Annotated in this window: 113 protein-coding genes (2 of these 113 running past the window's edge); 62 read left to right on the top strand and 51 right to left on the bottom strand. The window is 50.8% G+C overall.

What is annotated here, in order from left to right; genetic code table 11:
- Positions 1-442: the final stretch of a DUF294 nucleotidyltransferase-like domain-containing protein gene (locus F5I99_RS11970; RefSeq protein WP_151056302.1), read on the top strand. 671 nt of this gene lie to the left of the window's left edge; 442 of the gene's 1,113 nt are visible here — the last part of the coding sequence; its start codon lies off the left edge, out of view; its stop codon occupies positions 440-442.
- A 5-nt stretch (positions 443-447) separates the two neighbouring features.
- Here F5I99_RS11970 and F5I99_RS11965 read toward each other — a convergent pair whose 3' ends face one another.
- From F5I99_RS11965 to purM, 8 genes are all read right to left on the bottom strand, one after another.
- Positions 448-3,219 (bottom strand): ATP-binding protein, encoded by a 2,772-nt coding sequence (locus F5I99_RS11965; protein ID WP_151056300.1) that lies wholly within the window; start codon positions 3,217-3,219, stop codon positions 448-450.
- Complete coding sequence (locus tag F5I99_RS11960; RefSeq protein WP_151056298.1) at positions 3,209-3,406, bottom strand: hypothetical protein; 198 nt, start codon at positions 3,404-3,406, stop codon at positions 3,209-3,211. The genes F5I99_RS11965 and F5I99_RS11960 overlap by 11 nt, the downstream gene beginning before the upstream one ends.
- A 3-nt stretch (positions 3,407-3,409) precedes the next feature.
- Positions 3,410-5,446, bottom strand: coding sequence for a 3'-5' exonuclease (locus F5I99_RS11955; RefSeq protein WP_151056296.1), 2,037 nt, complete (start codon positions 5,444-5,446; stop codon positions 3,410-3,412).
- 4 nt (positions 5,447-5,450) lie between these two features.
- The gene (locus tag F5I99_RS11950) at positions 5,451-5,822 is read right to left on the bottom strand and encodes a response regulator transcription factor (protein ID WP_151056294.1); all 372 of its coding nucleotides are present in this window, start codon (positions 5,820-5,822) and stop codon (positions 5,451-5,453) included.
- Positions 5,823-5,889: 67 nt separating this feature from the next.
- Positions 5,890-6,168, bottom strand: coding sequence for a YfcL family protein (locus F5I99_RS11945; RefSeq protein ID WP_151056292.1), 279 nt, complete (start codon positions 6,166-6,168; stop codon positions 5,890-5,892).
- 1 nt (position 6,169) lies between these two features.
- A complete protein-coding gene (locus F5I99_RS11940) occupies positions 6,170-6,865 on the bottom strand; it encodes a DUF3108 domain-containing protein (RefSeq protein WP_151056290.1) in 696 nt (231 codons plus the stop codon).
- A gap of 14 nt (positions 6,866-6,879) precedes the next feature.
- Positions 6,880-7,524 carry a phosphoribosylglycinamide formyltransferase gene (gene purN, locus F5I99_RS11935; protein WP_151056288.1) on the bottom strand — a complete coding sequence of 215 codons (645 nt, stop codon included), beginning with the start codon at positions 7,522-7,524 and terminating at the stop codon, positions 6,880-6,882.
- Positions 7,521-8,582, bottom strand: coding sequence for a phosphoribosylformylglycinamidine cyclo-ligase (gene purM / locus F5I99_RS11930; RefSeq protein WP_151056286.1), 1,062 nt, complete (start codon positions 8,580-8,582; stop codon positions 7,521-7,523). Before purM ends, purN begins: the two co-directional genes overlap by 4 nt.
- 150 nt (positions 8,583-8,732) lie before the next feature.
- On the opposite strand from purM, the gene F5I99_RS11925 reads away from it, so the two are divergent.
- The 8 genes from F5I99_RS11925 to mgtE all read left to right on the top strand — a co-directional run bounded on the left by F5I99_RS11925 (position 8,733) and on the right by mgtE (position 16,218).
- Positions 8,733-9,485 carry a DUF2066 domain-containing protein gene (locus F5I99_RS11925; protein WP_191905843.1) on the top strand — a complete coding sequence of 251 codons (753 nt, stop codon included), beginning with the start codon at positions 8,733-8,735 and terminating at the stop codon, positions 9,483-9,485.
- A gap of 3 nt (positions 9,486-9,488) precedes the next feature.
- Complete coding sequence (hda, locus tag F5I99_RS11920) at positions 9,489-10,196, top strand: DnaA regulatory inactivator Hda (RefSeq protein ID WP_151056282.1); 708 nt, start codon at positions 9,489-9,491, stop codon at positions 10,194-10,196.
- Positions 10,190-11,029 carry a tRNA cyclic N6-threonylcarbamoyladenosine(37) synthase TcdA gene (gene tcdA, locus F5I99_RS11915; protein ID WP_151056280.1) on the top strand — a complete coding sequence of 280 codons (840 nt, stop codon included), beginning with the start codon at positions 10,190-10,192 and terminating at the stop codon, positions 11,027-11,029. The genes hda and tcdA overlap by 7 nt, the downstream gene beginning before the upstream one ends.
- Before the next feature lie 42 nt (positions 11,030-11,071).
- Positions 11,072-12,133, top strand: coding sequence for an FAD:protein FMN transferase (locus F5I99_RS11910; protein WP_151056278.1), 1,062 nt, complete (start codon positions 11,072-11,074; stop codon positions 12,131-12,133).
- A 228-nt stretch (positions 12,134-12,361) separates the two neighbouring features.
- Complete coding sequence (locus F5I99_RS11905; RefSeq protein WP_151056276.1) at positions 12,362-12,895, top strand: YfiR family protein; 534 nt, start codon at positions 12,362-12,364, stop codon at positions 12,893-12,895.
- Between the two features lie 10 nt (positions 12,896-12,905).
- Positions 12,906-14,141 carry a diguanylate cyclase domain-containing protein gene (locus F5I99_RS11900; protein ID WP_151056274.1) on the top strand — a complete coding sequence of 412 codons (1,236 nt, stop codon included), beginning with the start codon at positions 12,906-12,908 and terminating at the stop codon, positions 14,139-14,141.
- A gap of 25 nt (positions 14,142-14,166) precedes the next feature.
- Entirely contained in the window at positions 14,167-14,637 is a 471-nt protein-coding gene (locus F5I99_RS11895; protein ID WP_225307394.1) for an OmpA family protein, read from the top strand.
- Positions 14,638-14,874: 237 nt separating this feature from the next.
- Positions 14,875-16,218 (top strand): magnesium transporter, encoded by a 1,344-nt coding sequence (gene mgtE, locus F5I99_RS11890; RefSeq protein ID WP_151056270.1) that lies wholly within the window; start codon positions 14,875-14,877, stop codon positions 16,216-16,218.
- 60 nt (positions 16,219-16,278) lie between these two features.
- On the opposite strand, the gene F5I99_RS11885 is transcribed toward mgtE, so the two are convergent.
- Complete coding sequence (locus F5I99_RS11885; RefSeq protein ID WP_151056268.1) at positions 16,279-18,444, bottom strand: methyl-accepting chemotaxis protein; 2,166 nt, start codon at positions 18,442-18,444, stop codon at positions 16,279-16,281.
- Positions 18,445-18,745: 301 nt separating this feature from the next.
- Between F5I99_RS11885 and F5I99_RS11880 the strand changes: the two genes are divergently transcribed.
- The 3 genes from F5I99_RS11880 to F5I99_RS11870 are packed head-to-tail and all read left to right on the top strand — an operon-like array spanning position 18,746 to position 22,270.
- On the top strand, positions 18,746-20,509 hold the full coding sequence (locus F5I99_RS11880) for a bifunctional alpha/beta hydrolase/class I SAM-dependent methyltransferase (RefSeq protein ID WP_225307393.1): 1,764 nt from the start codon (positions 18,746-18,748) through the stop codon (positions 20,507-20,509).
- On the top strand, positions 20,506-21,843 hold the full coding sequence (locus F5I99_RS11875; protein WP_151056266.1) for a phosphatase PAP2/dual specificity phosphatase family protein: 1,338 nt from the start codon (positions 20,506-20,508) through the stop codon (positions 21,841-21,843). Before F5I99_RS11880 ends, F5I99_RS11875 begins: the two co-directional genes overlap by 4 nt.
- Positions 21,830-22,270 (top strand): hypothetical protein, encoded by a 441-nt coding sequence (locus F5I99_RS11870; protein WP_151056264.1) that lies wholly within the window; start codon positions 21,830-21,832, stop codon positions 22,268-22,270. Before F5I99_RS11875 ends, F5I99_RS11870 begins: the two co-directional genes overlap by 14 nt.
- On the opposite strand, the gene F5I99_RS11865 is transcribed toward F5I99_RS11870, so the two are convergent.
- Positions 22,211-23,128, bottom strand: a complete 918-nt coding sequence (locus F5I99_RS11865) for an alpha/beta hydrolase (protein WP_225307392.1) — start codon at positions 23,126-23,128, stop codon at positions 22,211-22,213. The genes F5I99_RS11870 and F5I99_RS11865 overlap by 60 nt on opposite strands.
- Before the next feature lie 87 nt (positions 23,129-23,215).
- On the opposite strand from F5I99_RS11865, the gene F5I99_RS11860 reads away from it, so the two are divergent.
- On the top strand, positions 23,216-23,983 hold the full coding sequence (locus tag F5I99_RS11860; RefSeq protein WP_225307391.1) for an AAA family ATPase: 768 nt from the start codon (positions 23,216-23,218) through the stop codon (positions 23,981-23,983).
- 60 nt (positions 23,984-24,043) lie between these two features.
- On the opposite strand, the gene F5I99_RS11855 is transcribed toward F5I99_RS11860, so the two are convergent.
- Positions 24,044-24,838 (bottom strand): DNA ligase, encoded by a 795-nt coding sequence (locus F5I99_RS11855; protein WP_233282103.1) that lies wholly within the window; start codon positions 24,836-24,838, stop codon positions 24,044-24,046.
- 442 nt (positions 24,839-25,280) lie between these two features.
- Between F5I99_RS11855 and F5I99_RS11850 the strand changes: the two genes are divergently transcribed.
- The 4 genes from F5I99_RS11850 to F5I99_RS11835 all read left to right on the top strand — a co-directional run bounded on the left by F5I99_RS11850 (position 25,281) and on the right by F5I99_RS11835 (position 26,800).
- Positions 25,281-25,535: a type II toxin-antitoxin system Phd/YefM family antitoxin gene (locus F5I99_RS11850; protein WP_036513780.1), complete on the top strand. Its 255-nt coding sequence runs from the start codon at positions 25,281-25,283 to the stop codon at positions 25,533-25,535.
- Entirely contained in the window at positions 25,528-25,791 is a 264-nt protein-coding gene (locus F5I99_RS11845; RefSeq protein WP_151056262.1) for a Txe/YoeB family addiction module toxin, read from the top strand. The genes F5I99_RS11850 and F5I99_RS11845 overlap by 8 nt, the downstream gene beginning before the upstream one ends.
- A 154-nt stretch (positions 25,792-25,945) precedes the next feature.
- Positions 25,946-26,362 carry a MarR family winged helix-turn-helix transcriptional regulator gene (locus F5I99_RS11840; RefSeq protein ID WP_151059143.1) on the top strand — a complete coding sequence of 139 codons (417 nt, stop codon included), beginning with the start codon at positions 25,946-25,948 and terminating at the stop codon, positions 26,360-26,362.
- 48 nt (positions 26,363-26,410) lie between these two features.
- The gene (locus F5I99_RS11835; RefSeq protein ID WP_151056260.1) at positions 26,411-26,800 is read left to right on the top strand and encodes a tautomerase family protein; all 390 of its coding nucleotides are present in this window, start codon (positions 26,411-26,413) and stop codon (positions 26,798-26,800) included.
- A gap of 64 nt (positions 26,801-26,864) precedes the next feature.
- Here F5I99_RS11835 and F5I99_RS11830 read toward each other — a convergent pair whose 3' ends face one another.
- Together F5I99_RS11830 and F5I99_RS11825 are read right to left on the bottom strand one after the other, a co-directional pair.
- On the bottom strand, positions 26,865-27,896 hold the full coding sequence (locus tag F5I99_RS11830; RefSeq protein ID WP_151059141.1) for a methionine synthase: 1,032 nt from the start codon (positions 27,894-27,896) through the stop codon (positions 26,865-26,867).
- A 27-nt stretch (positions 27,897-27,923) separates the two neighbouring features.
- Positions 27,924-28,898 carry a DUF1852 domain-containing protein gene (locus tag F5I99_RS11825; protein ID WP_151056258.1) on the bottom strand — a complete coding sequence of 325 codons (975 nt, stop codon included), beginning with the start codon at positions 28,896-28,898 and terminating at the stop codon, positions 27,924-27,926.
- A gap of 379 nt (positions 28,899-29,277) precedes the next feature.
- On the opposite strand from F5I99_RS11825, the gene F5I99_RS11820 reads away from it, so the two are divergent.
- The 9 genes from F5I99_RS11820 (at position 29,278) to F5I99_RS11785 (ending at position 34,581) form a co-directional block, all read left to right on the top strand.
- Positions 29,278-29,493 (top strand): TIGR02450 family Trp-rich protein, encoded by a 216-nt coding sequence (locus F5I99_RS11820; protein ID WP_151056256.1) that lies wholly within the window; start codon positions 29,278-29,280, stop codon positions 29,491-29,493.
- A 411-nt stretch (positions 29,494-29,904) separates the two neighbouring features.
- Positions 29,905-30,273, top strand: a complete 369-nt coding sequence (locus tag F5I99_RS11815) for a hypothetical protein (RefSeq protein ID WP_151056254.1) — start codon at positions 29,905-29,907, stop codon at positions 30,271-30,273.
- Between the two features lie 71 nt (positions 30,274-30,344).
- Positions 30,345-31,220 (top strand): DUF2726 domain-containing protein, encoded by an 876-nt coding sequence (locus tag F5I99_RS11810; RefSeq protein WP_151056252.1) that lies wholly within the window; start codon positions 30,345-30,347, stop codon positions 31,218-31,220.
- A 78-nt stretch (positions 31,221-31,298) separates the two neighbouring features.
- A complete protein-coding gene (locus tag F5I99_RS11805) occupies positions 31,299-31,490 on the top strand; it encodes a YodC family protein (RefSeq protein WP_151056250.1) in 192 nt (63 codons plus the stop codon).
- Entirely contained in the window at positions 31,490-31,756 is a 267-nt protein-coding gene (locus F5I99_RS11800; RefSeq protein ID WP_151056249.1) for a DUF6953 family protein, read from the top strand. Before F5I99_RS11805 ends, F5I99_RS11800 begins: the two co-directional genes overlap by 1 nt.
- A gap of 102 nt (positions 31,757-31,858) precedes the next feature.
- Positions 31,859-32,749: a hypothetical protein gene (locus F5I99_RS11795; protein WP_151056248.1), complete on the top strand. Its 891-nt coding sequence runs from the start codon at positions 31,859-31,861 to the stop codon at positions 32,747-32,749.
- Between the two features lie 103 nt (positions 32,750-32,852).
- Complete coding sequence (locus F5I99_RS19460; RefSeq protein ID WP_191905842.1) at positions 32,853-33,008, top strand: hypothetical protein; 156 nt, start codon at positions 32,853-32,855, stop codon at positions 33,006-33,008.
- Positions 33,009-33,067: 59 nt separating this feature from the next.
- Positions 33,068-34,248, top strand: a protein-coding gene (locus tag F5I99_RS11790; protein ID WP_151053352.1) for an IS3 family transposase whose coding sequence is annotated in 2 segments (ribosomal slippage) — positions 33,068-33,335 and positions 33,335-34,248 — 1,182 coding nt in all. Because the reading frame shifts where the segments join, the coding sequence is not laid out codon by codon here.
- Between the two features lie 36 nt (positions 34,249-34,284).
- Positions 34,285-34,581, top strand: a complete 297-nt coding sequence (locus F5I99_RS11785; RefSeq protein WP_191905841.1) for a ribosome small subunit-dependent GTPase A — start codon at positions 34,285-34,287, stop codon at positions 34,579-34,581.
- Positions 34,582-34,701: 120 nt separating this feature from the next.
- Here the strand turns inward: F5I99_RS11785 and F5I99_RS11780 are convergent, their stop codons facing one another.
- Genes F5I99_RS11780 through F5I99_RS11775 form a run of 3 tightly spaced genes read right to left on the bottom strand, consistent with a single transcriptional unit; the run spans position 34,702 to position 36,115 of the window.
- Positions 34,702-35,046: an NAD(P)H-dependent oxidoreductase gene (locus tag F5I99_RS11780; protein WP_225307390.1), complete on the bottom strand. Its 345-nt coding sequence runs from the start codon at positions 35,044-35,046 to the stop codon at positions 34,702-34,704.
- On the bottom strand, positions 35,028-35,213 hold the full coding sequence (locus F5I99_RS19655; RefSeq protein ID WP_225307389.1) for an NADPH-dependent FMN reductase: 186 nt from the start codon (positions 35,211-35,213) through the stop codon (positions 35,028-35,030). The genes F5I99_RS11780 and F5I99_RS19655 overlap by 19 nt, the downstream gene beginning before the upstream one ends.
- A gap of 2 nt (positions 35,214-35,215) precedes the next feature.
- Positions 35,216-36,115, bottom strand: coding sequence for an EamA family transporter (locus tag F5I99_RS11775; RefSeq protein WP_151056247.1), 900 nt, complete (start codon positions 36,113-36,115; stop codon positions 35,216-35,218).
- Positions 36,116-36,241: 126 nt separating this feature from the next.
- On the opposite strand from F5I99_RS11775, the gene F5I99_RS11770 reads away from it, so the two are divergent.
- Complete coding sequence (locus F5I99_RS11770) at positions 36,242-36,721, top strand: MarR family winged helix-turn-helix transcriptional regulator (protein WP_151056245.1); 480 nt, start codon at positions 36,242-36,244, stop codon at positions 36,719-36,721.
- A gap of 102 nt (positions 36,722-36,823) precedes the next feature.
- On the opposite strand, the gene F5I99_RS11765 is transcribed toward F5I99_RS11770, so the two are convergent.
- On the bottom strand, positions 36,824-37,717 hold the full coding sequence (locus F5I99_RS11765; protein WP_151056243.1) for a LysR family transcriptional regulator: 894 nt from the start codon (positions 37,715-37,717) through the stop codon (positions 36,824-36,826).
- Between the two features lie 114 nt (positions 37,718-37,831).
- Between F5I99_RS11765 and F5I99_RS11760 the strand changes: the two genes are divergently transcribed.
- Complete coding sequence (locus tag F5I99_RS11760) at positions 37,832-38,590, top strand: SDR family NAD(P)-dependent oxidoreductase (protein WP_151056241.1); 759 nt, start codon at positions 37,832-37,834, stop codon at positions 38,588-38,590.
- A gap of 258 nt (positions 38,591-38,848) precedes the next feature.
- Here the strand turns inward: F5I99_RS11760 and F5I99_RS11755 are convergent, their stop codons facing one another.
- Positions 38,849-39,700, bottom strand: coding sequence for a prephenate dehydratase (locus F5I99_RS11755; RefSeq protein WP_151056239.1), 852 nt, complete (start codon positions 39,698-39,700; stop codon positions 38,849-38,851).
- 139 nt (positions 39,701-39,839) lie between these two features.
- Between F5I99_RS11755 and rapA the strand changes: the two genes are divergently transcribed.
- Positions 39,840-42,692 carry an RNA polymerase-associated protein RapA gene (gene rapA, locus F5I99_RS11750; protein ID WP_151056237.1) on the top strand — a complete coding sequence of 951 codons (2,853 nt, stop codon included), beginning with the start codon at positions 39,840-39,842 and terminating at the stop codon, positions 42,690-42,692.
- A 61-nt stretch (positions 42,693-42,753) separates the two neighbouring features.
- On the opposite strand, the gene F5I99_RS11745 is transcribed toward rapA, so the two are convergent.
- From F5I99_RS11745 to hydA, 5 genes are read right to left on the bottom strand one after another with little or no spacing between them, the layout of a single operon-like run.
- Positions 42,754-43,761 carry an ABC transporter substrate-binding protein gene (locus F5I99_RS11745; RefSeq protein WP_151056235.1) on the bottom strand — a complete coding sequence of 336 codons (1,008 nt, stop codon included), beginning with the start codon at positions 43,759-43,761 and terminating at the stop codon, positions 42,754-42,756.
- Between the two features lie 46 nt (positions 43,762-43,807).
- Entirely contained in the window at positions 43,808-44,758 is a 951-nt protein-coding gene (locus F5I99_RS11740) for an ABC transporter permease (RefSeq protein ID WP_151056233.1), read from the bottom strand.
- Positions 44,758-45,642, bottom strand: coding sequence for an ABC transporter permease (locus F5I99_RS11735; protein ID WP_151056231.1), 885 nt, complete (start codon positions 45,640-45,642; stop codon positions 44,758-44,760). The genes F5I99_RS11740 and F5I99_RS11735 overlap by 1 nt, the downstream gene beginning before the upstream one ends.
- Positions 45,643-45,654: 12 nt before the next feature.
- Positions 45,655-46,479 carry an ABC transporter ATP-binding protein gene (locus F5I99_RS11730; protein WP_151056229.1) on the bottom strand — a complete coding sequence of 275 codons (825 nt, stop codon included), beginning with the start codon at positions 46,477-46,479 and terminating at the stop codon, positions 45,655-45,657.
- 13 nt (positions 46,480-46,492) lie between these two features.
- Positions 46,493-47,932 (bottom strand): dihydropyrimidinase, encoded by a 1,440-nt coding sequence (hydA, locus tag F5I99_RS11725; RefSeq protein WP_151056227.1) that lies wholly within the window; start codon positions 47,930-47,932, stop codon positions 46,493-46,495.
- Between the two features lie 449 nt (positions 47,933-48,381).
- Here hydA and F5I99_RS11720 point away from each other — a divergent pair, with 449 nt between their 5' ends.
- Positions 48,382-49,671, top strand: a complete 1,290-nt coding sequence (locus F5I99_RS11720) for a Zn-dependent hydrolase (protein WP_151059139.1) — start codon at positions 48,382-48,384, stop codon at positions 49,669-49,671.
- An 8-nt stretch (positions 49,672-49,679) separates the two neighbouring features.
- Here F5I99_RS11720 and F5I99_RS11715 read toward each other — a convergent pair whose 3' ends face one another.
- The gene (locus F5I99_RS11715) at positions 49,680-50,336 is read right to left on the bottom strand and encodes a TetR/AcrR family transcriptional regulator (protein ID WP_151056225.1); all 657 of its coding nucleotides are present in this window, start codon (positions 50,334-50,336) and stop codon (positions 49,680-49,682) included.
- Positions 50,337-50,629: 293 nt separating this feature from the next.
- Here F5I99_RS11715 and F5I99_RS11710 point away from each other — a divergent pair, with 293 nt between their 5' ends.
- From F5I99_RS11710 to F5I99_RS11680, 7 genes are all read left to right on the top strand, one after another.
- Positions 50,630-51,979, top strand: a complete 1,350-nt coding sequence (locus F5I99_RS11710) for an NAD(P)-dependent oxidoreductase (RefSeq protein WP_151056223.1) — start codon at positions 50,630-50,632, stop codon at positions 51,977-51,979.
- A 15-nt stretch (positions 51,980-51,994) separates the two neighbouring features.
- Positions 51,995-53,269 (top strand): NAD-dependent dihydropyrimidine dehydrogenase subunit PreA, encoded by a 1,275-nt coding sequence (preA, locus tag F5I99_RS11705; RefSeq protein ID WP_151056221.1) that lies wholly within the window; start codon positions 51,995-51,997, stop codon positions 53,267-53,269.
- A gap of 87 nt (positions 53,270-53,356) precedes the next feature.
- A complete protein-coding gene (codB, locus tag F5I99_RS11700) occupies positions 53,357-54,610 on the top strand; it encodes a cytosine permease (protein WP_151056219.1) in 1,254 nt (417 codons plus the stop codon).
- Between the two features lie 28 nt (positions 54,611-54,638).
- Positions 54,639-55,886: a cytosine deaminase gene (gene codA, locus F5I99_RS11695; protein WP_151056217.1), complete on the top strand. Its 1,248-nt coding sequence runs from the start codon at positions 54,639-54,641 to the stop codon at positions 55,884-55,886.
- A gap of 214 nt (positions 55,887-56,100) precedes the next feature.
- The gene (locus F5I99_RS11690) at positions 56,101-57,639 is read left to right on the top strand and encodes an IS1182 family transposase (protein WP_151056215.1); all 1,539 of its coding nucleotides are present in this window, start codon (positions 56,101-56,103) and stop codon (positions 57,637-57,639) included.
- Positions 57,640-58,106: 467 nt separating this feature from the next.
- Complete coding sequence (gene creD, locus F5I99_RS11685) at positions 58,107-59,528, top strand: cell envelope integrity protein CreD (RefSeq protein WP_151056213.1); 1,422 nt, start codon at positions 58,107-58,109, stop codon at positions 59,526-59,528.
- Between the two features lie 365 nt (positions 59,529-59,893).
- Entirely contained in the window at positions 59,894-61,081 is a 1,188-nt protein-coding gene (locus tag F5I99_RS11680) for a sugar transporter (protein ID WP_151056211.1), read from the top strand.
- On the opposite strand, the gene F5I99_RS11675 is transcribed toward F5I99_RS11680, so the two are convergent.
- The 3 genes from F5I99_RS11675 to F5I99_RS11665 are packed head-to-tail and all read right to left on the bottom strand — an operon-like array spanning position 61,070 to position 63,882.
- The gene (locus tag F5I99_RS11675) at positions 61,070-61,678 is read right to left on the bottom strand and encodes a LysE family translocator (RefSeq protein WP_151056209.1); all 609 of its coding nucleotides are present in this window, start codon (positions 61,676-61,678) and stop codon (positions 61,070-61,072) included. The genes F5I99_RS11680 and F5I99_RS11675 overlap by 12 nt on opposite strands.
- Before the next feature lie 60 nt (positions 61,679-61,738).
- Complete coding sequence (gene rarD, locus F5I99_RS11670) at positions 61,739-62,653, bottom strand: EamA family transporter RarD (RefSeq protein ID WP_151056207.1); 915 nt, start codon at positions 62,651-62,653, stop codon at positions 61,739-61,741.
- 35 nt (positions 62,654-62,688) lie between these two features.
- Positions 62,689-63,882, bottom strand: a complete 1,194-nt coding sequence (locus F5I99_RS11665) for an MFS transporter (RefSeq protein WP_151056205.1) — start codon at positions 63,880-63,882, stop codon at positions 62,689-62,691.
- A 78-nt stretch (positions 63,883-63,960) separates the two neighbouring features.
- Here F5I99_RS11665 and F5I99_RS11660 point away from each other — a divergent pair, with 78 nt between their 5' ends.
- Positions 63,961-65,898 (top strand): DNA topoisomerase III, encoded by a 1,938-nt coding sequence (locus F5I99_RS11660; RefSeq protein ID WP_151056203.1) that lies wholly within the window; start codon positions 63,961-63,963, stop codon positions 65,896-65,898.
- On the opposite strand, the gene F5I99_RS11655 is transcribed toward F5I99_RS11660, so the two are convergent.
- Positions 65,895-66,371, bottom strand: a complete 477-nt coding sequence (locus F5I99_RS11655) for a peroxiredoxin (protein ID WP_151056200.1) — start codon at positions 66,369-66,371, stop codon at positions 65,895-65,897. The two genes, F5I99_RS11660 and F5I99_RS11655, sit on opposite strands and share 4 nt — an antisense overlap.
- Positions 66,372-66,585: 214 nt before the next feature.
- Here F5I99_RS11655 and F5I99_RS11650 point away from each other — a divergent pair, with 214 nt between their 5' ends.
- Positions 66,586-67,473: a DMT family transporter gene (locus tag F5I99_RS11650; RefSeq protein ID WP_151059137.1), complete on the top strand. Its 888-nt coding sequence runs from the start codon at positions 66,586-66,588 to the stop codon at positions 67,471-67,473.
- Between the two features lie 9 nt (positions 67,474-67,482).
- Here the strand turns inward: F5I99_RS11650 and ggpS are convergent, their stop codons facing one another.
- Together ggpS and F5I99_RS11640 are read right to left on the bottom strand one after the other, a co-directional pair.
- Complete coding sequence (ggpS, locus tag F5I99_RS11645; protein WP_151056198.1) at positions 67,483-69,750, bottom strand: glucosylglycerol-phosphate synthase; 2,268 nt, start codon at positions 69,748-69,750, stop codon at positions 67,483-67,485.
- Positions 69,751-69,754: 4 nt separating this feature from the next.
- Positions 69,755-71,026 (bottom strand): MFS transporter, encoded by a 1,272-nt coding sequence (locus tag F5I99_RS11640; protein ID WP_151056195.1) that lies wholly within the window; start codon positions 71,024-71,026, stop codon positions 69,755-69,757.
- Positions 71,027-71,239: 213 nt separating this feature from the next.
- On the opposite strand from F5I99_RS11640, the gene F5I99_RS11635 reads away from it, so the two are divergent.
- Positions 71,240-71,986, top strand: coding sequence for an AraC family transcriptional regulator (locus tag F5I99_RS11635; RefSeq protein WP_151056193.1), 747 nt, complete (start codon positions 71,240-71,242; stop codon positions 71,984-71,986).
- A gap of 63 nt (positions 71,987-72,049) precedes the next feature.
- Positions 72,050-72,928: an aromatic amino acid exporter YddG gene (gene yddG, locus F5I99_RS11630; protein WP_225307388.1), complete on the top strand. Its 879-nt coding sequence runs from the start codon at positions 72,050-72,052 to the stop codon at positions 72,926-72,928.
- Positions 72,929-72,968: 40 nt separating this feature from the next.
- Here yddG and F5I99_RS11625 read toward each other — a convergent pair whose 3' ends face one another.
- The 4 genes from F5I99_RS11625 to betI all read right to left on the bottom strand — a co-directional run bounded on the left by F5I99_RS11625 (position 72,969) and on the right by betI (position 78,136).
- The gene (locus F5I99_RS11625) at positions 72,969-74,186 is read right to left on the bottom strand and encodes a BCCT family transporter (protein WP_151056191.1); all 1,218 of its coding nucleotides are present in this window, start codon (positions 74,184-74,186) and stop codon (positions 72,969-72,971) included.
- 171 nt (positions 74,187-74,357) lie between these two features.
- Positions 74,358-76,049, bottom strand: coding sequence for a choline dehydrogenase (gene betA / locus F5I99_RS11620; protein ID WP_151056188.1), 1,692 nt, complete (start codon positions 76,047-76,049; stop codon positions 74,358-74,360).
- Positions 76,046-77,509, bottom strand: coding sequence for a betaine-aldehyde dehydrogenase (betB, locus tag F5I99_RS11615; protein WP_151056186.1), 1,464 nt, complete (start codon positions 77,507-77,509; stop codon positions 76,046-76,048). The genes betA and betB overlap by 4 nt, the downstream gene beginning before the upstream one ends.
- A 12-nt stretch (positions 77,510-77,521) precedes the next feature.
- Positions 77,522-78,136 carry a transcriptional regulator BetI gene (betI, locus tag F5I99_RS11610; protein ID WP_151056184.1) on the bottom strand — a complete coding sequence of 205 codons (615 nt, stop codon included), beginning with the start codon at positions 78,134-78,136 and terminating at the stop codon, positions 77,522-77,524.
- A gap of 168 nt (positions 78,137-78,304) precedes the next feature.
- Between betI and F5I99_RS11605 the strand changes: the two genes are divergently transcribed.
- Both F5I99_RS11605 and F5I99_RS11600 read left to right on the top strand, forming a co-directional pair.
- Positions 78,305-78,868 carry a DJ-1/PfpI family protein gene (locus tag F5I99_RS11605; RefSeq protein ID WP_151056182.1) on the top strand — a complete coding sequence of 188 codons (564 nt, stop codon included), beginning with the start codon at positions 78,305-78,307 and terminating at the stop codon, positions 78,866-78,868.
- Between the two features lie 21 nt (positions 78,869-78,889).
- Positions 78,890-79,243: a ribbon-helix-helix domain-containing protein gene (locus F5I99_RS11600; protein WP_151056180.1), complete on the top strand. Its 354-nt coding sequence runs from the start codon at positions 78,890-78,892 to the stop codon at positions 79,241-79,243.
- A gap of 18 nt (positions 79,244-79,261) precedes the next feature.
- On the opposite strand, the gene F5I99_RS11595 is transcribed toward F5I99_RS11600, so the two are convergent.
- Positions 79,262-79,648, bottom strand: coding sequence for a hypothetical protein (locus tag F5I99_RS11595; RefSeq protein ID WP_151056178.1), 387 nt, complete (start codon positions 79,646-79,648; stop codon positions 79,262-79,264).
- A 499-nt stretch (positions 79,649-80,147) separates the two neighbouring features.
- Positions 80,148-80,855, bottom strand: a complete 708-nt coding sequence (locus F5I99_RS11590; protein ID WP_151056176.1) for a hypothetical protein — start codon at positions 80,853-80,855, stop codon at positions 80,148-80,150.
- A gap of 321 nt (positions 80,856-81,176) precedes the next feature.
- On the opposite strand from F5I99_RS11590, the gene F5I99_RS11585 reads away from it, so the two are divergent.
- Positions 81,177-82,235: a carboxysome shell carbonic anhydrase domain-containg protein gene (locus tag F5I99_RS11585; RefSeq protein ID WP_151056174.1), complete on the top strand. Its 1,059-nt coding sequence runs from the start codon at positions 81,177-81,179 to the stop codon at positions 82,233-82,235.
- Between the two features lie 19 nt (positions 82,236-82,254).
- On the opposite strand, the gene F5I99_RS11580 is transcribed toward F5I99_RS11585, so the two are convergent.
- The 3 genes from F5I99_RS11580 to F5I99_RS11570 are packed head-to-tail and all read right to left on the bottom strand — an operon-like array spanning position 82,255 to position 84,440.
- Complete coding sequence (locus tag F5I99_RS11580; RefSeq protein ID WP_151056172.1) at positions 82,255-83,181, bottom strand: phosphatidate cytidylyltransferase; 927 nt, start codon at positions 83,179-83,181, stop codon at positions 82,255-82,257.
- On the bottom strand, positions 83,178-83,807 hold the full coding sequence (locus F5I99_RS11575; protein WP_151056170.1) for a lysophospholipid acyltransferase family protein: 630 nt from the start codon (positions 83,805-83,807) through the stop codon (positions 83,178-83,180). The genes F5I99_RS11580 and F5I99_RS11575 overlap by 4 nt, the downstream gene beginning before the upstream one ends.
- A gap of 15 nt (positions 83,808-83,822) precedes the next feature.
- On the bottom strand, positions 83,823-84,440 hold the full coding sequence (locus F5I99_RS11570; RefSeq protein WP_151056168.1) for a CDP-alcohol phosphatidyltransferase family protein: 618 nt from the start codon (positions 84,438-84,440) through the stop codon (positions 83,823-83,825).
- A gap of 336 nt (positions 84,441-84,776) precedes the next feature.
- Between F5I99_RS11570 and F5I99_RS11560 the strand changes: the two genes are divergently transcribed.
- From F5I99_RS11560 to thiI, 4 genes are all read left to right on the top strand, one after another.
- Complete coding sequence (locus F5I99_RS11560; protein ID WP_151056166.1) at positions 84,777-85,205, top strand: helix-turn-helix domain-containing protein; 429 nt, start codon at positions 84,777-84,779, stop codon at positions 85,203-85,205.
- Positions 85,206-85,395: 190 nt separating this feature from the next.
- Positions 85,396-86,733: a ferredoxin reductase family protein gene (locus tag F5I99_RS11555; protein ID WP_151056164.1), complete on the top strand. Its 1,338-nt coding sequence runs from the start codon at positions 85,396-85,398 to the stop codon at positions 86,731-86,733.
- A gap of 171 nt (positions 86,734-86,904) precedes the next feature.
- The gene (locus tag F5I99_RS11550) at positions 86,905-87,246 is read left to right on the top strand and encodes a zinc ribbon domain-containing protein YjdM (RefSeq protein WP_151056162.1); all 342 of its coding nucleotides are present in this window, start codon (positions 86,905-86,907) and stop codon (positions 87,244-87,246) included.
- A 26-nt stretch (positions 87,247-87,272) separates the two neighbouring features.
- A complete protein-coding gene (gene thiI, locus F5I99_RS11545) occupies positions 87,273-88,751 on the top strand; it encodes a tRNA uracil 4-sulfurtransferase ThiI (protein WP_151056160.1) in 1,479 nt (492 codons plus the stop codon).
- On the opposite strand, the gene F5I99_RS11540 is transcribed toward thiI, so the two are convergent.
- From F5I99_RS11540 to F5I99_RS11530, 3 genes are all read right to left on the bottom strand, one after another.
- Complete coding sequence (locus F5I99_RS11540) at positions 88,745-89,701, bottom strand: YbgA family protein (protein WP_151056159.1); 957 nt, start codon at positions 89,699-89,701, stop codon at positions 88,745-88,747. The genes thiI and F5I99_RS11540 overlap by 7 nt on opposite strands.
- A gap of 71 nt (positions 89,702-89,772) precedes the next feature.
- On the bottom strand, positions 89,773-91,134 hold the full coding sequence (gene hglS / locus F5I99_RS11535; protein WP_151056157.1) for a 2-oxoadipate dioxygenase/decarboxylase HglS: 1,362 nt from the start codon (positions 91,132-91,134) through the stop codon (positions 89,773-89,775).
- A gap of 80 nt (positions 91,135-91,214) precedes the next feature.
- Positions 91,215-92,147, bottom strand: a complete 933-nt coding sequence (locus F5I99_RS11530) for a LysR family transcriptional regulator (protein WP_225307656.1) — start codon at positions 92,145-92,147, stop codon at positions 91,215-91,217.
- A 120-nt stretch (positions 92,148-92,267) separates the two neighbouring features.
- Between F5I99_RS11530 and amaB the strand changes: the two genes are divergently transcribed.
- From amaB to F5I99_RS11495, 7 genes are all read left to right on the top strand, one after another.
- Entirely contained in the window at positions 92,268-93,761 is a 1,494-nt protein-coding gene (amaB, locus tag F5I99_RS11525) for an L-piperidine-6-carboxylate dehydrogenase (protein ID WP_151056153.1), read from the top strand.
- Between the two features lie 30 nt (positions 93,762-93,791).
- Positions 93,792-95,072 (top strand): L-pipecolate oxidase, encoded by a 1,281-nt coding sequence (gene amaA, locus F5I99_RS11520; RefSeq protein WP_151056151.1) that lies wholly within the window; start codon positions 93,792-93,794, stop codon positions 95,070-95,072.
- A gap of 34 nt (positions 95,073-95,106) precedes the next feature.
- Positions 95,107-95,286: a TraR/DksA C4-type zinc finger protein gene (locus F5I99_RS11515; RefSeq protein WP_151056149.1), complete on the top strand. Its 180-nt coding sequence runs from the start codon at positions 95,107-95,109 to the stop codon at positions 95,284-95,286.
- Between the two features lie 132 nt (positions 95,287-95,418).
- Positions 95,419-96,231, top strand: a complete 813-nt coding sequence (locus F5I99_RS11510; RefSeq protein WP_151056147.1) for a tetratricopeptide repeat protein — start codon at positions 95,419-95,421, stop codon at positions 96,229-96,231.
- Position 96,232: 1 nt separating this feature from the next.
- On the top strand, positions 96,233-97,006 hold the full coding sequence (locus tag F5I99_RS11505; protein WP_151056146.1) for a hypothetical protein: 774 nt from the start codon (positions 96,233-96,235) through the stop codon (positions 97,004-97,006).
- Positions 97,006-97,419: a hypothetical protein gene (locus F5I99_RS11500; protein ID WP_151056144.1), complete on the top strand. Its 414-nt coding sequence runs from the start codon at positions 97,006-97,008 to the stop codon at positions 97,417-97,419. Before F5I99_RS11505 ends, F5I99_RS11500 begins: the two co-directional genes overlap by 1 nt.
- Before the next feature lie 253 nt (positions 97,420-97,672).
- Complete coding sequence (locus F5I99_RS11495; protein ID WP_151056142.1) at positions 97,673-97,939, top strand: DksA/TraR family C4-type zinc finger protein; 267 nt, start codon at positions 97,673-97,675, stop codon at positions 97,937-97,939.
- A gap of 80 nt (positions 97,940-98,019) precedes the next feature.
- Here the strand turns inward: F5I99_RS11495 and F5I99_RS11490 are convergent, their stop codons facing one another.
- From F5I99_RS11490 to F5I99_RS11460, 7 genes are all read right to left on the bottom strand, one after another.
- Positions 98,020-98,601: a LysE family translocator gene (locus tag F5I99_RS11490; protein ID WP_151056140.1), complete on the bottom strand. Its 582-nt coding sequence runs from the start codon at positions 98,599-98,601 to the stop codon at positions 98,020-98,022.
- Between the two features lie 73 nt (positions 98,602-98,674).
- Positions 98,675-99,517, bottom strand: a complete 843-nt coding sequence (locus tag F5I99_RS11485) for an AraC family transcriptional regulator (protein ID WP_151056138.1) — start codon at positions 99,515-99,517, stop codon at positions 98,675-98,677.
- A gap of 212 nt (positions 99,518-99,729) precedes the next feature.
- A complete protein-coding gene (locus F5I99_RS11480) occupies positions 99,730-100,455 on the bottom strand; it encodes an aspartate/glutamate racemase family protein (protein WP_151056136.1) in 726 nt (241 codons plus the stop codon).
- Positions 100,452-101,273, bottom strand: a complete 822-nt coding sequence (locus F5I99_RS11475) for an ABC transporter permease (protein ID WP_151056134.1) — start codon at positions 101,271-101,273, stop codon at positions 100,452-100,454. The genes F5I99_RS11480 and F5I99_RS11475 overlap by 4 nt, the downstream gene beginning before the upstream one ends.
- 2 nt (positions 101,274-101,275) lie before the next feature.
- On the bottom strand, positions 101,276-102,139 hold the full coding sequence (locus tag F5I99_RS11470; RefSeq protein ID WP_225307387.1) for an ABC transporter permease: 864 nt from the start codon (positions 102,137-102,139) through the stop codon (positions 101,276-101,278).
- A 54-nt stretch (positions 102,140-102,193) separates the two neighbouring features.
- Positions 102,194-103,516 (bottom strand): ABC transporter substrate-binding protein, encoded by a 1,323-nt coding sequence (locus tag F5I99_RS11465; protein WP_151056132.1) that lies wholly within the window; start codon positions 103,514-103,516, stop codon positions 102,194-102,196.
- Between the two features lie 10 nt (positions 103,517-103,526).
- Positions 103,527-104,558: an ABC transporter ATP-binding protein gene (locus F5I99_RS11460; protein WP_151056130.1), complete on the bottom strand. Its 1,032-nt coding sequence runs from the start codon at positions 104,556-104,558 to the stop codon at positions 103,527-103,529.
- A gap of 254 nt (positions 104,559-104,812) precedes the next feature.
- On the opposite strand from F5I99_RS11460, the gene F5I99_RS11455 reads away from it, so the two are divergent.
- Both F5I99_RS11455 and F5I99_RS11450 read left to right on the top strand, forming a co-directional pair.
- Positions 104,813-105,517 (top strand): GntR family transcriptional regulator, encoded by a 705-nt coding sequence (locus tag F5I99_RS11455; RefSeq protein WP_151056127.1) that lies wholly within the window; start codon positions 104,813-104,815, stop codon positions 105,515-105,517.
- A gap of 205 nt (positions 105,518-105,722) precedes the next feature.
- Complete coding sequence (locus F5I99_RS11450) at positions 105,723-106,841, top strand: beta-ketoacyl-ACP synthase III (RefSeq protein WP_151056125.1); 1,119 nt, start codon at positions 105,723-105,725, stop codon at positions 106,839-106,841.
- 40 nt (positions 106,842-106,881) lie between these two features.
- Here the strand turns inward: F5I99_RS11450 and F5I99_RS11445 are convergent, their stop codons facing one another.
- Positions 106,882-107,811 carry a 2-hydroxyacid dehydrogenase gene (locus tag F5I99_RS11445; protein WP_151056123.1) on the bottom strand — a complete coding sequence of 310 codons (930 nt, stop codon included), beginning with the start codon at positions 107,809-107,811 and terminating at the stop codon, positions 106,882-106,884.
- 156 nt (positions 107,812-107,967) lie between these two features.
- Between F5I99_RS11445 and F5I99_RS11440 the strand changes: the two genes are divergently transcribed.
- The 4 genes from F5I99_RS11440 (at position 107,968) to F5I99_RS11425 (ending at position 113,329) form a co-directional block, all read left to right on the top strand.
- On the top strand, positions 107,968-108,588 hold the full coding sequence (locus F5I99_RS11440; RefSeq protein WP_151056122.1) for a LysE family translocator: 621 nt from the start codon (positions 107,968-107,970) through the stop codon (positions 108,586-108,588).
- Positions 108,589-109,254: 666 nt separating this feature from the next.
- Positions 109,255-110,520 (top strand): DEAD/DEAH box helicase, encoded by a 1,266-nt coding sequence (locus tag F5I99_RS11435; RefSeq protein ID WP_151056119.1) that lies wholly within the window; start codon positions 109,255-109,257, stop codon positions 110,518-110,520.
- Positions 110,521-110,529: 9 nt separating this feature from the next.
- Positions 110,530-111,054 (top strand): DNA-deoxyinosine glycosylase, encoded by a 525-nt coding sequence (locus tag F5I99_RS11430; protein ID WP_151056117.1) that lies wholly within the window; start codon positions 110,530-110,532, stop codon positions 111,052-111,054.
- A gap of 241 nt (positions 111,055-111,295) precedes the next feature.
- Positions 111,296-113,329 (top strand): methyl-accepting chemotaxis protein, encoded by a 2,034-nt coding sequence (locus F5I99_RS11425; protein WP_151056115.1) that lies wholly within the window; start codon positions 111,296-111,298, stop codon positions 113,327-113,329.
- Here F5I99_RS11425 and F5I99_RS11420 read toward each other — a convergent pair.
- Positions 113,319-114,521, bottom strand: a complete 1,203-nt coding sequence (locus F5I99_RS11420) for a M24 family metallopeptidase (RefSeq protein ID WP_151056113.1) — start codon at positions 114,519-114,521, stop codon at positions 113,319-113,321. The genes F5I99_RS11425 and F5I99_RS11420 overlap by 11 nt on opposite strands.
- Positions 114,522-114,721: 200 nt before the next feature.
- On the opposite strand from F5I99_RS11420, the gene F5I99_RS11415 reads away from it, so the two are divergent.
- Positions 114,722-114,929 carry the start of a low molecular weight protein-tyrosine-phosphatase gene (locus F5I99_RS11415; RefSeq protein WP_151056112.1) on the top strand. Its footprint extends 272 nt past the window's final position, so only the first 208 of its 480 coding nucleotides appear in the window; the start codon lies at positions 114,722-114,724; its stop codon lies off the right edge, out of view.

Genomic DNA, 114,929 nt, shown 5'->3' with positions numbered 1-114,929 from the left:
TGGAGCAGGCTTGTTCCTGGATGAAATGAATGAGTTGCAGAAGGAGACTACCGTAGCATTGGACAGGTTAGATCGTTTGAGCAGCGATGGTCAGGATGCACCACATCAGCAAGCCATTAACCTCAAACGCCAGGGCTTGCTACCCATGCAAGCGGCCTTGCGACTGATGGCTTTGCGAAAAGGACTGGCTGCAGTTGATTGTAAAGGGCGGCTTGCGATGTTGAGCCAGGCTGGGTACCTGTCGGCTGATCGTGCTGTGGCGTTGAATGATGCGCTGGAATATTTGCTGTCATTATTGCTAGAGGCACAGATGGAAGCCGTATCGTTGGGCCGTAAGCCGGATGGTTGGGTGGATAAAAGCAAACTGGCCCCGCATCGTCGCCAGCAGCTTAAAATGGCACTTATGCAGATCCGGGAATTACAAAAACTGGCAGCCAGTTGAATCGTTCAACCTGCTTTGATTTTGTCTTCCGTGCCAGCGGGTTGGCTGTATCTCGGCAGCTCCATCACCAGTACTGCCCCACCTAAGGTTTGCGGCGGATCCACCCAGAGCTTGCCGCCAAGATGAATCAGTATACCCCGGCAGATGGGCAGGCCCAGGCCTGTGCCGCGCGGTCGACCACGGGGTTGTTCGGTATTACCACGTTCCACCTGATGAAATTTTTCAAACACCTGATCGCGTTGATTTTCCGGGATGCCCTCGCCATTATCTTCAACACTCAGTCGATAGTTGTCCTGATCCGTGTAAAGTTTGACGATCACTCTGGCCTGATCTTCAGCTGCAAATTTGCGTGCATTATCGAGCAGATTGATCAGTACCTGTTGCAAGCGGTCGACATCAGCACTGACCCAGGCTGTTTCGGTTGCAATCTGCAGTTCCAGGTCGACGCTGCGCTCTTCATAGAGCCGGGTTACGGCTTCCACGGACTGGTGTAAGGCCGCGACCAGGTCAACAGCCTGGGGTTTCAGGGTCATGCGCCCGGATTCGAGTCTGGCCAGGTCGAGAATTTCTTCAATCAGGCGTGACAGGCGTTCACTTTCACGCACAACGACATCCAGGAAGTGTTGCTGTTTTTTCGCGGGCAGATCCGGGGTGTTTTTAAGAATTTCGGCAAAGGCGCGTATCGACGTCAGTGGGGTACGTAACTCATGACTGACCATGGCGACAAATTCATCCTTGAGCTTGTCCAGTTCGCGCAAACGGTCATTGGCGGCGCGCAGTTCATTGCCAATCCGTGCCAGTTCGGTGGATTTCTGTTCCAGGCGACGATTGTATTCCAACGTTTGCGAAGTCGTATCCAGAATACTCAGTACGGCCTCTAAGTCCAGAGCTTCACCCTTGACTACCGAGTTAATTAATACCCTGGCAGATGAGCTGCCCAGTGCTCCGGCAAGCTGTTTTTCAGCCTGACTGATCATGTCCGGTGGAGCCGGGCTGTCGTCACTTGCCGGATCCTCTTGGTTGCTGAACGAGCTGGATAGACGCTCAGTTGCCACCGGTCCGAGATAACGATAAACCAATTGGCGCAGTTCGCCGCGACTGGTGTGTCCTTGCCAAAGATGGGTTTGCAAACTGTCCTGGCTCAGTGCCTGAGTAAACAGTGCCGCCTGGGTCTGTTCCAGGCTGGATTGGCGGCTAAACTGCGAGACCAGCAAGATGAGTCCGACGTTGACCAGCATACTCCAGAACAGTGCATGGGTGTGAATATCCAACCCGGTCAGGCCAAAAAGCTGATAGGGTCGCAACCACTCAATACCCCAGGGCCCATCGGTCAGCAACGACACTGACAGCCACCCGGACTGAGCAAAACCAGGTATCAGCAGCGTATGGCACCAAACAGCAAAGCCGCCGATCAGGCCTGCGGCGGCACCTGCCCGGGTAGCGCCGCGCCAGAAAAGTCCCAGTAGCAAGGCTGGAGCGAACTGAGCTGCTGCAGCAAATGAAACCAGGCCGATGGTTACCAGTGAATAGGAATCTCCAATCAGGGCAACATACAGATAGCCCAGCAGTAAAATCAGAATAATCGCAATACGGCGAATGCCCAATAACCAGCCGCTGAGATCGTTACTCTGATCCAGATGCAGGCGCCTCCAGCGTAACAATATCGGCATCACTAACTGATTACTGACCATGGTCGAGAGTGCAATGGTTTCAACAATCACCATGCTGGTCGCGGCTGAAAGACCGCCAACAAAGACCAATAGCGGTAGATAATTCAGCCCGGCTGACAAGGGTAGGGTAAGCACAAAACTATCCGGAGCCCCAGCGGAATCTCCGAGCATTAACCCGGCCAATGCCACCGGAATGACAAACAGATTAATGGCTAAAAGGTAGAGTGGAAATACCCAGGCCGCCCGTTTGATGTGCCGCTCATCAACATTTTCAACCACCAGTACCTGAAACTGTCTGGGCAGAGTCACAAAAGCAAGCGTAGCCAGTAGCAGTAGTCCAACCCAGCCAGCTGCGCCGCCGGGTACACTGGCAAGTCCTAATAAAGTATTGGCTATATCTGGATGATTAGCAGCCTGGGTGAACAGATCAGTGGGACCGGAATAGAGTGCAAAAACCACAAAGATGCCGACAGCCATAAAGGCTAGTAGCTTTACCAGGGATTCAAAGGCAATTGCCGTAACCATCCCTTCATGGCGCTCGCTGGCATCTAGCTGACGAGTGCCGAACAGGATGATAAAGATCGCCAGCACGATAGAGATCCAAAACGACTGGTCTAGCAGGAATGAGATATCAGCGCCACGTTGCGGTCCCACAGCAGAGTGCCCCGTAAGCACATCGAAGCTGATCGTAATTGCTTTTAACTGCAAGGCAATATAGGGGATGATGCCGATCACCGCGATTCCGGCAACCAGTGCACCGATCATTTCACTCTTGCCAAAGCGGGCACTAATAAAGTCAGCAATCGAGGTCAGGCGTTGCGCTCTGGCAATCCTCACCATTTTGCGAATCAGCATCCAGCCAGCCAGCATGGCCAGTGTGGGTCCCAGATAGATTAACAGGAAACTAGGCCCGGCTTCGGCCGCACGACCGACGCTACCGTAAAAGGTCCAGGCGGTGCAGTACACGGCAATGGATAAGGCATAAACAGTGGGAGAGCCGATCAGTGAACGTCCCTGCTCGGCACGCCTGTCTCCCCAGGCGGCGATCAGAAACAGCAGTGCCAGGTAACTGAAAGCCACCAGTAGAACGAGGGCTTCATTCTTCATCACTGCGTTCCATCACCCAGGCGGTTAGAAGAATCAGTGCCAGCCAGCCACTGAATAGCCATACGGGTAACCAGGACAAGCCGTTACTGGCAGGCGTATCAAACAGCAGCAGTAAAGGTGGGGAGAAAAATAGTATTCCCAGCAGAGTGAGGGATACCAGGCGGCTGATGAGTGACTTGCTCTGCATCAGCTAGCCCACCCTGACTGTTTCAGCGGTGGCCTGGAGTGCTAGAGCTTGCTGCAGTGTGTGAATACCACGCGCTTCCAGTCGCGGAATCAGGTTGAGCATTAATTCGGCCGTGACACGTGCATCACCCAAGGCGGTATGGCGTGTGCCCACCGGAAAGGTAATCTGAAAACGCTCCGACAGCGCATCCAGTCCATGCTGCTCCAGGCTGGGGTCAATGGCACGCGACAATAACAATGTATCCAGCACTGGCATATCGAAGTGGATGCCAGCTTCCTGTCCCGGCAGGTTAATGGCCAGCAGGTCAAACGCGGCATTATGGGCCACCAGAACCGCCTGTCCGACATAATTGTGAAACCGCGGTAGCACCACTGCGAGGGGTGGTGCATCACGTACATCCGCATCACTGAGTCCATGGATACGCGTACTTTCAGCCGGGATTGGTATGCCGGGGTTGACCCGTTGATCAAACTGCTCATTGGCCTGCAAGCGACCATTGATGATACGGCAGGCACCTATGCTGACAACGGTATCACCCTCACGTAGTTTTAGTCCGGTGGTTTCGGTGTCAAAAACAGCCATTTCCAGTTGTTTCAACAGGCAGTTGCCCAGTTCACTGTCAGGGGGCGGTAGTTCGGCAATACTGAAGTCATGAAACTCCGGCCGGGGTTCGGTTTTTCGATCAGGTTCGGCATAACGGTCAGTTGCGGGTAGTGGGATGCGCAAGCGCGCATGTTCGCGATCATGATCTGGCAGGCACCACCAGTCAGAATTGTGCTGACTTAACACGTCACCGATGCGCGGGGCCAGGGGCTGCTCGGTCAGGGGTAGGGCGCGCCAGGTTTCCAGAGTGCTCTGGGACACCGGTTGACCTTCCCAGATCAGGTCCAGATAAACGCGCTTGTTACCTAAACAGAACTCTATATCAAAGGCTTTGTTGTTGATCGTGTTGCTTAGCGTGGGTAACAGCGCCTCCAGCATAGCCAGTAGCGTTGGGCTGTCAGCCCGAAACCAGGCGGGGATACCGATGGGGGTAATGGTGATGGTTTTATCTTCCCAGAGCTCGGTCATGGCACTGGTCAAGTCAACCGACCAGGTATCAGATAGGCAGGTCTGATCCAGTTGCAGCGATTCGAGAACGCGAGATAACTGTTCGATCAGTTCGCCCAGAATGCGACTTTCTTCATGCATGGCGTTTTCAAGCCGGAGGTGAATGTCGCTGTCTGCTGTTGATCCACTCAGCGCTTCAGCCGTCGTGGTCAGGCTGGCTGTATGGCCTCGAAGTTCCGGTAATAACTGTGCCAGTGGCTGTCGCCAGCGCTGATGGCTTTCATGCGTATCGGTGGTGTCTGTTAAGGTCAGTAAGGCTTCGCCCTGGTTGGCGCGAACGCGGCGCAGGTCGCAACGCAGCCAGCGTCCTTCATGATGGAGTAACAGTTGCCGGGGGCTGTCGTCGGTAGGGAGCTTTTTCAGGGCTTCAGTAAGGTTGGGTAACGGCAGCAATTGCTGCAGATTGCGCCCCAGACCTAATGCCGGATGATTACTAAAAAAGGCTTTAGCGGCGGGATTCAGCATGAGAACACGCTGGTGTTTGTCGCACAGTAACAGAGGTGTTTCCAGTACGGCCAGAACAGCTTCAAGTTCATGGCGTATCCGCGCCGCATCACGGGCGCCTTCTTCCCAGGCAGAGCTGAGTAGCTCCCGGTCATTGCGCCAACCCTCACGCAAGCGCGAAAAGTCACTGCTTAGACCGCTAAGCCAGCCTTCCGGGTTAAAGTCATCTCTGGCATCTGGATTGGCTGCAAGCCGGGCAAATTGAATCTGAAGATGTCGCAATGGGGAGAAAAGCTTACGCTCCAGCCAGAAGCCGATAAACAGCATTGCTGCCGGAGTTAGTAGTGCCGTGATCCATAGCAGAATACGACTGGACGGATCAGCGCTGATCTGGCTATCCAGCAGTGCACCGAGGACGATGGCCGTAAAGGAAACCAGGCCTGTTGCCAGCATCCAGATACCCAGAAGAAACTGACGTTTTGGCATAGTCTCAGCCCGCTTCCTGAAGCAGTGTCCGGACTTTTTCAACGAGTGACTGGGTTGAGAAAGGTTTAGTGATGTAGTCATCGGCACCCAGTGCCATACCTTTTTCACGTTCCACCTCTCGTCCGTGGGCTGTCAGCATAATCACCGGTAGCCGGGTAAAGCGACTGTCCTTGCGCAACGCTTCAAGCACATCAAATCCGCTGATACCCGGCAAACTGATGTCCAGCAAGACCAGGTCGGGCTCGAGTTGATTGATCTGCTCCAGCGCGGTTTCACCGTCTTCAGCCGTTGATACAGAAAATCCCGCTTGCTCCATCAAAAATTCGAGTGATAACAGGATGTTTGGCTCATCATCCACTACCAGTACTTTGGTCATATGCACTCCTTATTCTTTTTTATTAAGTCTAGTGCGGATGATACTAAGTTGAAAGGTCGGCTCAGGATTAATCCCGATCAGATGATAAAGACAAACTATCCCAAAGAGCCACTATGGCGGTCTTGTCCTGATCCGAGAGGCGGTCAATGGTAAACGCCTGTTGCAGACTGTCATGCATCAACTGGTCAAGACTTGCGCTATCTATAAACTCCTGACCGTTGATCAGGCTTAAGTGTCCCAGCAAATACGCGCAGCAGAACAGCTCATCGCTGCTGGTGTCTGCGCTGGCTTCCAGGCGTATCAATTTCTCATAAGCCGTATCGGCTTGCAGGGTAATGTCGGTCATATTACTGGGCTTGTTTTAGTAGCAGGGTAAAGCGGTTACCGTTAGGTTCAACCTGTTCCAGGCGGACGACCAGGTAGTCCAGTTCTGGTGCAAACCAGATCAGGGTTTCGCGATCGGAGTCTTCGCCTCTGTCGCGTTCAACACGGATGGCATTGAACTGACCCGCTGGAGTGTCGACCCGATCTTCTCCGGTCACATTGAATCGATAGGTTTGCAGGCGGCCACCATCGGCGACCTGATAACTGAGAGAGGTTTTGCCGTCGGCAATATCGGCTGGCATCTGCAACTGGTAGCTAAGCTTGTCGTGTATGCCCGGTTCTATCGCCATGCGCCAGGGTTTGTCATCGATATCGGTAGTGACATGGCCGGCATCCCAGTCAAAGCGTAATTGAGCGGTTCGATTGCGCGTCAGGATACGGCGATGATAGTCATAACGCAGCGGCAGTAGTTGATTGTCCCGCTGGGTGACACGCGTAGCTTCGCGAATATTGGCCATCATCGCGGAGGCTTCAACAGAGAGTTCCCAGGTACCATCCTCCAGTTGTTTTAGCTCGCGAATCGCTTCACCGCTGATGGAGATGGTTGCATCTACTTTATTGACATAAACCGCTCGGTAGGGCTTTAACTCAACCTGGCCGGCCAAGGCCGGAAGGCTTAGCAGTAGTATAAATAATGTAATGCAACCTTTGCGCAACATGCACAATCCTCTCGTTAAGACTCCAGTTGAAAGCCTGCAGCTGGAAGTAGGGTATCGTCAAGCAATACCCCCTCTTCTGTCAGCTTGAGTCGCTCAGCACAGAACCAACTGACGGCCAGCGGATAGATCTGATGCTCCAGCGTATGCATACGACCCTGAAGCGAAGCTGAATCATCACTGGTCAATACAGCTGTTCTGGCCTGTATGACCAGAGGTCCGCCGTCCAGTTCCTCGGTCACAAAATGTACTGTGCAACCGTGTTCAGGATCGCCAGCTTCGAGCACCCGCTGGTGAGTGTTAAGTCCTTTATAGCGTGGCAGCAAAGACGGATGGATATTGAACAGCCGTCCGGCATAGTGACGTACAAACTCCGGACTTAAAATACGCATAAAGCCCGCCAGCACCACCAGATCAGGCTCGCAGGCATCGATCTGGCGCATCAACGCCTGATCAAAGCTTTCACGGCTGGTGTAGTCGCGATGGCTGATGAAATAGCCGGGAATACCGGCCATTTCCGCACGTTTGAGGCCAAAGGCATCATCGCGATTACTGATAACGCCGACCACTTTTCCATTGATTATGCCTTGGTTGCATTGGTCCATGATCGCCTGCAGGTTGGAACCGCTGCCAGAGATCAGCGCAACGATACGTTTGCTCATGCGCTTTTGCCGGAGCGCATTTCAACCTGGGCTTCGCCTGCGGCGGCGGTTTCGATGTGACCGATTTCCCAAGCCGTTTCACCCAACTGGCTCAGCAGCTCAAGTGCATGGGCTTTATCCGTTTGTGCAACCGCAATGACCATGCCTACACCACAGTTGAAGGTGCGGTACATCTCTTGCAGGTCCACATTGCCAGCCTGTTGTAACCAGTCGAATACGGCTGGAAGCGTCCAGCTGTCTGCATCCAGTACGGCTTTGGCATCGGTCGGCAGAACCCGTGGAATATTTTCCAATAGTCCACCACCAGTGATGTGAGACAGCGCATGAACCGGCAAGGTTTTAATCAGTTGCAGCAACGGCTTCACATAGATACGTGTTGGCTCCATCAGAGCCGCCGCCAGCGTGGTATCACCCATAGGCTGTTGTAGATCAGCCTGGCTGAACTCGATAATCTTGCGAATCAGTGAATAACCGTTGGAGTGCGGGCCAGAAGACGCCAGCGCTAACAGTGCATCACCGGCTTGTACAAGGGATCCATCAATGATCTCATCTTTTTCCACTACCCCGACGCAGAAACCGGCCAGATCGTAGTCGTCACCTTCGTACATGCCCGGCATTTCAGCTGTTTCACCGCCGACCAGCGCGGCACCGGCCAGCTCACAACCCTTGCCAATACCCGTCACCACATCGGCGGCCATATCAACATTCAGATGACCGGTGGCGTAGTAATCTAAAAACAGCAGTGGCTCAGCGCCTGCGACCACCAGATCGTTTACACACATGGCCACCAGATCGATACCGATAGTGTCGTGTTTGTTCAGCTCCATGGCCAGGCGTAGTTTGGTTCCTACACCGTCAGTGCCGGAAACCAGCACCGGTTTTCGGTAGCCTTCGGGAATTTCACACAGGGCACCAAATCCACCCAGTCCACCCAATACTTCCGGGCGAGCAGTGCGTTTGGCCACACCTTTGATGCGCTCGACCAGCGCGTTTCCGGCATCGATATCAACCCCGGCATCTTTGTAACTGAGTGATGTTTTTACAGAATCTGTAGACATGGTGTATCCGACCTTTAGATCACGGATGAGAAGAAGAAATTCAGCTCGCAAGTTTATCAGGTTGATGGTGACTGGGCTATTGTGTGTTAAAGTTGTGGACCAAATTCTGTGAAAATCGGTTAAAAAATCAGCAATCGGAATCAAATGCCCATGACAAAGAGCGAATCAAGCAGGTTGAAATGGAAACAAACCCTGGCCATGTTGCTGTTGTTGTTGCCACTGAAAGGGGTTGCTGCCGAGTCTATGTTGGTCTGGCTTGCTGAAGAGCGGGCTGGTGTGCGTGATTTTGCAACGGCCAGTCATCCGCTGATTCAAGGCTTGCGTGCATCGGCGCCGACATCTTTGGCGGTGTTATCACCGCTGATGGACCTGGCTGATCAGCAGGCGTTGAGCGTAGACGCGCTGTGGCGCGGTGCGGATGAAGTGGTGCTGTCAGCCTCAACACGTTATGCCGCTGACGCTGTGGTGGTGGGGCGTGTCGATGCCGGTGGTGCTACGCCGTTTACCGAGTGGGTGGTCTGGCAAGATGGACAACGTCAGTTACTGTCCACACAAGGCGACTGGCAGGAACAGGTCGATGAGTTGTTGGCAAGCCTGCCTCAGATAAGCACTATTGATCCGAATGCTATAGCAGCCCCACTGTCGCTGCCGGGACAGATGACGCCTCCCGGCTACTTGGTAACCGTGTACCGCTTAAATCAGGCGGGTGATTATCTGCGGGTGATGGATCTGTTCAGGGAACACCTCGGTTCTCAGGCGGTCATACCGGTGAGTTTCAATGCCGGTACGCTGCGTGTCAGCATTGACTATGACGGTGCCGTTTCTGCCTTGCAGCGTGATCTGCTAAGTACCTCTCAACTTACCGAACTGCCGGACGGGCAGCTGGAATTTTTCTGGAACTGAGTTATGTCTAATCTGACACCGCCTGTTCAGTTACCACTAGGTATCTCTTTGCGAGAAGAGGCACGCTTTGAGAATTTCATCATTGGTGATAATGGCTTGCTGTGTGAAACACTCAAAGCCTCGGCCTCTGGTCAGGGCGAGCAGATGCTATACCTTTGGGGCAGCTCAGGGCAAGGGTGTTCACATCTGTTGCAGAGTAGTTGCCATCATGCTGATGCGCTGGGACGTCACGCCGCTTATTTGCCCCTGAGTGAATTGATTGACTACGATGCCTCTTTGTTTGAGGGGTTGGAGCAGATGGATCTGGTTTGTCTTGACGATTTGCAGGAAATTGCTGGCAAGCGCGTTTGGGAAGAAGCCGTTTTTCATCTGTTCAATCGCTTGCGTGCTGCTAATGTATCGCTAGTGACAGCGGCCACACAGTCCCCCACCGGCTTACAGTTACAATTGCCCGATTTGACCTCGCGCTTGCATTGGGGAATGGTGTTTCAGGTACAGCCATTGCATGAAGAGGCCAAAATTGAAACCTTGAAAGCGCGTGCATCCAGTCGTGGCTTTGAGCTCAGCGATGAAGTGCTGCGCTATATTATGCATCATGGCAAACGTGATCTGACCGATCTGCTCAAGGTGTTGGATCAACTGGATCATGCCTCCTTGAGTGCGCATCGCCGTATTACCGTACCCTTTGTAAAACAGGTGATGGGATGGTAACTCAGGCAACCCAATCCAATGCTGATCAAGTTGCAGCTGATAGTGATTATCAGCTGCGTTTTGGTGGCACGCGGCGTCTCTATGGTGAATTATTGACTGAGTACTATCGTCAGGCACAGGTGGTTGTGGTGGGGATTGGTGGTGTGGGCTCCTGGGTGGCTGAAGCGCTTGCCCGAACCGCCATAGGTCAGATTACGCTGATCGATCTGGATGATATCTGCATCAGCAATATTAACCGCCAAGTGCATGCCACTTCCAGCAGTATCGGGCAGATGAAAGTGGATGTCATGGCCGCACGCCTACGGGATATTAATCCCTATTGTCAGGTAAACACTCAGGCGGCGTTTATTCAAGCTGCTAATATTGCTGAGCTGATCCCGGATGATGTCGATTATGTGGTGGATGCCATCGATAATGTACGTGACAAAGCGGCACTGATTGCCTGGTGTAAACGGCGTAAAATCCCGCTGATCACCATCGGCGGGGCTGGCGGGCAAACTGACCCGACCCAGGTCAGTGTGGCTGATCTGACCCGAACCTCTCAAGACCCGCTGGCGGCCAAGTTACGCTCTGTATTAAAGCGCCATCACGGTTTTAGTAAAACCGACAAGTTTGGTATCGACTGCGTCTACTCCACTGAACAATTGCGTTATCCTCAGGCGGATGGCAGCGTTTGTCATCGCAAGCCAGACGCGGGAGGCCCCACGCGGCTGGATTGTGCTGGTGGATTTGGTGCGGCCACTTGTGTCACGGCAACCTTCGGGTTTGTGGCGGTAGCGCGTTTGTTAAAGAAGATGGAAGCCCGCTTTGTACGTCAGCAGGCGGCTGGTTGAATCCATAAAGACTAATTCCCTAAAAACTAAGGTGGCAGATTAATGAATCCAATGCGTTCGCTGTATCTGACGGGTGTGTTGTTGTGTTTGTTGGTATTGGCTGGCTGTACTGAAACTGAAACAGCTCCCGAGGTTAAGCATCTTGAGGGTGGGATTTTCGGTACCTTCTGGGTGGTGTCTATAGCCGATCCGGTCAGTGATGAACAACTGACTGCGTTACGCCAGGGGATAGAGGACACGCTGGAGCATGTTGATCTGCAAATGTCGACCTGGAAACCGCAATCGGAATTAATGCAGTTAAATGGGCATCCTGTTGGCGAGTGGCTGGTGGTGTCACCTGAGTTGATGCAGGTGTTGTCATTGAGTCAGACCATCTCCGCACAAAGTGGTGGCGCATTTGATGTGACGGTAGGGAATCTGGTCAATCTTTGGAGCTTTGGTCCGGAACAGCGGCCGGATGAGATTCCTGAACCCGAACAACTGCAAACGCGACTGGCTACGGCTGGCTATCAGGGTCTTGAGTTAGATACTTCAGCCAGTCAGGCACGTCGGCAGCGGGATTTCTTTATCGATCTATCGGGGGTTGCCAAGGGCTTTGGTGTCGATGAGGTTGCACGTTATCTGACTGCTCAGGGACTGAGCCATTTTTTGGTAAATATTGGTGGCGAGCTGGTAGCATCCGGCGAGCGTGAGCCGGGCCAGAGCTGGCGCATTGGTATAGAGTTACCCCATAGCGGGGTGCAGGTAGCGCATCATATTATCCCGGTGAAGGATATGTCGATAGCGACTTCTGGTGATTACCGTAATTACTTTGAAGTGGATGGGCAGCGTTTTTCTCATACCATCAATCCGCTCACCGGTTGGCCGATAAATCACCGCGTTGCTTCGGTGACGGTGCTGACCCCTGAAAACGCCGAAGCGGATGCCTGGGCTACTGCGATGATGGTGTTGGGAACCGAGGGCATGCCCTTGGCTGAGTCGCTGCAACTGCGGGTGTTAATGCTGGAGCGAAATGCAGATGGCTGGACCACGCACCTGTCATCAGCGATGGTTGAATATCTCGGGGAAGAGAAAGCTCAGGCATTGTTGCATGGCGAGCAATAGTATTACTCACTGAGTTTAACTATTGTTCTGCATTTCGAAAACGCCGAACCTCCCCAGAGCTGCGGGCTTGCCTTTTACTAAGTAAGCCAGCTTTGTGTTTCATGGTTGGGCTGTTAGTATGCAACACAAGAGTTACCGGAAGTGGAGTTTGATCAACGGGTAATGTGCTGTTCCAACACGAGACAGTACTGACTGGCTAGAGCGAGATAACGTTAGGAGCAGTGTTCCGTGAGGCGTTTTTTAATATTTTTTGCTTTCATATCAGTTGCTTTCCTGGCGCCCGGCATAATGATGGCAGCTGATTCGTCCAGTACTGACGCCGATAGAGAGCAGCAAACTGCACAACAGGTTTCTTATATTGTATCTGGTATTGTCAGTTATTCTCGTTGGCCCGATGACATCGCTCCGTCGAAAGCCTGTATCGTCGGATCAACACTGTATATGCAAGCTCTATTTGATCAAGATGTGAACAGAAATTCTTATGCCTGGCAGCATTATCAGGACAGTGATTATGGGGAAGTGGAGCGTTGCGACATTGTTTATATTGGGGCGCTTACTTCTTCAGAACAACACAACCTCCTATCTGAGATTACCGGTAAGCCTGTACTGAGTATTAGCGAGCATGATCCTGAGTGTTATGGAGGCAGCCTGATTTGTCTGAACCTTGTTGAAGAGGGAAGTTCATTCCAAGTCAACCTGGATGCAGTAGCGCGTAGTGGTATTCGCATACATCCGCAAGTACTGAAACTTGGAAGAGAATGAGGCTGGTCAGATGAGTCAGAACACGAGCGTCAACTACCGTAAGGTAGTCACATTGCGCGGGTTGATGCACAAGGCACAAATTCGCAGTAATCTGGTGGGCATTATCACCTCGGGCACTATCTTGACGGTATTGGGTTTGTTTGCCCTGGTGAACTTAGCTGATCACAACCAAAAGCTGGTTAGCCGTGTTTTGTCTTATACACTTGAAGCCGCCGTGGTGTTCAAGGACAGTGATGCAATTCGTGAAGGTATAAATCTGATTCTGGAAACTGAGAAGCTTTCAGAAGTGGTTGTGTTTGATGAGTATGGCAAGACACTCTACGAATGGAATGCCTCGAGTAAAACTCAATGGGGTCAAATCGAGCGGCAGCTACTAGGTCTCATACTGGACCAACCCAGAATTGTGCCTGTTCGTCATAATGGTGAGCAGGTTGGTGAGCTGCAAATCTATACGGATGGATCGGTTTTTTTCATCTTTATGATGTGTGGTGTTCTGGCTGTATTTTTCAGTCTGATTATCAGTACACTGGGCGCTAATATTGAAGGCGGACGTATACACAGTTTCATCTGCAAGTCTGTCCAGGAACTAGCCAGTATTGCTAGAAAAATCGCGCGAGAGCGTTCTTTTAAACTCAGGGCACCACTCAGCTCTATTTATGAAATCCGGGAATTAGCTGAAGATTTGAATATACTGCTGGACGAGATAGAAACCTGGGAAGGGCACCTGCAACAAGAGAACACATCCCTGAGCTATAAGGCCAATCATGACTCGCTTACGGGTGTATCTAACCGAGCTTATTTTGAACGGGTACTGTCTCAGCAGGTTATTTCTGCTCGTGAAAAGGGGCGGCGACTGGCGCTGCTCTATATCGATGGCTATCAGTTTAAATCCATCAACGATACGTTTGGGCATGCTGCTGGAGACGAGGTTTTGGTTACGACTGCGAAGCGGCTTGGTGCATTGATCCGAGAGCAGGATCAATTGGCACGTCTTGGCGGTGATGAGTTTGCCATATTAATACAGCCTTTGCAGCAGGATCAGGATCTGGAGAGAATGGCCAGTAAAATTGTTGACGCTATGTCTCATCCGATTATTCTTGAAAGCGGTGAACGAGTTTCGTTTTCACTTACTATTGGTGTTGCCACCTTTCCTCAGCAGGGTGAAACCCCAAAAGCTTTGATGCAAGCGGCCGATGACGCCATGTACACAGCAAAAAAGAATGAGAAAAATTTTCACATTAGTTAATTTCTATATTAAAGAGGGTAGAGTTGTGAGGGTATTGATTTTGTTGGTATGTATGCTGACATTAACGGCGTGTCAGTTGTTCCAGGAACGAGGATTGAATGCAGAGCAGGTTGCTGTTTTGCAAAAGCATGGATTCCAGTTTTCTGACGAAGGCTGGGAGTTCGGCTTGGCAGCCAAAGTTTTGTTCAAATTTGATTCTGATGATATAGCGCCGGCTAGTCAGCAGACTATAGCCACTATTATCCATGATTTTCTGGAAGTGGGTATCAGTGGTCTGACTCTGGAAGGTCATACTGATACATTTGGTGACCCAGCCTATAATCTTGAACTGTCACAGCGGCGTGCATCAGCCGTTGCCGAAGTTATGATCAGCAGTGGTATGCCCAGAGAGAATATCCTGGTTCGAGGAATGGGAGATGCCAAGCCGATAGCCGACAACAATACCTTTAGCGGGCGTAGCGAAAACCGACGTGTGACTATCATAGTGGCCAATTAGCCCCAGAGGATCTATGATAAAGCTAACAAAAGGCGTTTATTGACAAAATGCGCCTTTTTTCAATATATTATACATAATTCTATGGTCTAATTTGAGGAGCATCATGGACCCAAGTCGATGTTGTTTTAGTATCAATGAACCGTTACTTGCCCGCTCCACGCACGTCCTATCTTAACCACTGATCAGACTTAGTGGGTCAGTTCCGGGCAGGTGTCGAGCCCGCTTTGGAGACTGACAATGAACTACGCAGAACTCGCTGATTCCCTGCGCCAGGCAATGGAAAAGCAAGATGTTATTGCCCTGGAATCGCTGGTTGCCGAGTTTCAGCCTGCCGACCTGGCAGAATTTCTTCGTCATGAAGAGGTTGACGTCAGCCTGAAGCTGTTGGCGCATCTGGATATAGAAGAACGCGCCGAAGTCTTTGGCTACCTGCCGTTAAACACTCAGTTTCAGGTATCTGAGCTGATGACTGCCGAAGGCCTGGCGCAGCTATTGAACTGCATGGACTCCGATGAGCGTGCCGACCTTTTCAATATCATGGATGAAGACCGGCAAACCTCAGTACTCAAGCTGATGGCCCAGGAAGAGCGTGAAGATCTCCGGCGTATGGCTTCCTATGAGGATGAAACCGTCGGTGCCATCATGACCAGTAATTATGCCAGTGTGCCGGTTACGGATACGGTGTTGCAGGCGCTGGATAAAATACGTAAAACCGCGCCGGATGCTGAAACCATCTACCAGATCTATGTGCTGGATAAGCTGCATCGTTTAGTCGGCACCATTTCATTACGCGAGTTGATTGTCAGCCGACCCACAGCACTGATCAGTGATTTGATGGAGTCCGAACTGATCACCATGTCGCCGGATCAGGATCAGGAGCTTGCGGCCAAAATGATCAGCCGCTACGACTTGCTTGCTCTACCGGTGGTTGATAGCCAGCAGCGCCTGGTGGGTATCGTCACTTATGATGATGCGATGGATGTCGCTGAAGCCGAAGCCACAGAAGATATCCTCAAAGGGGGCTCTGTCGGTGGGCTTGAAGGTAGTTTTAAAGATGCCACCATTTTTATGCTGTATCGCAAACGTATCTTCTGGCTGTTGTTACTGGTGTTTGCCAATATTTTTACTGCGGCCGGAATTGCCATCTATGAAGACACCATCGCCAAGTATGCCGTATTGGTATTCTTTATGCCGCTATTGATTGGTAGTGCCGGTAACGCAGGCTCTCAGGCTTCAACCCTGATGGTCCGCGGGCTGGGAACTGGAGATGTAAAGCTGTCTGACTGGGCAAAATTGTTTGCCAGAGAGATATTTGTAGCTCTGGCACTGGGTTTGACCATGGCCTTTGCCGTTGCCTTTATCGGTCATTTCCGTGGTGGAATGGAGATCGCCGTGATTGTCGCATTGAGCATGATTGCCGTCGTTATGCTGGGTAGCCTGTTAGGCCTGAGTTTGCCATTTGTACTTCATAAATTAGGCCTGGACCCAGCTACAGCCAGCGCCCCTTTGGTGGCAACTATTGCCGATGCCGCGGGGATTCTGGTGTATTTTGGTATAGCTACGGCTATATTGGGTTTGTAGTTGTACCCTTAGGGTTTAGCGCCATCCATAGCGCGCTTGATAATGCTTAAATCCGGCTCATTATTTCTTAAGGTTAAAGCGACCTACGAGTGAGGTAAGTTTTGCAGCCTCCTGAGCCAGTTCGTTGGATGCTATAGCGCATTTCTCAGACGTTTGACTATTACGATGTGAAACCTCGTCAATCTGCTGTATCGCAATGCCTACCTGTTCTGCGCCGGTAGACTGTTGTATTGATGCAGAAGAGATTTCTCTGACCAAGGCCGCTGCATCATGCGTGTTTTGGACAATCTTTTGCAGTGCCTCAGCCGTTTGAGCTGATAAGGCTATACCTTTGTGGGTTTTTTCGTTCGAAGCACTTACCAGAAGGGATGTTTGTTTAACTGCTTCTGCACTTCTTGACGCTAGCTGACGAACCTCGTCAGCGACAACTGCAAACCCTCGTCCTTGCTCGCCTGCTCTGGCTGCCTCAATGGCTGCATTGAGTGCCAGCAGATTGGTTTGTTCTGCTATAGATTGAATGACTCTAATGAATTCATTAATATCGTTGCCAGCCATCTCAATTTCACTCATGGCAACTTGTAGTTCTTCCATCAGATTATTGCCATCACCCGCCGAGTCCGCACTTGCAAGAGAGAGACCGCTGGCTTTTTCAGCGTTACTGGCGGTTTGCCTGATTTGGGTTGCGATTTGAGCGATAGATGCACTTATCTCGGTTACTGAGGCTGCAGAATCTGTAGCTCCATTAGACAAATCATCGCTCATGACCGAAACCGTATCAGAGTTACTACCAATAATGTCCGCCCGAGTTTTAATCTCACTGACCAGTTGATTCAAGTCATCCAGCATTTTTTTGAGGGCAAGACCAAGCTGGTCATCAGCTCCGGCCATAGTGACTGTCTGGTTGAGATTACCGCTGGCAATTTTTTCTGCAACATCAGCATGAGATTTAAGAATATTTGCCATATTGTCGAGGGCTAAAGACAGTTGACCCACTTCATCTTCTTTGGAGTAATTCAATCGTCTATCGAAGCGTCCTTTGGAAATTTCTTTAGCCATATCTACGGCATTCATTATCGGTTTGCTCATGTTCCTTGCCAATATAAACATGCCCAATACAGCCAAGACAGACAGAACTATGCCAATGACAATTTGCCATATAGCATCATTTTTATTTTGGCTGTCAATCTTGGTTGTTATATCTTCAACCTCACTCAATACCAGTGCTTTATCAAGTGTGATAGCTACCCCCCAACTTATATTGGTATTTCCCAGCATAATGGGCGCAATAACGTTAACGGTATTATTAGCTTCATCAATAAAGTAACCGATATCGCCAAGTTTGATTTGATCGACGATTTTCTGACCAAATTCAGAAGAGGTCCCTTGAATGGATTGACCGATGTTATTTGCGTTTCCGCTATCGGCTATATATAAGCCATCTGAGGTGATTATGCGAACGATGGCCGCATCTTTATAGATCGATTCCGCCACACTTTTGCTTAGGTTCTGAACAAAATCCAGATCATAATCCGTACCGGTAACGCCTACAAATCTATCATTTACCATGATGGGAGAAGACAGTGTGGCTAACCATACATTCCGTCCTTGCACAACATAAGGTAAAGGGGCTGTAACTGTGGGTTGTGACGTAGATTTAGGAACCTGAAACCAGGCACCTTTCTTCACACCGTTAGGGTGAGCCTCCAACGAATCATATTCAACCAGGGGTTGCACATCGACTCTCCCGCTGGCATCACGAACCCAGTAAGGGGTGAACCGCCCTGTGTCGGGGTTGTTGCCATATTGTCCGTTGGCATTACTCGCGTCTAGATTGTCAAATGCATTCGGCTCCCAAGCACTGTAAACACCGTTAAGATCCTTGTCCGCATCAAGCACATTTTGCAAAATAGTGTTGAAGGTTGCTCTGTCTATATTTACTGATGTCTGCCCAGTTTGGGATGCTTTCAATCCAGATGCAGCGTTCGATAGAGTTTCTGCAGCCTGAAGACCCTTCTCTAGTTTTCTGGCAATATTTTTTGATGAATCAGCTGCGATGCTCATCATTTTTTCGAGAGTTATTTTGGTGACAAGGTCTGATACTTCAATTCTAACTAAGGAGCTAGATTGCCTTGATGAGTAAACGCTAAATATAATCAGTAAGAAAACTGTTACCAGTACACCAATTGCAGCTGAAACCGCTATTTTTGCTTTTATTGAACGCAGCATGATCTTTAATCCTCAAAAATGAGCGTAAACTCGATTTTTTATTATACAGCTGTAAAGATACAAATTAGACCTGTACTAAAGTCGATTTATCGTGAAACTTTAGGATTAATTCAGAACAGTATGAGTCAGCTCAATAGGTTTTGATTTGGGTCATGCTTTAAAAACTGAATGGGTTTGCCCTCTGAGGCAAATCCAACGTATATTTGCAATGCATGATTCACCACCTTGAAAAGAGTGCGCCCCAAGGGCAAAAGAGGCATTGAGTGGAACCCTAAGCCTCAAACAAAAAGGATGAAATACCATGGATATGTTGAAAAATCCCATCACCAGCGAAAATTACTTCAGCACACACGACGGTGTTGAGCTTTTCTACCGTCATTGGCCTGCCATTGGGGTGCGGCGGGGCGCAATAGTTATGTTTCACCGCGGCCATGAACATTCCGGTCGCATGGCGCATCTGGTTGAAGAACTTGCTCTAGACGATTTCGATATCTTTGCCTGGGATGCTCGTGGCCATGGTCATTCGCCGGGTGAACGTGGTTTTTCCCCGAGTTACGGTACCTCAGTACGTGATGTGCAAACCTTCATTGACCATATCCAGGCGACCCATGGCATTGATCAGGGAGATATGGTCATACTGGCGCAGAGCGTGGGAGCGGTACTGGTTTCCACCTGGGCGCACGATTATGCACCGCAAGTACGGGCGTTGGTATTGGCTTCACCCGCTTTCAAGGTGAAACTCTATGTGCCCTTTGCACGGCCGGGCCTCAAACTGCTGCAGAAAATACGCGGTAACTTTTTCGTCAACAGCTATGTCAAGTCAAAACTCCTTACGCATGACCCGGAACGTCAGGCCAGTTTCGATAATGATCCGCTGATAGCCCGGGCGATATCAGTGAACATCCTGCTTGGTCTCTACGAGGCAGCAGAGCGTATCGTTGCTGATGCTGCAGCCATCACCCTACCCACACAACTGCTGATCTCGGGTTCAGACTGGGTGGTTGAGCAGCAGCCACAGATCGATTTTTTCAATAAGCTCGGCTCCTCTGTCAAGGAAATGCATCTACTTGAAGGTTTCTACCATGACACGCTGGGCGAGGCGGACCGTGACCAGGCTGTGGCGCTGATTCGTCAGTTCATACAGCGTCAGTTCGATGAGCCTGCACCTGTGGTAGACCTGACACAGGCTGACCGCCAGGGTTATACCTTTGAAGAGTCCCAGCAACTCTCTGCACCGTTACCCAAAGGGAGTTTTAAGAACTGGTGGTGGAAGCGTTACCGCCAAGGACTGCATTGGTCAGGCATGGTTTCAGACGGTATCGCTCTGGGCTATCGCACTGGGTTCGACTCGGGTAGTTCGCTTGATTATGTATATCGAAACCAGCCTGGTGGGATTGGCTTTATTGGCCGCCTGGTGGATAAGAACTATCTGAATGCCATTGGCTGGCGTGGCATTCGCCAGCGCAAGGTGAACATGGAAGCGCTGTTGCGTCAGGTCAGAGCTAAGCTGCGCGAGGAAGGCAAGCCGGTTAAAGTGCTCGATATCGCCGCTGGCCATGGCCGCTATGTACTTGATGCGCTAACCCATGAGACCGATACATCCGACAGCGTGTTGTTACGGGACTATTCAGATATCAACGTGCGTGATGGCGGACGGCTGATCGAAGAACGAGGCTTGTCAAACTGGATTCGCTTTGAGAAAGGTGATGCCTTTAACACCGAGTCTGTTGCCAATGCACAGCCGGGAACCACACTAGGCATCGTCTCAGGCCTGTATGAGTTGTTCCCGGATAACGATATGGTGCGGGCTTCCCTGGCAGGCATGGCACAAGCCATCGAAGAGGGTGGTTATCTTATCTACACAGGTCAGCCCTGGCATCCACAACTGGAGATGATTGCGCGGGCTCTCACCAGTCATCGTGATGGTGATGCCTGGGTTATGCGTCGCCGTACTCAAGCAGAAATGGATCAGTTAGTACGTCAGGCCGGTTTTGTAAAAATTGAACAGCGTATTGACGAGTGGGGCATCTTTACCGTATCGATTGCACGACGCAAGCTAGTATGAATACGGTTGCTACGCCTGTTCGCGAGTCGATTCGGCTGAAACACAGTCTCGCCTGGCTGGTTCTGCTGGCGCCGCTGTTTTTTCTGAGCTACGGCTGGAGCAATCAATGGGCTGCCAGTCGTGGGGTGACTGAGAGTATTGTCTTTGCCTGGGAATGGGTGATCCCTTTTCTTCCCTGGACTATCTTGCCCTATTGGTCCATCGACCTTATGTATGGCTTCTCTTTTCTGGTTTGTCGCAGTCCGCGAGAGGTAAATCACCACGGCTTGCGGCTATTAACGGCACAGTTGATTTCTGTGAGCTGTTTTATCCTTTTCCCGCTACGTTTCTCCGGTGAGAAACCTGAAACGACCGGCATGTTCGGTACGCTTTTCGATCTCCTGGCTGGTTTCGATCTACCCTACAATCAGGCCCCTTCACTGCATATCAGCCTGCTGGTCATCATCTGGTGGACGCTGGTGAGGCGGGCTAGTCCTGGGAGGCGATGGGTTTGGCATAGCTGGGCTGTGTTGGTGGCTGTCTCAGTGCTTACCACCTGGCAGCACCACTTCATTGATGTGCCGACTGGCTTGCTTGTCGGGTTTATCTGCCTGTGGTTGTGGCCTGATAGGGGTGACTCGCCACTCCTTATCCGCAAGGGTGCGCACCGCAGCCATCCGCAGCTTGCTCTCAGCTATCTGCTTGGTGCAGTCATTTGTACCTTGATCGCCATGCTGGGTGGATGGGCACTGCTGGCCATGTGGCCTGCCGCTGCGCTGACTCTGGTTGCTATCAATTACGCCTGGGCCGGTGCGGCAGGCTTCCAGAAGCAGGATGGGCAGCAAGCTGTTGCTGTACGCTGGCTACTGGCTCCCTATCGGCTGGGGGCTTGGATCAATAGTCGTCTCTGGACACGCCAGCAGCCGGCAGCCAATCAAATCACCGATAAAGTCTGGCTGGGTCGCATGCCAACGGCGTCTGAACTGAGTCGAGGTGGTTTTGATGCCCTCGTGGATTTGACCGCCGAGTTCGACTCACCACGCACGGCTACCCAGCGCTACAGTGTTCCGATGCTCGATCTGACTGTGCCTGATGTAAACACGCTCAAACAGGCGGCAGATACACTGGAAACAGCTCACCAAAACGGAGCTCGTATCCTCGTCTGTTGTGCTCTGGGTTACTCTCGCAGTGCCTTAACTGTAGCAGCTTGGTTGTTACTCAGCGGTCGGGCCGATAGCGTCAACAACACGATAAGGATGATTAAAGCAGGTCGTCCACAGGTCGTCTTTAAGGAAACACATCGTCAGGTATTGAAGGCACTTATATTGATGGCACCTAACCATGACCCCGCCTGAACAAGAGCTCAGTGCCCTGGCAGCTACAGCCGCCGTTACCGCAAGCCTGCTCAATATCGGCTCTTATATAGCCCAGATCAGTGTTGCCTTATTGATGCTGGGGCTGCTGCTATGGCTACTAGGGCACTCGGTGAGTCATCCTCTGCTATTGGCAGCAATGGTTATGGCACTCCTGCAGGTTTACTTTGCTTTGCGGGTAAGGTTCGATGCCAATATCTTCCGCACCTGGGCCAATCGCTGGCACGGAGGTGCCGATCCCAAGGCGGACCTGAACGCCTTTGATAAGCAGGTGGGTCGACGTGTAGCTGCAACAGATATCGAAACAGACCTGAGCAACCGGCGCGCTGGCGCCCTACGACTGTTGCGTCTACAGATAATCTGCATGGTGATGCAGCTGCTGATGACGGCTGTCGCTGTCTGGTTTTAAGGCATCATGTAAAAATGCAACTAACTCGTCGCCATGCTGAGCAATGCTAGGGGACAGGTCATGGCCACCTGGAACGACACGTAACACGGCGTTGTTTGTTTTGCTTGCCAGTGTATAAGCGTCCTCCAAAGGGATGATGGTATCCCTGTCGCCATGCACCAGTAGAACCGGGCAATGAATACGGGTCAGGGTGTCAACAGGGGCGATTGAATCAAACCGATAACCTATAACCCGTTGTACATAGCGCAGCACGTACCAGCCGAGTGGATAAAAAGGAATGCCTTTTTCCACTAACCAGCGCTTCATCATATCGGCGGGATGGGCAAAGCTGGATAAACTCACCACGGCTGTGATGTCGTTACGGCGTGAGGCAGCCAGTAGCGTTGCCGCTGCACCCACCGAATGACCGATCAACGCAATCGGGCATTTCCCTTGGGTGTTGTTTAACCAGGCTATCGCCGCGTCAATATCCTCTGCGAAACGTGGCATCGAAGAGAAGGTATCTTCGTCGCTATTGCCATGGTTTCGCACGTCAAACAACAGTACATTCCAACCAGCCGCCACTAGCATCGGCACTAAGGGCAGTAACGCTTGCCGGTTTGCACCCCAGCCATGCGTTAATATCACCTGGCCTTGTGCCGCTTCACCAGTTAGCCACCAGCCTTCCAGCATACGTCCTCGCTCCGTGGCGAAGCGAACTGTTTGGCAATTAAGATGAACCAGATCGGGTAACTCGGTGACGGGTTCACGCGAGGGGCTAAGTTCCTGGCGCAGACGCTGGTGAAATCGATGTCGTAACGCCATAACAACGAATACTGCCAGGCATACAAACCCTGCGACATATAACCAGATATTCATTCAGTCAGTGGTTCCACAATAATGATGATGAGTGCTATTGTAAAAGTTCATTGAGTACATAGCACTATGGAAGAATGAGAGTTACTGATGGCGTCCAGAAAAATTTCGCAAAAAGGTGCTTCCCGTTTAGGTGCACCCTACTTACGCAGTATACGTAGCAACTCCGAACCCATGACCGGTAACCGCTTCCCGTTTAACATCCCGGCGTTCCGGCATGGCATTAATCTTGACCTACCCACACCCGTTACATTCTTCGTCGGTGAGAATGGCAGTGGAAAATCCACCCTTCTTGAGGCTCTCGCCGAAATCTGTGGTTTCAATCCAGAAGGCGGGAACCGAGACCACTATCGGGAAGCGAGAGAAGACCGCTCAGAGCTGGCACAGGCTCTGCGGCTCTCGTGGATGCCTAAAATGACGGAAGGGTTTTTTATGCGTGCGGAAAGCTTTTACAATTTCGCAAGCTACCTCGACAGTGTCTCCAATTTTATGGCTTACGGCGGCAAATCACTGCATCAGCAATCTCATGGCGAGTCCTTCCTGGCATTATTTCAGCATCGCTTTGAACACGGACTATACATTCTTGATGAACCAGAGGCCGCCCTGTCACCTCAAAGACAACTGGCGTTCTTAAGAATCATTCATGAGCTTGAAGTCCCGCGTCACGCACAATTTCTGATTGCCACCCACTCACCAATTCTTCTGGCCTATCCCGGTGCCACTCTGTATCAGTTCGAGGAAGAGGGTATTCGGGAAGTAGACTACCACGAAACAGATCACTACCTGATCACTAAAGAATTTTTGAATGGACCCGAGCGAATCCTCGGGTATTTGTTTGCTGACGAGGATGATAATTAACCAAGTATTCACACGTCTGCTTTCCCTGTCATGTCTAGCGCACTGGGTCATACCGAATCCTTATTCGTGCTGCCTATCGCCCCGAACCCGTAAAAAACTGGTGAAGCGGGGCAGACCATTATTGGTGTAGCCGTGGTATTTATAGGTAATTGTACTGCCGATAGGCGGGGGATTGGCGCGTTCGGCATCAGTGAATCCACTGCCGACAGAAAACTCAATGCCTTGTTGATTTCGCACTCGTAGAGCGCCTAGCATGCCGGTGTATTTGCCTTGGCCGGGCAAATGCGCAATCACCTCGGCTTCGGCGTCAAAATAAGGCTTTAGCTTCAATAACGCATCACTTCTGCCGGACCGATGGTGTGCGCTGGCTAAATGCAGCATCAAGCCTTCCGCGCCGCTTTCAACAAGAGCCTGCAGATGTTCACTTAACGCCTGATTGGAATCAAAACGCAGCTGTTGTATGGCTTTGATATGCGCTGCATTTATCTGTTCTATTAAGTCGGTATAGTTTTTGTAACGTTGCTCAAAGGGAAGCTGGGCATCAGGCATATCAAAAACCATATAACTGACCTGGCGCCATCGGTCATCGTTGGCTGTTTGGGTGCGTACGATGCTACTTAGGGTTTCGAAATCCTGACGTTGTGTCCATAACTCACCATCCAGCCAAACCGCGGGTAAGGGCGCGGTGAACCAATTAGGCGCTGGTATCGGGTTGCCTTGCCGGGTCAGCAGTTGTTCGCCCGTCCAGATAGCCCTTACACCATCATATTTTTCACTGACTAAATAGTCGCTGATGGTGACGGTACTATCCTGGTTATAAACCTCTGCCAGTTGTACCTGTGCTGAAGATTTCACAGAGAACAGGGCACAAGCGCCAACACACAGAACAATAAAATAAACGCGAGGTAGTTTTGAGAATTTCGAGAGGTTTGACATCATAGCATCCTTGCTTGTCAGTAAGTTGAAGCGCTCCTGCGCTAGCTGTACGAATAGATTACAGTACTGGGAATTATGCATCAACGGAACAGCTGCACATTTATCTAAAAGCTGGAGGGTATTCACATGGACAGCAGTACTTTGATGAAGTTTGATCCAGTAATCAGAGTTGCTGACTATGCCGCAGAGAGCCTCGAAACAATTAACAGAATGAAGCAGGCGCTGTCGATGCTGTGGATTTTGATTTCAAAATGTCTAATCTGACAGGCTCGTTAGCTATCATAATCTACATGTGCGTTTTATTGTACATGTTAGGGTTTGAGGCTATACTTGTCCGGTAAAATGTACATGTGGAGGTTCTATGAGAATTGTGTCTTTTACTGAAGCAAGAAATAGTCTGAAAGCGGTGCTAGACTCTGTCGTTAATGACGCAGATACAGCGGTGATTACCCGCCGTGATTCGGAAGATGCTGTTGTTATGTCGCTAGATTACTACAATAGTCTGATGGAAACAGTGCACCTGCTGCGCTCACCAGCAAATGCTGAGCATTTGAATCGCTCAATTGCACAATTTAAAGCTGGTAAAGTAACGAGTAGAGATTTGATAGATGAGTAGTCGTCTACTGTCATGGACTGACGAATCCTGGACGGATTACCTGTATTGGCAAACCCAGGACAAAAAAACGCTTAAACGAATAAATAAGCTGTTAAACGACGTTAGACGCTCACCTTTTGAAGGTATTGGTAAACCTGAACCATTAAAGGAAAACTTGGCTGGTTTTTGGTCGCGGCGTATAGATGATACGAATCGATTCGTCTATGCAGTGGATGATACTGCGATTACGATCATTTCGTGTCGTTATCACTATTAGATTCGTTGCGCTCTCAGGACAACTAATCGGGTAACCGGGAATACCCCTCACACGCCGATGATTGTGCAGAGGGCTACCGGTTTAAAGTAACCTCTTTTCGTGATTCCCTGCTTATATAGTTGCATTGCTAACTACATGTGGCTACACTGTGGCTATGTTTGAATATTGCCTCTACTTCAATACAACTGCGCTGGCTCGACAACTTGAGAAAGAGTGGGCTGATGCCTTTGCGCCTTTTGGGTTAACACCGCCCCAAGCATTTATGCTTCGGACGGTGTTGGATAGGCCCGGTTTGCTCCAGCGTGAAATTGCTGAATCCATGGCCATATCACGACCTACAGCAACACGCGCACTTGATGGTCTTGCGGCGAAGGGCTTTATTCAGCGCATAAGTTCCGAACAGGATGGTCGAGAGCAAACCGTTCAGCCGACAGCGGCGGCGGTCGAAATTCATGCGGCGCTCAATGAAGCTAGTGGGGTCGTGACGACAAGAATTAAGCACACCATCGGAGAAGAAGTTTTTGCTGATACGGTGAACAAGGTTCGTGGTGTGCGCTCCGCCTTAAAGTGAGTGTTTTTATATCTATATAGTTGCAAAGCTAACTAAAGGAAATCAACTATGCCCATTCTCAACGTCAAAGTAAGTGCAAAAAAATCTCCGGAAATGACAAAGTCCATTTCCGGCCTCTTAATGGATCTCACAACCCGGATCCTCAAGAAAAAGCCGGAGGTAACGTCAATCGCAATCGACTACGTTGATCCAGAAGACTGGATCATTGGTGGAACATCTCTAGCAGAGCTTGGTAAACAAAGTGTCTACTTTGATATCAAAATCACAGATGAGACAAACACCAAAGCTGAGAAGGTCGAGTATATCCATGCCGCATTTGACGGGTTTAGCAAATTGCTCGGAGATCTGCATGAAGTGAGCTATGTTTACGTTCAAGACGTACGGGCTACCGCATACGGCTACGCAGGCAAGACTCAAGAGTACCGATACCATTTTTAAAAATCGGTACTGCTGATGTGAACCTGAGGGCTACCGGTTTAAAGTAACCCTCAGCCTGTGGATCTTATCTGGCAAGTAATTCATTGCGCACAATTTGTGCCCCTGCTGCCAAGGCGCTGAGCTTGCCTGTTGCAACCTGACGGGATAAAGGTGCCATACCGCAGTTAGTGCAAGGATACAGCTTGTCGGCATCGACAAATTGCAGGGCCTTTCTCAGCGTATCCGCGACTTCCTCGGGTGTCTCGATGGTGTCGGTTGCCACATCGATGGCGCCGACCATCACTTTTTTACCCCGGATCAACTCCAGTAGTTCCATGGGTACATGTGAGTTGTGACATTCGAGCGAGATAATATCGATATTGGATTTTTGCAGTTTCGGGAACGCTTCTTCGTATTGCCGCCACTCCGAGCCCAGGGTTTTTTTCCAATCGGTATTGGCTTTGATGCCATAGCCATAGCAGATATGGACGGCCGTTTCGCATTTCAGCCCTTCGATGGCTCTTTCCAGACAGGCAATGCCCCAGGCATTCACATCATCAAAAAACACGTTAAAGGCAGGCTCATCAAATTGAATGATATCCACACCCGCTGCCTCTAGCTCTTTCGCTTCCTGATTCAGTATTTTGGCAAATTCCCAGGCGAGTTTTTCACGGCTTTTATAGTGGTCATCATACAGCGTGTCGATCATTGTCATCGGGCCTGGCAACGCCCATTTTATCGGTTGCGTGGTTTGCTGACGTAAAAACCTGGCATCTTCAACAAAAACGGGTTTTTGTCGGGAAACAGGGCCCACTACGGTTGGCACACTGGCATCATAACGGTTACGAATTCGGACCGTTTTACGCTTCTCAAAATCAACTCCACTCAGGTGTTCAATAAAGGTTGTCACAAAGTGTTGGCGCGTTTGTTCACCGTCACTGACAATATCGATACCTGCCTGTTGTTGTTCCTGCAATGACAGACGTAGCGCATCCTGTTTGCCGTGAATGAGTTCCTCACCCTGCAATTTCCAGGGTGACCAGAGTGTCTCAGGTTGTGCCAGCCAGGAGGGTTTAGGTAAGCTGCCTGCTGTTGATGTCGGTAATAGTGTTTTCATCATAAATACTTTTATCTGAGTGATTAATTAAGCGTAGTTAGCTGACCATTGATCCAGAACGGCACGATAGGGTTTGATAAAGTGCTCTTCAGCAAACTTCCCCTGTGCGATGGCTAAGGTGCTGCGCTCTTCCCGGTCATACACTATGTGTGTGATTGAGTGATCCGGGTTTTTCAAATTCGGTCGATAGCATTTTCCGGCGACAGCGTTGGCATTATAAATTTCTGGCCGGTAAATCTTTTGAAAGGTTTCCATGGTGCTGATGGTGCTAATCAGCTCAAGGTTAGTGTAATCGTTCAGCAAATCACCAAAGAAATAGAAGGCCAAAGGCGCGACACTGTTGGGTGGCATAAAATAGCGAACGTCCAGTCCCATTTTTTTGAAATACAGCTCGGTCAGCGATGATTCGTTTGGCTGGTATTCCACGCCTAATACCGGATGCTGGTTCTCCGTGCGGTGATAGGTCTTGTTATCCGAAACGCTCAAACAAATCACTGGTGGCTTTTTGAAATGCTGCTGATAGGCTTTTGAGCTGACGAAGTACTTGAAAAGCTTGCCATGCAGATCGCCAAAATTCTCCGGGATGCTGAATTGGGCTTGTTGCTTATTATGATCAAGTAGCAATACGCTAAAATCATAATCCCGCACATAGGAAGAGAAGTTGTTACCAACAATCCCTTCAATGCGTTCATTGGTGGCATGATCCACAATGTTGGTTTTCAACACTTCAATCGAGGGAAAGCTGTCACCCTGGCCTTCGATTTCCATATCAACGGAAATGATTTCCAGCTCGACAGAGTAGCGATCGCTGTTGGGGTTATCCCAATGCGCTAACGCATTAAAACGATTGTCAATCATCTTCAGAGCATGGTGCAAATTCTGCTGGCGACACTCACCCCTTGCCAGGTTGGCAAAGTTGGTGGTGATACGGGTACTGTCCGACGGCTGATAGTGCTCATCGAAACGAATACGCTTAATACTAAAAGTGAAATCTTGATTCATCGTTGTCTGGTATCCCTTTTACTCATTTGCTGAGACAAACCCTGAATGTGCTGTTTGTTGTTGCTGGGTTCGCCAATAGCTCTCCGGTCTGTCGTCTGTGCTTGAAGGCTGTGTGTACTTTATACGTTCAAATCAACATGAATGAAAACGATGATATTTCACTTCTCCATGAGAGTTATTAATTTATCCCTCCTAAAGGCCTCTTAATGGACCTCACAACCCGCATCCTCTTTAAAAGTCGGTACTGCTGATGCGAACCTGAGGGCTCCACCGCGCCAGCCATTGCGCTCCCAGGTTACAACCTGATCCATTTTGGTTACGCCAACGTTCAAATGGCATGAGTCAGTTCAATAGGTTTTCAGTTGGGTGGAGATAAACAGTGAACATCATCAATCCAGAAAAGCTTCTACGCAGCAAATGGACAGCCGTTACGCCGCATAATAAAGAGAAACACTTCATGGTCACGGAATTGGTTCGGGACGAGCAGGAGCGGGTGGTGGCGTGTTTGCTAGAGGCGGTGCTGACCCGGCAAGTGTACAGTTTTCCCTGGCAGACACTAAAGAATGAGGCAGAATGGCGAATGGGTTGGAAGTAATTTTCTACTGCCTCAATAGCTCTACAGAGTGGCTAATAGCGCTGTTTTAACACTCACAACAAAGCTTGCAGCAATCTACTTTGCCTGTTTTAATCCATTATAGACAATCTGGATATACGGCGACTGTAATATGACACAGGCCGTGCGGTAGCCTGCTTGGTGCTCAGCGAGTTAGCTGTGTTTTTTGGATGCTGCCCGTTTACACAACCGCAATAGGCTTTCTCTGTGCGATAAGACTGCATAATATCGGGATAGTGGCCTTGATGACCTGTTTGCCTACCGGTATCGAGGCTGTACATGTGTGGGAAGATAGATCAGCTCTGGGTTTTGCCAATTAAAGTGCAGGGTTAGTCGTATTGGTATAGTGGTCTTTGGGGCTATGATATAAATGTTAAATCTCAACTGGGGATTATGATGGGTCGCAGATATCGCAGAAATAATAATCTCGGATCGGTGGTAACCGATGTCGTTCGCGTTGCCTCCCGTCTTCCTTGGTGGGGGGCGCTACTTGTTGGCCTTTTTGCGTACTTTCTAATTTATATTGGATTAGGTGGCTATCTTGAAGGTCAACTTGCCGCGCAAGAGGGTAGTCAGTTCTATCCTATTCTGGAGGCACGATATGGCCGACTTATCCGGTTAACGGCTTGGGTTGGAAATGCCTGCCTGATAGTGGGAGCATTTTTCGCTATCCGCAACCATTTCTTTGGGGCAAATGCTCAACGCACAGAAAAAGGTATTGCCGGGATAGTCGCAAAAATCTTGGGGCGGAGAATTGACTAAAAGATTTAACAATTGCGTCAAATGCGACGCTCGTACCTCGCGCGCTTTACGCGGGCGTTAGAGAATACGATATGACTAACCTCAGGCTGCTAAATAAATATGAAGAGATAACTTTTGATAAGCTGAAAAGCTCTATCGAAAGTAATGCGCATGTTTTCGCAAAGGTTAGGCTTGCTGATGTTTTTCCAATATCCGGCAGTGGAATTGCTGCGGAAGAGTATAGCTATTGTCTTAAAGCACATTTTGATTTTGTTGTCACGGATGATAATTACATGCCGCTTTTTAGTGTAGAGTATGACGGTAAACAACACACTACAGATGCTAAACAAATTAGGAATGATCGGTTAAAAGAATCTTTATGTGAAAAATTTAATCATCCCATTCTGTGTATAAATTCCAACTACATCAATAGAAAATACAAAGGAATTGACCTCTTAACATATTTTATTGATGTCTGGTTTTTGGAAAAAGCCTTCTACGAAGCACAGAAGAATGGAATCGTCCCGTATGATGAGCCTTTTGATCTATGCTCATTTTTTGATGATGGAAAAGGTAATAGATGGCCTTATTGGATTTCATCCAATATACAGGTAGAAATACAGAATCTATATAAATCCAAAAAGATAAGTCAGCCATCTCCGTCAAACTGGGTGGGAGTTGACAAAAATGATAGCTATCGTTGTATTTGCTGGGTTGAAGTTGATAATGAAAACGTTATCTATGTGAAAACTGGAATGCGTCGGCAACTATATACTGCTGTATATATTGGTGATTTAATCAGCATGCTTGCTATATTTGATTTAGACAAAAAATTAAATGATTACTTCTTGGGTAATATCCAGGCGGTATCCTTCAATGAGTTCAGAATTATTATTGACGACTTTTGCTCAAAATTAAGTCCAAGTTGTTCAACTACTTGTGGTAGCTTTAGCTACCCAGTTTTCTAACAAAAGTAAGCACTTAACCCCAAAAGCTACGCTTTTATCGTCAAGTGTTAAGCTAAAACTCAAAAAAGGAGTAAATCCATGAGTAATACAACAGAATTTCAGATAGGTGAAATTGTTAAACTTAAATCTGGCGGGCCAGACATGACTATCAAAAGTAAAAACAATGCTTCTGGTACTTCATACATATGTCAGTGGTTTGCGGGTAAAAAGCTTGAACAAGGTATATTCGCTACTGAATCATTAGAATATGTGAAAAAGGATGAATCGTAATGACTCCAGATGCCGTCTCTGCATGGATGCTTTCGGCTCTTGAAAAAGATGGCTGTATTTATCAAGACGATGTGGTTGATTATCTAGTTAAGGGAGATCATGAGAATCTCCTAAGAGAAAACAGTGATGGGAATCTGGTGTTAAATCGTAACGTCCTTACTGCTTTTAGGAAACTCACTGAAACAAACGTTGTGTGGGTGAAGCCTGATCGTTATTGGAGGTTTAGAGTTGCAGAGGATGAGCCAGGCCGAGATGCAAGAGGTTAATCCTAACAAAGTAGTGTTGTTCGCCGCTGACGCGGCTGGGACCTCCTCTACGCTTGCGCTGCGTTCCGGCCCCAACCATGGCGTTAGAGCTAAGGAGTGCAGATGGCCGATCTTAGGGCGCAATTGATTAATTACTTGGGTTGTGGCCACGAAATTACGCGGTATGGAAATAAGGTAATTCGTGACACGTTGAATTTTGAATGTGATAGCGTGCGAGTAAAAATTGTTCAGCGCGAAGATGTGATCACCAACCCACACTCGATACCTTTTGGGCAACTGATTGTGACGTCCAGTGCAATCATCTCAAACGTCCGAAAAGAAGATGTGACGTCGATGCTTGATATCCTTGATCGGATTTGTTGGCTTTTGTCTTTCGCTGGACTCTCGATGGTGGGGCGTGTTGGTTATGAATACCCAGATGGATCTGGGCTTGGAAGCAGTCATGCTGCTATTGGAGAGGCAAATTTCTTCAGACCAACCATAGACATTGCTGATGGAAAGGACGTGGTAGGTTTTATTAATGATTGCTACGAGAAATATAAACTCTTAGAGAGTTGTAGAAATTTGAGGGTAGTAATACATTATTTAGTCGAAGCCGAACGACGAAGGCAGCCGCTAGAACTTAAGCTCATCATAGCTTTTACAATTTTGGAAAGTCTCAAAGATACATTTGCTAGGACTGAAGGCATTCCATATGTTAATGGGTTCTTTAGAAAGGTTCCGAAACCGACAAAGGGCCGAGATAGTTTCAGCTTTGGAGAACTGCTGTCCATGATGTTTACAAGGTCAGGAATGAAAACAGAGCTAAAGCAGGTGACCGCATTACGGAATGAGATCATTCACTCAGGAATCTCGAGAAAGTCCTATTCATGGAAAAGCGAAATGTATGACTATATTCATGATTTGATTCGAGAGTATCTGTTGAGGCTCTTGGGTTATCGCGGAAACTATCTGACGTATAGTTCAGGAAGCAATGAGCGGAGAAGGCTCTAACAAGTCGCATCACGTCGCCGTCGCCGTCGTTGGCGGCCACTGCGTGGCCGCCCGTGTGCTTTGGCGTTAGAGCTATAGCTGACCAAGTCCACGAGGAGTCGTTTTGGATAAATTTCCAGCCGAAGTAATTGAAAAGCTGAAAAACTATGTTTATCGGCTTATCGACCCGCGCAATGGCGAGACATTTTATGTTGGTCGGGGTATTGGAAACCGTCTGTATTCCCATATTCGTGACGAACTGGGAAATGTAGTGGCATAGTTAATTTGGCCATCTAATTAGAGGTGCTATCATGCACCAAGAGATAATTAGGTGACAATATGACCAGAAGACCAAACCGAAATTTCAGCCCTGAATTCAGACTCGAAGCAGCACAGCTGGTAGTCGACCAAAATTACTCTATTCGAGATGCGGCTGAAGCCATGAATGTCGGACATTCGACCATGGATAAATGGGTTCGCCAGCTACGAAAAGAGCGTGGTGGTGAAAGTCCAAAAGCAACACCAATGACACCAGATCAACTTAGAATACGCGAGCTTGAGAAACGTATCCGCGAAGTTGAAATGGAAAAAGATATATTAAAAAAGGCTACCGCTCTCTTGATGTCGGACTCTCTGAACAATTCTCGATAATCGAGAAACTCAAGACGAGCTACCCGGTAACGAAGCTGTGTGAGGTGTTTGGCGTGCACCGCAGCAGCTTCAGGTACTGGAAACAACGTTCAAAAAAGCCTGTATGTGCGAAAAAGACCGTAGAACAGGCAGTCGTTAGGGAGCTCTTTCGCGCGAGCGAGGGCTCTGCGGGTGCACGAAGCATTGCGGAAATGGCTACCAATCAGAACGTGCCATTGAGCCGCTATCGAGCCGGACGCTTGATGGAAAAGCTTGGACTTATCAGTTGCCAGGTACCTGGTCACACATATAAGAAAACAGGTGATGAACATGTTCAGATACCGAATCATTTAGACCGCCAGTTTAACGTTGATGCGCCAAACTGCATCTGGTGTGGCGATGTCACGTACATCTGGACTGGCAATCGCTGGGCTTATTTAGCGGTTGTCATTGATTTATTTGCACGTAAGCCAGTGGGCTGGGCGATGTCGCTATCGCCAGACAGTGAGCTTACCAGCAATGCACTAAAAATGGCGTATGAGAGCCGTGGTCGACCGAAAGGCGTGATGTTCCATAGTGACCAGGGTAGCCATTATACGAGTCGTAAATTCCGTCAGACGCTCTGGAAGTGTCAAATAAAGCAGAGCCTTAGCCGACGTGGTAACTGCTGGGATAATGCACCAATGGAGCGTTTTTTTAGAAGCTTGAAGGTTGAATGGGTGCCTACCTACGGCTACCACTCACTCGTTCAGGCGCAGCATCACGTAGTGAAGTATTTAATCGGGTATTATAGTCAGCTTCGACCACACCGGCATAACAATGGAATGAGTCCGAATCAGGCAGAGGAACAGTACTGGATTAACTATAAACCGGTGGCCAGTTTTACTTGACCACTACATGGCGCTGTGCTGATTGATACACCGGGTATGCGCGAACTGCAGCTGACCGAGTGTGACGATGGTATTCGTCGTACCTTTTCTGATATTGACGCGCTGGCTACAGAGTGCCGCTTTAGTGATTGCCAGCACAAAGCGGAACCGGGTTGTGCGGTGCGGCAGGCAATTGATGAAGGTTCACTTGATGCACGACGGTTAACTAACTTTCAGAAACTTAATGCTGAACAGGCTAGAAACACGGCCTCGCTGCAGGAGCGACGTGCGGGGGAAAGACAGTTTAGCAAGATGGTGAAGTCAGTGGTGTCTACCAAGGCGAGGAGGAAATAGAGTAACTCTGATAAAGCCGCCCACAAGCGGCTTTATCAATGTAGGTTACCACCCGAGTAGTGGACACCTCCTCGCTACGGTCACAAGGAGAGTGTCTACACCAACATCGGCCACTAATCCTTACATTCCATAGCGAAACGCTTTGCCAGCATTCAGCATATCCTGATGCACCGGCTTAAGTGCACGCGCATAGGCGGCCAGTAATTGAATTGTGTATTCACTCCTTGATTGCATGGCTTCCTCAAGGCACGGCTGATTGGCATCAAATAATTTATCGACCTCGCGGAAAACCAGGTGATCTGGCAGAAAGCATACATGGTTGTTTTTGCTGCCGGTTAGACGCAGCTCGCTGATGGGGTAGATGCCGTTGATACTCGCTGACACACTCACCGCCAAGGCCGGTTTATGCGCCAGTTCCGCATCTGTAGTCAGCATAAGAAAGTTTTTTAATGCTGGGGTCGCCATGCCATGCCACTCCACACACCTTCATTCCAGAGTGGCAAGTTGAGTTCATGCAGATCGTAGACTTGAACCTGATCAAAATGGGTTTCGGCTAGGTGGTGTAGATATTGTGCCACCAACAGACTTTTCGACTGGGCACGTTGGCTGCCAGAAATAACGATAAGCTTCATACTCATTCCTTATTTGCTTTCAAAACAGGGGGAGACGTTAAGCGGCCTGTGTAAGAGGACGCCAACAGAATAGAAATCAAGATGGATAGGGCGCCAGCCAGTTGTAGCCAGGTAAGTGACTGATCCAGAATGAAGTAACCCAACATGACGGCTGACACGCTGCTCAAAAGTCCGAGAAATGACACCGTGATGGTTGGCAATTTCTCAATACCACGGAACCAAAGTGAGTAGGAGATAATGGCTCCCAATATGGCCAAATAGCCGTAGCCCAGGTAGTTCTTCAGGTTCAGATCTTGTGGGAAGCCTTCCATCCACAGCGAGACGGGAAGCAGCATTAATCCGCCCAATAGCAGTTGCCACCCGGTGAAATTTAGTAATGTCATTGCTGGTGGCCGTCCCCAGTGCTTGGTCAGAACAACACCCGACGCCATGCTTACGGCACCACATAAGCCAACAAAAATGCCTTTGGCATCTAAATCTGCCTGATGATTGAGAACCAGTAAGGCAATACCCGTTATCCCTAATAGGCATGCGATTACATGTTTGTAATTAAAATCACTTTTCAGCAGAACATAGCTCAATACCATCACCAGTACTGGCTGCGTCGACATGATTAATGCGGCCATGCCGCCTGGCAGGTAAGTAGCCGCATAGAACAGACAGTAGAAAAAGAAACCAATATTAAGAAACCCCAATGCGGCTAGCTTTCCCCACCATTTGCCGTTGGGCAGGTGTTGAGAAAGTAATACCAGGATGAGACCTGCAGGCAGTGATCTGAGCATGGATGCAATCAAAGGGCTGTTCGCTGGGAGCAGCTCAGTGGTCACTATGTAGGTGCTGCCCCAAACGATGGGGGCAAGGGCAGTAAGCACTAGGGTTGTGAGTGACTGTATGGGTTTCATTACTATCCTGTCCTGGTTTATTGCTCTTCAAAAAGTATCTCTATCAAAAGATACTTTTTGAAGAGTAATGGAAAAAATCCTTATGATCAAGTATCTTTTTAGTAAGATACTTTTGGGGGTGATGCTATGCAGGATTCAGTTGATCATATTTTGCGACAGTGGCGTGATGCCAGACCTGATCTGGATTGTTCAGCGATGGGCGTTGTCGGCAGGTTAGGGCGAGTGAGCTCAATCTGGCGCAAACAAATCGATACAGCTTTTGATCAGCATGAATTGAGTGGTATTGAATTTGATATTTTGGCCACCTTACGCCGCAGCCAAGTGCCTTTGACGCCCACGGAGTTGTATCAAACCTTGATGCTGTCTTCCGGTGCGATGAGTACCCGAATTGAAAAACTGGTTCAACGTGGATTTATTGAGCGTATAGCCAGTGAAGATGATCGACGTAGCTGTAAAGTCATGCTTACGGAACCCGGTCAACAAAAACTGGACGCGGCTCTGCAGGATCATCTTGATAATATGGAGGTGATGCTTGAAGCCCTGAATAAGGATGAAAGGCTGCAATTAGCCAATCTGCTGAAAAAAGTATTGCTTCACAGTCGTTAACGCAAGCTCTTGGGAGAAGGGCTAACAAAATTGGGTTATATACTTATTGTAATAATCAACAACAAGTTTGCATCTTGTATGAGACAGCAGCTATCAATGTAACTATTGTTTCATTGATAGCTGCTCCAGCCATTGCATAAATACCCGTATTTTTCGGCTCAACGTCTTGCGGTTGGGATATAATAGGGAGATCGGCATAGGTGGCGGATTGTGCTCCGGTAATATCTGCAGTAAATCCGCTCTTTCTAATTGTGTTTTGACGCCGGCAAGTGGTACCTGAATAATGCCTAACCCAGCCAGGCAAGCAGCGGTATAGGCCTCAGAGTTGTTGACCGTAATTTGGGTTTGCATCACAATGCTGAGTTCCTTTCCTTCATGAAGATAGTCAAATGTTGCCTTATTACCGCTAAGTTGTTGGCTGTAATTAACCAACCGATGCTGCGATAATTCAGCCAGGGTTTGTGGTATACCAAAACGTTTTATATAAGCAGCGCTGACGCAGTTTACCTGCTGCATAACACCTAAAGAACGGGCCACTAAACTGCTGTCTGCTAATGTACCAACACGAATTACAGCGTCAAAACCCTCCGCGACTAAATCCACTTTCTGGTCTGTGCTGCTGAGTTGTAAATGCAATTCAGGGTGCAGGCTGAGAAAATTTTCCAATTGCGGCAGCACCAAATCTTTAGCAATCCCAATAGGCATATCTACACGTAATGTACCGCGTAACTGCTGATCCTGTGGCTGAAACATCATTTGCAACTCGTCAAAATCGGCTAGTATTTCTACACACCGGTGAAAATAACTCTGGCCATCTTGAGTCAGTTCGACTTTGCGCGTAGTGCGGTGTAAAAGCCGGTTGCCGAGAGATTTTTCTAACTGTTGCACTGCATCTGACACCGTAGCTTTTGGTAATCCCAACTGCTCTGCGCAACGACTAAAGCTACCTAGTTCAGCCACCCGTTGAAAAACTAGCATCTGTGCAATGCGGTCCATTTTGGTCACCTTTATACGAAATATCGTTACAGTGTATCTAAATTTCGAATATTTATTCTGCTAATTGCAAATAATAAACTGCTCAGCGTACTAACTAACGCGGAGATATTACCAATGAACACCACTATTGCATTGATCACTGGTGGCAGTCGGGGCATAGGTCGTAGCACAGCCTTAGCACTTGCCGAAGCAGGACACGACGTTATTATCACCTACTTCAGTAAAGCTGATGAAGCTGGAGCCGTCGTTGCTCAAATTCATGAAATGGGTCGTAAGGCTGTAGCATTACAGCTTGATAGTAGTAACGTTGCAGGCTTCGGTGATTTCAAATTACGGCTTAACGAACAGTTAGAGCAGTTATGGCAGTGTACACAGTTCGACTTTCTGGTTAATAACGCTGGTTTCGGCGCTTATACCAGTATTGCAGATACGACGGAGCAACAATTTGATGCTATGTTTAATGTGCATCTAAAAGGTGTATTTTTTCTGACCCAAATGTTGCTGCCATTAGTGAAAGACGGTGGCTGCATTTTGAATATATCAAGTGGACTAACCCGCTTTGCACTATCAGGCTACGCTGCTTATGCCATTATGAAAGGAGGCGTTGAGGTATTCAGCCGTTATTTGGCTCTTGAACTGGGATCAAGAGGTGTTCGAGTAAATGTGTTGGCTCCTGGTGCCGTTGAAACAGACTTTGGCGGAGGTGCAGTAAGGGATAATCCACAATTAAATCAAATGATAGCCGAGCAAACTGCACTGGGTCGTGTTGGCCTGCCAGATGATATTGGCGGTGCTGTAGTGACATTGTTATCAGAACAAAGCCGCTGGATTAATGGTCAGCGTGTTGAAGCCTCTGGAGGGGCTCTTCTATAGAAAACTAGGTTGTTTGTCTCTTTGATCCCAAAAAAAAGCCCCTCCGAAGAGGGGCAAACAAAGTGCATACAACTCAGGAAGAGTTGAGAGATGGGATGCGATAGGTCGAATCCGGTAGGATCCAACGTTTTCGCGTCCTGAAGCTCAGGACAATTCAAAGATAGTCTATTTTTGTGCGCTGCACAATAGGGAAAACACGTATTGTTAGATTTTTTGATTCTAACGAAAGTTATTTTTTGTGCGTCGCAGCATAAATTGTCAACCCGGTTGACGGAAGGGGTGGGCTTTGTAGGTGCCCATCACTCTGACTTCATTGGCGAAGAAGTTCAGCTCTTGCAGTGCATGCTGCATAGCCAGCTGGTGCGGGTGTCCTTCCACATCCAGATGAAAGCTGGAGACCTGCATAGTGTCTGACGTCATGTAGCTTTCCAGCTTGACCATGTTGACATTATTGGTGGCAAAACCGCCTAGCGCCTTGTAAAGCGCGGCAGGAATGTTGCGTACGCGAAACATTAAGGTGGTGATGTAGAGCTTGCCGTCTTCAAAGGCGGGCATGCGGCTTTCGCGTGCCAGAATCATGAAACGGGTGGTATTGCCGCTGATGTCCTGGAAGTTGTCGTTGAGTATTTCCAGATCATAGAGTTGCGCGGCCAGGCTGGAAGCGATGGCGGCATGGCCGGGTTGACGCGAGTCGGACAGTGCATGGGCTGACCCAGCGGTGTCGAGTGCCGCGATAGGGGAAAGTCCCAGTTTTTTAATATTACCATCACACTGAGCCAGGGCCTGGGGGTGGGATGATACGGTGCGCAGGTCTTCCAGTTTGGTGCCGGGCAGGGCCAATAGGCAGTGGTTAACCGGTTCGAAATGCTCGTCAATAATGTGCAGTTGCGTTTTCGGCATCAGCCGATAAATCTCTTCAACCCGCCCGGCAGTTGAATTTTCCAGCGGAATCATCGCTAACCGTGCGTCGCCACGTTCCACCATAAACATGGCTTCGACAAAGGTTTCGCAAGCGTGTGCCCGAAGTTCCGGGTGAACGCGGCAGCAAGCCAGATGAGAATAAGCACCTTCGTGCCCCTGGTAAGCAATCACATCATTGGTCTGAGTCATGAGGGTCCGTCTGTGTCAGTTAACTCGATTTTAGGCTAAATATTATCGCATAGTCTTTCAGTAATCACGATCAGCCTTTGAACTCATCCGCGACAGCGCCTATCATGGCGTTTTTAAGTGCGTTACAGAGGGTTAGAGATTGTCTCAGACAGAATTTGTACCGGGGCAGCGCTGGATCAGCAACACGGAAGCGGATCTTGGGTTGGGTATTGTCGTTGAGTGTTCCAATCGACGGGTTGAAATCAGTTTTCCAGCAGCGGCTGAAGTGCGTACTTACGCCACAGACAATGCGCCCTTATCCCGGGTGTGTTTTGAAGCTGATGAGCAGATTTGCAGTGATGAAGATGTGCTGGTTACTGTGCGTGAACGCATGGAGCACAACGGCTGTTACCTGTACATGGGGGTGGACAGTGATGGCAATGAGGTGATTTTACCGGAGCTGCACCTCAACAGTGCAGTGCATTTCAGTAAACCTCAGGAACGCCTGTTTGTCGGACAGATTGATCGTCATGGTCTGTATAAGTTACGGGTTGAAACGCGTGATCATCAGTACCGACTGGCGACATCGCCAGCCTATGGGTTGATTGGCACGCGTGTTCAGCTGTTGCCGCATCAGTTATATATTGCCGCTGAACTGGCTTCGCGCACCGCGCCACGCGCCTTGTTGGCCGATGAGGTGGGGCTGGGCAAGACTATTGAGGCGGGGATGATTCTGCATCAGCGCCTGATCAGCGAGCGCGCTAAGCGGATTTTGATTCTGTTACCGGATTCGTTATTGCACCAGTGGCTGGTGGAGATGCGGCGCCGTTTTAATCTCACCTTTTCATTGCTGGATGCCGAGCGTTGTGAAGCGCTGGAAGAATCCGGCCATGACAATCCTTTCGAAACGGCACAACTGGTTATCTCACCGGTCTCTTTGCTGGCACGCAGTGAAACCCGCTTGCAGCAGGCTGAACAGGCGGGTTGGGATATTCTGGTGGTGGACGAGGCTCACCATCTGGGCTGGAGCCGTGAAGTGATCAGTCATGCCTATCAGTGTGTAGAGAGGGTGGCTCGACGCAGTGACGGCTTGTTGCTGCTGACAGCGACGCCGGAACAGTTGGGAGCGGAAGGGCATTTTGCCCGGCTGCGACTGCTGGACCCGGAGCGCTATCCCGATCTGGATCAGTTTCTGGATGAAGAGCAGCAGTATTTTCACCTGAATCATCTGATCGGCTCGTTACTCGAAGGCGGAGCGGCCTTCCTGAAGCAGGACAAGCACACGCAGGGTGAGCTGGCTGAACGTCTGGGTGAAACGGCGATTACGCAATGGCTGGCGTTACCGGCTAAAGAGCAGGACACGGCAATCGCCTCGCTGATTAACCAGTTGGTCGATCGTCAGGGCACTGGGCGGGTGTTGTTCCGTAATACCCGTCGCACTGTAGCCGGGTTCCCGGCACGGCATTTTCACAGCTACCCGCTGATGGCACCGAATTTATATCAACCTGACGCGGATGCGCTGGAACCTCTGCTGCATCCGGAGCGGCAGTTGGGTGAAAACTGGGTTAGTGAAGATCCGCGGGTGGCCTGGTTGCAGGAATGGCTTAAGCAGCAGCGCAAGGAAAAAGTGCTGGTGATCTGTGCGCATGCTGACACCGCGATTGCCCTGGATGAATACCTGAGTTTGCGCATCGGTGTACGTTCAACGGTGTTCCATGAGGGTATGAGCCTGATCAACCGCGATCGTAGTGCCGCGTATTTTGCTGATGAAGAACTCGGCGCGCAAGTGCTGATCAGTTCTGAAATCGGTAGTGAAGGGCGTAACTTCCAGTTTTGCCATCATCTGGTGCTGTTTGATCTGCCGCTGAGTCCGGACCTACTGGAGCAGCGTATTGGTCGTCTGGACCGTATCGGCCAGACTGAGGCGGTGCAGATTCACCTGCCATACTATCGCCACAGCCCAACCGAGGTGTTGATGCAATGGTATCATCAGGGGCTGAATGCCTTTGAACGGGTGTGCGCCACAGGCGATGCCCTCTACCATAGTTTTGCGCAGCCGTTGCGTGATGTGATGCAGCGCATAGAAGATCAGGGCGCCTTGGATACCTTGCTTGAAGATACCCGTGAAGCGCGTGAAGAGCTGGAGCTGACCCTGTCTGAAGGGCGAGATCGTTTGCTGGAAATGAGCAGCTTTAATGCCGAGCGTGCCGAGCTATTGCTTGAGGCAATGCAGGACGAAGACGATGTCAGCCGCATTCAGACTTATGCTGAGCGGCTGTTTGATCGCTTTGGCATCACTTTACAGCCCCACGGCCGTCATGGTCTGGTGTTGCATCAGGGTGAGCATATGCTGTGCCACTTGTCAGAGCTGCCGGAAGATGGCATGACACTGACATTCAGCCGTGATGAAGCCCTGTTACGTGAAGATATTGAGTTCATGAGCTGGGAACACCCGCTGATGCTAGAGCTGATGGATCTGCTGACCCGCAATGAAACCGGCAATAACGCCATTTGTATGCTGAAACTACCCGCACTGCCAGCAGGCACACTGCTGGTTGAAACGGTATACGAGTTGAATCTGGCCGTACCTAAAGCGCTGCAATTGGCGCGTTACCTGCCGGGTGGCTATCTGCGCTTGCTGATTGATCCGGAAGGGCGGGATCTGAGTGATGTGCTGGCACACCAGCCACTCAATCAGTTAGCCAAACCGCTGAAGTTGTCTACTTCGCAGAATATGGTACGGATGGTGCGCGATAACATCACCAGTCAGTTGAAGCAGGCGCAACAGCAGGCTGATGCACGTCTACCGGGTCTGCGTGATACAGCGCTCGGTGCACTGACCAAGGCGCGGAATGAAGCCTATCAGCGGCTAGAGGCTCTGGCGAAGGTGAATCCAGCCATCGATCAGGCCGAACTGGACAGGCATCAGGCTGATACCCGGTTAATGCAGGATGCACTACAAAGTGCCCAGCTGCGACTGGATGCGCTGCGGGTCATCGTAGTATCTGAGTAGACAGATTTGATCGAGTAGGTGAGGGGCAGGTCTCCTAGTTGGAGACTTGCCCCTGTAACGCTTAGTCGAGTGACTTCATTGCGTCGTAAACAACGTGGGTGTAAGCCCCTTCGGGTACTTTGGAAATGACCGGTGATGAGTCACTGCTGAGCAGTACTTCAACAGTGCGGTCAAAGGCCGCTGGGTCAAGGTAACCTATCCCTTCTTCACTGCTGCTGAGCAGTTTGGCGACTTCGGTCATCATCCGTACCTGATGAGCCTCAGTCTGAGCGCCAGAGTCATCATTTTCCAGTACGATCATCGCCGCGGCTTCCGGATTCTCTCTGGCCCATTCCCATCCTTCTACCGTGGCTTTCAGGAAACGCGCCAGGGCATCTACCTTGGCTGGGTCTTCCAGGGTGCTTTCCATCACATACAAGCCATCTTCCAGAGTTGCCACGCCACCATCTTCATAAGGGAAGAGGGTCAGGAATTCCGGTGTCAGGCCACCATCAAGTACCTGGCCGTATTCGTTGTAGGTCATGGTGGACACACAGTCAGCCTGGCCATTGAACAGTGGGTCAACATTGAAGCCCTGACGCAGTACGGTAACGCCCTCGTCACCACCGGTGGTTTCATAGCCGAGTTGTGACATCCAGCTCAGGAAAGGGTATTCGTTGCCTGAGAACCATACGCCCAGGGTTTTACCGGGAAAGTCTTCCGGTGTTTCGATACCGCTGGATTTCAGGCAGGTCAGCATCATCCCGGAGCGCTCATAAATCTGGGCGATGTTGACCAGTGCCAGGCCGCGTTCGCGGGTTGCCAAAGCAGAAGGTAACCAGTCGACGACGACATCGGCGCCACCACCAGCCAGCACCTGTGCCGGAGCGATATCCGGTCCACCGGGTTTAATGGTCAGGTCGATACCGGCCTGTTGGTAAAAGCCCTGATCCAGTGCGGCATAGTAACCGGCAAACTGGGCCTGGGTGACCCACTTGAGTTGCAATGTCAGCGGGTCGTTAGCCTGTGCGGAAAGAGTGGTTGCCATCAAGGCGATACCGGCAGCGGTTGAGATGATATTTTTTTTCATTGTCGTGCCTCATTTGACTAGGTTTCAATAAACGTTTAGTTAAAACTTAACGTCCGCTTCTCACGGACGGATGCCAGAAAGTGACGCGTCGCTCCAATAGCGTCAGGGCGCCATAACTTAGTGATCCGGCCAGGGCGGCCACAAAAATGGTGGCCCAGACCATATCCATATTCATCCGGCCCACTTCGGCGGAGATGCGAAAGCCCATGCCGACAATCGGGGTGCCGAAAAATTCGGCGACGATCGCACCAATCAGTGCCAGGGTGGAATTCAGTTTCAGCGCGTTAAATATGAACGGCATGGCTTGGGGTAGCTGGTTTTTGAAGAAGATCTGCCCTTTGCCGGCGGCATAGGTATGCATTAGATCGGCATGCAATGGATCAACTGAGCGCAGGCCCGCCAGGGTGTTGATCAGCATGGGGAAGAAGGTCATGATCACCACCACAGCCGCTTTGGATTGCCAGTCAAAGCCAAACCACATCACCATGATCGGAGCGATGCCGATGATCGGGATGGAGGCCATAAAATTGCCCAGTGGCAGCAGGCCTTTTTGCAGGAAGGCATTGCGAACCACCAGCTTGGCGGTGATGAAACCCAGGCCGCAGCCCATCACATAACCAGCCACCACAGCCTTCAGGTAGGTCTGTTGAAAGTCGGCCCACAGCAGTGGCAGGTTGTTGCCCAGGGTGACAAACACCTGCGTGGGTGCGGGCATCAACACCAGGGGCACATCAAAGCCGCGGACGATGGCTTCCCAGACCAGCAGGATCATCAGGCCGAACAGCGCCGGAACCGCCAGTTTGCAGGGTTTTGCCCACTGACTCGCGCTATCGGCTATCTGCGTCATGCGACTCATCAGATAGCCTGCAGCAAACAGCGACAGCAGTAGCAGTGGTAACAGGAAGGTGCCCTGATAGAAACCCTTGGGCAGGAATAGCGCAATGCCGCTCTGTAGCAGTAACAGTGTAATCGCCAGCAAGGTCAGCAGTGTTTTCATCAGGATATGCCTCGTCTGAGCAGAATAAAGCGTTCAGCCAGCCCAACCAGGGTGATGAGTACCCAGCCAAGCAGGGCGGACATTACCAGCGCTGACCAGATTTGTACTGTCTGACCGTAATAGGAACCGCTCAGCAAACGGGCTCCGAGCCCACCCTGAGCCCCGGTGGGCAGTTCGGCGACGATGGCACCGACCAGTGCGGCGGCAATGCCGATCTTCAGGCTGGCGAACAGGTAAGGCTGTGCGGAAAACCAGCGCAGTTTCCAGAACATCTGCTGGGTGCTGGCGTTATAGGTAATCATTAGTTCGGTATGCAGTTTGTCTGCTGAACGCAGCCCTTTAACCATGCCGATGACCACCGGAAAAAATGACAGGTACATGGAAATGATGGCTTTGGGCAAGATGCCAGTCAGGTTCATGGAACCCAGTACCACCACCACGATGGGCGCAATCGCCAGAATGGGGACTGTCTGCGAGGCGATAACCCAGGGCATCAGGCTGGTATCCAGGGTGCGGTTGTGTACGATGCCGATGGCGATGATGATGCCCAACAGCGAACCGAGTATAAAGCCCAGCAGGGTCGAGTTCAGGGTGATCTGGGTGTGGTAAAGCAGTGAGCGCTTAGAGGTGATAGCATTGTTAAAAATACTGTCGTACAGCTCATAGGCCACCTGATGCGGTACCGGCAGTGGCGGACGCTGTATGCCATAAGCGCCCTCAAAAATCTGCGTGTAAGTCCAGCTCTGACCGGTACGTTCGAGCATATTGATCATCTGGTTGCCGTTCATCAGCAGGGCGGCGATATACCAGATAATAATAATGCCGATCACCAGCACCAGTACGGCGAACCACTGCTTGTTTGCGAGTTGCTTTAGCGTCGTCATAGCTCGGCTACCTCAATCGATCTGATGATCAGTGGCCAATGCCTGACGTATCTCGGCGGCCAGCGCAGTAAAGGCTTGGGTATCCCGCAGCGCCAGGGTCTTGTCACGCGGCAGTGGGCTTTTAATCACCTTGACGATGCGTCCGGGTCGGGGAGACATCACCACAATATGGGTTGATAGCAATACCGCTTCGGGAATGGAGTGGGTGACGAATACCACCGTCTTGCCGGTCGCTTTCCAGATCTTCAGCAGCTCCATATTCAGATGGTCTCGGGTGATCTCGTCCAGGGCACCAAAGGGTTCATCCATCAGCAGTAGTTCTGGCTCCAGGCACAAGGCTCGGGCGATAGAGGCACGTTGCTGCATACCGCCAGACAGTTGCCAGGGGAACTTGTGTTTGAAGTCCTGCAGACCGACCATGCCAAGGTACTTGTCGATCTGTGCGTTGCGATGAGTTTTGGGCTGAGCGGATATCTCCATCGGCAGAGCACAGTTACTGGCGATACTGCGCCAGGGAAACAGTGCCGGGGCCTGAAATACATAGCCGTACAGCCGGTTCAGGCGGGCATCCTCTGGTGAGGTGCCGCCGACCTGTATCTGTCCGCCAGTCGGTTGCTCCAGATCGGCAATTACACGTAACAAGGTGGTTTTGCCGCAACCGGATGGGCCGATAAAGGAGACAAAATCACCTTCGTGAATCGTCAGGTCGATATCAGACAGTGCATGCACCGGACCATCATTGGTTTCAAAAACCAAAGACAGCTTATCGATAGCGATCATCTGCCTATGGCTTCTGGGTTCACGGGTTATTTCAGTAAGTGTTTCTACAGCCTGCATAACGGGTTTCCTTTTAGCGGTCTACGGCCTGAGGTTTATGTTCGGCGTTATACTTCTCCACGGCTGCAAACACGCTGGGAAAGGCGGGGCGCTTGATATAACGACCGGCCCCTTTTTCCGCCATCAGCTTGCCGTCCTTGAACACCACCCGACCCTGACTGATAGTGTGGCTCGGCGCACCGGTAACTGTGCGGCCTTCAAAAATATTGAAATCAATATTCTGATGGTGGGTTTTCGTGGACAGGGTGTGCTGTTTGTCAGGGTCCCAGACGACGATGTCGGCATCGGAGCCCACGGCGATATGGCCTTTCTGCGGATAGAGATTGAAAATCTGGGCACTGTTGGTAGAGGTGACGGCGACAAATTCGTTAAGGGTCAAGCGCCCTTTGTTGACCCCGGAATCCCACAGCACCATCATGCGGTCTTCAACACCGGCGGTGCCGTTGGGGATTTTGGAAAAATCATCCTTGCCAGCCGCTTTCTGATCGGCGCAAAAACAACAGTGATCGGTGGCAGTGGTTTGCAAGGTGCCTCCCTGCAAGGCTTTCCAGAGTACTTCCTGATGTTCCCTGGGACGAAACGGCGGGCTCATGACATGAGCAGCGGCAAAGCCCCAATCAGGGTTTCTGTAGACGCTATCATCCAGTTCCAGGTGACCTGCCAGGCATTCACCATAGACCCGCTGGCCTTCATGGCGGGCACGGGCGATTTCATCCACGGCTTCCTTGCAGGAAACATGTACCAGATAAAGTGGCACGCCGAGTGACTGGGCGATGCGTATGGCACGGTTAGCCGCTTCACCCTCTACCTGCGACGGACGCGACAGCGGATGGGCTTCAGGACCGGTCAGTCCGGCGGCCAGCAGTTTTTGTTGCAGGTGATAAACCAGCTCACCATTTTCAGCGTGTACTGTCGGCATGGCACCCAATTCAAGGCAGCGGTTGAAACTGTTTACCAGGGTTTCATCGGTGGCCATGATGGCGTTTTTGTAGGCCATAAAATGTTTGAAGGAGTTAACCCCTTCCTTGTTCACCAGTTTACCCATATCCTCATAGACTGAATCATCCCACCAGGTTACGGCGACGTGAAACGAATAGTCAGCGGCGGATTTTTCGGCCCACTCACGCCAGGTGTGATAGGCCTCCATCAGCGGCTGCTGTGGCGAAGGAATAACAAAGTCGATAATCATGGTGGTGCCACCGGCAAGCCCTGCAGCGGTGCCTGTGTAGAAGTCTTCACTGGCGACTGTGCCCATGAAAGGCAGTTGCATATGGGTATGTGGGTCTATGCCACCGGGCATGACATACTGGCCTTTGGCATCAACCACTTCCGTTCCCTCTGGAACGCTCAGTGCCTGCCCAATCGCCTGAATTTTGCCATCTTCACAATACACATCGGCTAGCTGGCTCTGATCCGCATTGACGACCAGACCTCCTTTGATCAGTACTCCCATCTCGACACTCCTTAAAAATATGCGTGCTTAAGTTGTTCGCAATCACTGTCAGGACTTCAATGCAATTATCTGACCATTTGGACAGGAGGTTGGAATTATTTGTTTTAATTCATTGTTAATAATAGGGTTTTATTTTTTGTTATCTAAGTGGAGGGATAGTGCTGCGCACTGGCTGATTTTTGTTCTGCACAATCACAGGGCTAAGTGAGCTAAAAAAGTGCATTTTTACATCGCGTGTATAAAAGCTTTGGTGCAGCAAGAGCATTACAACTGCCAGGATTTGTGAATTTATTTTTATAAAACATTATGTTAGGTAAATAATTCCAAACTTCCTGTCCTTATGGTCAAAACTTTGCATGGTGCTGCGGAAAACAACCTGTCCGGATGGCTTGCTGTCCAGGATGGATATTGACGATACACGTCGTGATAACAGCTAGAAGGGTGTGATGATGAAACCACTGAAAGTTAACAAAGCGCGTTTATGGGACAGTCTGATGGAGATGGCCAAGATTGGTGCAACGGAAAAAGGCGGCTGCTGCCGACTGGCTCTGACCGATCTGGATAGACAGGCACGCGATCTATATATTCAATGGGCAAAAGAAGCCGGTTGCAGCATCCGCATTGATGCCGTAGGCAATATTATGGCGACTCGTCCGGGTGAGGATATGAGCCTGGCACCAGTAGGCACTGGCAGCCATCTGGATACTCAGCCGACCGGTGGTAAGTATGATGGTGTGTTTGGTGTGCTGTCTGGCTTGGAGGTGGTACGCAGCCTGAATGATAACGGTATCAAAACCCGTCATCCGATCGAGATTTCAGTTTGGACCAATGAAGAAGGCTCACGCTTTGCGCCAGCGATGATGGGCTCGGGTGTGGTATCCGGGCGTTTTACCCTGCAGGAAATACTGGATAAAACCGACGTCGATGGTATCCGCCTGGGTGATGAATTGGAGCGAATCGGCTATGCCGGTGATACGCCGGTAACCGGGCGTGAGTACCATGCCTTCTTTGAAACCCATATTGAGCAGGGCCCTTATCTGGAAGCCGAAAATAAGGTCATCGGTGTGGTGACTGGCGGACAGGGGCAGCGCTGGTATGATGTTGAGCTGACAGGGCAGGAGTCTCATGCTGGTACTACGCCCATGCACCTGCGTACCGATGCCTTAACCTGTGCATCTTCTTTGATACTGGCGGTTCAGGCCATTGCGCAGCAGCATAAACCCGGTTGTGGCACAGTAGGTTTTATGCAGGTGATGCCCAATTCGCGCAATACTATTCCCGGGAAAATTAATCTGAGTGTCGATCTACGTCATCCGGATGATGCGCAACTCAGTGCGATGGATACTGAACTGACTAAGACCGTTGAGCGTTTGGTGGCGGAGACCGGTGTGCAGATTCATCTCAAACCTATCTGGTACTACGCGCCGATTCCGTTCGATAAAAACTGCATCGAAGCGGTGCGCGGTTCAGCGGCTGATCTGGGTTATAGTCATATGGATATTATTGCCGGTGCCGGTCATGACGCCTGTTATGTATCCGATTTTGCCCCGACCAGTATGGTATTTACCCCCTGTTTGAACGGCATCAGTCACAATGAAATCGAATCCACAACGCCGGAAGAGTGCGAAGCGGGCTGCTCGGTATTGCTGAATGCCATGCTACGCATGGCGGAAGTGGTTTCGGCTGACACGGATCGGGAAGAGGAAAGGCTGGTGCTGCATCGGGTGGGTGAGCTGTAAAGGCTTATTCACACCTGATTGATGCCGCAGCCCTTCAATACCATACGGATAATCAGGTCTGCACCCTCGTTGTAGTCCTGATCATCCAGTTCCGTTTTACCTAACAGAATACTGCTCTGCACCTGAAAGTCAGCATAAGCCTGGGTGGTTGACCAGAGCATAAACATCAGGTGTTCCGGGCTTACCGGGTCCATCCATTTTTTCAATATCCACTGACGAAACACCTGGCAGGTTGTCTGGAACTGATCCTTCAGATCGGTTTCCAACTGCTCTTTCAGGAAAGGCGCGCCATGCAGCACTTCGGCGGCAAAGATGCGTGAGGCATAGGGGTGTTCTTTGGATTGGCGTATTTTCTTGACGATATAGCTGCGCAGCGCGTCCCGTGGGTGCTGATCTTCGGTCATATCATTCATGCTCAGCATCCAGATCGACAGAATATTGCTCAGCACTCGCTTATACAGCGCTTCTTTGGTGTGAAAGTAATACAGCACATTGGCCTTCGGCAGGCCCGCTTCCTTGGCGATGGCTTGAATGGTGGTGCCGTTGTAGCCGTTGTCACTGAACAGGCATTCGGCCACCTTCAGAATATGATCAGAGTTGTCCTTGCGGATTCTCGCCAGACTGCGTCGTACGGGTTTGCTACTGGATCGCTTTTTTTCGCTCATATTCGGACTGAATTCACTGCAAGCTGCACCATGCATGGCACAAAAATAGGGTGTGATGCCTGAAAAGAGTGCAGAAAAAATTAGCCTGTAGCAAGCGCCAAGGTGAAAAATTGTCAAATAAGCCGCTGTTATTACCCTCGGATAGGGTGGTTAATACTATTAAAATCAATAAATTGTCTGGTTTATTAAAAATCTTCTGACCATTTGGTCAGAAGATGGCACGGAGTCTGCATTCCCTAGAGTCATAACAACGATGAACCTGACTGTGTTTGTGAAAACCGGAGAACCTGACAATGAGCCTTCAACCGCCGGTGACCAAGGTGTCACCCCCACAGGATATCGATCAGTACTTTACTGATATCCATCCCCCCTTGACTGACAGACAGGCGCTGCTGGAAAGTGCCCGCTGTCTGTATTGCTATGATGCACCCTGTATCAAGGCCTGTCCCAGTGATATCGATATCCCCAGCTTTATTCAGCAGATCCATTCCGACAATCTGCAAGGAGCGGCCCAGACCATCTACAGCAGCAACATCCTTGGTGGCAGTTGTGCCAGGGTGTGTCCGACCGAGATTCTCTGTGAACAGGCCTGTGTTCGTAACAAGGAAGCTGAGTGTGCGCCAGTGCTGATCGGTTTGCTGCAGCGTCATGCTACCGACCATGCCGAATTTGAAGGGCATCCCTTTAGCCGTGCCGCTGCAACAGGTAAGCGGGTGGCTGTCGTCGGCGCCGGGCCCGCCGGTTTGAGCTGTGCTCACCGTCTGGCGATGAAAGGGCATCAGGTAGAGATCTTTGAAGCCAGTGAAAAGCCCGGCGGTCTGAATGAATACGGTATTGCCCGCTACAAAATGACCGATGATTTTGCCGCTCGTGAAGTCGAGTTTATTCTGGGTATTGGCGGGATCACCCTGCACACCCATAAGGCGCTGGGACGAGATGTGAGTCTGGCTGAATTGCAGTCCGGCTTTGATGCCGTATTTCTGGGCTTCGGTCTGCAGGGTACGCGTAAATTGCTGCTGGAGCATGAATCAGCCAAAGGGGTAGAAGATGCGGTGGATTACATTCGTGTGCTGCGCCAGGCCTCCGATCTGAGTCAGATCCCTGTACCTCAAAGCGCGGTGGTGATCGGTGCGGGTAATACCGCCATCGATATCGCCTGTCAGTTGCGTCGGCTGGGATGTGAAGAGGTCACCCTGGCTTACCGTCGCGGTGAGGAAAGCATGGGCGCAACCGGGCATGAACAGCAGATTGCCCGCGATCATCAGGTGCGCATTCGCACCTGGAGCCGCCCTGAGGTGTTGCTGCTCAATGATCAGGGAGAGCTGCAAGGGCTGCAACTGCGCCGTACCCGACTCGAAGCGGGTGAGCTGGTGGATACAGATCAGGCGTTTACCCTGCCGTGTGATGCGCTGTTCAAGGCTGTCGGTCAGACGCTGGTACTGCCGGAGCCGGATATGCAGGAACAGCTGCAGATTGAGGGTGGCAAACTCTGGGTCGATGCACAGTATCGCACGCCCTTAGACAAGGTGTTTGCCGGGGGTGATTGTACCTCTGTCGGTCAGGACCTGACTGTTGAGGCCGTCCAGCAGGGTAAGCTGGCCGCCGAATCCATCCATCAACTGCTGATGCCTGTTCAGGCCTAATCCGGGAGACTCACCATGGCTAATTTATTCACACGCTTTGCCGGTATCGAATCACCCAATCCCTTCTGGCTGGCTTCAGCGCCGCCCACAGATAAAGCTTACAATGTTGAACGCGCGTTTGAAGCGGGTTGGGGCGGGGTGGTCTGGAAAACCCTGGGCGAAGATCCCGCCGCTGTCAACGTATCCTCACGCTACTCGGCCATATACGATGCCACTGGACAGGTTACTGGGTTCAACAATATTGAGCTGATCACTGATCGCAGTCTGGAGATCAACCTGCGCGAGATCGAAGCGGTCAAGAAAAACTGGCCAGATCGAGCCTTAGTCGTCTCGCTGATGGTGCCCTGTGAAGAGGAATCCTGGAAAACCATCGTCAAGCTGGTCGAGCAGACTGGGGCAGATGGGCTGGAGCTGAACTTTGGTTGTCCGCACGGCATGCCGGAACGCGGTATGGGCGCGGCCGTCGGGCAGGTGCCGGAGTTTGTCGAGATGGTGACGCGCTGGTGCAAGATGTACAGCCGTTTGCCTGTGATCGTCAAACTCACGCCGAATATCACCGATATTCGCTTTTCCGCCCGTGCGGCACATGCCGGTGGTGCCGATGCGGTGTCGCTGATTAACACCATCAACTCCATTACCGGTATCGATCTGGATCAGATGGTCGCCCGTCCGATTGTGGATGGTAAAAGCACCCATGGTGGCTATTGTGGTCCAGCCGTTAAACCTATTGCACTGAACATGGTGTCGGAAATTGCCCGTGATCCACAGACACAGGGACTGCCGATTTCCGGTATTGGCGGTATCAGCACCTGGCGGGATGCTGCTGAATTCATAGCACTGGGCGCTGGTTCGGTGCAGGTTTGTACCGCAGCGATGGTGCATGGTTTCCGTATCGTTACCGAAATGCAGGATGGTCTTAGCCGCTGGATGGATAGTAAAGGTTATCAGACACTTGATGATTTCCGCGGGCTGGCGGTGCAGAATACCACTGACTGGAAATACCTGAATATGAACTACAAGATCGTTGCCAGCATCGATCAACAAAGCTGCATTGGTTGTGGCCGCTGTTATATCAGTTGTGAGGACACCTCTCATCAGGCGATCAGTCTGACACCCAAAGCGGATGGTACTAATCAGTTCGATATTATTGAGTCGGAATGCGTGGGCTGTAATCTGTGTCAGATCACCTGTCCGGTGAATGATTGCATCAGCATGGTGCGTAAAGAAGCTGACAAACCCTATATGAACTGGCTGAACGATCCACGCAACCCTTATGGTGAAGCACGTTAATTGAATTCATGGCTGTGTCGTCATTGATGGCATAGCCCTTGCTGCGAAAACAGAGGGTTTAACCTGAATTAAACAGAGGATTCTGTGATGAAAGAAACGGATTATCCACTCAGTGAAGTCCCCGCTGGGGCACGTAAGGGGTTGGTGTCTACCTCCCTGGTATTACTTGGTTTTACCTTTTTCACCGCCACCATGTGGGCGGGCGGGTCATTAGGTGCTGCGTTCAGTTTTACTGAACTCTTGCTGGTGATCCTGATCGGTAACCTGTTACTCGGAAGTTATGCCGCAGCGCTGGGCTATATTGCCTGCAAAAGCGGTCTCAACTCTGTGTTAATGGGACGTTTCTGCTTTGGTGAAAAGGGCAGCAAACTGTCGGATTTCGTGCTGGGTTTTACCCAGATCGGTTGGTATGCCTGGGGGACGGCAACCCTGTCCATCGTGCTGATCAAAACCACCGGTTTACCGGAAAGCCTGGAAATACCCTTGATGATACTATTTGGCTTTGCTTTCTGTGCCACGGCCATGATTGGCTATAAAGGACTGGACATGTTGTCACGCTTTGCCGTACCAGCGATGATGCTGTTTATCCTCATCAGTCTTTACAAAGGCTGGGTGGATGTCGGTGGCTGGGGTAGTCTGACGGGTGAGTCAGGCAATGGCAGTATGAGTTTTGCGGCGGCAATTACGGTGATCATCGGTACATTTGTCAGCGGAGGTACGCAGGCGACTAACTGGAGCCGTTTTGCCGCCAGCCCGAAAATCGCGGTACTGGCTACGTTGGCGGCGTTCTTTGTCGGTAATGGTTTGATGGTGTTCACCGGTGCCCTGGGGGCGCTGATCTATCAGCAGGCGGATATTGTCGATGTGATGCTGGCACAGGGCTTTGTGGTGCTGGCGGTGCTGATGCTGTTCCTGAATATCTGGACCACGCAGGACAACACCATCTATAACTTTGCCGTGGCGGGTTGTAACCTGCTGCGCACTGACCGTCGTCGATTGGTTACGGTTGGCGGCGCAGCCATAGGTACAGTATTGGCAGTAGGGGGAATGTACAATATGCTGATTCCTTTCCTGATTCTGTTGGGTACTTTTATTCCACCGATTGGCGGAGTGATTATGGCCGACTTCTGGTTGCGACATAAAGGCGAGTACCCATTGCTGAGCAGTGTTGCCTTGCCGGACTTTAACTGGCTCGGTCTGGCTGCTTATGCCGTCGGTTCTGCCGCCGCGTATTTCTCTCCAGTACTACCTCCGGTTGTGGGTGTGCTGGTGGCGGCGCTCTGCTATGGTGTACTGCTAAAGTTGCCGGTACCTGCCGCTAATTACAGTTCAGCTAAATAATCATTTTTCACCGATTTGGACAGGATTTATGGAAATTATCAACGCCCGTTTACGTCATTCGACCGAGTACCATCGCCTGGTAATTCGAGAAGGGCGTTTCAGTCGGATTGAGGTACAACCAGGCTTGCTGCCGGTTAGCGATGAGCAACTGGATGCTGGCGGTAACCTGCTGTGTGCACCCTTTGTTGAACCGCATATCCACCTGGATGCGGCCTTAACGGCGGGGGAGCCGGACTGGAACCATAGTGGTACGCTGTTCGAGGGCATTGAGCGTTGGGGGCAACGTAAACCCATGCTGAGCGAGACGGATATCCGTCAGCGTGTGTTGAAGACCCTGGAGTTGTTGGTCGGGCGTGGCGTGCAGCATGTGCGCACCCATGTGGATACCACTGATCCCAGCCTGCTGGGGTTGCATACCCTGTGCGCCTTGCGGGATGAACTGCGTGATCGTATTGATATCCAGGTAGTGGCCTTCCCGCAGGAAGGTATCCATTCTTTTCCAGATGGTGAAAAACTGTTAGAAAGCGCGGTGGAGGCGGGGGCCGATGTAGTGGGTGGCATCCCGCACTTTGAATATACCCGCGAGCTGGGCGAAGCCTCGGTCAAAACACTGGTACAGTTGGCCTTGAAGTATGACAAGCTGATCGATGTGCACTGTGATGAGATCGACGACCCGGCTTCGCGTTTTCTGGAAGTGCTGGCGGCTGAGGCCTTGTTTAACGATATCGGTGATCGGGTTACCGCCAGCCATACCACCGCGATGCATTCCTACGATAATGCTTACTGCTCACGCTTGTTTCGCTTGCTGAAACGCTCGAATATCAATTTCGTTTCCTGCCCGACCGAAAGTATTCATCTGCAGGGCCGTTTTGATACCTATCCCAAGCGTCGTGGCGTGACGCGGGTGAAAGAGCTGAATGCGGCTGGCATGAATGTCTGCTTCGGTGAAGATTCTATCTTTGATCCCTGGTACTCCCTGGGTAACGGCAGCCTGCTGCGTACCCTGGATTTCGGGCTGCACATCTGTCAGATGATGGGCTACGAAGATTTCCGCACCGCACTGGATTTCATCACCGATAACAGCGCCCGTACCCTCAACCTGGGCGAAGACTACGGCATCGCCGAAGGCAAACCCGCCAGCTTTATCCTGTTACAGGGCGAAAACGACTATGCCGTACTCCGCCAGCAAAGCGAAGTGCTGCTATCGGTACGCCAAGGCAAAATCCTCCTGCAACGCCAACCCGCCCAAATCCTAACCCCCCCAGTGTTCGTTTAAACGAAACCATTCAAAGGGGTCAGTAACCTTTCCTTCACCGGCCTAGCTGGTGAAGGAAAGGTTTATCTTAGCGGGTGTTAAGCCTGGGCAACTGGGTTTGCTTGACGGTGGTATACCCCGTTGAGACTGTCGGATAAGTCCTCCAGCTCTTGGCTGGTGGCGCAGTGATCCGCTAAAATCGCTGAATCGAATTTGAGATCAGAGGTAGCAAGGGATGGCGCGGTACAAACACTACGATTACAACCAGACCAAGATGATTCCGCTACGTTTCGCGGATCAGATCCAACCTGGCACCTTTGAGTATACGCTGAACCACGTAGTGGATAATGACCTCGATCTCAGCGTGTTTGAATCCCGCTATCGCAATGACGTCAACGGTGCTCCGGCATACGATCCGGCAATTCTGCTTAAGGTGGTGTTATTCGCTTACTCCCGAGGTATCACCAGTAGCCGCAAGATTGCTCAGGCATGTCGAGAGAACGTGATTTTCATGGCGCTGTCGGCTGACAGCCAACCTCATCACAGCACGATTGCAGATTTTATCTCCCGCATGGAGGAAGTGATCGCGCCGCTGTTTACACATGTTCTGATGGTGTGTGATGGGCTCAATCTGATTGGTCGGGAGATGTTTGCCATTGATGGCTGCAAGCTACCCTCTAATGCAGCCAAAGAGTGGAGTGGTACGCGAGCCGAATTAAACCGTAAACAAGCTAAGATAGACCGTGCGGTTTCACGCATGATGACCGCGCATCAGCAAGGTGACCGTCAGGATCAACCGCCTGAAATCCTCGCCCGTGAACAGGCCCAGATTGAAAAACTTGAAAAGGTCTCTGCCAAGATAAAAAAGCACTTGGCGACCGCGCCTGAACGGCTCGGTCAGCGTGGCACACCGGTAAAAGGAAATATCACTGATCCCGATAGTGCCAAGATGAAGACATCGAAAGGTGTCATTCAGGGCTACAATGGCGTAGCGGCTGTCGATAACAAACACCAGATCATCGTCCATGCTCACGCCTATGGCGCTGGTCAAGAACAGCACACCCTGGAACCCATGCTAATGGGGATTCACCGCCAGTTCCGGCAGATACAACCAGACTCATCGATTCTGCGTGAAGCCAAGATTACGGCTGACAGTGGATTCCACAGTGATGCCAATATGAAGCTGATCTATCGTTTGGGTATCGATGGTTACATTGCCGATAACCAGTTCCGTAAACGCGATCCACGCTTTGCTGAGTCCGTAACCTTCAAGACAGCCAAGGCACAACGGCGTAAAGAACGTGGTGGCCAGGTGGCACAACGCTTCACACCCGCTGACTTTGATTATGATCCGCTGACTGAAACCTGCCGCTGCCCGGCAGGTCAACCGATGTGGAAACGCTTCAAGGGAGTGATAGGTGAACAAGAAACCATCAGCTTCCAGGGTTACCGCCAACACTGTCGAGACTGCTCTCTAAAACATCAGTGCCTGCGCCGAGCTAATCAACAAGATGGACGTCAGGTTAGCTTTGCACTGGGTGAGCGCAAACCCCTGTCCAGTTTTATCGAGAAGATGAAGCAGAAGATCGACAGTCCAATGGGCCGCCATATCTACAGTCAGCGCTTGGGAACAGTCGAGCCAGTGTTCGGTAACCTGGAAAGCAACAAAGGTTTGAATCGGTTTACCCTGAGGGGTAAATCCAAGGTGAACGCACAGTGGTTGATGTACTGCATGGTGCATAACCTTGAGAAGATTGCGACACAGGGGCAATAAAGGCATTGAGTTAAGTCATAATCTACTAAATGGTGACTGTGATAGCCTAAACCAAAGAGTATCGGCTGTTTGAATGAGTGGCAATATTTACCTGATTTGAGCAGGTCACAATTAACAGAATGAGGAAGGGGCTGTCGATGCTCGGGATTTTGATTTCAAAATGTCTAATCCGACAGGCTCGTTGGGCGTGGGTAGGTACATGTTTTTCTAAGTTTGAGTTATTAATAAATTTATTAAATTGAGATATTATTGATCTGAAACGGATATTTTGTGCAAATCAACACGAAGGATTGTTATCTTTTTTCGTAGCAACACTGCGCTGGATAAAAACTACGGCCGTCTATCTTTAGATGAACTCAAGCGACAGCTTAAGGTGCCTATTCAGCATTCGGTTGAGTCACTTTACGAACACTTTTCACGTCAATTGGATTAATACGGTGCACTTAATGCGCTAAGGGAGGGATACTATGTCAAACTCATTTGGGTGGCGATTTTTTGTTGTAGGCATTCTTATTTTAATGATGTTTATACCGCTGTTCTTTGTGGGCGAAATTGTCGATGATCGCTCGCATTATAACCGCACTACACGCTCCTCGGTTGGTATGGAATGGGGTGGGCCTCAAATACTCAGCGGTCCGGTGTTGGTGATCCCAGTCGAGGAATCAACGCTGGTAAAAGAGCGTCGTGAACTGTTTGATCCAGAAACAGGAATGCAGCGACTAGACACCGAAGGAAAGCCTGTTTTTCGCATCGTCGAAGAGCTGCGCCAGGTTCAGCGTTCGCCGCTGTTCATTTACCCCAATCTGTTTGAGGTCGAGTTGACCAGTGAAACCGAAGCGCGTCAGCGAGGTATTTTCACCGTGCCGGTTTACAGTTCAACGGCCGAGTTCAATTTTGATTTCCCGCTGGATACCGTTGCCAATCTTCTGGGTAGTGAAGAAACTCCGCTGTGGAATCAAGCCGAGTTGCATTTGTCGGTGACCTCGAACCGAAGCCTGCGCGGCAAAGCTTCCCTAAACGCTGGTGACGTGTCATTTGAACTTGAGCCCTTGCAACACCGTCGTGGAGAAGATGGGGGCGTCATGGCACTGACTGGTGATCCACGCGCGCATGAAACCTATCAAATGACTTTTGAATTTAATGGTGCTGAGTCTCTGATGATCGCTCCAGTGGGGCGCAATAGCCGTATTCGCATGGTGAGTGATTGGCCGCATCCGAGTTTCACCGGCGCCTTTCTACCCACTACACGTGAAATTTCTGATGAGGGCTTTACCGCCGATTGGTTGATTCCCCATTTAGCGCGGGCCCTGCCGCAGATAAGTCGCGAATCCTATGATTCTGTTGCTCGGAGACAGACTAGCTTCGGTGTGAATCTCTACCAACCGAATGACTTGTACCAAAAATCCTATCGCGCCGCACGCTATGGCATCTTGTTCATCGGCTTGACCTTCCTGATAATTTTTCTGATCAAGAGCCAGGGCGCACGCCCTACGCATCCGGTTCAGTTCATACTGGTAGGTCTTTCACAATCGACTTTCTTTCTGCTTTTGCTTGCTTTCGCCGAGCAGATCGGATTTGGCGCGGCGTACTTGGTTGCCTCGTCCGCGACCGTGCTGCTAATCGTAGCTTTTGGCGCGGCTGCGCTGCGTTTGGGGAAACGCACCTTGGTATTGGCACTGATGCTAACCTTACTTTATGGCGTGCTTTATTTGATCCTTCGAAGTGCTGACTATGCCCTTTTGGCTGGGTCGATATTAACCTTCATCGCGATTGCCGCCACCATGTACGCAACCCGCAATGAAAACTGGTATGAACCTCAGGGGGAAGGCTCGGGTCGACGCGGCTGGTTTAAAAGTAAGGCGATCACGCCAAACCCACCAGCAGAATAAGGCCCTAGCCGTGAGCAATGCTACTGCAATATTCTGACGACACCTGTTTTGCCGTCTAGTTGTACTTGCATGCCATTTTCCAACCGTGTCATTACGCCCCTGACACTCATCACTGCCGGTAACTGCAATTCACGTTGAGCTTCCCCCAATAAAACGGACGGTTTAATTAAGACGCGGTGCTTCTGGTGGTGGTTGGCGCTTGGGTTTCACCGGACGAACGACGTGTCATTAGAAATCAGTTTCTTCATGAGAGCGACTCAGTGTATTAAGGTATGTGTAAGACTATGGCTGATTGATTAGCTTCCGATTAGCATTCGGCATAAAATACCAATTTATATCCTGACCCGTTTCTGAGTCTTTTTTCCATGCCTACCGAACAACCTTCGGCTCAACAAGCCTGGCTTGCTGTGATCAGCCTCGCATTTTCTGCCTTTGTGTTTAATACCTCGGAGTTTGCTCCCATAGGGCTGTTGTCCGGTATTGCCGACTCTTTTGACATGCACATTGCAGAAACCGGGCTGATGATGACCTACTACGCCTGGGTAGTGGCGCTGGCGTCTTTACCGGCGATCATTTTGCTCAGTGATGTTGAACGGCGGCGCCTGCTGATTGCAGTGTTCAGTCTGTTTATTATCAGTCATCTGCTGTCCGCTGTGGCTTGGAGTTTCACGGTCTTGATGATTTCTCGCATAGGTATTGCCTTGGCCCATGCGGTGTTCTGGGCAATCACCGCGGCTATTGCCATGCGTATCGCACCAGAGGGCCGAAAAACTCAGGCTGTGAGCCTGCTGATTACCGGTGCCACGCTGGCCAGTATTCTGGGCTTACCGGTGGGACGGCTCGTTAGTGAGTGGTTCAACTGGCGTGTTACTTTTCTACTGATTGGTGGCTGTGCAGCATTGGTGTTGCTGGTGATTCTGCGGGTAATGCCTAACCTGCCAAGCCGTAATGCCGGATCCATCAGTAGCTTACCGCTGTTGTTGCGGCGACCGGCATTGATTGGATTGTATGTGCTGGTGTTGCTGATTGTTACTGCCCATTTCACGGTGTATTCCTACATAGAGCCACTGGTGCAGCAGGTATTAGGGTTCAGCGGCAGTCTGACCACGATGGTGTTACTGGTGTACGGATTGGCAGGTTTTCTGGCGGCGCTGATGTTCAGTCGTCTTTACCGCCACCTAAAAGCTGGTGTGCTGGTATTTGCAGTAAGCCTAATCGTGCTGTCAATGCTAGCACTGGTACCCCTAACCACCACCAGCACTCACCTGATGCTGATCGCTGCCTGCTGGGGGATGGGCATTACGCTGATAACCCTGGCCGCTCAGGTATTGGTGCTGGAGCTGGCCGCTGATGCTACGGATGTAGCAACAGCAATTTTTTCGGGTATTTATAACGTCGGGATTGGCGGCGGCGCGCTAGTGGGCAGCCAGATCATTCTTAGCCGAGGACTCGATCAGACAGGTTATGCTGGTGGTCTGATCGGATTAGTAGCACTGGCCTGGCTGGTGTTTTTCTGTTTCGTTCACCTGAGTAAGAGCAATTCAGCTGCTTAAGGGCAGTCCAACACCTATCAGCACGAACAGGCTGCCACAGACTCGGTTGAAGCCTTTACCACAGCGTCCCAGCCAGTTGGAGACGCTGTTAGCAAAACCGGCTATCAGCAATTCGACGGTACATTCAACCAGTACAAACGTCAGCATCATGATCAGAAACTGTAACCAGAGGTCGCTGTTGGGGTTGATGAACTGGGGTAGAAATGCCGCAAAAAATAATATCACTTTGGGGTTCGACAGGGCTGCTAAAAATCCCTGCCGTGCCATCTGCCAACCACAGACACGGCCGACTGTCACGCCGATTTGACCCGGAGCAGGTGAGCGCCAGACCTGAATGCCCAGCCAGATCAGATATAGACCACCCAGAATTTTCATCGCCAATAACAGCTCTTCGGCCAGCTTCAGTAGTGAAGCGATGCCAAACATTGACAGTGCGATCACACAGGCAAAGCCTACAGCACCCCCGGCTATGGTTTTCAGCGTACGGCCTGGACCATGGATTGCGCCATGAGTCAGTGCCAGCAGGCTGTTGGGACCAGGAGTCAGCGACAGGCCCAGTGTGGCGAGAAGATAAATCAACCAGGTTTCCAGTGTCATACTAAACTCCTGAGTAAGATAGCGGCGAATAATATTCTTAGTATGCAGGTGACAGTAAGGTTAAATCGTGTCTTTGTCGATAATGATAGTGGCCGCGTTAGTTTTACGTAGGTATCGCAGGGAATCAAAAATCAGCATAGCAAGTGCTGACCAGATAAGCACAAACGTTGTGAGTTTTTCGGCACTCAACGGTTCGTCATACATAAATACCGCCAACAGAAACATCCCAGTCGGTCCTATATATTGAAAGAATCCGAGTGTCACCAGGCTGACACGGTTCGCTGCGGCGGCGAAACACATCAGCGGGACCATGGTCACCGGTCCAGCGGCAAACAACAGCCAGTTTATGTTAGCACTATTTTCAAACATATTGGCGGTAGGTGAATCGATTAGGGCTAAGTATAACAGAGCGATAGGCAATAGAATGGCGGTTTCTATGGCCATGCCGGTAAAGCTGTCTACAGCGACTTTTTTACGTACTAAGCCATAAAATCCAAAGGTAATGGCGAGTGATAGAGCAATCCAAGGCAAAGAGCCAAATTGAATTACTTCAAAGACCACGGCACAAAAACATAAACCCACCGCAATGATGCGTACTCTATCGAGTTTGTTTTTAAAGAAAACCACGCCCAATAAAATGGTGATCAGTGGGTTGATGTAATAGCCCAAGCTGGCGCTTAGCATTTTATTGTTCTGAATCGCCCAGATAAAGGTTCCCCAATTTAAGCCGATGAGAAGCGTCGAAACCAGCATGGCCATGAGTGTTTTCGGTGATTGAAGTACTTTTTTTAATGCACCGGTATAACGCAGCAGAATGATCAACACAAAAACAATCACACAAGACCAAATCACCCGATGGGCAAGAATTTCAGTCGCGGGAACAAAGGACATCTCTTTAAAATAAATCGGCGCAACAGCCCACAGAAAAAATGCACTAAGCGCATAAACAATCCCACTACGAGAAGACGTTTCCATCACATTTCCCTATAACTTTAAGGGGGCAGTATCCTTTAGCGAAAAAGGCTACTAACCCCTTTTTTTAGCTGGTGTTTTTTTGTGCTGATGGCGACCATTAGCATGGCGACAGCGATGGTGGGGAGCATTAGCAGGTTGAGGATTTCCCAGCCGAGCAGGCTTTGCCAGTAACCGGCCAGCAGACTGCCGATGGCGGCGCTGCCGAACACCAGAAAATCATTGATACCCTGGACCTTGGCTTTCTCCGCCGGGCGGTAGGTGTGGGTCAGCAGTGAAGTTGCGCCAATAAAGGTGAAGTTCCAGCCAATCCCAAGTGCCACGAGTGCGGTCCAGAAATGCCAGTAACTGGTGCCTAACTGGTTAAGCAATACACACAGGATCAGCAGCAGACAGCCGGTCTGGATGACTTTGGCTTCTGAGAAGCGGGTGATCAGTCGGCCAGTGAAAAAGGAGGGCGCGAACATTCCCAGTACATGCCATTGAATGACACTGGCGGTACTGCTGAATCCAAAACCGCAGCCTTGCATTGCCAGTGGAGTTGCCGTCATGATTAGCACCATGACGGCGTAGCCAATGACACCGGCAGAAATGGCGGCGATCAGTTGCGGTTGACGGAACAGTTCGGCATAAGGACGCACCTCCCCCTGAAGCTCGGCACGGGTCGGTTTTTTTAACGGGATTAGCGTGATCAGCAGGGTAGTCAGTAGATACAGCCCGATCAATACCGCAAACGCGCCCAGATACTGAGTGGCTGGAAGCAACTTTTCGCCCCAGATCGCCAAATTGGGCCCGAGGATAGCTGCAATCACGCCACCGGCCATAACCAGGCTGATAGCGCGAGGGTGCAAGGGCGGCGGGCAACCTTCGATAGCAGCAAAGCGATACTGCTGCCCGACACCTATGGCCATGCCTAACAGAAACGTGCTCAGGCAAAAGAGTGTAAAATCTCCGGCTGCAAGGGCAAAATAGGCCAGAGTTGCGCCGCCAACGCCAATCAGGTTGCCAATTAAAAAGCCGGTTTTACGTCCCAGCCAGCGCATCAGATGTGCTGCCGGCAGGGTGACGCCCATCAGCCCGAGGAATTGTAAGGCGACGGGCAGGGTGATCAGACTAAGACTTGGCGCAATTTGTTGTCCAATTAATGCGGTGACCGAAACCAACAGAATGTTACCGGAAACCAGCAAGGCCTGGCCCAACGCCAAACCCCAGACAGTTACAGGAAGTCGCATGACAATAAGTCCTTATTCACCCAGCCAAAAAAACAAATATAACAGGCGGTGCACTAAAAAGCAGGGTGGTGTGAGCCTGTGAAGCTGTTTATTGCTGAAAAACCCTCGTTAGGGCGGGCAATCGCGGAGGCACTGCCTGGCCCCAAAAAGCGTGAAGAGGGCTATATTCGTTGTGGCGATGACACCTGGGTGAGCTGGTGTATTGGGCATTTGTTGGAGCAGGCTGAGCCGGATGCTTATGACCCCGCTTTCAAACAATGGCGTCTGGAACATTTGCCAATTCTACCAGGCGAATGGCAACTGCAACCCAAAAGCGGCACGCGTAAACAACTGACGATTTTACGCAAGCTGGTGAAGCAGGCCGATTGTCTGGTCCATGCGGGAGATCCGGATCGGGAAGGTCAGTTACTGGTAGATGAAGTGATCGCCTGGTTGAAAGTGCCTGCGCAAAAGCGTGCCAGTGTTCAGCGTTGTCTGATCAGTGACCTGAACCCCGAGGCGGTGCGGCGCGCCTTGGCGCAACTCAAGCCCAACCGTGACTTTGTCCCCCTGTCGACTTCGGCCTTGGCACGTTCACGTGCTGACTGGCTGTATGGCATCAATCTGACTCGCGCCTGCACTTTGCAAGGCCAGCAGTCCGGGTATCAGGGCGTTCTGTCGGTGGGGCGGGTGCAAACACCGATTCTGGGGCTGGTGGTGCGCCGGGATGAAAGCATTGAGGTGTTTGTCAGCAAACCTTTTTACGAGGTGCTGGCGCAGCTTGAAACCCCGGCAGGCGAGCGCTTTCAGGCTAAATGGCAACCCAGTGAAGCCTGTGCGGCCTATCAGGATGAAGAGGGGCGAGTGGTCTCCAAAGCTCTGGCGGAGAATGTCATTCGACGCATTACCGATCAGCCTGCGCATATTACCCAACTGAACCGAAAAACCAAACAGCAGCCTGCGCCCTTGCCCTATAGCTTGTCAGCCCTGCAGATTGATGCGGGTAAGCGTTATGGCATGAGTGCACAACAGGTGCTGGATACCTGTCAGAGCTTATATGAAAAGCACACCCTGATTACTTATCCACGCTCCGATAGCCGTTATTTACCCGAGGAGCATTTTGCTCGGGCTGAGCGGGTTGTTAAGGCTATTCGCAGCACCTGTCCGGCACTGACTGAAGCAGCCGATGGCACAGATCTGCATTTACGCAGCAAAGCCTGGAATGATAAAAAGGTGGATGCTCACCATGCCATTATCCCCACGGAAAAACAGGCCAGCAGCACGCGTCTGTCAGCGAATGAGCAGCGTTTGTATGAGCTGATCGCGCGCCAGTATCTGATGCAGTTCTACTCCCATTGGCGCTATCAGGATACCGAAGTCATCCTCGATATTGCCGGTGGTTGTTTCATCGCCCGCGCCCGCGAAACGTTAGACAGTGGCTGGAAAGTGCTGTTTCCATCACGTCAGAATGATGACGATGGTGATGAGCCTAGTCAGTCTGCACTGCCGCCACTGCAGCAAGGTCAGACCCTGCACTGCTTGAATGGAACCCTGCAAGAAAAAATGACTCAGCCACCCAAGCACTTTACCGACGCAACACTACTGGCCGCTATGACTGGCATCGCTCGATATGTCAAAGATCCGGAAATACGTAAAATTCTGCGTGAAACCGATGGATTAGGTACAGAAGCGACTCGGGCGGGGATTATTGAATTGCTATTTAAACGTCAATATTTGATGCGCCAGGGTAAGCAGATACTGGCAACGCCAGCAGGTAAAGGGCTTATTAATAGTCTGCCAGAGTCTACGACTTTGCCTGATATGACAGCGGAATGGGAAGCTCAGTTGGAAGCGATTAAACAGCGTGAGATGCCCTATGCTGCGTTTATGCAGTTACTGGAGCAGACATTGCGTCAACTGATCCAGCAGGTCACTCAAACCTCGATTCGACTGCCTGCTGGAGCATCGTCCCCTAAATCACCTGTACACCGACGCCGTAAGACTGGGCGTCGGACTGCCAGGGCTAAAAAAGCTTAAAGTGCGGCCAACAGCGTTTCAGCGCTGGTTTTGTCGACCCCTTTGGCATCGACATTCACCAATTCAATCTTGCGATCATTGATGATCATCGCATAGCGCTGACTGCGCACACCGAGTCCGGCAGCGGACAGATCCTGATCCAGACCTGCGGCTTTGGCCAGTTCACCCAGCCCATCGGCCAGCATGATAATTTCGTCAGCATTTTGCGCCTTACCCCAGGCACCCATCACGAAGGCATCATTCACGGCGGTACAGATAATGCTGTCGACACCTCGTGCCTTGATTTCATCTGCCTTCATGACAAAACCAGGCAAATGGGTATTAGAACAACCGGGGGTAAACGCGCCTGGAACGGCAAAAAGTACCACTTTCTTGCCACTCAGCAGGCTGTCGGTAGTGACGTCTTCAGGGCCCTTATCACCCAGAATTTTCAGAGTCAGTGAAGGAAAGGTGTCACCTGTTTTAAGACTCATATCTATTCTCCTTTTAAAGATTGATAGCGATCAGTATCCTCGTCTTTGTACAGTATAGCAATAACATAGGAATTTACTCGGATATTGGTCTTGAGCGTTGACGCGAATCGGGATATGGCGGAAGATAGCCATCTTCCTGATATTTTTATTGATCGATACCGTCACAGCTTATGTGCGGTGCCTGCGCCGTTGTGATGACGGCTTCGGAGACATGATGTCTATACCGGTTTCCTATCTTGCTGTGGTGTTAATCTGGTCTACTACGCCCCTGACTATTGCCTGGAGCAGTGAAACTATCGATCCGGTTTTAGCTGGATGGTTACGTATGGGGATTGCAGCCCTGCTTGGATTGGGATTGTTGGCGGTACTACGTATTCGGCTACCGCTGAATGCGCGTGCCCAACTGGCCTATGCCTATGCTTCACTCGGGGTGTTTGGTGCGATGTGCTGTACCTATATTGCCTCACGTTATGTACCTTCCGGACTGATTTCGATTATTTTTGGTCTTGCACCCATCCTCTCGGCGATCTTTGGTATGGGATTGCTGAACGAGCCTGCTCTGAGACCCTACCGCTGGATTGCCAGTGCACTGGCTTTTCTGGGGCTGGGGGTGATTTTTACCGACGATGTGGTGCTGGGGCGTGAAAGCCTACCGGGGGTATTCCTGCTGTTAATGGCGGTGAGTTTGTTCAGTCTAAGTGGTGTACTGGTCAAACGCACCGGGGCCCAGGTGCATCCGCTGGCACATACGGTTGGCGCATTGCTCTGGTCGTTACCCGGATTTGGCCTGACCTGGTGGTTGATGGGCGCAGCGCCTTTGGTGATCGATCCGTCCACGCGCGCCTTCTGGTCAGTGCTCTATCTGGCAATCTTTGGCTCTCTGATCGGCTTTGTCAGCTATTTTCATGTGTTACGTCACTTGCCAGCCAGTACGGTGGCGTTAGTGACGCTAATCACGCCGGTGTTTGCCTTAATGCTTGGCCATCTGCTAAATGCTGAGCCGCTGACAGCCAGTTTATGGAAAGGCTGTCTACTGGTGGTCAGCGGTCTGGCACTGTTTTTCTGGGGGCATCGTCTCCCTGGCCGTCGCCCTGTCACTTGAGTTCAGTGATCAGGCGGCACCCTCCGTCAGCAGTGAAATCTGTGTACGCCGCGTTGCCTTGACGGCTTCCAGAAATTCAGAGCCCCAGCGGGCAATGTCGTTGTGACAAACGATCTGATACATCGCCTTCAAACGGGCTTCACGGTCGGCTTTGCCCAGCGTCAGACCGATATACAGGGTGTCGCGCAGGTCATGCGGATCGTGTGGGTTGGTCAACAACGCGCCATGCACTTCGGCGGCTGCCCCGGCGAATTCCGATAACACCAACACCCCGTTACCACCACAGAGCCCCTGAGTAGCAATATATTCCTTGGCGACCAGGTTGAGGCCATCGCGCAGGGGGGTAATCCACATCACATCAGCCATCAGGTAGTAGGCAATCAGTTCCTGAAACGGAAAGGCACGGTAGAAGAACTGCACCGGAGCCCAGCCCACGCGGGCGAAGCGTCCATTGATGCGTCCCACTGCCTGTTCTATTTGTGCCAGCAGTTCATCATAGATGGTCATCTCCCGTGCTGCTGGAACACAGATAGTCATCAGGCTGACCTTGCCAATCAGTTCCGGGTGCGCATCGAGCAATGCCTCGAAGGCCAGCAGTTTCGCCAGGGTGCCTTTGGTGTAATCCAGCCGTTCTACCGACAAGACCACGCGGGTATGGCGTAACTGTTGACGCAGTGTTTCCATCAGTTCCTGGCAGACTGGGTCCTGACGAATCGTATCTATACGGCCAACATCCAGTCCGACCGGGTGCGCGCCCAGGCCGATATAACGATCATGAACACGGATCGCCGTGGTCATGCTGTCGAGTCCTACAGCACAGCCGTAGGTAAGAAAACGCGGTGCACAACCGCTGGTTTCGACGACTTCCAGCGGGGCGACACCGCGGGCGACATCGACGAAGTTTTCCGCCTGACGGGGAATGTGAAACCCTATATAGTCACATTGCAGCAGGCTACCGATAATCTCACGTCGCCAGGGCAGCACGTTGAATACGTCCGCTGAAGGAAAGTAGGTGTGGTGAAAAAAGGCAATGGTCAAATCTGGTCGCAAAGGGCGCAGGTAGGCCGGGACCATCCATAGATTGTAGTCGTGTAGCCAGACAATGGCACCTTCGGCGGCTTCGGCGGCGGTGCGTTCGGCAAACAGGCGATTGACTTTAAGGAAAGTGATCCAGTCTTCTTCCCGAAAGATGGCCCTTTCCCAGAAAGTGTGCAGCGTAGGCCAGAAGGCCTCTTTGGAGAAACGTTTGTAGAAGGTATCCACATCATCCTTGGTTAGCGCCACACGGGCGGCGACTAAATTAGGGTAACGCTCAGGATCCACCTGGGTATGTACTTCAAACGCGCGGCCTCGACGCGGATCATGGATCGACCAGGCCACCCAGGAGCCGCGTTGACCACTGCTGAAGAAGCTTAGCAGGGTGGGTAAGATGCCATTGGGAGAGGTGGGCGGACGGCGGATCAGCTTGCCTGATTCTTCGACCTCTTCATAGGGTAAACGGTGATAAACCATCACCAGATCCGCTTTGCCTTTGATAGTCAGGTCGGGTAGTTCGTGATCGACACCTAACGGACCGAGAAAGCCAAAATGACCCACAGCTTCCAGTATCCCGCCACAACCACTGAGACGTGCTTGCAGCACACTGGCTCTGTCGGCTGTCGCTTCCAGCAGAGCGGGTTCAGACTCACCAACGCAGACTCCCTTGAATCCTTGCTCATACATTGACAGGTCATTCAATGTATCGCCTGCCACCAGTACATCGTCTGCCGGCAGTTGCAGATGCTCTACCAGGCGTCGCAGGGTTGAGCCCTTATTGATCCCTTTGGGGAGGCAGTCCAGGTACATGCCGGCTGAGAACAGCATGTCGCAACCCAGTGCTTCAATGGCTTGTTTGAGTTTATCGGTCACGGCGCCGGGTTCACAGAAATAAGAGCAACGGCGTTGCTGCGGGACTTCCTGGCGCTCCAGTCCGGGAAATCCTTTCAGTGCTTCAATAATGCTGAGCTCGCCGGGCCAGCGCGCATTAATTTCACTTTGAACCGGATAGACAGGTTGTAGAGTTTCACCATCCACCAGCGTCGCACCAACATCACAGATAATATAATCTGGGCGAGGAATGGCGGGATCAGAAAGTAGAGGAACCACGACTTCGAGGCCGCGTCCGGTAACAAATACCAGTTTGATACCCTGATGGGCGGTGATCAGTTGATAAAGGCGCTGGCGATTTTCCGGATCGCCTGCTAGAAAGGTTCCGTCAAGATCTGTTGCCAGAATCATAGTGCTAATTACTCCTGTCTGTAGCTGAGTCGTCTGTGTCTTCCTGTTCGTCAGGCGTCTGGTCATCCAGCATCATTTCCAACACCACTGGTGAGGTGCGAACCATGGGTACATAGTGGGCTGACTCGTCAACGATAGTATCACGCATACGACGTGTCTGCAGATGGCTGTAGATGGCACAGAGGGCAAAGATTACGCTGAAATAGACTGGCAGCGCCTGAGGGCTGGTGTAACTCATGATCCAGCCCGCCGTGGCCGGTCCTAATGCAGCACCGACGCCATGTAGCATCAACAGTGCCGCATTACCGGAGAGAATTTCATCCCGATGCAGGTGATCGATCAGGTGGGCAATGACCGCCGGATAGACGGCAAACGCACCGGCTCCGAAGACCACAGCCCCGAGTAAAAACCACTGGCCATAGGGACCTAGTACCAGCATCAACACCCCTCCCAGTGCAGCCAGCATGGAAATGATAGCCAGGGCTTTACGGCGGTCGATTCGGTCAGACAGGATGCCCATGGGCCACTGAAACAAAGCACCAGAGACAATCACCAGCGAAATAAACATGGCGATGTCTGCTGGAGCGAAGCCTATTCGACCCGCGTAAACCGCACCTAGCCCCCAGAAACCACCCATCGCCAGTCCTGACAGCAGTGCTCCGGCACAGGCAATCGGTGCGGCCTGCCATAAGCGCTTCAGCGATAGCGACTGGGTATCATTGATAACCGGTTGTGCTAAACGTGTCGCTGTCACGGGCATCAGTCCCAGAATGACCAGGATTCCAGCGATGCCGAACAGGGTAAAGGTTAGCGGACTATCGATACGCAACAGTTGTTGCGCCAGCGCCAGCGCACCGAGGTTTATCGCCATGTAAACAGCGAACACCCGCGCACGACGTTCAGGTGGTGCCTGAGTATTCAGCCAGCTTTCAATTACAGTGTAGATACCAACTAGCGCACTACCGGTAATGACGCGCAGTACAAACCAAACTATGGGATCGATAATCAGGACATGCAGTAGTACACAGGTGGCTGTGGCGGCGGCAAAAAATGCGAAAGCCCGGATGTGGCCCATGCGCCGAATCAGTCTGGGACAGAGCCAGGTCCCCAGAATAAAACCGATGAAGTAGGCGGAACCCAGCAACCCGAGGGTTTGATCGGTAAAACCTTCTGCACTGCCTCTAAGGGCTAGCAGGGTGTTCAGTAGCCCGATACCCAGCAACAGCAGGGCAATGCCGCTTAACAGTGCGCCAATGGGCAATATAATCGCTATCATTTGTGCGGATCTCTCCTTCTGAACTGTCTGGAGGACGGATCAGTCAGGTGGCAAATGGGGCTCCTATCTATTTTTGTCTTTCTATAGACCCTACCTGATTCCGTCATGTGTTTCCACTCGGGAAGGTTAAATTCACTTTGGGAATCTAATTCTCTTGCTCGGTGCAGCTGTTGTATACTCATGCTTCTATCAATCAGTTACAGGGTAAGCTGAGTGAATTCAGCCAGGCTGAAACTGGAGTTACGCTCCTATTCAGATGAGGTGGCGAGCCACCATCATGATCACCATCAACTGGTATTGCCGGTTGATGGCGAACTGTGCCTGAGTGTCAATCAGGTCGAGGGTGCGGTAACGTCAAGGCAGGCCGGTATTATTCCTGCAGGTGCCGATCATGGATTTTATGCCCCTTCAGCCAACCGCTTTTTGGTAGCCGATATTCCTACAGTAATGGCTCCCATGCTAGAGCGACTTCCAGCTTTTATACAGTTGGATCTGGCTTTGAGTCACTATATCGCTTTTTTGTGTCAACAAATGCAGCGTAGCAACAATCAGAATTCGACTGAAACCGAGCATCAAATGCTGCGCTTGCTATTGCAACTACTGCAGCAACGTTTTGTTCTGCCGGTTAAGCAGGATCGGCGCATTGAGGTTGCTAAAACCTATCTGGAACAACAACTGCATCGCCGAATTTCACTGCATCAGTTGGCTGTCGTTTCTAATCTGAGTGTTCGTCAGCTCACTAGCCTGTTTCAACAACACTTAGGCCGATCACCACAGCAATATCTGCTGGAGTTGCGTATGCACAAAGCGCGGCAACTGTTGGAATCCAGTGATCTTCAAGTGCAGTTAATTGCTGAGCAGGTGGGTTACACCAACCTTGCCGCCTTCAGTGACCGCTTTCGCCGTTATTACGGTAAATCTCCCCGTTATTTCCGCCAGCACAGCAAACAACAGGGCTGATTCGGCAAAGACAAGCTTGCTGTCAGGCAATACACTGGTGTTTTTCTGAGTTGACAGAGTCTGATGATGATCCCGCTGCATAAGGCAACACTGATTGGTTCGGTATCAATTTTCCTCTGGGGTACCCTGGCATTATTGACGCGCATGACAGGTGGTGCCATTCCCGAGTTTCAGATGATGGCGATGACCTTTGCCATTGCCTTTCTGCTGATGTTGATCCGCTGGCGTGGACAAAAGCGTTCCGGTTTACGCTATCTGCGACAGCCGCTGGCCGCCTGGGTGATCGGTGTCGCCGGGCTGTTTGGCTATCATTTTGTCTATTTCAAGGCGATGACCCTGGCACCCGCTGTTGAGGTGAGTTTGCTGGCGTATCTTTGGCCGCTATTGATTGTAATTTTCAGTGCGCTGTTACCCGGTGAACGTTTACGCGCCGTGCATTTAGTTGGAGCTTGCCTGGCATTGTTTGGTTGTTGGATATTGATTGGTCAAAATCACAATGGCTTTCAACCCCAGTACCTACCTGGATACCTACTGGCCTTGCTGTGTGCTTTGATCTGGTCCAGCTATTCGGTGTTGAGCCGTCTGGTCAAGGCCGTGCCCACTGATGCTGTCGGCTGGTTTTGTGCTGTCACGGCGGTGTTGGCGCTGGGGTGTCATCTGGTGCTGGAAGAAACTGTTTGGCCACAGGGCTGGGCGCAGTGGGTGGGAGTGATCGGATTAGGATTGGGGCCAGTAGGTATCGCATTTTTTACCTGGGACTATGGGGTTAAGCATGGCAATTTACAGTTGCTGGGAACCCTGGCTTACAGTGCGCCCTTGATCTCGGTGGTGTTACTGGTGCTGGCGGGTGAGGCTGGTGCCAGTTGGACTCTATTCTATGCCAGTATTGCCATTGTGAGTGGTTCGTTTATTGCTGGGAAGCGGCCGAAATCGGTGGGGTAAAGCGCCCATGGAGTGGGCGCCTACAGGGGGTGAAAGAGGGTTAGTTGGCTAGTTCTATGCGTTTGAAGTCGAGGGTGTTTTCCTCTGGCGAGGCCTCGATTTCAAGTACTTCTTTGCGTTTGTAGAACAGAATGTAAGCAAAGCAGCCAAAGTAAATGGCGATAACCAAAGCTCCCACCCACTGAATTTTCAAGAAATCTAACTGGAAGAGGATGGTCAGCGCACACATGGCAGCAAAATTGCCTAAAAAGTAGCGTGTTTTACCAATATGATGGGCGGTCAAGTTGAGGTTCTCTGTGTAGAGACGTATCAATGAATCCAAAGAGTTAACAACCATTAAGATACCCACTGAGATCATCGCCAAATTGATGAAGCTGCTGATATGCAGACCTTCAGCGTGGTAGTGGTAGAGCACGGTAAACCAGGTGCCGATGGCCACTGATGGAAACACTAGCATGGCCAGCATCAACTGCCAGGTACGCAAACCGCTAACAAAACGTGCGGTGAACTGACCAATCATGATACTCCAGGAGAACCACCAGAACAGATAAAATTCGTGATAGTCATTCAATGGCAACATAAATTGATGCAGGTTGGTAAAGTATTCAGTGATCAGGCCAGCGGTGGCAAAAAAGTCACTGGGGCTGCCGTTGTCTGTCAGGAAGGCACCGCTCCACATCATCATGATCAAGCCGATGAACAGCCAGGATGAGCCCAAACTAAGAATACGTACATATTTCAACTGACTGCTAGAGTAAACAGCAGCGGCAATGGCCAGTAATACGATCAGATAGAAGGTGGGAATAACACTTTCACCATCACCTATCTCGGGTAGATACCAGGGCAGATTGATCAGCAGTAAAAACGCCGTAAAGGCACAGGTGCCGATAATGACAGCATTGTTGACCACCTTGACCAAGGGTATATCAAAGAAGCGAACCTTAGGTTCGACCACGCAGAAGTAAAAGCAGGTGAGGAAGTAAAATCCCCAGATCAAAAATGCCCAGAAACCAAATTCTATCGCCAGGGGATTAGCAAAGTTGTACTCTGGACTCGCTGACAGGTCTGCATAGCCAGCGAATTCGGTTAGTGGGAACATGATCAAGCCAACATCCAGTCCGGATGTAAACAGTATGGCGATGAAGGTAAAGGTGCGGACCGGCGTGACGCCAATACAGCGTAGATTCCACCATTTAGTCAGTACCGCGATAATCGCAGCGAAGGTGAACAAGAGTCCAATGGATAACCAGAGAGTCATGCGCGCCTCCGGTAATAACAGTCAATCATTTTACGAAACAGCATGGGTGTTCCTCCTCTATTGAAACAGGCGTTCATTCGAATTGGACACAAACCACCGCGTGTTAACGGCTCAGGCTGCAATTTGGTTACAGCCTGATGGTTTGCACGTTGTGTTGAGGCTGCGCGAGGCTTAGATAGCCTTGCGCTTCGCCTCCTGGGGGCGTTGGCGTTCCTGCCAATGTGCATCCAACGATACGTCAGCGTTCGATGGTGCAAGGGGCTCCATGCCCCGAATCAGGTCAGCGGCACGTTCGGCCAACATAATGGTGGGCGCGTTCAGATTGCCGTTGGGTATCGTCGGAAAAATAGATGAATCAACTACCCGCAGCCCTTGCAAGCCGTGGACTCGGGTGTGTGGATCCACCACGGCCATTGCATCGACACCCATTTTGCAGGAGCAGGAGGGGTGGTAGGCACTTTCGACAGCGCGACGGACAAAGGCATCGATCTGTTCATCACTTTGAATATCTAGTCCTGGCTGAATTTCATCGCCACGGTAAGAATCCATAGCAGGCTGGTTGATGATTTCCCGTGTCAGGCGTACACAGGCACGAAAGCCTTCCCGATCAGCTTCCTCTTGAAGATAATTAAACTGTATCCGTGGTGGTTGATGAGGATCGGCAGACACTATATCTACTGAGCCGCGACTTTTGGGTTTGTTATGGCCGATATGCAACTGAAAGCCATCACCATCAAAGGCTTCTTTGCCATCATAGCGCATTGCCGCAGGTAGAAAATGGTATTGCAGATCCGGCCATTCAACACCGGCTTTAGAGCGAATAAAACCGCAGGATTCAAAATGGTTGGTGGCACCCAGCCCATCCTTTTTAAGAATCCAGCGCGTGCCAATTTTCAAGCGACTCCACCAGCCCAGTTTGCGGTTCAGAGAAACCGGTTTCAGGCAGCGGAACTGAAAGTAAAACTCCAGGTGGTCCTGCAGGTTTTTACCCACACCGGGTAGGTCATGTTCTAAGGCGATACCGGCTTTAGCCAGCAGCTCTGGATCACCTATACCAGAGAGCTGCAGCAGGTGAGGCGAGCCGATGGAGCCCGCCGATAAAATCACTTCCTGTCTGACGCGAGCAGTGTGGGTACGACCCCCTTGTTCGTAAATCACGCCGACGGCTTTTTTGTCTTCTAGCTGTACTTTATGCACCAAGGCATGGGTAACCAGCATCAGGTTGGAGCGGTTCATGGCCGGACGCAAATAGGCATTGGCCGTGGAACAGCGACGCCCCCCTTTGATGGTCATATGCATCGGCCCGAAGCCTTCCTGCTGCGCAGCGTTATAATCGCTGGTATTGAAATAGCCAGCCTCAACACCGGCATCAATAAAGGCCTGATAAAGCGGGTTCTGCATCTGGTTGCCGTTGTTTACGCCCAGCGGACCGCTATCACCACGGTAAGCATCCCCACCAAAGGCCCAGGTTTCCGCCTTGCGGAAGTAGGGCAGGCAGTGTTGATAATCCCAACCCTCAGCGCCGCTTTGCTGCCACTCATCAAAGTCGCGGGCATGGCCACGCACATAGACCATGCCGTTGATGGAGGACGACCCGCCCAATACCTTGCCACGCGGGCAGTGCATACGACGGTTATCCAGAAAAGGCTCGGGTTCGGTCTCAAACTGCCAGGCGTATTTCTTCGTGTTCATCGGAATGGACAGCGCCGTTGGCATTTGAATAAAAATACTCTTGTCACTGCCACCGGTTTCCAGCAGCAGTACGCTGTGCTTACCATCTTCGGTCAGGCGGTTTGCCAGCACACAGCCAGCCGAACCTGCTCCAACTATGATGTAATCAAAAGTGTTTTCTTGAGTGCTCAAAATGGACTCTCCAGATCAGTCATACCAACATACACAGATTTGATTTGTGTATAGTGGTCCAGGGTTACGCGGCCATTTTCACGGCCGATACCGGATAGTTTGTAACCACCCACGGGCATTTCAGCCGGGGATGCCCCGTAGCTGTTGATCCAGCAGATGCCGGCCTGCAGTTGATGAATAACCCGGTGGGCACGACGCAGGTCATTGGTGAATACCCCGGCAGCCAGACCAGTTTCGGTAGTGTTGGCGCGGCGTATCACCTCGTCTTCATCACTGAAGCTCAGTACTGACATGACCGGACCAAATATCTCTTCACGGCAAATGGTCATGTCGTCGGTGCAATCACTGAAAATAGTGGGTTCGACAAAGAAACCACCTGGAGCCGCCGCCGGTTGTACCGCCTGACCGCCATGCAGCAGTTTCGCACCTTCTGCCAGACCGATTTCGATATAACTGAGTACTTTTTGCCGATGTTGGGCTGAAATCAACGCGCCGAAGTTGGTTTCCGGATCGGCCGGATCACCCAGGCGAATATTGTTACGTGTGCGTTCCAGTAGGCGCTGTAAAAAAATATCCTGAATGGCTTCATGAACAAATACACGGGTGCCATTGGTACAGATTTCACCCTGGGTGTAAAAATTACCCAGCATCGCGGCTGAGACGGCATTGTCGATATCCGCATCATCAAAAATGATCAGTGGTGATTTGCCGCCCAGCTCCATGGTGACCTGCTTGAGCGAGGAGGCGGAAGCCGCCATCACTTTCTGACCGGTGCCGACTTCTCCGGTGAAGGAAACCTTGGCAATATCCGGATGGTGTGTCAGCCAGGCTCCCACCTTGCCATCACCTTGAACCACATTGAATACTCCAGCAGGTACACCGGCTTCAACAAAGATTTCTGCCAGTTTTAATACACCCAGCGGGGTTTCTTCCGAGGGTTTGAAAATCATGCTGTTACCACACGCCAGTGCCGGTGCTGCTTTCCAGCAGGCAATCTGTAACGGGTAGTTCCAGGCGCCGATGCCGGCACAAATTCCCAAAGGCTCACGGCGGGTGTAGTAAAAATCACCGCCAAGATCCTGCTGATTGCCTTCAATCGATGCCGCCAGCCCTGCAAAAAACTCAATCGAGTCAGCGCCAGTGACCACATCGACAGCTACAGCTTCCTGCCAGGGTTTACCTGTGTCCTGCACTTCGACCTTGGCCAGTTCATCATTGCGCTCACGCAGCAGCGCCACTGCACGCATCAGAATACGGCTGCGAGCTACGCCATTCATCGCAGACCAGCGAGCAAAGCCTTCATGAGCACTGTCGATAGCGGCCTGCTGGATACTGGCATCGGCAACTTCCATCTCGTAAATCACCTGGCCGGTACCCGGATTAATGACGCTGAAAGTTTCACCACTGAGGTTGGCCTGATAGCAGCCGTTAACAAAGTTTTGATAGCGAGGCAGAGACATAAAATAGTTACCTTAATCTGTAGCGTTTAAATAGGGTGATGTAGTTGGCTGTAGGCAGCGTAGCGCAAATTGTTTGCACAGCCTTTCACCTGCAGCAAAGCTTTCCTGTGGGTCCAGACTTAACGCACTGCGCAACCAGAAGCCATCGATCAATGCCGCCGTCTGTCGCGCCGCTTCCGTGGCGGCGTGTTTTGGCAGGCGCAACGCAAAGGCGTAGCGCAGATTGCTATAGAGGCGAGCGTTGTTGATCTGCTGCAGGCGCTTGAGTCCTGGTTCATGCATAGAGCGCGCCCAAAAGCTTAACCAGGTTCTTGCTGCGAGGTCTGAGCGCTGAAAATCGGTGAAGTTGGCTTCAATAATACTTGCCAGGCGTTGTTCTGGTGAGCCGTCAGACCCTTTGATGCGTGCCCGAAAATCCTGCCCCAGCTGTTCCAGCAAGTGGCGCAAAGCAGCTTCAATCAACCCCTGCTTGCCACCAAAATAGTGGCTGATAATACCGGATGACATCCCGGCACGGCGGCTGATGGTGACAATAGTGGTGTTCTGTAAACCCAGCTCAGCAATTGACTCCAGTGTGGCCTGAATCAGTTGCTGTTTGCGGGTGTCTTTGACGCCGACGATGGGCATATTTTTCCTTAATTGAACGTTCAATTAATAAAAGACTACCGAATAACTATGCAAGGATCAACCCTGAGGGTGGTTGAAAAATGTCCAGGTAGTATTCCGGTAATACCCTGAAGATATAAATCTGTGAGATGTTTGATACTGGGTTATAACAATTAAAGGAGACCCCAGATGAGCAAGAAAATACTGATGATTACTGGCGACTTCACCGAAGATTATGAAACCATGGTGCCTTTCCAGACGCTGCAGGCGTTCGGTCATCAGGTTGATGCGGTTTGCCCTGATAAGCAAGCCGGTGACAGTATCGCTACGGCGATCCACGATTTTGAAGGCGATCAGACCTATAGCGAAAAACCAGGGCATCGTTTTACTCTGAATGCCAGCTTCAGCGAGATTCAGGTTGGCGATTATGATGCCCTGGTTATTCCAGGCGGTCGAGCACCAGAATATCTGCGGCTGAATCCAGAAGTCATAAGCATGGTCCAGCACTTTTTTGAAGCGGATAAACCGGTCGCGGCTATCTGCCATGGTGCACAATTGCTGGCAGCTGCTAAAGTGTTAAAAGGCAGACGTTGTTCTGCTTATCCAGCCTGTAGCCCGGAAGTGGAAGCCAGCGGTGGTGAATATGCCGATATTCCGGTTGATTCAGCCGTAACCGATGGCAAGCTGGTAACAGCACCTGCTTGGCCTGCACATCCGGCTTGGCTGGCGCAGTTCCAGAAACTGTTGCAATAACACTGTTCAGAGGAGAGGGGTATGTGCCGACTATTCATCAAGGGCGATCCTGGCTTATGGAAAAGCTGCACACATTCATTGCGTATAGATGGCATGGTCACCAGTGTGCGGATGGAAAACTATTTCTGGAAGCTATTGGAAGAGATCGCTCAGCGTGACGGTATGCAAACCCCTCAACTGATTACCCGGCTCTATCATGAATCGATTGATGCCGGGCATGATCTGGGTAATTTCACCTCGTTTCTGCGCGTCTGTGTGTTGCGTTATCTGGCCTTGCAGATCCAAGGTGATATTCCGGTCAACACAGACATCCCAATTGGATCACTCGATGCTGAGCAGATACTGCTGCAGGAACAGCAGTCCAGACGTCATTGATGTCTCGATTTTGGAGTCCTAACTAAATTCTAAGTAGGTTAACTCTACCACCTTATCATCGAGATCATTGGTTAATATTTCAATGCTGGTATCACCTTTTACATATTTGCCATATTCAAGTTGAAAGCCTATGTCTTTCAAGTGAGTTAAGATCACATCGATTGCAAGAGTACAATTCATGGTTGTTATGCTGATTGAATTGGGACCACTTACTAATCTTGAAATAAAGCGAGGTTTGTCTTCGCAAAATTTGGTCATAGTAGACATCTCTGATGGAGTCAGCAGGAAGTAGTCCAGGCTCTTATAGCTATATTCGTGATGCTCAGAAAAACCAATGCGTGCTACATAAAAAACAGAGCCAATAATGATGGCAACTGCTACAAATACTAATATCAGTGCGCGCATTTTATTGCACCTTTGTTATCATGTTTTTGGTGTTTAAATAGAAAGTTAGTTTTAGTTAATTAGAGTATTTTTTGATTGGTGCTGCTAGGTAATTATCTGAATTAAGGGTTATAATTAATACTCATATAAAGTAACCTCCGTAACCTTGTCGTTAGTATCATCGTATAAGAATTCAATTTTGGTATTGTTCTTTACGTATCTGCCGTGTTTGTTAATTTCAAATCCTAGTTCTTTTATGTGATTTAAAATAATTTCTCTATCGAGAGTGCAGTTCATCGCTGTGTATGAAGCCTTGTTTCCATCACCTATACTGTAGATAAACGATGGTTTGTCTATACACAAATTTGTCATTTTTGATATCTCTGAAGGTGTTAATAGATAATAATTAAAGCTTTTGTATGTATATGGATAATGCTCTGAAAAAATAACACTAGCTAAATAAAAAAAGCATCCGATAAAGACTGTAAATGATGATAATGCTAAAATTAACATACGCATATTATTGTGCCTCTTTGAAGAGAGTTCCCGGTGTTGCTGGTATAATTGTGTTTAGTTCAGGAGGTAAGGTTCCACACATTGGACCTCCTTGGGCGGGTGGGATTGGGTATAAAAAAGGTAAGTGAGTATGATTTTTATTGGTGCCTAGAGCACCATATCTATCCCAAATTTGAAGGGCAATGTCTTTACTTACGGGTTGGCAAATCTTCAAATAATCTATATGTGGGTTGAGTGTGCGATAAAAAGAAATTAAGTTAGATACTAAATCCTCAGCACTATACCCACTGTCTGTTTTCAACCGAAAGGGCCATCTAGTCTGCATGGACTCAAAAGCGTGAGATGTATCTAAGAAAATTGCTAGTGCGACTGATTTTGCATCAATTGGGGTGAGATTTTTTTTTATATCGTACTTTTTTCTAATGCCAGCACCAACTGTGATGTTGAATTTTGTTGTCCTCATTTCCTGATGATACCTAATCCTGAAAAATCCCTGTTCTGTTCGTTCCTCGGTCTGTTCGTGAAGTATTTTAGTCCACAATTCCCTAGGCCCTTCTGGATCGGCATGTCCCAGATCTATCCATCCGCATCTCTTTGTATAGATTAATCCTCTGTTTCGACCAAAAGCCTGGGAACCGTCGATAATATCTGTCCTTTGTGACATACAATTCGTCCCTTTTAAAAGCGCATGAGTTTTAGAGTCTTTCGTCATGGCTTATGTCATTACTATTGTAAATATAAAGTCTAGGCAAAAAAGGAGGGTAGCATTGAGCTGTGTTGGCTACATATCCTTATGTTGATCTAAACTCCCTGAACCAACATATTACCCCCTAGTCGATTTTAATCAAGTAAATATTTAGTATCCTTATCATGCAGCCTAAGACTTTCCTTTGCATCGCTGTTGACAGTGCCTAAGCAAGTTTTAAGTGGTTCAGAAGCCTATAGCAGAGTGCATATCCAAATATTTCAAGTTGCGTTAGCATAGGGCCAGTCAGCCACGCCTGATGGTTCACAGCAACGGAGAATAATAACTATGCCGACTGCGATTCATTCCGCACCTATCGATCAACGCATTGAGTGGCTGATGGAGCTTAGTCGTACCCACTCAGCGCTTTTCTGCGACCCTGAAAATTCACTCGCGCGTCAGCGTTATCTGGCCGAACACCCTACCCGTATCATTGCCCTGAAGTGTATGGATGGGCGTATACACTTGCCTTATGCCACTAAAACACCGCTTGGCATAGTGCATCCATTTCGTAATCTCGGTGGTATTTTCGATCTGGGCTGGCCCTATATGGGTGACCTGTTGGAAAGTCAGGTGATGGAAGCGATTCACCAGGGCCGACGGGTGTTGATTATCATCACCTACCATTTTTCCAAAGGTGATAAGTCCCGCGGTTGTGCCGGTTTTAACTGTGATAAAGATGCCGCCATGGTGCATGCAAATGAAATTCGTGAGCAGGTAGAGGCGATTTTTGGCCATGGGCACAAAACGGTGTATCCCTTGGTGTGCGGTTTTGAAACTGACGAAGATGCCTTGATTCTGCACAGCAGCGAAGGGGAGTCGCTTGATCTCTCCACACTGAAACCAGATGAGCTGGACAGTTTGCCAGTGAAACTGGAAGGTTTTTTTACCGATATGCCTGCCCAAGTGCGTCATGACTTGTTGCCGCTGGTCGAGGGTAATCTGCGCCATATCGATGAAATGCGTCAATTACAGCGTGATCTGGATATCGAACACAGTGAGTGGGTGATCTGCGTCGGGCGTGGCTTTGATTTTCTGCATGTTCCCAATGTAGCGTTGATCATCGGTCCCTACAGCCCAGATCTGTCCGATCCCATCATCAAAGCGGCCGGTATTATCCGCGCCAATATGGCGCAAGGCCGAATACCTGATGATGGTTTCCTGCTGCTATCTTCTGCACCCTATGACGAAGTCGGCCCAGACCAGGCGCGCGCTGAACTAAAAGCCCGTTTCATGGCCGAGTTCGCCGCCAATGTGATTGGTGAAACACAACCGGCACTGGCTGAGAAAATGCTGATCCGTACGGCCACGCTGCACTGGTCGACACGACGGTTGGAGTTGTTATAAGGGGACCTACGCCAGTTTATCAGGTCCAAAAATAACGAATAAGATGAAAATACACGGGCGCCGCAAAGCATACTGAGTCGATGCGATCGAGCATGCCTCCGTGTCCCTGGATCATGGCTCCCCAGTCTTTAATGCCGCGATCACGCTTAATGGCCGACATCACTAAGCCGCCAGCAAAGCCAAGCGCATTGACGATAAAGGCTATCACAACGGCTTCGCCAAAGCTGAAAGGTGTTATCCAATGCAACGCACCACCGACCAGCGTCGCTAAGAAGACGCCACCGATTAGGCCTTCGAGTGTTTTAGAGGGTGATAAGGTGGGGGCTACTTTGCGCTTGCCCATCAGTTTTCCGCAAACATATTGAAATACATCAGAAAGTTGAACTACTAAAATTAACCAGGCAATTAAAAGCAGGTTGCGCCCTTCGTAGCCGATGATCTCTAGTGTTAGCAACGCTGGTACGGAGGAAATGCAATAGACGGCAACCATCAATCCCCATTGCACTTTGGCGGTTCTTTCCAAAAAGTGTTGTGTGTCGCCACTGATTGAAGCCAGGATGGGCAGTAGTAAGAACACATACACGGGGATGAAAATTGAAAACAGTCCATACCAATCGATAGCAATAAGCAGGTATTGAATCGGCAATGCAACATAAAAAGCCACGAGTAGAGCCCAGTAGTCCCCTCGTCGTGTTGGTAATAGGGTTAAAAACTCACGCAGTGCATAAAATGAAATGCCTAAAAAGAGTAGAATAACCGCATACTTACCTGCCGCAAAGGCGACACCCAGGACAAGTACCATCACCCACCAGGCATTAATCCGCTGATTGAGGTTATCAACAACCGCAGTCTTGCCTTGTTTCCAGGCAAGCAGTTGACCTATGAGTGATGCGAGTAACAAAAAAGCACCTAACCCTAAAAACAGCAACAGCGTTGTGGTATTCATACGGGGGTGTCCTGTTTCAGAGAGAGCAGCTCGCTAGACGCTAAATGCAATGTATCGTTTTTGCTGACCTGGCTCGATGCGCAATACTGAGGGCCAAAGTTTAGGGTGCAAAGTAAGGGCAAGGGTAGCGGGTAGCCCTTGGGCATGGCGCGGTTTAAATTGCTGATCCAGACAGGTTGTAGTTTAAGAGAAGGGTGATGTTTAATTAAATGGTACAAGCCTGATTTAAATGGCAATAACAGCTCGTCACTCAGGTTGCGCGTTCCTTCCGGGAAAAAAATGAGTGAGTCACCTTGATCCAATGCCTTAAGCAAAGGCTCAAGAGGGTTGTTGGTTGGTTGGCAACCTTCTCGACTGACTAATACGCCATTAAAAACCTGATGAATTATAAAGCGTCTAAGAGGGGTTTTATCCCAATAGTCTGCACCCGCTACCGGGCGTGTTTTTTTGCGAACATCGGCAGGTAGACTGGCCCAGAGTAAAACAAAATCACCATGGCTGGTGTGATTAGCAAAATAGAGGGCTGGTGAAGCGTCCTGTTCAAACTCAAGGTTGCCAACGGCTCTGGCACCAGTGATGAATTTTGCTAAGCCGATTAAAATAAAGCGCAGCAGATGAGCAAACATAGGTGAATTATCCTTTTATAGTGATGTGTTCGCGTCATCAATACCTTTACGGATACGGTTGATGAGTGTGACGAATAACAAACACAGGGTGATCAGCATGACCAGGTTAAGTATGTTGGCTGATAGGAGACCCAAGGCATAAGCCAAACCTAAACAGCCAAACACAAAGGCACGATCACTTTTACCCATGGGGCCATCATAGCGACGTGTAGCGCCGATCATTGGGCCGAGCACGCCTGCATATTCGCTAAGCACTGACATAAATATAATAGCCAGCAGTAGCTCAAAGTGAACACCTGGTAGCATCGCAAAGGGAAGATAAAGGGCGGCATCAGAAACTACATCGGCCAATTCGTTCAAGTAAGCGCCCAGATAACTTGCCTGTCCAAATTCGCGGGCTAACATGCCATCAACCGCATTCAATCCCATCCGTAATACCATCCAAATAGGCAGCAGCAGGAAAATCAAGGGATGATAGGTGTTAAAGAAGAGCAAGGCCCCTAAACAGATAGAACCGAGTGCAGCAAGCAGGGTGACTTGATTCGCGGTGATGCCCCATTTATACAGTAACGTAACACTGGGTCTGAGCAGGGCTTGAAAGCGGGTTTTTAGCTGGTAAATAGACAGGCTCATGCTGCATCCTTGTTCAAAATCCTTGCATAAATCCTACCACGCTTCAGCTCGGGTTGAATAGAAAAAGCCAGTCAATTCTTGGCTTTTAGTAAACAACGAATATTGAAAATATCATCACTATTTCTAATCCGTACGGCCATGCGGCACTGCCGACGCGACGGTTAGATATAATCGGGTGAAGCTTCGGCATAGCACCTGGCTGTGTTCGAAGTAGTTGGCTCAATTATTTATCTTGAAGTAGTATGTTGACGTTAATAACCGCATATATGTGAAACATATAGTTACCCATGCAGAGTACGATAAAATTTGTAAACGATATGCCAAAGGAGAACTTTTATGACTGCTGTAGCGTTTAAAGAGGCCTGTTACAGCTTCGCCGAAGCAGCGGCTCCTTATGCCTCCATTAAGGATGATGCACACTATGAGGAGGCTCTGGCGTTGATTGAAAACCTGTTGGAGGAAGCTGATGACTCCCTCAGCGACCCGCTCAATGTCATCATCGAGCTGCTCAGCCACGCCATCGAAAACTATGAAAACAGTGATGAAGAGCTGGCCACCTTTGAGCAACACGCTTTGGAAAAACCTGCCGACCTGGCCATGCTGCGCTTGCTCATGGCACAACACCAGCTCGGCACCGCGGACCTCCCTGAGATCGGTTCGAAGTCCATGGTATCCCGAGTACTGTCTGGTGAACGCAGCCTGAGCAAAAAACATATTGCCGCACTGTCTCAGCGTTTTCACATAGATCCGGGGCTTTTCTTTTAAGACCATCGTTGCCTAGATCCAATCTTGCAACACCATTTTCATAAACCACTATTATCGTGTGCCTTTACGCAACTTTACCTTTGCGCAACCCTGCTTTGCAGTTTCCAAGCGCATACTTAAGCCATCTGAAAGCGTCTAAACACCCAAAGGTGTTGATTTTCACTATACCTGTTTCTGGATGGAATCTCTGATGAAACACATTAAAACCTTGTTCGTCGCCTTTCTGGCGGTTCTTACTCTGGCCTGGCTGATGGCTGATACTTTGTGGCCTGAACCACTGTCCTATTTCTCTTTCCGCGCCGGGTTTGTCCAGTATAGCGGTGTGATTGCCATGGCGGTGATGAGCCTTGCCATGATCCTGGCTCTGCGTCCTAAATGGCTGGAGCCCCACTTGCGAGGACTGGATAAAATGTACCGTTTGCACAAATGGCTGGGTATAACGGCTTTGGTTATGGCGGCTCTACACTGGTGGTGGGCCAAGGGTACCAAGTGGATGGTTGGTTGGGGTTGGTTGGATAGACCAGCGCGAGGATCTGGAGGTATGCAGGAGACTCTGGGTGCCTTGGAAGCCGCTCTGCGCAGTCAGAGGGGGCTGGCAGAAAGTGTGGGTGAGTGGGCTTTCTATGCCATAGTGGTGTTGATCGTTCTGGCATTGGTTAAACGCTTTCCATACCGATTATTTGCCAAAACCCACAAGCTTATTGCGCCGTTGTACCTGTTGATGGTTTTCCACACAGTGGTGCTGATGAAATTCGATTATTGGACACAACCTGTAGGATGGCTTATGGGATTGCTGCTGGTCGGAGGATGTATCTCGGCCTGTTATTCTATTGCTGGTCGCATCGGCTCAGTGCGTCGGACTAGTGGCAGGGTTGAGTCGCTGACTCACTATCCCAGCCTGAAGGTTCTGGAAACTACCCTGGTTATGGATAACCTCTGGCCAGGGCACACCGCTGGTCAGTTTGCCTTCGTTACTTCCGACTCTAAGGAAGGTGCCCATCCGTTCACCATCGCGTCGTCCTGGAACTCGAATGATCGGCGTATTGTCTTTATCACCAAGGCCCTCGGTGACTATACCAGCCGCTTACCAGAGGAGTTGCAGGAGGGCAAAACCATCCAGGTTGAAGGCCCTTATGGTTGCTTTGATTTTCGCGATAATCGACCACGGCAGGTGTGGGTTAGTGGCGGTATAGGCATCACCCCGTTTATTGCCCGAATGAAACAGCTCTCGGCGGAACCGGGTGAAAAACCTATCGACCTGTTCCATGCCACCGCCGATATGGATCAGGCCGCTCTGGATAAGCTGACCTCCGATGTGGCCGCCGCCGGTATACGACTGCATTTGTTGATCAGCCCAAGAGATGGTCGGCTGGATGCAGAAAAAATCCGCTCAAGTGTACCGCAATGGCAGCAGGCCAGTTTCTGGTTCTGTGGTCCGGTCGCTTTCGGTAAACAGTTACGTCAGGATTTGGTCGCTGAGGGCTATCCTGCCGGTCAGTTTCACCAGGAGTTGTTTCAGATGCGCTAGGGCTATGCGACCCTATCGGGTGGTTATAGCCGAAGACATTAATCAACATTGAAGGCATGTTCATCATCTCAGCCATAGAAAAATTGTGCGTTTTCTGGCATGATGCGCAGCCTTCAAGGCCTTGTCGCTAAGCAAGGTTAATATTTCCCTGCTTAAAGATAAGGTACTGCCATGAGTGATCTGCCTAATTGCCCAGCCTGCGAGTCAACTTATACCTATGAAGATGGGTTGATGTATGTCTGTCCTGAATGTGCCCATGAGTGGTCAAAAGATGCGGCGGCTGATGCTGACGATGAAGGCCTATCTATCCGCGATGCCAATGGCAATCCGCTGCAAGATGGCGATACCGTCACTGTAATCAAGGACCTCAAGGTCAAGGGTTCTTCACTGGTGGTGAAGGTGGGGACACGGGTTAAAAATATCCGTTTAGTCGGGGGAGATCATGATATCGATTGCAAGATCGATGGCATTGGCCCGATGAAACTCAAGTCTGAATTCGTCAAGAAAGCCTGACCGGAACCCTGATTTCCCAGATAGCCATGAAATATATTATTCGATTTTTCCCGGAAATCACGGTTAAAAGCCGTGCGGTTCGTCAGCAGCAGATCAAGCAGCTGAAGAAAAATATTCGCCAGATTGTCAAAGAGATCTGGGAGCCTGCGCGGGTCGGTGGCTGCTGGGATCTGCTGGAAGTCGAAGTCGGTGACGATGCGCCGGAAGTGATTACGACACAGATCAGCGATGCGCTGACTTGCATCCCCGGCATACATCATTTCATGGAGGCACAGGAATACGATCTGCCGGACTTTGATCGTATCTGTGAGCTGACCCTCGAAGCGGTGGGCGATTCACTGCGTGGCAAGACCTTTGCGGTGCGGGTGCAGCGCGCGGGCGTGCATGATTTCCGTTCTATCGATCTGGAACGCTATGTCGGTGGCTACCTCTTTCAGCATACAGATAACGCCGGTGTGCGCCTGAAAGATCCGGATCAACTGGTGGTACTGCAGGTGCATCATCAGCGCCTGTTTATTATCAATCGTCGCCGTGAGGGCATGGGTGGTTATCCGCTGGGTACCCAGGAAAATGTTGCCACGCTGATTTCCGGTGGTTATGACTCCTGTGTGGCCACCTGGCAGATGCTGCAGCGTGGAATCTATACCCATTTTATCTTTTTCCGTCTCGGTGGTCCGGCACATGAAGAGGGGGTTAAGCAGGTAGCTTACTACCTCTGGCAGCGTTACGGACGCTCGCATCGGGTCAAGTTTGTTACTGTACCCTTTGAAGATGTGGTTGAGGATATTCTGACTCAGGTGGATAACCCATTGATGGGCGTGGTGTTGAAGCGCTGCATGATTCGTTGTGCTGACCGGGTCGCCTCGCGGTTGAAAACCACGGCGCTGATCACGGGTGAGGCGATCTCTCAGGTCTCCAGCCAGACGCTGACCAATCTGCAGGTCATTGATCGGGCAACGGAGCGTCTGATTCTACGGCCACTGATTACCACCAATAAACAGGCGATAGTTGATCAGGCGAAGATGATCGGTGCGGCGGTATATGCCGAAGCCATTCCTGAATACTGTGCGGTGATCAGCAAGCGTCCGACCACGCGAGCCAAGCTGCATGAGGTTGAAGCGGCTGAGGCCAGGTTAAGCCAGGCGGTGATGGCGGATGCGCTGGCGATGGCCAGCTACCAACCAATTACTGAAATACCAGCTGATCTGGCTGCCAGAGCAGTCGCAGCGGATCTGCTGCCAGCCTCGGCATCGTTCAATGAGCAGGTGGTGGTGCTGGATGTACGCGCCCCTGACGAGGTGGATAATGCGCCCTTGCGTCTATCTCAGGTAGATGTGGTGCCTATGCCTTTTTACCGATTGCACAGTGGTTTTGCTGCACTGGATCAGAGCCGCGAATACTGGCTTTATTGCGACAAAGGGGTCATGAGTCAGTTGCAGGCGCAGAACCTGCGCGATGCCGGGTTTGATAATGTGCGTGTTTACCCGGCTGAACTGGCTCAATAACCGTAACGCAGTTTGAGCTCTTCGGGATGCGGGTTAAGGTAAACCTGCTGATCGACGAAGGGCTCTTCAAACTCATTCAGATAGTGTCGAATCAGTGTCACAGGTACCAGCAAGGGCAACAGACCTTCGCGGTACTTGTCGATGCTGCCCTTCAATTCCTGTTTCTGCCTGGCAGTCAGCCGGTCGGAGAAAAACCCCTGAATATGCTGCAGCACATTGGTATGGCTGCGGCGATTGGCATGGTGCATCAGTGTCTGCATAAACAGGGTAAAGTAATTCTGTGCATCTTTATCCAGATCATCGGTGAAGTTGGCAACCAGACGGCCTAGCTGACGATACTGTTCCTGATGGTGGGCCATCAGCAGATACTTGTAACGGGTATGAAAGGCGACAATGGCTTTGCGGCTGAGCCCTTCGGCTAAAAGCTTATGCCAATCATGATAGGCAAACACCCGGGTGATAAAATTCTCGCGCAGCACCAGATCATGCAGGCGACCATCTTCCTCTACCGGCAATAACGGATAGGTGTCCATCAACCTGCGGGCGAAGACACCGACACCGGCCTTTTCGCTATAACCGCTTTTGCTGTCATAGAGCCTGACCCGCTCCATACCACAGGTCGGGGATTTAGCGCAGACGATATAGCCACTAAGGAAGTTCAGTTCAGTGGTTTTTTCAGTGGCGTAGTCATTGAGTTGTTCAGTAACATCAAAGCTGTCATCACTGGCTTTAACGCGGACTTCACCTTCATGATTCACCAGGCGAATGGTTTTCCGTGGTGTGCCCATGCCAATCGCCATTTCCGGGCAGACGGGTACATAGTGAAAAACCCGTGACAGTTCATCCATACAATAGCGTGATTGCTTATGCCCGCCATCAAAGCGTACCTGTTCGCCCAGCAGGCAGGCGCTGATACCTATTTGAATCTGATCGGGTTTGAACGCTGACATCTATACCATCCACTGAAGGCCAAGGAGGATTTCAGTTTACAATACTTGTGTCCTTTAGGCGAAGTGAGTCGCTAGAGTTGTTTTAATGTGCGGCATAGTGATTCCTGTTCCAGATCGGAATAGCGCTGAAATGGATCGAGTACAGCAGCGCCCAGAGCGTCTTCAAAGGCCTCCTGATTGGCCTGTCCCGCCTGAAGTGCTTTATCCTCGTCACCCAGGTTGGACTGGAAGATACCGGCGGCGCTGACAGGTAAAAAATCTTCATAAATGATAGGTTCAGCCAGCACCAGCCCATCATCGATTAACTGCTCCAGAATCGGCAGGCTGCTCAGGGGAGCGGCTTCACGACCTTTATCAGACAGGCGGTAGCGAAAATAAGCGAGTTTTTGTGTGCGCAGGCTGTCTTCCTGATCCGGGAAGGGCTCAAAGGCCTGTTCTAACTGCTGCTGGTAGCTGGCATTATCCTGATCCATTCCTGCCGTTTGTGTGAGTGCATTATTCAGTAACTGATCATAAAGGGCACGCCCCCTGAGGGTCAGCGCCATACCGCGTTGTTCTATTTCACCAAAGCGTGCCGTGTGTTGCCCAGTCGTGCCGTCAGTAAAGCGCACAGGCTCCTGCAGGGCTTTAAAACTGGTCTGGCGCAATAATACCGGGCAGCGTTGATGCGGCGGCCCTTCGATCACCGCTTTGGGAGTAATGTCGTACTCGGGCATACGCTGCTGTACAGCATCTATATCCAGGGTGCGCGGGGTGAGATGATTGATGTGCGGTCCACGAAAGCACACCACATCCGCAATCAGGCGGTGCTGTTGCAGCAGTGCCTGATAGGTGGCGGCATCAACAGTGGCGCTGTCATGCCAACGGAAGGTTTCCAGCGCTTCAGTTACCAGGGCCTGACCTTGATCGGCGTTGAGTCCTCCCTGTTGCTCGGCCAGTTCAATCAGTTGTTTTAGCGCCGGGGTGAAAATATCACGTTGTTGCAGTATGTGGCTGGCCTGTTCACGCAAGGCTGGGTCCTGGATCAGCTCCAGGCGCAGCAGGGAAGTGAAGATGCGGAACGGATTTTTCTGCAGTGCGTCCTCATCGACCGGGCGAAAGGCAGTGGAGTGGACCGGTACGCCCGCGCTGGAAAGATCATAATAGCCGACCGGGTACATACCCATCACAGCAAACAGGCGGCGTAGCATGGCGAGTTCGTCAGCCCGACCGACGCGGATGGCGCCATGACGTTCCAGGCTCAGACGTTCCAGTTCACCACGCTGCTCCAGCGCCTGTTTCAGTGCCGGGTTATCGGCCAGTACCCCTTGATTGACCTCATCAACCAGATCCAGCAGGGTTTGATACTGGGGTACTTCATTGCGGTACATGTCTGACATGGCAGATGAAAACAGGGTACGTAATTGGTCTGGTGTCAGGTAGGTTGTATCCACTGGAAAACTCCTGGTTGAGTCATTTGTTGTTATCAGAACAGATAAATCCGGCTTGCTTCAAGTGAAACTTTTCTCTGAGGTCATTCCAAAATTTCGTTCACACAGGGCGGTATGGACTTCATATCCTGCTCCAGCCGGGTGGCAATCCAGTCAGTAAAACGGCTGATTTTACTTAGCTCAGCCTTATGTTCCGGGTAGGCCATATAATAGGCGTCGCGACTTTTCAGGGCATAATGCCAGGGAATCACCAGCTTGCCTTCCAGCAGTTCTTCGGCGGCCAGAAAACGTGGTACCAGTGCCACGCCGCAACCCGCTTGCGCGGCGCGGATGGACATGTAAAAGCTGTCAAAGCGGGGGCCGTGATAGCTTTGTTCGGTATAGAACCCCTGAGCTTCAAACCAGTCATGCCAGGCTTCCGGGCGCTGCGCATTCTGCATCAGCACCAGGCGGGTGAGTTGCATGGGACTATGCAGGCCTTCCGCGGCCAGTATGTCAGGTGAGCAGACCGGCACCACTTCCTCATCCAGCAAGTGCACACATTCAGCACCCGGCCAGGCACCATGGCCGAAGAAAAACGCAATATCGATGCGCTCCTTTTCCAGGTCAAAAGGCTCAGCGCGGTTGGTGATATTCAGGGAGATATCCGGGTGACTGAGGCGAAAGCCTTTCAGACGGGGGATCAGCCAGCGCGACCCGAAGGTCGGCAGCGTGGCAACATTCAATACTTCACTGTCTGCTCCATAAGAGCGCATATAGCGTGTCGACATCTCCACCTGTGACAGAATTTTTCTCACCTCAGTCAGATACACCGAACCTTCGGGGGTAAGTTGCAGGCGTTTGCGCACGCGCCGGAACAGATGGTGGGCCAGCAGCGTTTCCAGTTGCGACACCTGTTTGCTCACCGCACTCTGTGTCAGGCTGAGCTCATCGGCGGCGCGGGTGAAGCTCATATGCCGTGCGGCGGCTTCGAAACATTGCATGGCGCTAAGTGATGGAAGGTGGCGTTTATTTATCATCTTGGCTACTTTGCATGAAAAAAAAGAATGATATTGGTCAAAAACGTCGCTTGTGTAAAGCCCTGGCACCTGAGCATACTCGGGTTAAATCAATTCCGTGAACTAACAGGAGTGACCATGATTAAGGCAATTATGCAGCGTTTGGGTGTCAGTGAAGCCAGCTGGCAGGGTGGCGATCTCAGCGTGATGACACCGGTAGATGGCCGTGTCATCGGCCAGGTGAAAATCGATACACCGGCTGAGGTGGACGCAAAAATTACAGCGGCACAGTCGGCCTTCGAGCAGTGGCGCTGTGTGCCGGGCCCCCGTCGTGGTGAACTGGTGCGCCTGTTTGGTGATGCCTTGCGTCGTCACAAAGATGATCTTGGTGCACTGGTTTCCTGGGAATGCGGCAAAATTCTGCAGGAAGGCCTGGGGGAAGTGCAGGAGATGATCGATATCTGCGATCTGGCCGTGGGCCAGTCACGCCAGCTGTTTGGGTTGACCATTGCCTCAGAGCGGCCTGGCCATCATATGCGTGAAACCTGGCATCCACTGGGGACGATCGGCCTGATCACGGCGTTCAACTTTCCGGTGGCTCCCTGGGCCTGGAATGCGGCGCTGGCGCTGGTATGTGGTAACAGTCTGGTGTGGAAGCCTTCAGAGAAAACCCCTCTGACCGCACTGGCGTGTCAGGCCTTGCTGGAACAGGCGATGCAGGACTTCGGTGAAGACGCTCCGGTCGGGTTGAGCCAGGTTGTGATTGGTGAGCGTGAAGCTGGTGAGGTCGTGGTCAAAGATCCACGTGTCGCACTGATCAGTGCTACCGGCAGTACGCGGATGGGTCGTGCAGTGGCTCCGTTGGTGGCTTCGCGTTTCGGTCGTTGTATTCTGGAACTGGGGGGCAACAACGCTATGATTGTGGCGCCTAGTGCTGACCTGGATATGGCCGTCAGAGCAATACTGTTTTCGGCAGTGGGAACCGCTGGACAGCGCTGTACGACTTTGCGTCGTCTGATCGTTCACACTTCACTGCGCGAGGAGCTGCTGACGCGGCTGAAAAAATCCTACAGCGGCATCGTGGTGGGTCATCCTTTGGAAGGCGCGTTGGTCGGCCCGTTGATCGATGCGGATGCCTATCAGAATATGCAAACAGCTCTGCAAAAAGCCCGAGATGCCGGGGCTAAAGTCTATGGTGGCGAACGACAGTTGGAAGACCACTATCCGGATGGCTATTATGTCTCACCGGCCATCGTCGAGATGGATGCCCAGACGGATCTGGTGCGTCAGGAAACCTTTGCGCCGATTCTCTATGTGATCAGCTATTCCACCCTGGATGAAGCGATTGCCTTGAATAACGATGTGCCGCAGGGACTGTCGTCCTGCATTTTCACCACGGATGTGCGCGAAGCGGAAACCTTCGTATCGGATGTGGGCAGTGACTGCGGTATCGCTAACGTCAATATCGGCCCCAGTGGTGCCGAAATCGGTGGAGCCTTCGGTGGCGAAAAAGAGACCGGGGGTGGTCGTGAGTCCGGTTCGGATGTCTGGAAAAGCTATATGCGCCGTCAGACCAATACGGTTAATTATTCACGTGAACTTCCGCTGGCACAGGGCATCAAGTTCGATTGAGTCTGGTCGTGAGCCAGTAACGAGGTGGCTATGCTGGAACAGTGTCTATGGCAACTGACATCGGCTGAATCGCAACCTGAAAGTCAGTGCCTGAATACTGATGTGCAGACCCAGGTGTGTATTATCGGTGGTGGCATTACCGGATTATCTACGGCGGTGCATCTGCAGGAGATGGGCATTGCTAGCTGTATCCTGGAAGCGGATGAGGTAGCCGCCGGTGGGTCTGGCCGTAATGTCGGGCTGGTGAATGCCGGTATGTGGCTACCACCCGAAGACATCTGTACGCGCCTCGGTGCTGAGCGGGGGGAGCGTGCCAATCGTTTGCTGGGTGACGCCCCTTCATTGGTATTTGAGTTAATCGAACGCTACGCCATAGATTGTGAAGCCAGACGCGAGGGCACCTTGCATCTGGCGCATAATCAGCAGGGTGTGAAAGCCTTGCAGCAACGTTTTGAACAGTTCAGTCGTCAGGGCGCACCTGTTGAGCTGTTTAAAGGGGCTGAGGTTGACGCCTTGACCGGCAGTAGCCAAATACCCGCTGCGTTACTGGATCGACGAGCAGGCTCAATTAATCCCTGTGCTTATACCCGAGGTTTGGCACGGGCGGCCGTATCCCTGGGGGCACAGCTGTTTTGTCACAGTCCGGTAACGGCTCTTACACGTGACGGGGATGGCTGGTTAGTATCAACGTCAGCGGGTCAGGTTAAAGCGGCTCAGGTGGTGCTGGCCAGCAATGCCTATACTCAGGGGGACTGGACGCATCTGTCGCAGCATTTCTTTCCGGGTTACTTTTATCAGGTAGCATCGGCTCCCTTGGACGGTGATGCCGCTGCAAGCATTTTACCTGGTGGTCAAGGCGCCTGGGATACACGGACGGTGCTGAGTAGTGTTCGCCGGGACGAGGCCGGTCGGTTGATACTTGGCAGCCTGGGACGAGGCGAGCGTAAACCTGATGCCTTGCTGCGCTGTTGGGCCAACCGTATTCAAAAACATTATTTTCCTCAATTAGGTAGCGTGGATTGGCAGGTAAGCTGGACCGGGCGCATGGGCTTTACCCCGGATCATGTGATGCGTATCTTCGAACCGGCTCCCGGGCTGATTGCCGCCAGTGGTTACAATGGCCGTGGTAACACCACTGGCACCCTGATGGGGAAAGGGTTTGCCCACTGGCTAGCCGAAGGTAATGATGCCTGGCTACCCCTGCCATTGAGTCAACCACAACCTATCAAGCAGCGTAAGCTATGGTCTTTGGCTTACGAGACTGGATTTAGCCTCTATCATGCAGGACAATGCCTTAGAGTTCTGATCTGAGACTCATTCAATCCTTCATAGATCGGAGAACGCAATGGCAGGTGGTTGGTCACGCGATGGTGCCGTACAGGATCAAATTGATGCGAGCGTTGCCGATGCCGTGCAACAGGCCCGAAGTAAATTAGCCAAGGGTGAGAGCGCCGTCCATTGTGAAGAGTGTGACAGTGTTATTCCAGAAAAGCGCCAAATCACCTTTTTCCAATATTTGTCATAGTTGTGCTGAACTGAGCTTTTTGAAATAATGCTTTTGTGGTATGGACGAAGAGTAATCCATAGTCCCTTATTTATCGTAGCTATATTGGCTGCAGATACACAAAGGACTCTGCCAAAAATACATGGAGGTTGAATGCTAGTGAAACTATTCAGCATTATTAATGCTATCGTTATGCGCTACCCGGGTAAATACCAACGGCACTGCGCCTCCACTACCAATATTGCTTTGACATTTTTATGTCTATGTCTCGCTCATCTACCAGGCATTGCTATTGCTCAGACCTCATATGAGGAAATGCTCGATCAGGCCAAAAATAAGTATTATTCAGGGGCTTTAGAAGAAGCTAGGGATATTTTTTCGAGTTTAGTGGAGCAGAAGCCAGGTGATGCATATTTCTTCTTGGCGATGATTGAAAAGGCTTCACCCTCATCAAATGAATATCAAAACACAGTTATCGAATACCTGAGACGTGCCGTGGATTTCGGAAATGCTTCTGCTATGTGGGAACTGGGGCAGTCTTATGAAAATGGTGATGGAGTGCCTGTGGATCTCTTGGTCGCTATGGATTGGTATCGAGCCTCAAAGTCGCACTCTAATAATTCACCCGATGTTATTTTTTTTGACACAAATCGTAGGGATCTAATTCAGCGCACAACTGAAGACGTTATTGAATCACTCAAGCATAAAGCTGCCCTCAATGATGTTGAGGCTCAATATCGTTTGGGCAATGTGTATGATACAGGGTATCTGGTGCAGCCAGATGAAGCACAAGCATTCTATTGGTATCATCAAGCAGCGAAAAATGAACATACCTACTCACAGTTTGTCTTGGGCTATTTCTATTGTAGAGGGATCGGCACTGAAATTGACGTGCAAGTGGCAAATGATTGGCTTGAAGCATCAGGTCGATCTGCAAGCTGTCTCATATTCGAAAAGGATGAATGAAATGAACCGAGAGCAAGAGTTAGTTTGGGAACTTCAACAAAACGAGCATGTTTTTCAAATTGTTGAATTAGAACATCTTAAGCTTGAGTGGGAGCATATTAAAGAGAGTGCAGGTACTGTTGCAAGTTACTCAAGCGCGGCAATAGATACCTATACCGCTGGGCAGTTAATCCGTGAGTTTGGTCTTCAGCCTGAAAGAGTCATCATTAAGCGCTACGCAGGTAAGGAATATGTGATTTTCAAGGGAAACCCACATAGCCGTAAAATTCTTACTGGAACGCGTTACTTGGCTAGCAATCCTAAGGTAGTGCGTATGGCTATTGGTCCACGTGGCATTATTCAATCAGCAAAAGGTGGCTTTGCTGTTACTGCTGTTTTATCAGTTGGAATTGAAGTGTTCGATTACTTCATAAGAGATTCATATACCCTAACTAGATTACTAGGTACTGTTAGTAGTGATCTTATTAAAATAGGTGTTAGTGCGATTGCTGGCGCAGTGGCTGGTTTAGCTGTTGGTTCTTCGGTAGTTATTGGTTCTATTGCTGGTGCCCCTCTTATTGCAGCTATTACTGTGGGTCTGGTCACGGGTTTGTTGCTGGACAGAATCGACAGCCGGTTTGGTGCAACTCAGGCACTGATTCGTGCCTACAACGACATGGGGGTTCAGCTTGATGAAATCAGACGTAGTGTCAATCGCAATTTGAACTATTTGGAGCGGAATCCACATTTGATCCCTTGCTTATTCGGCCCTTGTTCCGGAATTAGGGGGTATTGATGTCACCGAGAGTATCACAGGTATTGTTCATTCTCTTTAATCTACTAGCAATTCCTGTGGTCATTTTTGCTATATACGATATTGTTCTTGTGTTTGATGGAGTTCGAACAGAAAGCGAAATCATCCCTTTAGATACCGGTAGTCAGTATCTGTTACTTATCTCAGTTTTTTGGGTGCTCGCTTGCCTGCAGTTTGCCGGTTTGAGAGGTTTTACCGGTTTCGTCAAGCGATGGGGAAGTATAATTGTTATCGCTTGGTTTATTATTTGTTTGGTCGTGGCTGGTTTGATGCCTATAGGTTTGCGTTCAATGCTTGAAAAGGCAGGCTATAAACCCTGCCAAGATACTGCCTATGTATCGCGTATATCTAGGGGTGATAGCTTGATTTATGTGAAAAGTTCCTGTCCAGATTAAGAAGAGCCAAGTCATTGCTCAAATCAAAAAATACGTGAGTATATTTTTTATAATATTTTTCAGCCCATCTTCACTCTAAAAACCACAATATACTCTACAGCACATAATCCCATAGCCAATCAGGGGATGATGTCAAATAAGAGTGTAAATTGGTCTTTGGCTTACGAGACTGGATTTAGCCTCTATCATGCAGGACAATGCCTTAGAGTTCTGATCTGAGACTCATTCAATCCTTCATATATCGGAGAACGCAATGGCAGGTGGCTGGTCACGCGATGGTGCCGTACAGGATCAAATTGATGCGAGCGTTGCAGATGCCGTACAACAGGCCCGAAGTAAATTAGCCAAGGGTGAGAGCGCCGTCCATTGTGAAGAGTGTGACGGTGTTATTCCAGAAAAGCGCCGCCAGGCGATTCCTGGCGTTCGGCTTTGTATTGCCTGTCAATCAGCCTTGGAAAAGCAGGAAGTTAATTCAGGCGGTATCAATCGCCGTGGCAGCAAGGATAGCCAGCTCAGGTAATTAACCTCAGCTCAGGTTGTCCAGATTTCTGGGATGACTACAAATGTATTGGTGCTTTGTAGTCATCCTGTATATTTTTATTAAGCAAAGATAAACCGATAAGCCACATAGAATAACAACAACGCCATCACTCGATTCACCCATGCCATAACCTTGGGGTTCATCGCGGCTTTTTTAAGACGAGCGCCTGCCAATAAATACACACTCGGTGCACCGCATGCCATGATGGAAAGTCCCAGTGACCATAAAGCAATTTGCCCACCTTCGATCTGTGATCGTGGAAATTGCACCGTGACAATAGGCACTATCGCCACTAAAGCCTTAGGGTTACAGAGTTGTAAAATCAGGCCAGTTTTAAAGTTCACTGAAGCGTATTTAGCATGGCTGGTTTGTTGTTGAAAGCTCGACAGCAGGATTTTTACCCCAAGATAGGCAATATACATTCCACCTAAAATTGCAATAAGCGATTGATATTTTATGGGAATAATCTCACTGCCAAGATAACCTATCAGTAGAAACAAGATCAGCATGGCAAGCCCTACACCAACACAATACAGAAAAGCACGCCAGCCCTGCCCACTGACACCCGCGAATAACGCCAACAGATTTGCAGGTCCTGGGCTGTACATAATGCCAAAGGCATAGATGATTATTTCGAGCATAGGAATCCCTCAAAAGGATATTTGATAAAAATCAGCAATGGGTAAAAAGTAAGATCTAAAGCGAGTTTTGCTGTTAGGTGCGCAGCAAAGTACGCCTAAATTGATAAGGGGTGAGGCCGAACATCGGCTTGAAACGTCGATTAAAGTAACTTAAATCGCTAAAGCCGAAGGTAAAGGCGACATCGGCTAACGGCATCCCCAGCTCTAGGGCCTCTTTGGCGCGATTGATGCGGTAATTTTGCCAGTATTGATGGGGCGTCATGCCGAAATAATCCCGAAAGCAACGCAGCAAGTGATACTTCGACATATGCGCCACGTGGCTTAATTCATCCAAAGAGACTTCCTCGCCAACATGGGCGTGCAGATAATCACGTACTCGCTCAAAAACAGGGTCTTTGGCACGTCGTTTAGACTCCACTAGGCCAACAGGGCGGGGGATACCCTGCTGATAAGCAAGATATTCAGCAAACTCAAACAACGCAGACGAATATTCCAGCGCTGATGAAGAGTCACTTTCTACCAATGCAGCCAAGCGCAAAACATGGGCTTTTAATACTGTGTCGTTTTGCACCACCTGCTCAATCCGAAAATCTTGTACTCGGCGAACGCCGGCACTTTGCAACATAGGCAATAATTGATCAGGGTGAACGTACAGCATTTTATAATGCAGCGTATCGTCGCCACCGGAATGGCCGTCGTGGGCGTCTTCTGGATTAAACACAATGACATTACCAGAGTAACTTTTATGATGTTCGCCCAATGCAAAAAAGTCCTGGCGGCCAGATAAGGTCACACCAAAGGAAAATTCTTCATGGGCATGGGTACCGTAAGAAAAATCACTCATCGAAGCTTCAAGCAACATGATCTCATCAAGAACGGTACTTTTAGCAAATTGAAAACGATTTTCAGTCGACATCACAACCCTCTGCGAATATCCCAAATCAATAGAGGCAGATTACCCAATTCCAAACTAAAAAGATTGGACGATATTGCGAAATTAAGGCAAGCATGGAGGACTTTTAGCACTGAGCAGCAACGCCAGCGAGTCGCGCAGTAGATTATCTGGGTGGCCGTGAGCTAGCACGGGTAATATGGTTCCTGATGGTGAGTGCTGGATGGCATGCTTAATTATCCTCTGGTAGACGTTGGCTCAGCCGCTTTTACTTCCGGGAACTGATAACTCAGTACCTTGCTGGTCTTAAGACCCAACCCCACCATGGCGTCGGCAAACGTTACCGCGATACGCACACCGTCGAGCACCGGAACGGACAGATCCGCTTCCATGCGCCGAACCCATTGGCCCATGCCAGCACACCCCAGCACGAGCGCCTCCCCTCGATTCGATTCGAGTGCCTGGCGGGCGGCATTGAGCACGTGCTGATAACTGTCGGGATCCTGCTCCAGTGCCAGCACCGGCACTTTAGACGCAAAAATACCTGCACAACGAGAGGCCATTCCGTAGTGGTGCATATTACGGGTCAGGATAGGTACTGAACGCTCCAGCGTGGTCATGACGCAAAAATTCTGGCACAACAACGAGGCGGTATGCATTGCCATTTCGCCGACGCCCAGTACCGGTGCCCGGGTCAGTTCCCGGGCACCGTCAAGGCCGGTGTCGTCAAAGCAGGCGATCACGTAGGCTGAGGGTGGTGTTGCACCAGATTCTAACTGACGTACCTTGTGCGCGACCCAGTAAGCTGCCGACACGCCGTCGCTGTAACCTTCAATGCTGGCTGGGGCTTCGGCGCAGCGGTGAAAGGTCAATTCGTGATGCAAACCGCTCAGGGCGTTGCACTCACGCGCCAGTTGTTCGGTCATCGACACCGAGGCATTGGGGTTAATGATGGCAATCATGTATCAGCATCCCGCCCCGGCTTACGCCGGAATAGTCGTAATGCAATTAATGTCAGCGCGATCACGGACAGGGATATCGCCGTGGTTAAGGTGCCCAGCGCATACAGAACGGGGCTGGTGACATTGGTGGTCATTGCGAACAATTCGAGCGGCAGCGTATTAAAGCTGCCGGAGGTCATCAGCGTACGCGCAAATTCGTCATAACTGAGCGTGAATCCGAACAGGCCGATACCCATCAGGCTGGGCGCTAGCAGTGGCAGCAGAATGTAACGGAAGGTCTGCCAGTGAGAGGCACCCAGGTCTACCGAGGCCATTTCGTAGCTCGGATTAAAGCGATTGAATACCGCGAACATGATCAGTAAGCCGAATGGCAGGGTCCAGGTCAGGTGCGATCCGAAGCCGGAGCTGTACCAGGCCGGTTCGATGTCCAGTCGGTCAAACATTAGCCCGATGCCAAGACTGATCAAAATGGAGGGAATGATCAGGCTGGTCAATGTCAGATAGAAAATCACCGATTGACCGGCGAAACGCTTGCGGAAGGCCAGGCCGGCGAGGAATGAAAACACCACCGTGCAAATCATGACAGCCAGTCCGAGAATCAGGGAGCGCCGTAATGAGGTGCCGAAGTTACCCACGGCCTGGGCTTCGAACAATTGCCCGAACCAGTGCCAGGAAAGGCCGCGCATGGGAAAGGTCAGGCCGCCTCCGGGTCCTTGAAAAGAGAGCAGGGCAATGGTCAGCGTCGGGCCGTACAGAAACAGTACGAAGAGGGCGAAAAATGCCGCCAGCAGATAAAAGCTGCGTGGTCGTTTATTCATGGCTACAGCTCCTTGCGTATGTTGACCAGCCGGAACAGGATCACCAGCATGATCATAACCGTGGCGAGCAGGACGATGGCGCTCGCAGCGGCAGCGGGGTATTGCAACAGGGATATCTCGTTGTAGATCATCATGCCTACGTTGGCCTTGATGCCGCCACCCATGATCTTGACTGTAACGAAATCGCCCATCACCAGGGTGAATACGAAAATACTGCCGACGATGATGCCGGATCGGGACAGCGGTATAATAATGTCCTTGAGTATTTGAAAACCCGAGGCGCCCGCGTCCACCGCTGCTTCCACCAGGTTACGGTCGATGCGCATCATGCTGTTGAAAATAGGCACCACCATGAATAGCGTATAAAGATGCACATAGGCCAGCACGACGGAAAAATCGCTGTAGAGCAAAAAGCTTAAAGGCTGGTCAATCAGCCCGCCTGACTGCAGCGTGGAGTTAACCAGGCCATTGCGTCCGAGCAAGGGTATCCAGGAGATCATGCGGATAATGTTCGAGGTAAAAAATGGCACCGTACAAATGATGAAGCAGAGCGTTTGCGTGCCTGGGGAGCGTATATGGAAGGTGAGAAAATAGGCCACCGTAAAGCCAATCGACAGGGTGAAGAACCAGGTCAGGGCCGCATATTTGAACGTATTCAAGTAGGCTTGCAGCGTGACGGGTGAACTCAGCAGATACTGGTAATTATCGAGAATAAAATCCGGTATCAGTGAGTAGGAATTGTAGTCCCAGAAGCTGACAATGCCGATCACCACGATGGGAAACACCAGAAATGCCAGTAATACCAGTGTTAACGGCAGCGCCTGCCAATAGCTGTGCTGGTTGTGGGCTGTTATCATCGGGGCCATAAGAACTCCTTGAAGTGGCGATGCCAACATTTGCTGGCACAGCCAAGGTTAAGGTCAGGAAACGATGAATTCGTTCCATTTACGGACCATGTACTGGTTCTCGTCCATGACCGAATTCCAGCACGCCACGCTACCCATGCGCTCTTCGAAAGAGCCACCGTCACGCACCGCACCTGCTTGTTCCATTACATCGCCGTTCGGACTCACAATATCGCCCTGTGCTTCCCGGCCTTGCATCCAGAAACCCCATTCGTCTTCGCTCATATGAGCCCGTGAAGTTTCCGGTGCGGCACTGTAGTAGCCCTGGCGGTTCAGGTAGGCACCGACCCAGCCTGAAAGGTACCAGTCGATGTATTCATAGGCGGCATCAAGTTCCATACCGGACAGATGTGATGCCAGGCCCAGCCCGCCACCCCAGGCGCGGTAGCCCTCTTTCAGTGGCTGATAAACACAGGGAACACCCTGGCTGCGCACGGCAGCAACGGCTGGAGACCACATGCTCTGGATCAACACCTCACCTGAGGCCATCAGATTCACGGATTCATCGAAGGTTTTCCAGAAGGCGCGGAACTGACCGTCACGTTTGGCTGCCTTCATGATTTCGATGGTCTGGTCGATCTCCTCGCGGGTCATATTGCCCTTGTCGGCATAGGTGATCTCGCCCATGGCTTCGCAGATCATCGCTGCATCCATAATGCCGATCGATGGAATGTTGATAATTGAGGTTTGGCCTTTGAAGGCTAGGTCCATAATATCGGCCCAGCTAGTGATGGGTCGGCCCACCAGATCCGGGCGAATGCCCAGGGTATCGGCATTGTAGATCGTCGGGATCAGTGTCATCCAGTCGGTTGGTTGGTCGGCGAAAACTGTGGCATTCCGGTCCGGAACAAACCCCACAGTGTGAGGTGCTGTACCCTGAGCGATTTCTGCATCATCAGTCAGCTTGCCGGTAATAAACAGCGGTGAAATTTTGTCGTAATTGGTAAGTCGCCGCACATCCAGGGGTTGCATTGCACCTGATGGGAACACTTTTTTGCAGATCCAGTATTCAATATCGGCGATATCATAGGAGTTGGGCTGGGTGACCGCTCGTTGGGTAACACTGTCGGAATCCAGGGAGGTCAATTGCAGATTAAAGCCCAGGTCCTCTTTGCACTTGTCGGCGATGGCGTTGAGGTTGGACACCCCGGTGCCAAACTGGCGCAGCGTGATGTTCTTGATATTCTGCGCCCAGATCATTGGAAATCCGGTAATAGCGCCACTGCCTAAGGCTACAGCACCGACACTGGCAGCACCTTTGAGTAGTTTGCGGCGAGTCAGGCCTTTGCTTGTTGTCGTTATTTCTGCGGTGTTTTCGGGAGTATGGTTGTCATTCATCGTTGGTTCCTCAGCGAGTTGTTGCAGGTGGGTCGAACAGATTGATGGCACTCTTTTCCCAGTGCAGCGCAACACGCTGACCGAGACACATCAGAGACTCATTCATCCGGGCTTCAGGGAGATAGCACATCACCAACTGGCCATCGTCCAGTCGGGTTTCCACAAAGAAGAACTGTGCCTGGAACTCGATATCAACGATGGTTGCTTCCAGACGGGTAAACGTATTGGGTGGGGTGTAATCCAGGGGCTCGATGACCAGGTGGTCGGCGCGGATGGAAAAGGGTTGCTGCAGGTCAGCTGGCATTCCACCGTTGGGCTGCAGAACATTGTGTCCACCAATAAAGTTGGCCACAAACTCGGTTCTCGGCGCTTCAAAAATGTGGCGTGGGTGACCACTTTGTTCGATACGTCCATCCGACATCACGATGGCGAGATCCGCCAAGGCAAAGGCTTCTTCCTGCGAATGGGTCACATGGATAAAGGTTAAGCCGAGCTGTTGCTGCAGGCTTTTTAATTCTTTGCGCATCCGCACGCGCAAGAATGGATCGAGTGCTGATAAAGGTTCGTCCAACAGCACTACATCCGGTCGGCAGATCAACGCCCGGGCCAGCGCAATGCGCTGTTGCTGTCCGCCTGAGAGCTGCCCGGGCAATTTGTCGGCAAATGCACCCATGTTGACCAGTTCCAGCATTTCTTCGGCGGCGCGGTAACGTTCCGCCTTGCTCTTGCCTGCGATTTTTAAACCATAGGCTACATTGTCCCGACACGACAGGTGCGGAAACAGCGCGTAGTTCTGAAACATCATGGCGGTGCCGCGCTGGCGCGGCGACAAGGAGGTGACATTGCGATTATCGAGCAGGATGTCGCCATCGGAGACCTCTTCATGCCCGGCGATCATCCGTAAAGTGGTGCTTTTGCCACAACCACTAGGGCCCAGCAAGCAACAGTAGCTACCCCCAGGCACTTTGAGGTTGATGCCATCAACTGCCCGGTGACTGTCATAGAACTTGCTGGTTTTGATTAATTCAACCGAACCCGCCATACTGTAATTCTCACAAATTGTTAACAATTAATGATGGATATATTGCAAGGTGGGTGCCAGATTTTCTAAACGTTGAATAAGCATCTGACTTCATACAATTTTTACCGATAATCATTGTATTTATGCGGTATTTTGAATATATATGGCAATCGTTTCTGGCTTCAAAAATGCTTCGTTTTGGGTGCGTAAGTAGGGTTGCTGCACAGGTTCGGTGCTTTGTCTAACGAAAAATTGTTAATAATATTGGAGTCGAAATGAAACCCGCCAATAAATCATCTGAAATAGAACGCATCGTCACTACCCTTGCCCGGGCCGTGGCCGAGCAGCGGATACCACCCGGCACACGGCTGATTGAGGCGCAATTGGTGAGCAGTCTGAAGGCCAACCGCAACCACGTTCGTTCGGCTTTGCAGCAACTGGCACTTCGCCGCATCGTTAGCATCGAACCCAACCGGGGTGCCAGCATCGCCCAACCCTCCGTTGAAGAGGCCCGGGCCGTGTTTACTGCACGGTCGGTGATTGAACGTGGCATTATTGAAATTCTGGTGAGTCGAGTGCGGCAACTCGATATTTCACTGTTGAAGAAACAGCGCGACAAGGAACAAGCGGTTATTCTCAGTGGGCCGCGAGAAGCCATCATTCGCGAGTCCGGTCAGTTCCACCTGCTATTGGCGCGACTGGCCGGCAACCCGGTACTGGAAGAGATGCTCAACGACCTGATCACCCGTAGCTCACTGATCATTTCCCTGTATCAGAGAAACAATGATCTTCAATGTGGTTGCGATGAACATAATGACATTATCAGTGCGATCGAAGCGCGTGATTCAGGCAAAGCGGTGCAGTGCATGAGCCACCACTTGAATGATATTGAGATGCATCTGAACCTGACATTCTGGGAAACCCGAACAGTGGATTTTAGACATGTGTTTGAAGGTGATACTGAGCCAAAACGAATCTGAAGGCAGATGAATAGCCCAATACCCTTGCCGCACGGCTGAAACTGGTTGAACGCTATTACCCAGATCTGGTAGCGACAGCTTGCCTCTTTGGCTTACGAGACTGGATTTAGCCTCTATCATGCAGGACAATGTCTTAGCGTCCTGATCTGATAATAATAACAGGTGGGATGAAGACTCGTGATCAAGCCTGACTGGAGTGCCCCGTTTGAATACCGTAATCAGTGGCGTTGGCCTGTATACCCCAATAGATGTTATCAACAATGACGAACTCGTCGAATCCTTTAACTGCTTTGTAGCTGACTACAATACCCGCAACAGTGCGGGTATAGCGATCGGTGAAGTCACCGAGCTGCAACCCTCCTCATCGGCTTTTATCGATAAAGCTTCAGGCATTCTTAGCCGTCATGTGATGGATAAGCAGGGCATTCTTGATCCTGAGCGCCTCAAGCCGTTTATTGCTGTGCGCGACAACGACAGCTTGAGCTTGCAGGCCGAAATGGCGCTGCAGGCGGCCAATCAGGCTTTGGATGAGGCAGGATTAACCGGTGCTGACCTGGATTGTGTCATCGTTGCATGTTCCAACCTGCAGCGGGCCTATCCGGCCGTGGCCATCGAAGTGCAGCAGGCATTGGGTGCCGGTGGCTTTGCATTTGATATGAATGTCGCCTGCTCGTCCGCCACCTTTGCCCTGCAGTTGGCCAGTAATACCATTCAGGCTGGGAATGCCACTCGGGTGCTGGTGGTAAACCCGGAGATCTGTTCTGCACATCTGAACTACCGCGACAGAGACAGCCATTTTATTTTTGGTGATGCCTGCACCGCCATGATTGTTGAAGCGGCTGAGCTAGCCAGCTCAGCGAATCAGTTCAGTATTGTGGGCACCCGGTTGAAAACCGCCTTCTCCAATAATATCCGTAACAATTTCGGTTTTTTGAGCAAGTGTGAAGATCGTGATCCGGACTCGGCCGATACCTATTTTGTCCAGCAGGGGCGCAAGGTATTTAAAGATGTGGTGCCGATGGTCGCTGAGCTGCTTATTGATCATCTAGCGTCACTGAATCTGTCAGCTTCGGAACTGCGTCGTTTGTGGCTGCATCAGGCGAATATCAATATGAATAGCCTGATCGCGCGTAAAGTGCTGGGGCGTGACCCTGAAGCGCATGAAGCGCCGACTATTCTGCATGAGTTTGGTAACACCAGCTCGGCGGCATCGATTATTGCCTTTCAGCGTTTTCGTGATGGGCTGCAGACAGGCGATTTATGCCTGCTTTGTTCTTTTGGGGCGGGATACTCAGTCGGCTCTGTGATTCTGCGGAAAGTCTGAAGGGCCTGAAGTATCAGGCCCGGTTAAGGATGTAACCGCATTAATAGCCGCGTTGGCGATCAACCTGTCCGCTGATGCTTTCGCCCGCCTGCAGCGCCTGGAGTTTCTCGGCTATCTGGCGGATGGTTTCTTCGCGCAGCGTGGGTGCGGAAATGTGCGGTGTCAGGGTGATCTGTGGATGTGACCAGAAGGGGTGTGTTTCCGGCAGAGGCTCCTGCTCGAACACATCCAGCACCGCATGCAGTAACTGGCCCTCATCCAGTGCGGCCAGCAGATCATCTTCATTCAGATGCTGTCCACGGCCGACATTGATAAGCACGCTCTGGGGTTGCAGCTGCGATAGCAATGACTGATTGAGAATGCCCTGGGTTTCCGCTGTCAGCGGCAGGGTGTTGATCAGAATGCGGGTTCTGCCAAGGAAACTTGCCAGTGCGTCCTGACCACTGAAGCTTTCGACACCCGGAAAGGTTTTAGCCTTGCGGGTCCAACTGGCAACCGGGTATTCCAGCAACGCCAGTGCCTGAGCGGCTTTGTTGCCGATCTGTCCCAATCCCAACAGGCCAATCGGCCAGTCTTTACGGCGGCAGGGCGCTTGCATTTTCCAGTGTTTATCTTGCTGCTGCTGACGATAAACCGGCATGGCACGGGTGATTTCGGCTATCTGGTGCACCAGGTATTCAGCCATCTGTGCCGACATGCCGGCATCTTCCAGTCGGTAGATGGGCAGTGCCTCCGGCAGGGCAGGAAGCTTAAGCAAGGCATCTACACCGGCTCCCAGGTTGAAAATTGCCTTGAGTCCGGGTTCATTTTCAAATAGCACCGCCGGGGGTTGCCACACCAGTGCATAATCGGCTTGTTGCGGTGGCATATCGTCCTGCCATGCGATGAGTTCAGCATCGGGCAGGGCCGCCTGCAAAGGGGTGATCCAGCGCTCGGGGCGCGGATCAGGGGATACAAACAGTATTTTCACGTGACCTCCTGAGTTCTGCCTTGAGTGTATAAGGGAAGTCAGAGCAATGCATCCCCGCTATCAGCCAATTTGTCATCATGACGAAATTTTAACCCAGTAGGCTCAAGGCTTGGTTTACACTGTTTTCTTTAGTTGAAGTACGGCGAGCACCCACTCATGAATCTGGCTATGTTGTCTGTTTTTATTCCTACATTTTTCTTTGTCTCTGTGACACCGGGTATGTGCATGACCCTGGCGATGACGTTGGGCATCACCCTCGGTGTTAAACGAACCCTGTGGATGATGTGGGGAGAAATGCTCGGTGTGGCCCTGGTCGCTTTGCTCGCTGTACTCGGTGTGGCGGCGGTGTTGTTGACCTACCCCGGTTTCTTTCAGGTATTTAAGTGGATCGGTGGTGCGTATCTGATCTATGTGGGTGTACAGATGTGGCAGTCGCGTGGCCGCATGGCCATTCCGGAAACGGCTGCTGTGCGTCAGACGGTGTCAGCCTGGCAGTTGTTTATGCAGGGGTTTGTGACAGCCGTGGCTAACCCCAAAGGCTGGGCTTTCCACGTAGCGCTGTTGCCGCCTTTTATCGATCAGAGTCAGCCGCTGGTACCGCAGTTATCCTTGTTGCTGGGTATTATTGTGCTGCTGGAACTGGTTTGTATGTTGATTTATGCCGGTGGCGGTAAGGCTTTGCGCTTGTTTCTACAGCATGCTCACAATGTGCGTCTGCTTAACCGGATAGCGGGTAGTTTGATGCTGGGGGTCGGGGTTTGGTTGGCTGCTTTTTGATGGCTTAGCCTGCTAAGGTCATTGGGTCTGTGCCATGCAGGAGTGGTGATATCGCTTTGGTGTGACACGCTTTTCGTCATCCATGACCGCTCGACTGCCGCCGTCCGGGCGGCAGACGGTCACATCAAAGCGATACCACCACCCCGCCGAAATCCTGTGCCAATCCAAATATCGGGCAGAGCAAGCTTCGTAGCATGACCATGGCATAGGTCATTGAGTTAAGATTCTAATTTTCTTTAAGGCAAGGGTTTTGCAAAAATACTGATTTTAAGCCAGCTTTAATTTGGCACTGAATTTGGTGGGGGCTGATGGGGTCGGATTTGACTGACCCTGTGCGCCAGGACGGCGCACTGGAGCCCCCATGGATGGGTTAATGGCGCGTCAGACAAACGCCGATCCCATCAGCCCCAAGCCCACGACAATCCCACGAAAAAGATGCTTTGTCTGGCCTGATGCGATAAACTGCCGCCAACGAGCCGTCCGACGTGACGGCTTTTTTTGTTGGCAGGGTGTTTGACCGGAATTTCGACGGCCCTTTCCTGCATCAGGCCAGATGGCCATACTGCTGTTAGCGCAACGATGAAACCTGTTCCGGTGTTTTTAATCCGCCAGCTCTTTTTCAAGGTTGGATGCGCGAATTCGGCGATTTAACCAAGAGATGATTTAATGAGTTTTGCCACACTGGGGTTATCTGACTCCATTCTGAAAGCAGTAACCGAACAGGGTTACGATACCCCTTCCCCGATCCAGAGCCAGGCCATACCCATTGTGTTAGCAGGTAAAGACCTGATGGCCGCTGCGCAAACGGGTACAGGGAAAACCGCCGGTTTTACCCTGCCGATTCTGGAACGCTTAAGCCAGGGTAAGCCCGCAACGGCTAACCAGGTACGCACCCTTATTTTAACCCCGACACGTGAACTGGCCGCTCAGGTTGCTGAAAGCGTGAGCACTTATGGCCGTTATCTGCCATTGCGCTCGGCTGTGGTGTTTGGGGGGGTAAAAATCAATCCGCAGATGATGAAGCTGCGCAAAGGTGTGGATGTATTGATCGCTACGCCGGGTCGGTTGATGGATTTGTATAAGCAAAATGCGGTGCGTTTTGATCAGTTGGAAGTACTGGTGCTGGATGAAGCTGACCGGATGCTGGACATGGGTTTTATCCATGATATCAAACGTATCATGGCGATTCTGCCTGCCAAGCGTCAGACACTGATGTTTTCGGCAACCTTTTCCACAGAGATACGTAAACTTGCCAAGGGTTTACTTAATGATCCGCAAGAAGTGTCGGTGACACCGTCCAATGCAGCCGCGCCTAGCGTTGAGCAGTGGATTTGTCCGGTGGATAAAAACCAGAAAGCTGGTTTGCTATGCAATCTGATTCATCAGGGAAAATGGCAGCAGGTGTTGGTATTTACCCGAACCAAGCACGGTGCTAACAAGCTGACCAAACAGCTGGAATCTAACCATATTACCGCTATCGCTATTCATGGTAATAAGAGCCAGAATGCGCGTACTAAAGCCCTGGCTGATTTTAAAGCCGGTGAGGTACGGGTATTAGTAGCAACTGATATTGCCGCGCGTGGTCTGGATATCGATCATCTACCCCATGTGGTTAACTATGACCTCCCTAATGTGCCGGAAGACTATGTGCACCGTATTGGTCGTACCGGACGTGCCGGAAAGGTCGGTGTCGCTGTGTCACTGGTGTGTGCCGATGAACTGGATCATTTGCGTTCGATTGAGCGCCTGACCCAGAAAGTACTGGAACGTCGTTTGGTAGCCGGTTTTGAGCCGGTTCACCCTTTGCCAGATACCAGTCTGGCAGCTCCTAGACATAAACCTCAGGGTGCCAGGCGTAAGCCCGCAACCGGACACCGTGATGGTGTGCGTTCAGGTGAACTGGCCAGAGGGCATCGACCCGCGCGTCGATAATGTTTAGCAATGGATAAGCTACCGGTTATTCAAGGGTTCCCACCCTTAGTGGCTGAAGGGGCACGGGTCCTCATTCTGGGCAGTATGCCAGGTGAGGCTTCGATTCGTGCCCAGGCTTATTATGCCCATCCCCGCAATAGCTTCTGGCCGATCATGGCCAAACTGTTTGAATTTGATCTGGCCTTGCCTTATGCCCAGCGAGTGGCGGAGCTGCAGGCTCGTGGTGTGGCTGTCTGGGATGTGTTACAGGCCTGTCAGCGACAGGGGAGCCTGGATACAGCCATTTGCCTGACTTCAGAAGTGCCCAATGATTTCGAGCGTTTTTTTGCGTGCTATCCACAAATAGACTCGGTATTTTGTAATGGTAAAAAAGCCTGGAAGAGTTTCAGACGTTATGTGCTCAAGCCCTTGGCTTTGCAATCCCTGCATTGTCAGCGCTTACCCTCTACCAGCCCGGCGCATGCCAGCCTGTCTTTTCAGGCGAAACTGGATGCATGGCAAGTTGTGGCAGATGCCTTAAGCAGGCAGCCCTAGTTCAACCGTCCTCCCTGTTCATTAAAACACTACCCACAAAGTTCGACTGACACTTAACGTCAGCAGGCTTTAATCACTGACCTTTTCCGTCATAGCTCACCAGACCGGGGTTCGTTAACATCCATGCTAGGCATTAGTGTAATGATCTCTGGAATCAGGTAATCGATCGTGCACACCACAATAATAAAAAAAACGTTGTTTCACATTGGATTATGCCAATGTGTCACGTTTGGAGCTTACCGTGAAAAGCTTTTTATACCCTGCTGTTTATCTGATGAACCAACTTGGATATATCTATAAATTCGGTTTGATCAGTCTGCTGTTTCTGCTGCCATTATCGGTCATGAGTTATAGTCTGATTAGTCAGGCTTATCAGGGACTCGCTGTCACTGCGCTGGAAAAGGAGGGCGTTGTACTGCTGCAGCAGACTTCCCGATTGATTCAGTCTGCCGAGCGTTATCGGGATCTGCGGGCGGTTGAGCACTATCGTGACCTGGCTGAACTTGGCGCTCTAATCGAACAGCAACGTTCTGAGGTAGTTGAACATCTACGACCCCTCCAGTCTTCCACATCAGCTTTGATTAAACAGGCGCCGATACAGACAAATCTGGATACAGTGGTTCAGCACTGGCAACGGCTGAGCAGTGAGGGAGCCAGTAATCAGGGTGCGATTGATGCACAGTTTAATGTTTATCATGACTTTGTCAGTGATCTGTTGCGCCTGCAGCGCTCTATTGCGCAGGTGAGCGGTTTGACCAAGGATCCCAGTGAAACTGTGCTGAATCTGGTTAATCTGGTAGTGCGGGAGCTGTCTTCCGGACTTGAACTGATGGGACGAAGTCGCAGCTACGGGGTGTATGCTCTGAATGGCGACTTTATGGAATCCAGTCTCAGTGATCGTCTTAATATGATTTTTGATGGTCTTAGCGACGCCCAGCATGATCTGCACCAGGTGATGGCTCTGGCAGTAGAGCCAGTTTATACCCGCGCCTCCGAGCTTGAGCCATTAGCGATCAGTGCAGACGCATCCTTGTTGACAGTGCGTGACAGAATGGATGAAGAGGTAATAATGGCAATGTCTCTGGAATTACCCTGGCAGCAGTATTTCAGCAGCACCAGCCGAGATATTGATTTCCTGCATCAATTGAGTCAGGCATTACTGCCACAGGTTAATCAGCTGCTTGAGCAGCGTTTGGCTACCGATAGTCGGCAGCTTTACCTCTTACTTGCCACGCTGGCTGTTGTGCTGTTACTGATAATCTACCTGTATTCAGGTTTCTACCTGTCAGTTCAGACGTCTATCAATCGTATCTGGCACGCCAGCCGCAGCATTGCTGAAGGGGATATGACTGTGCGGGTTAAATCGGAAACACGTGATGAAATGTCAGCCCTTACCCTGGAGTTCAATCGTATGACCGAACGGGTGCATAATCTGATCACCGAGGTGCACGCAACGGCACAGCAGGTATTTGAAAAAGCGGGACAGGTGGAGAGTATTTCCATTGAAAGCCGTGCCGCCATTCAGGGGCAGCGTGACGAGACCGAGCAGGTGGCTGTGGCTATGAATCAGATGACACTGTCTGTGGCGGAAGTCTCACGCTTCGGTACAGAGGCACTGGCCGCTGCCGTTCAGGCTGATGAGCATACGCACCAGGGACATCAGCAGGTTAGTAGCGTTCTGGGGCGCATCGAGGCGCTGGCTGAAGAGATAGAAAGATCGGTTGCGGTGATCAATAGTCTGGAGGCGGATAGTCATCAGATCACCCAGGTGCTTGAGGTAATCAAGGGGGTGGCAGAGCAAACCAACCTGCTGGCACTTAATGCAGCGATTGAAGCGGCACGAGCCGGTGATCAAGGCAGGGGCTTCGCGGTTGTCGCCGATGAGGTGCGAGTCCTGGCTCAGCGTACACACCAGTCAGCTGAAGATATCGATAAAATGGTAGCGGGACTGCATCAGGGTGTCAGCGAGTCCGTTAAGGTGATGCAGAGCAGTCAGCAACTGGCAAGGCATACGGTAGCGGAGTCCGGCAGGGTCGGGGCGGCGTTACAGAGTATTTCTTCGTCTGTGCATACGATTGTAGAGATGAATGAGCAGATTTCCAGTGCCTCCGGTGAGCAGGCGGGTGTGGCCAGTGCAATTGACAACAACATCCTGACGATCAGCGGGGTGAGTGAGCAGACGGCGCAGGGCGCCGAGCAGGTGGTGGCTGCAAGCAAGGAGATGGCCGCAATGACAGCGCAACTGAAGCAGGTGTTGGGTACGTTTAAGGTTTAATCTGTCCACCCCGTTCGTTGATCTGCCAGTCATTGTCGGTGATGGCTACACCCCCCTTGGCAGTGACCTGCACTGTGTCACTGAGGCCAATACCCCACTCCCCAGGCAGGCGAAGACACAGGGGGAGGTGGAATACCATGTTTTCCTCAAAACGGCGGGTGAGGCCGCGGGCGATATAGCCGGTGCCTTCAACCCAACTGGGCGGGAACTGCGCGCCTACCGAGTAGCCGAATACGCCAGAGAAAAATAGTCGATCCGCATAGGGAGCAAGGGCCGCTTCGGCAGCCTGGGCTGCATCATCAAAGGTATTGCCAGGGTGCATGGTTTCTTTCAGGGCGGCATAGAGGCTTCGGCACACTTCGGCGACCTGGTGCATCTGCGTTGTGGCTCTGCCTGCTACGGCGGTGCGCATCATCGGCGCGGTATAGCGCTGGTAGGCTGAACCAAATTCAAGGAAAACCGGGTCACCTGCTTCAATAACTGTGCGTTTATGATTGACGTGTATCACGCTGATGCGCTGACCGCTGGTCACGATTGGCTGCAGGCTCATGAACTCGCTGCCCGCCGCGAGCAGGGCACGTGAGCCCTCGGCAGCTACCTCATTGTCAGTGATGCCGGGCTCGATGATAGCCTCGGCAGCTCGTAATCCGATTGCGGTGATACGTGCGCTCTCACGCAGGCAGTTTAGCTCGGCTGCGCTTTTGACCAGACGCTGACTATCCAGCAATGCGCCGCCATCATTGTGAAAGCGTGCTTTGCCCAGACGGTCTAACAGCGGTTGAATGATGGCATAGCGCAAACCGGCAAAATACACATCCAGGCCTATATGCTGGCAGGGAGACAGCAAGGCCAGTAACGGCTCGATGACTTCGTTGATATCTTCCCAGCGGTAACCGATGATTTCATCCACCCTTGCGGTAACAACGGCCGGTCCGGTCTCAATCGACGGTACCTGCAGGACCACACGTTCAGCCGTGACCAGTAACGCGGTATGCACCGAGACCTCAAAGGTGTGATAGCCGGTCAGGTAGAAAATATCGGCAGGATCGGTCAACAGCAGGGCATCACGTCCGGCTTCAGTCATCAGGGCCCGGGTGCGTGCCAAACGGAGACTTAATTCATCAGTCGGGAAGGGTAATTCGCTGCCTTCCAGAGTGTTGGCTAAAGCGTGGCGGTAAGCGTGGAAATCCATGGTAGTCTCCGGAGTTAATAAGGGATTACCTCAGTGTAGGATCAAAACTATTTGTCTGTGTGTAATAGACGGGACGGGCACCTACAAGCCTTATTTTTCTTTTGTAAAACCATCTGATAAGGTTTTGATTTATAATGATCTGAAGGTTTTTATTTTTGCCCTTTTAAGGTGCCTGGAAGCATAGTAAGGTAATGATATAAATGAAAAAATTATCGGTTTTATTTGTCTGTCTGGGGAATATCTGCCGTTCACCCACCGCTCAGGGGGTTTTTGAGGCCAAGTTAGTGGCTGCAGGTCTGCATAAGCAGGTCAGCGTGGATTCAGCAGGCACAGCGGCCTGGCATGTCGGTAAAGCTCCCGACCGGCGCAGCCAGCAAGTGGCCGCACAGCGTGGCTATGATCTCAGTC

Origin of the sequence: Nitrincola iocasae (genome assembly GCF_008727795.1) — a bacterium.
GTDB classification, from domain to species: domain Bacteria; phylum Pseudomonadota; class Gammaproteobacteria; order Pseudomonadales; family Balneatricaceae; genus Nitrincola; species Nitrincola iocasae.
This window is presented reverse-complemented; position numbering and strand designations above follow the sequence as displayed.

Excerpts from the sequence above, each read along its gene's own strand:
- amaB (WP_151056153.1), top strand. The coding sequence starts at position 92,268 with ATGATTAAGGCAATTATGCAGCGTTTGGGTGTCAGTGAAGCCAGCTGG.
- F5I99_RS11880 (WP_225307393.1), top strand. The coding sequence starts at position 18,746 with ATGGATATGTTGAAAAATCCCATCACCAGCGAAAATTACTTCAGCACA.
- F5I99_RS11475 (WP_151056134.1), bottom strand. The coding sequence starts at position 101,273 with ATGAATAAACGACCACGCAGCTTTTATCTGCTGGCGGCATTTTTCGCC.
- F5I99_RS11575 (WP_151056170.1), bottom strand. The coding sequence starts at position 83,807 with ATGTTTGCTCATCTGCTGCGCTTTATTTTAATCGGCTTAGCAAAATTC.
- amaA (WP_151056151.1), top strand. The coding sequence starts at position 93,792 with ATGCTGGAACAGTGTCTATGGCAACTGACATCGGCTGAATCGCAACCT.
- F5I99_RS11720 (WP_151059139.1), top strand. The coding sequence starts at position 48,382 with ATGAAACCACTGAAAGTTAACAAAGCGCGTTTATGGGACAGTCTGATG.
- F5I99_RS11460 (WP_151056130.1), bottom strand. The coding sequence starts at position 104,558 with ATGGCGGGTTCGGTTGAATTAATCAAAACCAGCAAGTTCTATGACAGT.
- F5I99_RS11625 (WP_151056191.1), bottom strand. The coding sequence starts at position 74,186 with ATGACTCTCTGGTTATCCATTGGACTCTTGTTCACCTTCGCTGCGATT.
- codA (WP_151056217.1), top strand. The coding sequence starts at position 54,639 with ATGGAAATTATCAACGCCCGTTTACGTCATTCGACCGAGTACCATCGC.
- F5I99_RS11560 (WP_151056166.1), top strand. The coding sequence starts at position 84,777 with ATGACTGCTGTAGCGTTTAAAGAGGCCTGTTACAGCTTCGCCGAAGCA.
- F5I99_RS11830 (WP_151059141.1), bottom strand. The coding sequence starts at position 27,896 with ATGAAAACACTATTACCGACATCAACAGCAGGCAGCTTACCTAAACCC.
- F5I99_RS11665 (WP_151056205.1), bottom strand. The coding sequence starts at position 63,882 with ATGCGACTTCCTGTAACTGTCTGGGGTTTGGCGTTGGGCCAGGCCTTG.
- F5I99_RS11960 (WP_151056298.1), bottom strand. The coding sequence starts at position 3,406 with ATGCAGAGCAAGTCACTCATCAGCCGCCTGGTATCCCTCACTCTGCTG.
- F5I99_RS11655 (WP_151056200.1), bottom strand. The coding sequence starts at position 66,371 with ATGAGTCTTAAAACAGGTGACACCTTTCCTTCACTGACTCTGAAAATT.
- F5I99_RS11805 (WP_151056250.1), top strand. The coding sequence starts at position 31,299 with ATGAGTAATACAACAGAATTTCAGATAGGTGAAATTGTTAAACTTAAA.
- betB (WP_151056186.1), bottom strand. The coding sequence starts at position 77,509 with ATGTCTCTGCCTCGCTATCAAAACTTTGTTAACGGCTGCTATCAGGCC.
- thiI (WP_151056160.1), top strand. The coding sequence starts at position 87,273 with ATGAAATATATTATTCGATTTTTCCCGGAAATCACGGTTAAAAGCCGT.
- F5I99_RS11955 (WP_151056296.1), bottom strand. The coding sequence starts at position 5,446 with ATGCCAAAACGTCAGTTTCTTCTGGGTATCTGGATGCTGGCAACAGGC.
- F5I99_RS11850 (WP_036513780.1), top strand. The coding sequence starts at position 25,281 with ATGAGAATTGTGTCTTTTACTGAAGCAAGAAATAGTCTGAAAGCGGTG.
- F5I99_RS11715 (WP_151056225.1), bottom strand. The coding sequence starts at position 50,336 with ATGAGCGAAAAAAAGCGATCCAGTAGCAAACCCGTACGACGCAGTCTG.
- F5I99_RS11710 (WP_151056223.1), top strand. The coding sequence starts at position 50,630 with ATGAGCCTTCAACCGCCGGTGACCAAGGTGTCACCCCCACAGGATATC.
- F5I99_RS11465 (WP_151056132.1), bottom strand. The coding sequence starts at position 103,516 with ATGAATGACAACCATACTCCCGAAAACACCGCAGAAATAACGACAACA.
- F5I99_RS11770 (WP_151056245.1), top strand. The coding sequence starts at position 36,242 with ATGCAGGATTCAGTTGATCATATTTTGCGACAGTGGCGTGATGCCAGA.
- F5I99_RS11925 (WP_191905843.1), top strand. The coding sequence starts at position 8,733 with ATGACAAAGAGCGAATCAAGCAGGTTGAAATGGAAACAAACCCTGGCC.
- F5I99_RS11440 (WP_151056122.1), top strand. The coding sequence starts at position 107,968 with ATGAATCTGGCTATGTTGTCTGTTTTTATTCCTACATTTTTCTTTGTC.
- F5I99_RS11885 (WP_151056268.1), bottom strand. The coding sequence starts at position 18,444 with ATGCTGCGTTCAATAAAAGCAAAAATAGCGGTTTCAGCTGCAATTGGT.
- F5I99_RS11495 (WP_151056142.1), top strand. The coding sequence starts at position 97,673 with ATGGCAGGTGGCTGGTCACGCGATGGTGCCGTACAGGATCAAATTGAT.
- mgtE (WP_151056270.1), top strand. The coding sequence starts at position 14,875 with ATGAACTACGCAGAACTCGCTGATTCCCTGCGCCAGGCAATGGAAAAG.
- F5I99_RS11745 (WP_151056235.1), bottom strand. The coding sequence starts at position 43,761 with ATGAAAAAAAATATCATCTCAACCGCTGCCGGTATCGCCTTGATGGCA.
- hydA (WP_151056227.1), bottom strand. The coding sequence starts at position 47,932 with ATGGGAGTACTGATCAAAGGAGGTCTGGTCGTCAATGCGGATCAGAGC.
- F5I99_RS11680 (WP_151056211.1), top strand. The coding sequence starts at position 59,894 with ATGCCTACCGAACAACCTTCGGCTCAACAAGCCTGGCTTGCTGTGATC.
- F5I99_RS11515 (WP_151056149.1), top strand. The coding sequence starts at position 95,107 with ATGGCAGGTGGTTGGTCACGCGATGGTGCCGTACAGGATCAAATTGAT.
- F5I99_RS11945 (WP_151056292.1), bottom strand. The coding sequence starts at position 6,168 with ATGACCGACATTACCCTGCAAGCCGATACGGCTTATGAGAAATTGATA.
- F5I99_RS11815 (WP_151056254.1), top strand. The coding sequence starts at position 29,905 with ATGATGGGTCGCAGATATCGCAGAAATAATAATCTCGGATCGGTGGTA.
- F5I99_RS11840 (WP_151059143.1), top strand. The coding sequence starts at position 25,946 with ATGTTTGAATATTGCCTCTACTTCAATACAACTGCGCTGGCTCGACAA.
- F5I99_RS11760 (WP_151056241.1), top strand. The coding sequence starts at position 37,832 with ATGAACACCACTATTGCATTGATCACTGGTGGCAGTCGGGGCATAGGT.
- F5I99_RS11640 (WP_151056195.1), bottom strand. The coding sequence starts at position 71,026 with ATGATAGCGATTATATTGCCCATTGGCGCACTGTTAAGCGGCATTGCC.
- F5I99_RS11480 (WP_151056136.1), bottom strand. The coding sequence starts at position 100,455 with ATGATTGCCATCATTAACCCCAATGCCTCGGTGTCGATGACCGAACAA.
- F5I99_RS11490 (WP_151056140.1), bottom strand. The coding sequence starts at position 98,601 with ATGCTCGAAATAATCATCTATGCCTTTGGCATTATGTACAGCCCAGGA.
- F5I99_RS11835 (WP_151056260.1), top strand. The coding sequence starts at position 26,411 with ATGCCCATTCTCAACGTCAAAGTAAGTGCAAAAAAATCTCCGGAAATG.
- purM (WP_151056286.1), bottom strand. The coding sequence starts at position 8,582 with ATGTCTACAGATTCTGTAAAAACATCACTCAGTTACAAAGATGCCGGG.
- F5I99_RS11500 (WP_151056144.1), top strand. The coding sequence starts at position 97,006 with ATGTCACCGAGAGTATCACAGGTATTGTTCATTCTCTTTAATCTACTA.
- F5I99_RS11435 (WP_151056119.1), top strand. The coding sequence starts at position 109,255 with ATGAGTTTTGCCACACTGGGGTTATCTGACTCCATTCTGAAAGCAGTA.
- F5I99_RS11550 (WP_151056162.1), top strand. The coding sequence starts at position 86,905 with ATGAGTGATCTGCCTAATTGCCCAGCCTGCGAGTCAACTTATACCTAT.
- F5I99_RS11800 (WP_151056249.1), top strand. The coding sequence starts at position 31,490 with ATGACTCCAGATGCCGTCTCTGCATGGATGCTTTCGGCTCTTGAAAAA.
- hda (WP_151056282.1), top strand. The coding sequence starts at position 9,489 with ATGTCTAATCTGACACCGCCTGTTCAGTTACCACTAGGTATCTCTTTG.
- F5I99_RS11585 (WP_151056174.1), top strand. The coding sequence starts at position 81,177 with ATGCCGACTGCGATTCATTCCGCACCTATCGATCAACGCATTGAGTGG.
- F5I99_RS11950 (WP_151056294.1), bottom strand. The coding sequence starts at position 5,822 with ATGACCAAAGTACTGGTAGTGGATGATGAGCCAAACATCCTGTTATCA.
- tcdA (WP_151056280.1), top strand. The coding sequence starts at position 10,190 with ATGGTAACTCAGGCAACCCAATCCAATGCTGATCAAGTTGCAGCTGAT.
- F5I99_RS11780 (WP_225307390.1), bottom strand. The coding sequence starts at position 35,046 with ATGGCGACCCCAGCATTAAAAAACTTTCTTATGCTGACTACAGATGCG.
- F5I99_RS11875 (WP_151056266.1), top strand. The coding sequence starts at position 20,506 with ATGAATACGGTTGCTACGCCTGTTCGCGAGTCGATTCGGCTGAAACAC.
- preA (WP_151056221.1), top strand. The coding sequence starts at position 51,995 with ATGGCTAATTTATTCACACGCTTTGCCGGTATCGAATCACCCAATCCC.
- ggpS (WP_151056198.1), bottom strand. The coding sequence starts at position 69,750 with ATGATTCTGGCAACAGATCTTGACGGAACCTTTCTAGCAGGCGATCCG.
- F5I99_RS11690 (WP_151056215.1), top strand. The coding sequence starts at position 56,101 with ATGGCGCGGTACAAACACTACGATTACAACCAGACCAAGATGATTCCG.
- F5I99_RS11735 (WP_151056231.1), bottom strand. The coding sequence starts at position 45,642 with ATGACGACGCTAAAGCAACTCGCAAACAAGCAGTGGTTCGCCGTACTG.
- F5I99_RS11485 (WP_151056138.1), bottom strand. The coding sequence starts at position 99,517 with ATGTCGACTGAAAATCGTTTTCAATTTGCTAAAAGTACCGTTCTTGAT.
- F5I99_RS11570 (WP_151056168.1), bottom strand. The coding sequence starts at position 84,440 with ATGAGCCTGTCTATTTACCAGCTAAAAACCCGCTTTCAAGCCCTGCTC.
- rarD (WP_151056207.1), bottom strand. The coding sequence starts at position 62,653 with ATGGAAACGTCTTCTCGTAGTGGGATTGTTTATGCGCTTAGTGCATTT.
- F5I99_RS11595 (WP_151056178.1), bottom strand. The coding sequence starts at position 79,648 with ATGCGCGCACTGATATTAGTATTTGTAGCAGTTGCCATCATTATTGGC.
- codB (WP_151056219.1), top strand. The coding sequence starts at position 53,357 with ATGAAAGAAACGGATTATCCACTCAGTGAAGTCCCCGCTGGGGCACGT.
- F5I99_RS11900 (WP_151056274.1), top strand. The coding sequence starts at position 12,906 with ATGAGTCAGAACACGAGCGTCAACTACCGTAAGGTAGTCACATTGCGC.
- F5I99_RS11505 (WP_151056146.1), top strand. The coding sequence starts at position 96,233 with ATGAACCGAGAGCAAGAGTTAGTTTGGGAACTTCAACAAAACGAGCAT.
- F5I99_RS11785 (WP_191905841.1), top strand. The coding sequence starts at position 34,285 with ATGCGCGAACTGCAGCTGACCGAGTGTGACGATGGTATTCGTCGTACC.
- F5I99_RS11775 (WP_151056247.1), bottom strand. The coding sequence starts at position 36,115 with ATGAAACCCATACAGTCACTCACAACCCTAGTGCTTACTGCCCTTGCC.
- F5I99_RS11650 (WP_151059137.1), top strand. The coding sequence starts at position 66,586 with ATGTCTATACCGGTTTCCTATCTTGCTGTGGTGTTAATCTGGTCTACT.
- F5I99_RS11755 (WP_151056239.1), bottom strand. The coding sequence starts at position 39,700 with ATGACTCAGACCAATGATGTGATTGCTTACCAGGGGCACGAAGGTGCT.
- purN (WP_151056288.1), bottom strand. The coding sequence starts at position 7,524 with ATGAGCAAACGTATCGTTGCGCTGATCTCTGGCAGCGGTTCCAACCTG.
- F5I99_RS11455 (WP_151056127.1), top strand. The coding sequence starts at position 104,813 with ATGAAACCCGCCAATAAATCATCTGAAATAGAACGCATCGTCACTACC.
- F5I99_RS11510 (WP_151056147.1), top strand. The coding sequence starts at position 95,419 with ATGCTAGTGAAACTATTCAGCATTATTAATGCTATCGTTATGCGCTAC.
- F5I99_RS11580 (WP_151056172.1), bottom strand. The coding sequence starts at position 83,181 with ATGAATACCACAACGCTGTTGCTGTTTTTAGGGTTAGGTGCTTTTTTG.
- F5I99_RS11590 (WP_151056176.1), bottom strand. The coding sequence starts at position 80,855 with ATGACGAAAGACTCTAAAACTCATGCGCTTTTAAAAGGGACGAATTGT.
- F5I99_RS11600 (WP_151056180.1), top strand. The coding sequence starts at position 78,890 with ATGTGCCGACTATTCATCAAGGGCGATCCTGGCTTATGGAAAAGCTGC.
- F5I99_RS11865 (WP_225307392.1), bottom strand. The coding sequence starts at position 23,128 with ATGAATATCTGGTTATATGTCGCAGGGTTTGTATGCCTGGCAGTATTC.
- F5I99_RS11730 (WP_151056229.1), bottom strand. The coding sequence starts at position 46,479 with ATGCAGGCTGTAGAAACACTTACTGAAATAACCCGTGAACCCAGAAGC.
- F5I99_RS11765 (WP_151056243.1), bottom strand. The coding sequence starts at position 37,717 with ATGGACCGCATTGCACAGATGCTAGTTTTTCAACGGGTGGCTGAACTA.
- F5I99_RS11430 (WP_151056117.1), top strand. The coding sequence starts at position 110,530 with ATGGATAAGCTACCGGTTATTCAAGGGTTCCCACCCTTAGTGGCTGAA.
- F5I99_RS11795 (WP_151056248.1), top strand. The coding sequence starts at position 31,859 with ATGGCCGATCTTAGGGCGCAATTGATTAATTACTTGGGTTGTGGCCAC.
- F5I99_RS11825 (WP_151056258.1), bottom strand. The coding sequence starts at position 28,898 with ATGAATCAAGATTTCACTTTTAGTATTAAGCGTATTCGTTTCGATGAG.
- F5I99_RS11605 (WP_151056182.1), top strand. The coding sequence starts at position 78,305 with ATGAGCAAGAAAATACTGATGATTACTGGCGACTTCACCGAAGATTAT.
- F5I99_RS11540 (WP_151056159.1), bottom strand. The coding sequence starts at position 89,701 with ATGTCAGCGTTCAAACCCGATCAGATTCAAATAGGTATCAGCGCCTGC.
- F5I99_RS11420 (WP_151056113.1), bottom strand. The coding sequence starts at position 114,521 with ATGGATTTCCACGCTTACCGCCACGCTTTAGCCAACACTCTGGAAGGC.
- F5I99_RS11845 (WP_151056262.1), top strand. The coding sequence starts at position 25,528 with ATGAGTAGTCGTCTACTGTCATGGACTGACGAATCCTGGACGGATTAC.
- yddG (WP_225307388.1), top strand. The coding sequence starts at position 72,050 with ATGATGATCCCGCTGCATAAGGCAACACTGATTGGTTCGGTATCAATT.
- F5I99_RS11555 (WP_151056164.1), top strand. The coding sequence starts at position 85,396 with ATGAAACACATTAAAACCTTGTTCGTCGCCTTTCTGGCGGTTCTTACT.
- F5I99_RS11965 (WP_151056300.1), bottom strand. The coding sequence starts at position 3,219 with ATGAAGAATGAAGCCCTCGTTCTACTGGTGGCTTTCAGTTACCTGGCA.
- F5I99_RS11860 (WP_225307391.1), top strand. The coding sequence starts at position 23,216 with ATGGCGTCCAGAAAAATTTCGCAAAAAGGTGCTTCCCGTTTAGGTGCA.
- F5I99_RS11810 (WP_151056252.1), top strand. The coding sequence starts at position 30,345 with ATGACTAACCTCAGGCTGCTAAATAAATATGAAGAGATAACTTTTGAT.
- F5I99_RS11675 (WP_151056209.1), bottom strand. The coding sequence starts at position 61,678 with ATGACACTGGAAACCTGGTTGATTTATCTTCTCGCCACACTGGGCCTG.
- betI (WP_151056184.1), bottom strand. The coding sequence starts at position 78,136 with ATGCCCATCGTCGGCGTCAAAGACACCCGCAAACAGCAACTGATTCAG.
- creD (WP_151056213.1), top strand. The coding sequence starts at position 58,107 with ATGTCAAACTCATTTGGGTGGCGATTTTTTGTTGTAGGCATTCTTATT.
- F5I99_RS11870 (WP_151056264.1), top strand. The coding sequence starts at position 21,830 with ATGACCCCGCCTGAACAAGAGCTCAGTGCCCTGGCAGCTACAGCCGCC.
- F5I99_RS11940 (WP_151056290.1), bottom strand. The coding sequence starts at position 6,865 with ATGTTGCGCAAAGGTTGCATTACATTATTTATACTACTGCTAAGCCTT.
- F5I99_RS11470 (WP_225307387.1), bottom strand. The coding sequence starts at position 102,139 with ATGGCCCCGATGATAACAGCCCACAACCAGCACAGCTATTGGCAGGCG.
- F5I99_RS19655 (WP_225307389.1), bottom strand. The coding sequence starts at position 35,213 with ATGAAGCTTATCGTTATTTCTGGCAGCCAACGTGCCCAGTCGAAAAGT.
- F5I99_RS11910 (WP_151056278.1), top strand. The coding sequence starts at position 11,072 with ATGAATCCAATGCGTTCGCTGTATCTGACGGGTGTGTTGTTGTGTTTG.
- F5I99_RS11740 (WP_151056233.1), bottom strand. The coding sequence starts at position 44,758 with ATGAAAACACTGCTGACCTTGCTGGCGATTACACTGTTACTGCTACAG.